This window comes from Streptomyces sp. CC0208, assembly GCF_003443735.1.
Classification (GTDB): Bacteria; Actinomycetota; Actinomycetes; order Streptomycetales; family Streptomycetaceae; genus Streptomyces; species Streptomyces sviceus.
The window spans coordinates 3,312,112-3,425,103 of sequence record NZ_CP031969.1; the positions used below are offsets into that span (position 1 = coordinate 3,312,112).

Annotated in this window: 107 protein-coding genes, 4 pseudogenes and 1 riboswitch (2 of these 112 cut by a window edge); of the genes and pseudogenes, 50 read left to right on the forward strand and 61 right to left on the reverse strand. The window is 69.7% G+C overall.

Annotated elements, in window-relative coordinates; translation table 11 throughout:
* The 5 genes from afsQ1 to D1369_RS14940 all read left to right on the forward strand — a co-directional run.
* A protein-coding gene (gene afsQ1 / locus D1369_RS14920; protein ID WP_007384305.1) for a two-component system response regulator AfsQ1 crosses the window boundary here: on the forward strand, positions 1 to 187 show its 3' end. Its footprint begins 491 nt before the window's first position; 187 of the gene's 678 nt are visible here — the last part of the coding sequence; its start codon lies beyond the left edge, outside the window; the stop codon is at positions 185 to 187.
* Complete coding sequence (locus D1369_RS14925; RefSeq protein ID WP_007384304.1) at positions 184 to 1,761, forward strand: HAMP domain-containing sensor histidine kinase; 1,578 nt, start codon at positions 184 to 186, stop codon at positions 1,759 to 1,761. The genes afsQ1 and D1369_RS14925 overlap by 4 nt, the downstream gene beginning before the upstream one ends.
* A complete protein-coding gene (locus D1369_RS14930) occupies positions 1,761 to 2,414 on the forward strand; it encodes a hypothetical protein (RefSeq protein ID WP_050789748.1) in 654 nt (217 codons plus the stop codon). The genes D1369_RS14925 and D1369_RS14930 overlap by 1 nt, the downstream gene beginning before the upstream one ends.
* 92 nt (positions 2,415 to 2,506) lie before the next feature.
* A complete protein-coding gene (locus D1369_RS14935) occupies positions 2,507 to 3,058 on the forward strand; it encodes a VanZ family protein (protein ID WP_007384302.1) in 552 nt (183 codons plus the stop codon).
* Between the two features lie 92 nt (positions 3,059 to 3,150).
* Positions 3,151 to 3,351, forward strand: coding sequence for a PspC domain-containing protein (locus tag D1369_RS14940; RefSeq protein WP_007384301.1), 201 nt, complete (start codon positions 3,151 to 3,153; stop codon positions 3,349 to 3,351).
* 84 nt (positions 3,352 to 3,435) lie between these two features.
* Here the strand turns inward: D1369_RS14940 and D1369_RS14945 are convergent, their stop codons facing one another.
* Together D1369_RS14945 and D1369_RS14950 are read right to left on the reverse strand one after the other, a co-directional pair.
* Positions 3,436 to 3,792 (reverse strand): ATP-binding protein, encoded by a 357-nt coding sequence (locus D1369_RS14945; protein ID WP_118082481.1) that lies wholly within the window; start codon positions 3,790 to 3,792, stop codon positions 3,436 to 3,438.
* Positions 3,793 to 3,928: 136 nt separating this feature from the next.
* Positions 3,929 to 5,092, reverse strand: coding sequence for an adenosine deaminase (locus D1369_RS14950; RefSeq protein WP_007384299.1), 1,164 nt, complete (start codon positions 5,090 to 5,092; stop codon positions 3,929 to 3,931).
* Positions 5,093 to 5,205: 113 nt separating this feature from the next.
* On the opposite strand from D1369_RS14950, the gene D1369_RS14955 reads away from it, so the two are divergent.
* On the forward strand, positions 5,206 to 5,961 hold the full coding sequence (locus tag D1369_RS14955; protein WP_007384298.1) for an alpha/beta hydrolase: 756 nt from the start codon (positions 5,206 to 5,208) through the stop codon (positions 5,959 to 5,961).
* A gap of 42 nt (positions 5,962 to 6,003) precedes the next feature.
* Here the strand turns inward: D1369_RS14955 and D1369_RS14960 are convergent, their stop codons facing one another.
* Positions 6,004 to 6,954: a LysR family transcriptional regulator gene (locus D1369_RS14960; RefSeq protein WP_007384297.1), complete on the reverse strand. Its 951-nt coding sequence runs from the start codon at positions 6,952 to 6,954 to the stop codon at positions 6,004 to 6,006.
* 63 nt (positions 6,955 to 7,017) lie between these two features.
* Between D1369_RS14960 and D1369_RS14965 the strand changes: the two genes are divergently transcribed.
* Positions 7,018 to 8,286: an MFS transporter gene (locus D1369_RS14965; RefSeq protein ID WP_007384296.1), complete on the forward strand. Its 1,269-nt coding sequence runs from the start codon at positions 7,018 to 7,020 to the stop codon at positions 8,284 to 8,286.
* A 190-nt stretch (positions 8,287 to 8,476) separates the two neighbouring features.
* Positions 8,477 to 9,493 carry a sigma-70 family RNA polymerase sigma factor gene (locus tag D1369_RS14970; RefSeq protein WP_007384295.1) on the forward strand — a complete coding sequence of 339 codons (1,017 nt, stop codon included), beginning with the start codon at positions 8,477 to 8,479 and terminating at the stop codon, positions 9,491 to 9,493.
* On the opposite strand, the gene D1369_RS14975 is transcribed toward D1369_RS14970, so the two are convergent.
* On the reverse strand, positions 9,377 to 9,763 hold the full coding sequence (locus tag D1369_RS14975) for an STAS domain-containing protein (protein ID WP_118082482.1): 387 nt from the start codon (positions 9,761 to 9,763) through the stop codon (positions 9,377 to 9,379). The two genes, D1369_RS14970 and D1369_RS14975, sit on opposite strands and share 117 nt — an antisense overlap.
* Positions 9,764 to 9,896: 133 nt before the next feature.
* Between D1369_RS14975 and D1369_RS14980 the strand changes: the two genes are divergently transcribed.
* Complete coding sequence (locus D1369_RS14980; protein WP_007384293.1) at positions 9,897 to 10,820, forward strand: AEC family transporter; 924 nt, start codon at positions 9,897 to 9,899, stop codon at positions 10,818 to 10,820.
* Between the two features lie 7 nt (positions 10,821 to 10,827).
* Here D1369_RS14980 and D1369_RS43820 read toward each other — a convergent pair whose 3' ends face one another.
* The 9 genes from D1369_RS43820 to D1369_RS15020 form a co-directional block, all read right to left on the reverse strand.
* A complete protein-coding gene (locus tag D1369_RS43820; protein WP_346426741.1) occupies positions 10,828 to 11,178 on the reverse strand; it encodes a Uma2 family endonuclease in 351 nt (116 codons plus the stop codon).
* A gap of 1 nt (position 11,179) precedes the next feature.
* Positions 11,180 to 11,368: a hypothetical protein gene (locus tag D1369_RS43825; RefSeq protein WP_237557664.1), complete on the reverse strand. Its 189-nt coding sequence runs from the start codon at positions 11,366 to 11,368 to the stop codon at positions 11,180 to 11,182.
* A 94-nt stretch (positions 11,369 to 11,462) separates the two neighbouring features.
* Positions 11,463 to 12,746, reverse strand: a complete 1,284-nt coding sequence (locus D1369_RS14990; RefSeq protein ID WP_037901246.1) for a thymidine phosphorylase — start codon at positions 12,744 to 12,746, stop codon at positions 11,463 to 11,465.
* A 21-nt stretch (positions 12,747 to 12,767) separates the two neighbouring features.
* Positions 12,768 to 13,169 carry a cytidine deaminase gene (locus D1369_RS14995; protein WP_037901244.1) on the reverse strand — a complete coding sequence of 134 codons (402 nt, stop codon included), beginning with the start codon at positions 13,167 to 13,169 and terminating at the stop codon, positions 12,768 to 12,770.
* Positions 13,166 to 14,449 carry an ABC transporter permease gene (locus D1369_RS15000; protein ID WP_007384291.1) on the reverse strand — a complete coding sequence of 428 codons (1,284 nt, stop codon included), beginning with the start codon at positions 14,447 to 14,449 and terminating at the stop codon, positions 13,166 to 13,168. Before D1369_RS15000 ends, D1369_RS14995 begins: the two co-directional genes overlap by 4 nt.
* The gene (locus D1369_RS15005) at positions 14,449 to 15,576 is read right to left on the reverse strand and encodes an ABC transporter permease (protein ID WP_007384290.1); all 1,128 of its coding nucleotides are present in this window, start codon (positions 15,574 to 15,576) and stop codon (positions 14,449 to 14,451) included. The genes D1369_RS15000 and D1369_RS15005 overlap by 1 nt, the downstream gene beginning before the upstream one ends.
* Entirely contained in the window at positions 15,573 to 17,132 is a 1,560-nt protein-coding gene (locus tag D1369_RS15010) for an ABC transporter ATP-binding protein (protein ID WP_202477920.1), read from the reverse strand. The genes D1369_RS15005 and D1369_RS15010 overlap by 4 nt, the downstream gene beginning before the upstream one ends.
* Positions 17,133 to 17,332: 200 nt before the next feature.
* Positions 17,333 to 18,391, reverse strand: a complete 1,059-nt coding sequence (locus D1369_RS15015) for a BMP family ABC transporter substrate-binding protein (protein ID WP_007384288.1) — start codon at positions 18,389 to 18,391, stop codon at positions 17,333 to 17,335.
* A 288-nt stretch (positions 18,392 to 18,679) separates the two neighbouring features.
* Complete coding sequence (locus tag D1369_RS15020) at positions 18,680 to 19,900, reverse strand: M20 family metallopeptidase (protein WP_037901242.1); 1,221 nt, start codon at positions 19,898 to 19,900, stop codon at positions 18,680 to 18,682.
* 336 nt (positions 19,901 to 20,236) lie between these two features.
* On the opposite strand from D1369_RS15020, the gene D1369_RS15025 reads away from it, so the two are divergent.
* Positions 20,237 to 20,452 (forward strand): MYXO-CTERM sorting domain-containing protein, encoded by a 216-nt coding sequence (locus D1369_RS15025; protein ID WP_162950984.1) that lies wholly within the window; start codon positions 20,237 to 20,239, stop codon positions 20,450 to 20,452.
* 18 nt (positions 20,453 to 20,470) lie between these two features.
* Here D1369_RS15025 and D1369_RS15030 read toward each other — a convergent pair.
* Positions 20,471 to 20,878, reverse strand: a pseudogene (locus tag D1369_RS15030) (ATP-binding protein).
* A 216-nt stretch (positions 20,879 to 21,094) separates the two neighbouring features.
* Here D1369_RS15030 and D1369_RS15035 point away from each other — a divergent pair.
* From D1369_RS15035 to D1369_RS15045, 3 genes are all read left to right on the forward strand, one after another.
* Positions 21,095 to 21,946 (forward strand): helix-turn-helix transcriptional regulator, encoded by an 852-nt coding sequence (locus tag D1369_RS15035; RefSeq protein WP_007384284.1) that lies wholly within the window; start codon positions 21,095 to 21,097, stop codon positions 21,944 to 21,946.
* Between the two features lie 8 nt (positions 21,947 to 21,954).
* Entirely contained in the window at positions 21,955 to 22,152 is a 198-nt protein-coding gene (locus D1369_RS15040) for a DUF397 domain-containing protein (RefSeq protein ID WP_007384283.1), read from the forward strand.
* A 67-nt stretch (positions 22,153 to 22,219) separates the two neighbouring features.
* Complete coding sequence (locus D1369_RS15045) at positions 22,220 to 22,900, forward strand: class I SAM-dependent methyltransferase (protein ID WP_007384282.1); 681 nt, start codon at positions 22,220 to 22,222, stop codon at positions 22,898 to 22,900.
* 78 nt (positions 22,901 to 22,978) lie between these two features.
* Here D1369_RS15045 and D1369_RS15050 read toward each other — a convergent pair whose 3' ends face one another.
* A complete protein-coding gene (locus D1369_RS15050) occupies positions 22,979 to 23,749 on the reverse strand; it encodes a DUF6461 domain-containing protein (RefSeq protein WP_007384281.1) in 771 nt (256 codons plus the stop codon).
* Positions 23,750 to 24,092: 343 nt separating this feature from the next.
* On the opposite strand from D1369_RS15050, the gene D1369_RS15060 reads away from it, so the two are divergent.
* Positions 24,093 to 24,830: a class I SAM-dependent methyltransferase gene (locus tag D1369_RS15060; protein ID WP_007384280.1), complete on the forward strand. Its 738-nt coding sequence runs from the start codon at positions 24,093 to 24,095 to the stop codon at positions 24,828 to 24,830.
* Positions 24,831 to 24,911: 81 nt separating this feature from the next.
* Here D1369_RS15060 and D1369_RS15065 read toward each other — a convergent pair.
* The 7 genes and pseudogenes from D1369_RS15065 to D1369_RS15095 all read right to left on the reverse strand — a co-directional run.
* Positions 24,912 to 25,355, reverse strand: a pseudogene (locus tag D1369_RS15065) (transposase); the annotation flags it as partial.
* Between the two features lie 207 nt (positions 25,356 to 25,562).
* Positions 25,563 to 26,663: pseudogene (locus D1369_RS44760) on the reverse strand (putative T7SS-secreted protein); the annotation flags it as partial.
* 19 nt (positions 26,664 to 26,682) lie between these two features.
* Positions 26,683 to 26,985 (reverse strand): annotated as a pseudogene (locus tag D1369_RS44765) (SseB family protein); the annotation flags it as partial.
* 61 nt (positions 26,986 to 27,046) lie between these two features.
* Entirely contained in the window at positions 27,047 to 28,129 is a 1,083-nt protein-coding gene (locus tag D1369_RS15080; RefSeq protein ID WP_007384277.1) for a hypothetical protein, read from the reverse strand.
* A 97-nt stretch (positions 28,130 to 28,226) separates the two neighbouring features.
* Entirely contained in the window at positions 28,227 to 29,168 is a 942-nt protein-coding gene (locus D1369_RS15085; RefSeq protein ID WP_007384276.1) for an N-acetylneuraminate synthase family protein, read from the reverse strand.
* A 14-nt stretch (positions 29,169 to 29,182) separates the two neighbouring features.
* The gene (locus tag D1369_RS15090) at positions 29,183 to 30,448 is read right to left on the reverse strand and encodes an N-acylneuraminate cytidylyltransferase (protein WP_118082483.1); all 1,266 of its coding nucleotides are present in this window, start codon (positions 30,446 to 30,448) and stop codon (positions 29,183 to 29,185) included.
* Positions 30,449 to 30,483: 35 nt separating this feature from the next.
* Positions 30,484 to 31,845, reverse strand: a complete 1,362-nt coding sequence (locus tag D1369_RS15095; protein WP_007384275.1) for a DUF6716 putative glycosyltransferase — start codon at positions 31,843 to 31,845, stop codon at positions 30,484 to 30,486.
* Between the two features lie 198 nt (positions 31,846 to 32,043).
* On the opposite strand from D1369_RS15095, the gene D1369_RS15100 reads away from it, so the two are divergent.
* The 5 genes from D1369_RS15100 (at position 32,044) to D1369_RS15120 (ending at position 37,291) form a co-directional block, all read left to right on the forward strand.
* The gene (locus D1369_RS15100) at positions 32,044 to 33,030 is read left to right on the forward strand and encodes a glycosyltransferase family 2 protein (RefSeq protein ID WP_007384274.1); all 987 of its coding nucleotides are present in this window, start codon (positions 32,044 to 32,046) and stop codon (positions 33,028 to 33,030) included.
* Positions 33,030 to 34,373 (forward strand): alpha-2,8-polysialyltransferase family protein, encoded by a 1,344-nt coding sequence (locus tag D1369_RS15105; protein WP_007384273.1) that lies wholly within the window; start codon positions 33,030 to 33,032, stop codon positions 34,371 to 34,373. Before D1369_RS15100 ends, D1369_RS15105 begins: the two co-directional genes overlap by 1 nt.
* 218 nt (positions 34,374 to 34,591) lie before the next feature.
* On the forward strand, positions 34,592 to 35,614 hold the full coding sequence (locus tag D1369_RS15110; protein WP_007384272.1) for a glycosyltransferase family 2 protein: 1,023 nt from the start codon (positions 34,592 to 34,594) through the stop codon (positions 35,612 to 35,614).
* Positions 35,604 to 36,026, forward strand: coding sequence for a GtrA family protein (locus D1369_RS15115; protein WP_007384271.1), 423 nt, complete (start codon positions 35,604 to 35,606; stop codon positions 36,024 to 36,026). The genes D1369_RS15110 and D1369_RS15115 overlap by 11 nt, the downstream gene beginning before the upstream one ends.
* On the forward strand, positions 36,023 to 37,291 hold the full coding sequence (locus tag D1369_RS15120; protein WP_037901236.1) for an NAD(P)/FAD-dependent oxidoreductase: 1,269 nt from the start codon (positions 36,023 to 36,025) through the stop codon (positions 37,289 to 37,291). The genes D1369_RS15115 and D1369_RS15120 overlap by 4 nt, the downstream gene beginning before the upstream one ends.
* Here D1369_RS15120 and D1369_RS15125 read toward each other — a convergent pair.
* The 3 genes from D1369_RS15125 to D1369_RS15135 are packed head-to-tail and all read right to left on the reverse strand — an operon-like array spanning position 37,281 to position 42,773.
* Positions 37,281 to 38,972: a hypothetical protein gene (locus D1369_RS15125; protein WP_007384269.1), complete on the reverse strand. Its 1,692-nt coding sequence runs from the start codon at positions 38,970 to 38,972 to the stop codon at positions 37,281 to 37,283. The genes D1369_RS15120 and D1369_RS15125 overlap by 11 nt on opposite strands.
* A 7-nt stretch (positions 38,973 to 38,979) precedes the next feature.
* Positions 38,980 to 41,313 carry a glycosyltransferase gene (locus D1369_RS15130; RefSeq protein WP_007384268.1) on the reverse strand — a complete coding sequence of 778 codons (2,334 nt, stop codon included), beginning with the start codon at positions 41,311 to 41,313 and terminating at the stop codon, positions 38,980 to 38,982.
* Entirely contained in the window at positions 41,310 to 42,773 is a 1,464-nt protein-coding gene (locus D1369_RS15135; protein ID WP_007384267.1) for a glycosyltransferase family 29 protein, read from the reverse strand. Before D1369_RS15135 ends, D1369_RS15130 begins: the two co-directional genes overlap by 4 nt.
* A 240-nt stretch (positions 42,774 to 43,013) precedes the next feature.
* Here D1369_RS15135 and D1369_RS15140 point away from each other — a divergent pair, with 240 nt between their 5' ends.
* On the forward strand, positions 43,014 to 44,135 hold the full coding sequence (locus D1369_RS15140) for an acyltransferase (RefSeq protein ID WP_037901235.1): 1,122 nt from the start codon (positions 43,014 to 43,016) through the stop codon (positions 44,133 to 44,135).
* Between the two features lie 64 nt (positions 44,136 to 44,199).
* Positions 44,200 to 45,072 carry a class I SAM-dependent methyltransferase gene (locus D1369_RS15145; protein WP_007384265.1) on the forward strand — a complete coding sequence of 291 codons (873 nt, stop codon included), beginning with the start codon at positions 44,200 to 44,202 and terminating at the stop codon, positions 45,070 to 45,072.
* A 137-nt stretch (positions 45,073 to 45,209) separates the two neighbouring features.
* Here the strand turns inward: D1369_RS15145 and D1369_RS15150 are convergent, their stop codons facing one another.
* Entirely contained in the window at positions 45,210 to 45,887 is a 678-nt protein-coding gene (locus tag D1369_RS15150) for a TetR/AcrR family transcriptional regulator (protein WP_007384264.1), read from the reverse strand.
* A 70-nt stretch (positions 45,888 to 45,957) separates the two neighbouring features.
* Between D1369_RS15150 and D1369_RS15155 the strand changes: the two genes are divergently transcribed.
* The gene (locus tag D1369_RS15155) at positions 45,958 to 47,355 is read left to right on the forward strand and encodes an FAD-dependent oxidoreductase (RefSeq protein WP_037903610.1); all 1,398 of its coding nucleotides are present in this window, start codon (positions 45,958 to 45,960) and stop codon (positions 47,353 to 47,355) included.
* A 49-nt stretch (positions 47,356 to 47,404) separates the two neighbouring features.
* On the opposite strand, the gene D1369_RS15160 is transcribed toward D1369_RS15155, so the two are convergent.
* Entirely contained in the window at positions 47,405 to 48,985 is a 1,581-nt protein-coding gene (locus D1369_RS15160; protein WP_037901234.1) for a methylmalonyl-CoA mutase family protein, read from the reverse strand.
* Positions 48,986 to 49,105: 120 nt separating this feature from the next.
* Between D1369_RS15160 and D1369_RS15165 the strand changes: the two genes are divergently transcribed.
* Complete coding sequence (locus D1369_RS15165; protein WP_037901233.1) at positions 49,106 to 49,930, forward strand: L,D-transpeptidase family protein; 825 nt, start codon at positions 49,106 to 49,108, stop codon at positions 49,928 to 49,930.
* Positions 49,931 to 50,152: 222 nt separating this feature from the next.
* Here D1369_RS15165 and D1369_RS42710 read toward each other — a convergent pair whose 3' ends face one another.
* Together D1369_RS42710 and D1369_RS15180 are read right to left on the reverse strand one after the other, a co-directional pair.
* A complete protein-coding gene (locus tag D1369_RS42710; protein ID WP_037901231.1) occupies positions 50,153 to 51,226 on the reverse strand; it encodes a hypothetical protein in 1,074 nt (357 codons plus the stop codon).
* On the reverse strand, positions 51,226 to 51,888 hold the full coding sequence (locus tag D1369_RS15180) for an RNA polymerase sigma factor (RefSeq protein WP_007384259.1): 663 nt from the start codon (positions 51,886 to 51,888) through the stop codon (positions 51,226 to 51,228). Before D1369_RS15180 ends, D1369_RS42710 begins: the two co-directional genes overlap by 1 nt.
* Before the next feature lie 909 nt (positions 51,889 to 52,797).
* Between D1369_RS15180 and D1369_RS15185 the strand changes: the two genes are divergently transcribed.
* Positions 52,798 to 53,616, forward strand: coding sequence for an AfsR/SARP family transcriptional regulator (locus D1369_RS15185; RefSeq protein ID WP_007384258.1), 819 nt, complete (start codon positions 52,798 to 52,800; stop codon positions 53,614 to 53,616).
* Here D1369_RS15185 and D1369_RS15190 read toward each other — a convergent pair.
* The 10 genes from D1369_RS15190 to D1369_RS15220 all read right to left on the reverse strand — a co-directional run bounded on the left by D1369_RS15190 (position 53,613) and on the right by D1369_RS15220 (position 65,212).
* Complete coding sequence (locus D1369_RS15190) at positions 53,613 to 56,969, reverse strand: BTAD domain-containing putative transcriptional regulator (protein ID WP_007384257.1); 3,357 nt, start codon at positions 56,967 to 56,969, stop codon at positions 53,613 to 53,615. The two genes, D1369_RS15185 and D1369_RS15190, sit on opposite strands and share 4 nt — an antisense overlap.
* Before the next feature lie 46 nt (positions 56,970 to 57,015).
* Positions 57,016 to 58,236, reverse strand: coding sequence for a hypothetical protein (locus D1369_RS15195; RefSeq protein ID WP_007384256.1), 1,221 nt, complete (start codon positions 58,234 to 58,236; stop codon positions 57,016 to 57,018).
* Between the two features lie 13 nt (positions 58,237 to 58,249).
* Positions 58,250 to 59,323: a ThiF family adenylyltransferase gene (locus D1369_RS15200; protein ID WP_007384255.1), complete on the reverse strand. Its 1,074-nt coding sequence runs from the start codon at positions 59,321 to 59,323 to the stop codon at positions 58,250 to 58,252.
* A 57-nt stretch (positions 59,324 to 59,380) separates the two neighbouring features.
* The gene (locus tag D1369_RS42920; protein ID WP_158680158.1) at positions 59,381 to 59,521 is read right to left on the reverse strand and encodes a hypothetical protein; all 141 of its coding nucleotides are present in this window, start codon (positions 59,519 to 59,521) and stop codon (positions 59,381 to 59,383) included.
* 533 nt (positions 59,522 to 60,054) lie between these two features.
* On the reverse strand, positions 60,055 to 61,956 hold the full coding sequence (locus D1369_RS15210; RefSeq protein WP_106433628.1) for an ABC transporter ATP-binding protein: 1,902 nt from the start codon (positions 61,954 to 61,956) through the stop codon (positions 60,055 to 60,057).
* Between the two features lie 4 nt (positions 61,957 to 61,960).
* Complete coding sequence (locus D1369_RS42925; RefSeq protein WP_158680157.1) at positions 61,961 to 62,542, reverse strand: hypothetical protein; 582 nt, start codon at positions 62,540 to 62,542, stop codon at positions 61,961 to 61,963.
* Positions 62,543 to 62,557: 15 nt separating this feature from the next.
* Positions 62,558 to 63,076: a MauE/DoxX family redox-associated membrane protein gene (locus D1369_RS42930; RefSeq protein ID WP_158680156.1), complete on the reverse strand. Its 519-nt coding sequence runs from the start codon at positions 63,074 to 63,076 to the stop codon at positions 62,558 to 62,560.
* A gap of 75 nt (positions 63,077 to 63,151) precedes the next feature.
* Positions 63,152 to 63,325 (reverse strand): hypothetical protein, encoded by a 174-nt coding sequence (locus D1369_RS42935; RefSeq protein ID WP_158680155.1) that lies wholly within the window; start codon positions 63,323 to 63,325, stop codon positions 63,152 to 63,154.
* Positions 63,326 to 63,656: 331 nt separating this feature from the next.
* Entirely contained in the window at positions 63,657 to 64,595 is a 939-nt protein-coding gene (locus D1369_RS15215) for a hypothetical protein (protein WP_007384251.1), read from the reverse strand.
* Positions 64,592 to 65,212, reverse strand: a complete 621-nt coding sequence (locus D1369_RS15220) for an RNA polymerase sigma factor (RefSeq protein WP_007384250.1) — start codon at positions 65,210 to 65,212, stop codon at positions 64,592 to 64,594. The genes D1369_RS15215 and D1369_RS15220 overlap by 4 nt, the downstream gene beginning before the upstream one ends.
* A gap of 290 nt (positions 65,213 to 65,502) precedes the next feature.
* Between D1369_RS15220 and D1369_RS15225 the strand changes: the two genes are divergently transcribed.
* Positions 65,503 to 67,710 (forward strand): N-acetylmuramoyl-L-alanine amidase, encoded by a 2,208-nt coding sequence (locus tag D1369_RS15225; RefSeq protein WP_007384249.1) that lies wholly within the window; start codon positions 65,503 to 65,505, stop codon positions 67,708 to 67,710.
* A gap of 92 nt (positions 67,711 to 67,802) precedes the next feature.
* Here the strand turns inward: D1369_RS15225 and D1369_RS15230 are convergent, their stop codons facing one another.
* Positions 67,803 to 68,195: a hypothetical protein gene (locus D1369_RS15230; protein ID WP_205574473.1), complete on the reverse strand. Its 393-nt coding sequence runs from the start codon at positions 68,193 to 68,195 to the stop codon at positions 67,803 to 67,805.
* A 224-nt stretch (positions 68,196 to 68,419) separates the two neighbouring features.
* On the opposite strand from D1369_RS15230, the gene D1369_RS15235 reads away from it, so the two are divergent.
* A complete protein-coding gene (locus D1369_RS15235) occupies positions 68,420 to 68,881 on the forward strand; it encodes a hypothetical protein (protein ID WP_037901229.1) in 462 nt (153 codons plus the stop codon).
* Between the two features lie 43 nt (positions 68,882 to 68,924).
* Here the strand turns inward: D1369_RS15235 and D1369_RS15240 are convergent, their stop codons facing one another.
* The 4 genes from D1369_RS15240 to D1369_RS15255 form a co-directional block, all read right to left on the reverse strand.
* Complete coding sequence (locus tag D1369_RS15240; protein WP_118082486.1) at positions 68,925 to 69,518, reverse strand: hypothetical protein; 594 nt, start codon at positions 69,516 to 69,518, stop codon at positions 68,925 to 68,927.
* A gap of 76 nt (positions 69,519 to 69,594) precedes the next feature.
* A complete protein-coding gene (locus D1369_RS15245; RefSeq protein WP_007384245.1) occupies positions 69,595 to 70,134 on the reverse strand; it encodes a hypothetical protein in 540 nt (179 codons plus the stop codon).
* Positions 70,135 to 70,220: 86 nt separating this feature from the next.
* Entirely contained in the window at positions 70,221 to 70,985 is a 765-nt protein-coding gene (locus tag D1369_RS15250) for a DUF4328 domain-containing protein (protein WP_007384244.1), read from the reverse strand.
* A gap of 123 nt (positions 70,986 to 71,108) precedes the next feature.
* Complete coding sequence (locus D1369_RS15255) at positions 71,109 to 72,761, reverse strand: glycoside hydrolase family 20 protein (protein ID WP_050789746.1); 1,653 nt, start codon at positions 72,759 to 72,761, stop codon at positions 71,109 to 71,111.
* 155 nt (positions 72,762 to 72,916) lie between these two features.
* Between D1369_RS15255 and D1369_RS15260 the strand changes: the two genes are divergently transcribed.
* The 6 genes from D1369_RS15260 to D1369_RS15285 all read left to right on the forward strand — a co-directional run bounded on the left by D1369_RS15260 (position 72,917) and on the right by D1369_RS15285 (position 77,969).
* On the forward strand, positions 72,917 to 73,447 hold the full coding sequence (locus tag D1369_RS15260) for a 2-oxo-4-hydroxy-4-carboxy-5-ureidoimidazoline decarboxylase (RefSeq protein WP_007384242.1): 531 nt from the start codon (positions 72,917 to 72,919) through the stop codon (positions 73,445 to 73,447).
* A gap of 190 nt (positions 73,448 to 73,637) precedes the next feature.
* Positions 73,638 to 74,018 (forward strand): succinate dehydrogenase, cytochrome b556 subunit, encoded by a 381-nt coding sequence (gene sdhC / locus D1369_RS15265; RefSeq protein WP_007384241.1) that lies wholly within the window; start codon positions 73,638 to 73,640, stop codon positions 74,016 to 74,018.
* A gap of 5 nt (positions 74,019 to 74,023) precedes the next feature.
* Positions 74,024 to 74,506: a succinate dehydrogenase hydrophobic membrane anchor subunit gene (locus tag D1369_RS15270; protein ID WP_007384240.1), complete on the forward strand. Its 483-nt coding sequence runs from the start codon at positions 74,024 to 74,026 to the stop codon at positions 74,504 to 74,506.
* A gap of 19 nt (positions 74,507 to 74,525) precedes the next feature.
* Positions 74,526 to 76,280, forward strand: a complete 1,755-nt coding sequence (gene sdhA / locus D1369_RS15275) for a succinate dehydrogenase flavoprotein subunit (RefSeq protein WP_007384239.1) — start codon at positions 74,526 to 74,528, stop codon at positions 76,278 to 76,280.
* The gene (locus D1369_RS15280; protein ID WP_007384238.1) at positions 76,280 to 77,059 is read left to right on the forward strand and encodes a succinate dehydrogenase iron-sulfur subunit; all 780 of its coding nucleotides are present in this window, start codon (positions 76,280 to 76,282) and stop codon (positions 77,057 to 77,059) included. The genes sdhA and D1369_RS15280 overlap by 1 nt, the downstream gene beginning before the upstream one ends.
* Positions 77,060 to 77,183: 124 nt before the next feature.
* Positions 77,184 to 77,969, forward strand: coding sequence for a hypothetical protein (locus D1369_RS15285; protein ID WP_037901223.1), 786 nt, complete (start codon positions 77,184 to 77,186; stop codon positions 77,967 to 77,969).
* An 84-nt stretch (positions 77,970 to 78,053) separates the two neighbouring features.
* Here D1369_RS15285 and D1369_RS15290 read toward each other — a convergent pair whose 3' ends face one another.
* The gene (locus tag D1369_RS15290; RefSeq protein ID WP_037901222.1) at positions 78,054 to 80,516 is read right to left on the reverse strand and encodes a DUF4132 domain-containing protein; all 2,463 of its coding nucleotides are present in this window, start codon (positions 80,514 to 80,516) and stop codon (positions 78,054 to 78,056) included.
* 2 nt (positions 80,517 to 80,518) lie between these two features.
* Positions 80,519 to 80,911 carry a hypothetical protein gene (locus D1369_RS15295; protein WP_037901220.1) on the reverse strand — a complete coding sequence of 131 codons (393 nt, stop codon included), beginning with the start codon at positions 80,909 to 80,911 and terminating at the stop codon, positions 80,519 to 80,521.
* 250 nt (positions 80,912 to 81,161) lie between these two features.
* Here D1369_RS15295 and D1369_RS15300 point away from each other — a divergent pair, with 250 nt between their 5' ends.
* Entirely contained in the window at positions 81,162 to 82,136 is a 975-nt protein-coding gene (locus tag D1369_RS15300; RefSeq protein ID WP_037901219.1) for a helix-turn-helix domain-containing protein, read from the forward strand.
* A gap of 147 nt (positions 82,137 to 82,283) precedes the next feature.
* Positions 82,284 to 82,703, forward strand: coding sequence for a hypothetical protein (locus D1369_RS15305; RefSeq protein ID WP_007384233.1), 420 nt, complete (start codon positions 82,284 to 82,286; stop codon positions 82,701 to 82,703).
* On the opposite strand, the gene D1369_RS42940 is transcribed toward D1369_RS15305, so the two are convergent.
* The 3 genes from D1369_RS42940 to D1369_RS15315 all read right to left on the reverse strand — a co-directional run bounded on the left by D1369_RS42940 (position 82,700) and on the right by D1369_RS15315 (position 83,799).
* A complete protein-coding gene (locus tag D1369_RS42940; RefSeq protein WP_158680154.1) occupies positions 82,700 to 82,849 on the reverse strand; it encodes a hypothetical protein in 150 nt (49 codons plus the stop codon). The two genes, D1369_RS15305 and D1369_RS42940, sit on opposite strands and share 4 nt — an antisense overlap.
* 64 nt (positions 82,850 to 82,913) lie before the next feature.
* Positions 82,914 to 83,327, reverse strand: coding sequence for a DUF2752 domain-containing protein (locus tag D1369_RS15310; protein WP_007384232.1), 414 nt, complete (start codon positions 83,325 to 83,327; stop codon positions 82,914 to 82,916).
* A 7-nt stretch (positions 83,328 to 83,334) separates the two neighbouring features.
* The gene (locus D1369_RS15315; protein ID WP_007384231.1) at positions 83,335 to 83,799 is read right to left on the reverse strand and encodes a TM2 domain-containing protein; all 465 of its coding nucleotides are present in this window, start codon (positions 83,797 to 83,799) and stop codon (positions 83,335 to 83,337) included.
* Positions 83,800 to 83,927: 128 nt separating this feature from the next.
* Here D1369_RS15315 and D1369_RS15320 point away from each other — a divergent pair, with 128 nt between their 5' ends.
* From D1369_RS15320 to D1369_RS15335, 4 genes are all read left to right on the forward strand, one after another.
* A complete protein-coding gene (locus D1369_RS15320) occupies positions 83,928 to 84,359 on the forward strand; it encodes a VOC family protein (RefSeq protein WP_007384230.1) in 432 nt (143 codons plus the stop codon).
* Between the two features lie 95 nt (positions 84,360 to 84,454).
* Complete coding sequence (locus D1369_RS15325; protein ID WP_007384229.1) at positions 84,455 to 84,850, forward strand: hypothetical protein; 396 nt, start codon at positions 84,455 to 84,457, stop codon at positions 84,848 to 84,850.
* Positions 84,847 to 85,341, forward strand: a complete 495-nt coding sequence (locus D1369_RS15330) for a DCC1-like thiol-disulfide oxidoreductase family protein (RefSeq protein ID WP_037901217.1) — start codon at positions 84,847 to 84,849, stop codon at positions 85,339 to 85,341. The genes D1369_RS15325 and D1369_RS15330 overlap by 4 nt, the downstream gene beginning before the upstream one ends.
* Positions 85,342 to 85,352: 11 nt before the next feature.
* A complete protein-coding gene (locus D1369_RS15335; RefSeq protein WP_007384227.1) occupies positions 85,353 to 86,105 on the forward strand; it encodes a TetR family transcriptional regulator in 753 nt (250 codons plus the stop codon).
* 5 nt (positions 86,106 to 86,110) lie between these two features.
* Here the strand turns inward: D1369_RS15335 and D1369_RS15340 are convergent, their stop codons facing one another.
* Positions 86,111 to 88,519, reverse strand: coding sequence for an MMPL family transporter (locus D1369_RS15340; RefSeq protein WP_037901216.1), 2,409 nt, complete (start codon positions 88,517 to 88,519; stop codon positions 86,111 to 86,113).
* A 163-nt stretch (positions 88,520 to 88,682) separates the two neighbouring features.
* On the opposite strand from D1369_RS15340, the gene D1369_RS15345 reads away from it, so the two are divergent.
* Both D1369_RS15345 and D1369_RS15350 read left to right on the forward strand, forming a co-directional pair.
* The gene (locus D1369_RS15345; protein ID WP_007384225.1) at positions 88,683 to 89,384 is read left to right on the forward strand and encodes a response regulator transcription factor; all 702 of its coding nucleotides are present in this window, start codon (positions 88,683 to 88,685) and stop codon (positions 89,382 to 89,384) included.
* Positions 89,381 to 90,835, forward strand: a complete 1,455-nt coding sequence (locus tag D1369_RS15350; protein ID WP_007384224.1) for a HAMP domain-containing sensor histidine kinase — start codon at positions 89,381 to 89,383, stop codon at positions 90,833 to 90,835. Before D1369_RS15345 ends, D1369_RS15350 begins: the two co-directional genes overlap by 4 nt.
* Positions 90,836 to 90,893: 58 nt before the next feature.
* On the opposite strand, the gene D1369_RS15355 is transcribed toward D1369_RS15350, so the two are convergent.
* From D1369_RS15355 to D1369_RS43840, 3 genes are all read right to left on the reverse strand, one after another.
* Positions 90,894 to 92,450, reverse strand: coding sequence for an ABC transporter substrate-binding protein (locus D1369_RS15355; RefSeq protein WP_007384223.1), 1,557 nt, complete (start codon positions 92,448 to 92,450; stop codon positions 90,894 to 90,896).
* A 196-nt stretch (positions 92,451 to 92,646) separates the two neighbouring features.
* A complete protein-coding gene (locus tag D1369_RS15360; protein WP_037901215.1) occupies positions 92,647 to 93,981 on the reverse strand; it encodes a metallophosphoesterase in 1,335 nt (444 codons plus the stop codon).
* 6 nt (positions 93,982 to 93,987) lie between these two features.
* Positions 93,988 to 94,248, reverse strand: a complete 261-nt coding sequence (locus D1369_RS43840; RefSeq protein WP_007384221.1) for a hypothetical protein — start codon at positions 94,246 to 94,248, stop codon at positions 93,988 to 93,990.
* A 91-nt stretch (positions 94,249 to 94,339) separates the two neighbouring features.
* Between D1369_RS43840 and D1369_RS15370 the strand changes: the two genes are divergently transcribed.
* The gene (locus D1369_RS15370) at positions 94,340 to 95,638 is read left to right on the forward strand and encodes a D-alanyl-D-alanine carboxypeptidase (RefSeq protein WP_037901214.1); all 1,299 of its coding nucleotides are present in this window, start codon (positions 94,340 to 94,342) and stop codon (positions 95,636 to 95,638) included.
* Here the strand turns inward: D1369_RS15370 and D1369_RS15375 are convergent.
* Positions 95,583 to 96,494 carry a YihY/virulence factor BrkB family protein gene (locus D1369_RS15375; RefSeq protein WP_007384219.1) on the reverse strand — a complete coding sequence of 304 codons (912 nt, stop codon included), beginning with the start codon at positions 96,492 to 96,494 and terminating at the stop codon, positions 95,583 to 95,585. The two genes, D1369_RS15370 and D1369_RS15375, sit on opposite strands and share 56 nt — an antisense overlap.
* Positions 96,495 to 96,754: 260 nt before the next feature.
* On the opposite strand from D1369_RS15375, the gene D1369_RS15380 reads away from it, so the two are divergent.
* Positions 96,755 to 98,128 carry an FAD-binding oxidoreductase gene (locus D1369_RS15380; RefSeq protein ID WP_007384218.1) on the forward strand — a complete coding sequence of 458 codons (1,374 nt, stop codon included), beginning with the start codon at positions 96,755 to 96,757 and terminating at the stop codon, positions 98,126 to 98,128.
* A gap of 83 nt (positions 98,129 to 98,211) precedes the next feature.
* Complete coding sequence (locus tag D1369_RS15385) at positions 98,212 to 98,967, forward strand: decaprenylphospho-beta-D-erythro-pentofuranosid-2-ulose 2-reductase (RefSeq protein WP_007384217.1); 756 nt, start codon at positions 98,212 to 98,214, stop codon at positions 98,965 to 98,967.
* A 56-nt stretch (positions 98,968 to 99,023) separates the two neighbouring features.
* Here D1369_RS15385 and D1369_RS15390 read toward each other — a convergent pair whose 3' ends face one another.
* Positions 99,024 to 99,608: a 2'-5' RNA ligase family protein gene (locus D1369_RS15390; RefSeq protein WP_007384216.1), complete on the reverse strand. Its 585-nt coding sequence runs from the start codon at positions 99,606 to 99,608 to the stop codon at positions 99,024 to 99,026.
* Positions 99,609 to 99,795: 187 nt separating this feature from the next.
* Positions 99,796 to 100,809, reverse strand: coding sequence for a tryptophan--tRNA ligase (gene trpS, locus D1369_RS15395; protein ID WP_007384215.1), 1,014 nt, complete (start codon positions 100,807 to 100,809; stop codon positions 99,796 to 99,798).
* Between the two features lie 142 nt (positions 100,810 to 100,951).
* On the opposite strand from trpS, the gene D1369_RS15400 reads away from it, so the two are divergent.
* From D1369_RS15400 to D1369_RS15410, 3 genes are all read left to right on the forward strand, one after another.
* Positions 100,952 to 101,512: an RNA polymerase sigma factor gene (locus D1369_RS15400; RefSeq protein WP_037901212.1), complete on the forward strand. Its 561-nt coding sequence runs from the start codon at positions 100,952 to 100,954 to the stop codon at positions 101,510 to 101,512.
* Positions 101,499 to 102,479: a hypothetical protein gene (locus D1369_RS15405; protein ID WP_202477070.1), complete on the forward strand. Its 981-nt coding sequence runs from the start codon at positions 101,499 to 101,501 to the stop codon at positions 102,477 to 102,479. The genes D1369_RS15400 and D1369_RS15405 overlap by 14 nt, the downstream gene beginning before the upstream one ends.
* Before the next feature lie 293 nt (positions 102,480 to 102,772).
* Positions 102,773 to 103,462 (forward strand): hypothetical protein, encoded by a 690-nt coding sequence (locus D1369_RS15410; RefSeq protein ID WP_106433525.1) that lies wholly within the window; start codon positions 102,773 to 102,775, stop codon positions 103,460 to 103,462.
* Positions 103,463 to 103,506: 44 nt separating this feature from the next.
* Here the strand turns inward: D1369_RS15410 and D1369_RS15415 are convergent, their stop codons facing one another.
* Both D1369_RS15415 and D1369_RS15420 read right to left on the reverse strand, forming a co-directional pair.
* The gene (locus tag D1369_RS15415; RefSeq protein WP_007384211.1) at positions 103,507 to 104,958 is read right to left on the reverse strand and encodes a glycine hydroxymethyltransferase; all 1,452 of its coding nucleotides are present in this window, start codon (positions 104,956 to 104,958) and stop codon (positions 103,507 to 103,509) included.
* A 41-nt stretch (positions 104,959 to 104,999) separates the two neighbouring features.
* Positions 105,000 to 105,089, reverse strand: a riboswitch (ZMP/ZTP riboswitch).
* 128 nt (positions 105,090 to 105,217) lie between these two features.
* Positions 105,218 to 106,069, reverse strand: a complete 852-nt coding sequence (locus D1369_RS15420) for an LLM class flavin-dependent oxidoreductase (RefSeq protein ID WP_007384210.1) — start codon at positions 106,067 to 106,069, stop codon at positions 105,218 to 105,220.
* A 328-nt stretch (positions 106,070 to 106,397) separates the two neighbouring features.
* Between D1369_RS15420 and D1369_RS15425 the strand changes: the two genes are divergently transcribed.
* Complete coding sequence (locus D1369_RS15425; protein ID WP_007384209.1) at positions 106,398 to 107,261, forward strand: hypothetical protein; 864 nt, start codon at positions 106,398 to 106,400, stop codon at positions 107,259 to 107,261.
* Between the two features lie 261 nt (positions 107,262 to 107,522).
* Here the strand turns inward: D1369_RS15425 and D1369_RS15430 are convergent, their stop codons facing one another.
* A complete protein-coding gene (locus D1369_RS15430; protein ID WP_118082487.1) occupies positions 107,523 to 108,914 on the reverse strand; it encodes a PLP-dependent aminotransferase family protein in 1,392 nt (463 codons plus the stop codon).
* A gap of 46 nt (positions 108,915 to 108,960) precedes the next feature.
* Here D1369_RS15430 and D1369_RS15435 point away from each other — a divergent pair, with 46 nt between their 5' ends.
* Genes D1369_RS15435 through D1369_RS15445 form a run of 3 tightly spaced genes read left to right on the forward strand, consistent with a single transcriptional unit; the run spans position 108,961 to position 110,617 of the window.
* Complete coding sequence (locus tag D1369_RS15435; RefSeq protein ID WP_007384207.1) at positions 108,961 to 109,458, forward strand: carboxymuconolactone decarboxylase family protein; 498 nt, start codon at positions 108,961 to 108,963, stop codon at positions 109,456 to 109,458.
* Positions 109,455 to 109,898 (forward strand): carboxymuconolactone decarboxylase family protein, encoded by a 444-nt coding sequence (locus tag D1369_RS15440; protein WP_037901210.1) that lies wholly within the window; start codon positions 109,455 to 109,457, stop codon positions 109,896 to 109,898. Before D1369_RS15435 ends, D1369_RS15440 begins: the two co-directional genes overlap by 4 nt.
* Positions 109,895 to 110,617, forward strand: coding sequence for an isocitrate lyase/phosphoenolpyruvate mutase family protein (locus D1369_RS15445; RefSeq protein ID WP_007384205.1), 723 nt, complete (start codon positions 109,895 to 109,897; stop codon positions 110,615 to 110,617). The genes D1369_RS15440 and D1369_RS15445 overlap by 4 nt, the downstream gene beginning before the upstream one ends.
* Positions 110,618 to 110,623: 6 nt before the next feature.
* On the opposite strand, the gene D1369_RS15450 is transcribed toward D1369_RS15445, so the two are convergent.
* Entirely contained in the window at positions 110,624 to 111,571 is a 948-nt protein-coding gene (locus D1369_RS15450) for an ABC transporter substrate-binding protein (RefSeq protein WP_007384204.1), read from the reverse strand.
* Position 111,572: 1 nt separating this feature from the next.
* A protein-coding gene (locus tag D1369_RS15455) for an ABC transporter permease subunit (protein ID WP_007384203.1) crosses the window boundary here: on the reverse strand, positions 111,573 to 112,992 show its 3' portion. It continues 518 nt past the right edge of the window; 1,420 of the gene's 1,938 nt are visible here — the last part of the coding sequence; its start codon lies off the right edge, out of view; it ends in the stop codon at positions 111,573 to 111,575.

The following is a 112,992-nucleotide window of genomic DNA, read 5'->3' on the forward strand; positions in this document are numbered from 1 at the left end:
GCCCGGCCAGGCGCTGTCCCGCCAGCAGCTGCTGCGGCTCGTGTGGGAGCACGACTACCTCGGTGACTCGCGCCTGGTGGACGCCTGTGTGCAGCGACTGCGCGCCAAGGTCGAGGACGTGCCGTCGTCCCCGACGCTGATCCGTACCGTGCGGGGCGTGGGCTACCGGCTGGACACGCCTCAGTGACCGAAGCACAAGGGGGGCTCCGCGACTGGTTCGCGGCTCGCAAGGGTGTCTGGTCACGGCTGCGCTTCACCAGCCTGCGGCTGCGTCTTGTCGTCGTGTTCGGCCTGGTGGCACTGACCGCCGCCGTGTCCGCGTCCGGGATCGCCTACTGGCTCAACCGCGAGGCGGTGCTCACCCGCGCCCAGGACGCGGTCCTGCGGGACTTCCAGCAGGAGATGCAGAACCGCGCAGGCGCCCTGCCCGAGGACCCCACGCAGGACGAACTCCAGCGGACGGCGGGGCAGATGGCGGGCAGCAGCCAGCGCTTCAGCGTGCTGCTCGTGGCCTCCGACGCCAAGGGCCGGACGGTGTACGGCAATTCGGGAGCCCTGGACGGCTTCACGCTCCAGGACGTGCCCGTGTCGCTGCGCGAGGCGGTGAACGAGAAGCAGCAGGTCGACTCCGCCAACAAGTACGCCTACCACCTGTACTGGCAGCGGACCGTCGCCCACGACACCCCGTATCTGGTCGCCGGGACACGGGTGATCGGCGGCGGCCCGACGGGCTACATGCTCAAGTCCCTCGAGCCGGAGGCCAAGGACCTCAACTCCCTGGCCTGGTCGCTGGGTATCGCCACCGGGCTCGCCCTGATCGGCTCCGCGCTGCTCGCGCAGGCCGCCGCGACGACCGTACTGAAGCCGGTGCACCGGCTGGGAGTCGCCGCCCGGCGGCTCGGCGAGGGCAGGCTGGACACCCGGCTCCGAGTGTCGGGCACCGACGAACTCGCGGACCTGTCACGGACGTTCAACTACGCGGCCGAGGCGCTGGAGAAGCGGGTCGAGGACATGTCCGCGCGCGACGACGCGTCCCGGCGTTTCGTGGCGGACATGAGCCACGAACTGCGCACTCCGCTCACCGCGATCACCGCGGTGACGGAGATCCTGGAGGAGGAGCTGGAGGCCGAGTCCGGCTCGATGGACCCGATGATCGAGCCGGCCGTGCGGCTGGTGGTCAGCGAGACCCGCAGGCTGAACTCCCTGGTCGAGAACCTCATGGAGGTCACCCGCTTCGACGCGGGTACGGCCCGGCTGGTCCTGGACGACGTCGACGTGGCCGACCAGATCACCGCGTGCATCGACGCGCGGGCGTGGCTGGACGCGGTGGAACTGGACGCCGAGCGCGGCATCCACGCCCGTCTTGACCCGCGGCGCCTGGACGTGATCCTCGCCAACCTGATCGGCAACGCGCTCAAGCACGGCGGTTCCCCGGTGCGGGTAGCGGTGCGCGCGGCGGACGACGAGGTGGTCATCGGGGTCCGCGACCACGGCCCCGGTATCCCCGAGGACGTGCTTCCCCATGTCTTCGACCGCTTCTACAAGGCCAGTGCCTCCCGCCCCCGCTCCGAGGGCAGCGGCCTGGGCCTCTCGATCGCCCTGGAGAACGCCCACATCCACGGCGGCGAGATCACCGCGGCGAACTCTCCCGACGGGGGTGCCGTCTTCACGCTGCGGATACCCCGGGACGCCTCGGAGCTCGCGGAACAGCTCATGGAGGCCAAGAAGGCCGACGACGGGGCGAAGAAGGGGGAGGCGTGATGCGCCCGCAGGGACGACGTGAGGAGCGGTCGGGCACTCCACGTGCCGGGCTGAACGTGCTGCGGCTGCTGACGCTCCCGGTGCTCGGCCTGCTGGTCGCCGGGTGCGGGATCCGGCCCACCGAGGTGCCCACCGACTTCGGTCCCGCGCCCTCACGGGTGCGGTGTTCGCTGTCCGAGCCGGGCTCCGCCGAGCCGTCCTCGCACGGGCTGGCCGTGCAGGTGTTCCTGCTGTGCGGGGCGTCGCTGGTGGCCGTGGACCGGAGCCTGAGGGTCCCGGACGGCACCGCCGACTCCGAGCGGCGGGTGCTGGTCGCGCAGGGGCTCCTCGACCAGCTCGCCGAGACCCCGTCGGCGGCCGAGCGGGAGGCCGGGTACCAGACGTACGTGCGCGGCGGCATGACCGTCAGCGGGCCACGCCCCAAGGACCCCGAGGACACGCTCCGGCTGAGCACCCCGCCTGCCGAGCTCTCCGCGTACGCCCTCGCCCAGGTCGTGTGCACCTTCTCCGACTCGGCCGCGGCCGAGGGCGACGGCTCCGTCATCCTCGGCGGCCCCTCGGCCACACCGCTGCGCCGCTACGACTGCACGGACGAGGTCCGCTCCCAGCCGGGCAGCCACCAGCCGCCGTCGACCGAGGTGACGCGCGGCTGACGCGGAGCCGGCCGGCACGTGTGGCGCAGGCCTCACCCAGGTACCTCGGGGGTTCCGGAACCGATCGTGCCGAGCGGGGCGTCTTGGGGATCGTGCAGCGTCAAGGCTTCGTCGGCGGCGATACCGTCCTACGCGTCCGTGTGGCAGGAGGTGCCCTCCTGGTCGCGCACCTCGCGTTCGTCGCCTGGTTCACGCTGCGGCCGCTGGACGTGCCCTGGGTCGTCCCCGCCAACCTGCACCCCTTCGCCGGCATCCGCGCCGACCTCGCCCTCGGCGGGCGGGAGGCGGCCCTGCGGATCGGCGAAGGGCTCGCGCTGCTGGCCCCGCTGGGCTTCCTGCTCCCGATGGTGCACGGTCGGCTGTGGGCGTCCCCGGTCGGTTCCCTGATCCGCACCTGTGTCGCGGGCGCGCTGATCTCCCTGGGCATTGAGCTGTTCCAGACCGGCGTCCCCGGCCAGGTCGTCGACATCGACTCCCTGTTCCTGAACACCGCGGGCGTCGCCCTCGCGCACCTCGTCGTCGTGCCGGCGGTGCGCCACTCGCTGCGCCGCAGGACCGAGCGGCGCCGGCGCACCACCGTCCGCCAGGAGGAGCCGGCTCAGGGTAGGACCCCGACGATTCCCAGGGTCGGGATCGCCCCGTAGAGCGACGCTCTGTGGCATTCGTCTCCGTAGCGTTGAAGACAGCTGGAAAGGGTCACTCGGACCCGACCACCGACGCTCACGAAGGAGCCGCAATGTCCCGCCTCGCCCGCCCCACCGACGGCCGCATGATCGGCGGAGTGTGTGCCGCGCTGGCACGGCGCTTCGGCACCTCCGCGACCACGATGCGCGTGATCTTCCTGGTGTCCTGTCTGCTGCCGGGCCCGCAGTTCCTGCTCTACATAGCCCTGTGGATCCTGTTCCCCTCGGAGGACAAGGCCCAGACCGCCTGGTGACACCTCTGTGCACGGACGCCGGTGGGGCGCACCCCCGAGATCTCGGGGGTGCGCCCCACCGGCGCGTGCGAGGAGCGGTGGGTCTCAGCCGAGCGGCAGACCGTTGAGGGCGGTGCCGCCGAAAGGCAGGACCTGGGCGATCGGCAGACCGCCGAGGAGACCGGCGACTGGCCCGGTCGGGCCGTCGGCGAGCACCTTCTCGACGGCGGGCTGCGCGGCCGAGACGCCCGTGGCGACCGCCGGCTGGGCCTGCGCCAGCGCCTCACCGGCGCCCGGCAGCGACTTGGTGACGTTCTCGGTGGGGAGCCCCTGGGAGACGGAGCCGAGCGCCTGGGTGGCGTTCGGGACCGCCGGAGCGGCGTTCGCGGCACCCGCGCCGACGGCGGCGAAGGCGGCACCGAGGGCGGCGACACCGAGGGTCTTGGCAGCAGACTGCTTCATGAAATGCGTCCTCGAAATGGGTTTACGGGAGTCAGCGGTCCACGAACGTAAACACGGGAGCCCGCCCACCGCAAACATCGAAATGCGGACGGACGGTGAACACCCGCCCGCATTCCACACCCGAGAATTGTGCCGCTCAGCTCTCCTCGGCCACAGAACCGCTGGTGGAGGCGGTCTGCTGGAACAGCCATTCGGACTTCAGCTCGGCATATCCGGGCTTGATGACGTCATTGATCATCGCGAGTCGTTCATCGAAAGGAATGAACGCTGATTTCATCGCATTGACGGAGAACCACTGCATGTCGTCGAGCGAATAACCGAACGCCTCGACAAGGTGCTCGAATTCCCGGCTCATGCTGGTGCCGGACATCAGCCGGTTGTCGGTGTTCACGGTGGCCCGGAAGTGCAGCCGCCGCAGGAGTCCGATCGGGTGCTCGGCGTACGAGGACGCGGCCCCGGTCTGGAGGTTGGAGCTGGGGCACAGCTCCAGCGGGATCCGCTTGTCCCGGACGTAGGAGGCGAGCCGTCCGAGCTTGACCGTGCCGTCCTCGTGGACCTGGATGTCGTCGATGATGCGCACGCCGTGCCCGAGCCGGTCGGCACCGCACCACTGCAGGGCCTGCCAGATGGACGGCAGCCCGAAGGCCTCGCCGGCGTGGATGGTGAAGTGGTTGTTCTCGCGCTTCAGGTACTCGAAGGCGTCGAGATGCCGGGTGGGCGGGTAGCCGGCCTCCGCGCCCGCGATGTCGAACCCGACGACGCCCAGGTCGCGGTAGCGGTTGGCGAGCTCGGCGATCTCCAGGGCCCGGGCCGCGTGCCGCATGGCGGTGAGCAGGGCGCCGACGCGGATGCGGTGGCCGTTCGCCCTGGCCCTGCGCTCGCCTTCGCGGAAGCCCTCGTTGACGGCCTCGACGACCTCTTCGAGGGTCAGCCCCTTCTGCAGGTGCTGCTCGGGGGCGTAGCGCACCTCGGCGTAGACGACACCGTCCTCGGCGAGGTCCTCGGCGCACTCGGCGGCCACCCGGGTGAGGGCCTCGCGGGTCTGCATGACGCCGACGGTGTGCGAGAAGGTCTCCAAGTACCGTTCCAGCGAACCCGAGTCGGCGGCTTCGCGGAACCAGACGCCCAGCCGGTCCGCGTCGGTCTCGGGGAGTCCGGTGTACCCGGCGTCCCGGGCGAGGTCGACGATCGTGCCGGGGCGCAGCCCGCCGTCGAGGTGATCGTGCAGCAGAACCTTGGGTGCTCGGCGGATCTGGTCCGAGCTCGGGGAGTTCCCCATCCGGTCAGTCTGGCTCGTCATCTGGGCACTCTAACTCCTACGCGCGTAGAGCGCCCGCTGTACGAATCCGCCGATACGTAACGGTGACCGCCCCGCCCCGTGTCGTACACCCGGGCTTCTGACACTGTTCTGCCATGGCACAGCAAGCGACGCCGGTGCGCACCGCCCGACTGGGCAGGGCACTCGGCCCGGAGCCGGCGGCGGTGAGCGGGGTGGTGCTGCTCCTCCCGGGCGGCGACGAGACCTCTCTGCGCAGACCCGCCTCGATGCGACTCCCCTCCGCCGTCAGGGCGTTGGGACGACGACTCGCCCGTGCGGGGCACGCCGAGGGGCTCGCGGCCCACCTCGTGCACTACCGCTATCGCGGCTGGAACGGCAGCGAGGCGCATCCCGCGCACGACGCGACCTGGGCCGCCGACGAGGTCGTACGGCGGTACGGCGACGTCCCCGTGTCCCTGGTCGGCGTCGACATGGGCGCACGGGCGGCACTGCGCGCGGGCGGCCACGAGGCCGTCAACTCCGTGGTGGCGGTCGCTCCTCGGCTGCCCGAGGAGGACGTGGCGGCCACCCCCGAACCGGTCAAGCAGCTCGTGGGGCGGCGGGTGTTGATCGTGCACGGGACCAACGACCGGCAGGCGGACCCCGAGTTGTCGTTCCGGCTGGCGTCCCGGGCGAAGAAGGCGAACCGGGAGGTGTGCCGGTTCGAGGTGCACTCCGACGGGCACGGACTGCACCAGTACCGGGCCGAAGTGCAGGCCCTGACCGAGGACTTCGTGATGGGGGCGCTGTTCGGGCGGGCGCTGTCCCGGCCGGTGCAGGACGCGCTGGCCGCGCCTCCGCCGCTGGGGCTGCGGATGCCGCTGGCTTCCGGGTTCGGGCGTCGGCGGTAGGTCAGGGCGGTGGGGGGGCAGGTCACGGCAGCCGGGTGCAGGTCACGGCAGCAGGTTGCCCCTTCTGGACAGCAGGAACTTCTTGAAGGCGGCCACCGGCGGGGTGTCCGGGTGGCCGTCGAGCCAGGCGACGCCGATCTCGCGGGCCGCACGAGGGGCCGTGACCGTCAGTTCCACGACTCCCGGGCGGGGAAAGGCGGGCGGCGGCAGGAGGGCGACGCCCAGGCCCGCCGCCACCAGCCCCCTCAGCGTCTCCGCCTCCTCGCCCTCGAAGGCGATCCTCGGTTTGAAGCCGGCCTCCTGGCAGAGGTCGTCGGTGATGCGGCGCAGGCCGTAGCCGGGTTCCAGGGTGACGAAGGACTCCTCGGCGGCCTCGGCTAGGCGGACGCGCCTGCGGGCCGCGAGGGGGTGGTCGGCGGGGACCACGAGCCGCAGCTTCTGCTCGTCGAGACGCCGGGCGACGAGGTCGGGGGCGTCCGGCACCGGGGAGGTCAGGCACAGGTCCAGTTCCCCGGCCCGCAGCCGCTCGATCATCGCCTCGCCGTAGTTCTGGACCAGGCTGAAGCGGACGCGGGGATGGTCGGCACGGAAGGCGCGGATCAGGCCCGGGACCGTCTCCGAACCCATCGTATGGAGGAACCCGAAGGCGACCTTGCCGGTGGCCGGGTCGGCGTCGGCACGGACCTCGTCGGCGGCCCGCCGGATCTCGGCGAGGGCGCGTTCGACGGAGCCGAGGAAGGTGCGGCCGGCGGGGGTGAGGGAGACCGTGCGGCCGATGCGGGCGAACAGGTCGACGCCGAGGTCCTGTTCGAGGCGGACCATGGCCCGGGAGAGCGTCGACTGGGGTACGTCCATCTCCTGGGCGGCGCGGGTGACGTGCTCGGTGCGGGCCACACCGGCGAAGTACGCGAGCCGCGGGGCCAGCAACATCACCATGTCTTCTGTGTCACTGGACGGTGACAGACGCGCCTGTGACCTCTGCTGATGCTCCATGGGAACGATTATGGCGAATCCATGCATTGGACGGATGAGCGGAGCCGTACGTAACTTCGAGGCATGCCTGCCAGTACCGAGGCGCCCACCCGCGTGGGCGCCGCATCCCCCGTCCCTGTCGCCGTCGACTCCCGTCTGTCCCCGGGCGGCCCCGGCTACCGCCGGATGAGCTTCGCCCTCTTCCTCGCCGGGGTCGCCACCTTCGCGCTGCTGTACTCCACGCAGGCCCTTCTCCCGCTGATCTCGGGCGAGTTCGGGGTCGCGGCGAGCGAGGCGAGCTGGACGGTGGCGGCGGCGACCGGCGGTCTGGCGCTGTTCGTGCTGCCGATGAGCGCCCTCTCCGAGCGCTTCGGACGCCGTACGGTCATGACGGCCTCGCTGGCGGTCGCCGTGACGGTCGGGATCCTGGTCCCCTTCGCGCCCTCGCTGACCACGCTGGTCGTGCTGCGGGCGGTGCAGGGGGCGGCCCTGGCCGGGCTGCCCGCCTCCGCCACGGCGTATCTCGCCGAGGAGGTCCGCCCGAAGGCACTGGTCACGGCGATCGGCCTGTTCGTCGCCGGCAACAGCGTCGGCGGGATGAGCGGCCGGGTCATCACGGGCTGGGTCGCGCAGGAGTGGGGCTGGCGGGTGGCCGTAGGGGTCATCGGCGCGATCGCGGTGGCCTGTGCGGTGGCGTTCCGCCTGCTGCTCCCGGCGCCGCAGCACTTCGTGGCGGGCTCGCTGCGGCCGCGGGTGCTGCTCGGCACGGTCCGCACACACCTCTCCGACCCGCTGCTGCGCCGCCTCTACGCGATCGGCGCGCTGTTCATGACGGTCTTCGGCGGCGTGTACACGGTGATCGGCTACCGCCTGACGGAGGCCCCGTTCGGGTTGCCGCAGGGCATCGTCGGCTCGATCTTCCTGGTCTACCTGGTGGGCACGGTGTCCGCGTCGACGGCGGGGCGGCTGGTCGGGCGCCTGGGCCGCCGGGGCGCGCTGTACGCGGCGGGCGGTACGACGGCGACCGGCCTGCTGCTCTCCCTGTCCGGCTCCCTGTGGCTGGTCCTCCTGGGCCTGGTCCTGATCACCGGCGGTTTCTTCGCGGGGCACGCGGTGGCGTCCTCGGCGGTCAGCAAGACGGCCACCCACGGCCGGGCGCAGGCCTCGGCCCTCTACCAGTCCGCCTACTACATCGGCTCCAGCGCGGGCAGCACGGTCGGCGCGCTCGCCTTCCACGCGGGCGGCTGGGCCGGGACGGTCGGGGTCGGACTCCTGGCGGTGCTCGGCGTGGTGTCGATCACCGTCCTCGGAACACGTGCGGCTCGGGCCCAGCAGCGGCTCGCGACGGCCTGAGCCGTGCGTCTGACTTCCCCCCGGTCGAGGTCGGTCGACCGGGGGGATCGGACTGTCCGGAGGGTTTGCTTCACACGGCCCCCCACCTGCGTGTTCGTCCGCTCCAGGGGCCGTTGTCAGTGGGCTGCGGTAGTTTCCGAGTAGTGGGCGCAAAGGCGCGGCACAGCACGGCCACAGGGGTGGGTGGACGATGACGGACACTACGGCTACGACGACGGACCTCGACGTCAGGCTCGAGAAACACCGCACAGAGCTGACGGGGTACTGCTACCGCATGCTCGGCTCCTCCTTCGAGGCCGAGGACGCGGTGCAGGACACGATGGTGCGGGCCTGGCGGAGCTACGAGAAGTTCGAGGGCCGTTCCAGCCTCCGCTCCTGGCTGTACCGCATCGCGACGAACGTCTGTCTGGACATGCTGACGGCGGGCAACAAGCGCGCCCGCCCCATGGACCTCACGGAGTCGACACCCCTCGCCCAGGCCGCCCTCTCCCCCCGCCCCGACCACACCTGGCTGGAACCGATGCCGGACAACCGCATCCTGCCGACCGTCGAGGACCCGGCGGAGGCGGCGGTCGCCAAGGAGACCGTACGGCTCGCCTTCATGGCCGCCCTCCAGCAGCTGCCGCCCAAGCAGCGCGCGGTGCTGATCCTGCGCGAGGTGCTGGCCTGGAAGGCGAGCGAGGTCGCCGAACTGCTCGACACCTCCGTCGCCTCGGTCAACAGCGCCCTCCAGCGGGCCCGCGCCACCCTCGCCGAGCGGGAGGAGCACGGCGCCGACGCGGCCGTGTCCGACCCGCTGGACGAGGAGCAGCAGAAACTCCTGGAGCGCTATGTGAAGGCGTTCGAGGGGTACGACATGACGGCACTGACGGCGCTCCTCCACGAGGACGCCATCATGACGATGCCGCCGTTCGACCTGTGGCTGACGGGCCACGACGACATCACGGGCTTCATGACGACCCTGGGCTCGGCCTGCGAGGGCTCCCGTCTGGTGCCGGTGCAGGTCAACGGCTTGCCGGGGTTCGCCCAGTACAAGCCGGACCCGGACAAGGGCGGCTTCGTCCCGTGGGCGGTCCAGGTGCTGGAGATCTCAGACGGCCGGCTCACCGGGTTCCACTTCTTCCTCGACACCCAGCGCTGGTTCCCCCTGTTCGGCCTGCCCCTCCACCTCGAAGCGGAGGCCGACGAGGTCGAGGAGGGCGTGTAGCGCGGGGTCGGGGTCCCGCAGCCTGATCCGGCCCCCGGCGCGCCGGGCCGCGAGCTGGAGCCGGGCGAGCAGGTCGACGGCGCCGAGCCCCGGTGGTCCGAGCCCGGCGACATCGCACACCACCACTCCGGCACCGGTCGTCCGCAACAGGGCCCGGACCTCGTCGCCCAGCTCCGTCACCTCGTCCCGGGTGACGGGGCCGGCCAGCACGAGTACAGCGGGTGTCATGGCGTCCACGATCGGTAGACCTGACGGGCGGGCACAATTCATCGGCCGACGCCTCGACCACGCGGGCGGGATCACGTTGACCTGGGTGCCACCTGCCCCCGAGGGTTACCTGCATGCGCCAACCATCGGTACCTCCCTGGATACGCCACGCCCTCCTCACCCTTGAGGAGCCTCCGTGCAGGGAGTGCTGACCGGCTTCGCGGTCATCGCGGTGGTGATCGGCGTCGGCTATCTCATCGGTCTGCGCGGCTACCTCGGCGACCAGGGCCGGGAGGTCCTGACCAAGCTCGCCTTCCATGTCGCCTCCCCCGCCCTGCTGTTCACCACGCTGGCCCGGGCCGACCTGTCGGTGATCTTCTCCAGCCGCCTGCTGGTGACGGCCCTGAGCACGGCCGCGGCGGCGGGGGTCTTCGTGGCGGTGGGGGTCGTCCGGGGCTGGGGCCTGGGCCGTACGACGATCGGTGCGCTGTGCTCGTCCTACGTCAATTCCGGCAACCTCGGCATCCCGATCGCGGTGTACGTCCTGGGCGACGCCTCGCTGGTGGCGCCGGTGCTGCTGTTCCAGCTGGTGGGGGTGACCCCGGTCGCGGTGACGGTCCTGGACCTGGCGTCGGGGAGGGGAGGGAAGAGCCCGCTGTGGCTACGGCTGCTCACGCCCCTGCGCAACCCGATCGCGGTCGGCTCGCTGGCCGGCGTGGCGGTCTCGGCGGCCGGTCTGAAGGTCCCGGCCCCCGTCATGGACCCCCTGACCCTGATCGGCGGCATGTCGGTCCCGGCCGTCCTCCTCGCCTTCGGCATCTCCCTGTGCGGCAGCACGATGCCCGGCCGGGGCCCGGACCGGCAGCTAGTCCTGCTCTCGGTCGCCCTGAAGTCGGTGGGGCAGCCCGCGGCGGCCTGGGCGCTGGCGGCCGGTGTCTTCGGCCTGCACGGAGCGCAACTCCTCGACGTGGTGGTGACATCGGCCCTGCCGGCCGCGCAGAACCTCTACACGTACGCGTCGACCTACGGCGTGGGAGAGCGGCTGGCCCGGGACTCGATCCTGGTGTCGACGGTGGTGTCGGTGCCGGTGCTGGTGGGGGTGGCGGCGCTGTTGGGGTGACCAGGTGTCAACTGAGCGGGAAGATACCGGTGTCCAGGTCCAACTTGAACGGTGAGGGCAAGGTCAACCTCTCGCCGTACTCCACCGAGACAAGGGCTCGGTATGTGCCGTTTTGCGGCTCTCCGTAAAGTGTCGCCGTGGGACGCCCGGACTGCCAAGCATCAGGGAGAAGGTAGAGCGGCACTCCCGCGACCGCGTAGCCGTGGGCTTTCTTGATGCGGTCATGGTTCGCATTGCTCTTGGATGTGACCTCGACGACGAGTTCAGCCTCGCCGGCGGCACGCGCGTGCCACGGCGCAAGGCAGTCCTCGGCACCACGCACAGGTCGGGAACGAACAGGCCGCCCGTCTCCGGACACGTCAGCCCGAGCGTCTGATAGATGCCCCTGTGTCGTTGTGTTCCTCGGACGGTGGCGGCGACACGGTGACGATCCCTTCGACGATCTCCACCTTGCTGCCCTCGGGAGCGTCCGTCTCCTCCCAGACACGGACGATCTCGTCCCAGCCCGTGTCCCCAGGGGCCCCGGACTCGGCGGCGAGTGCGCTCATGGCGGTCTCCCATCGGTCGTCACCGATCCCAGCATGCCGAACGGGACCGGCGGTGGTCCACCGATCCCGTTCACCCGCACGAGGAACCCGCTGGTCAGGCGATACGTTCCAGCACCACCGGCGACGCCGAGAAGCCCGTGCCCGCCGCCTCGATGTCGTAGGAGCCCTCGATCGACTCCAACGCGTACGCGAAGCGCTCCGGCGTGTCCGTGTGGAGGGTCAGCAAGGGCTGGCCCTCGGTGACCGTGTCGCCGGGCTTGGCGTGGAGTTCCACGCCCGCGCCCGCCTGCACCGGGTCCTCCTTGCGAGCACGCCCCGCGCCGAGGCGCCAGGCGGCGACGCCGATGCCGTAGGCGTCGAGGCGGGTCAGGACGCCGGAGGCGGACGCCTTGATCACGTGCTGCTCGCGGGCCACGGGCAGCTCCGCGTCCGGGTCGCCGCCCTGGGCCGCGATCATCCGGCGCCAGACGTCCATCGCCGAACCGTCGGCCAGCGCCTTCGCCGGGTCGGCGTCCTTCACGCCCGCCGCGTCCAGCATCTCGCGGGCCAGCGCGATGGTCAGTTCCACCACGTCCGAGGGGCCGCCGCCGGCCAGGACCTCGACCGACTCGCGGACTTCGAGGGCGTTGCCGGCCGTGAGGCCCAGCGGGGTCGACATGTCCGTCAGCAGGGCGACCGTCCTGACGCCGTGGTCGGTGCCGAGGCCCACCATCGTGGACGCCAGTTCCCGCGCGTCCTCGATGGTCTTCATGAAGGCGCCGGTGCCGACCTTGACGTCGAGCACGAGCGAGCCCGTGCCCTCCGCGATCTTCTTCGACATGATCGAGGAGGCGATCAGCGGGATCGCCTCGACCGTGCCGGTGACGTCACGCAGGGCGTACAGCTTCTTGTCCGCCGGGGCCAGGCCGTCGCCCGCCGCGCAGATCACCGCGCCGGTGGTGTCGAGGACGTGCAGCATCTCCTCGTTCGACAGCAGCGCGCGCCAGCCGGGGATCGACTCCAGCTTGTCGAGCGTGCCGCCGGTGTGGCCGAGGCCGCGGCCCGAGAGCTGGGGCACGGCCGCGCCGCAGGCCGCCACCAGGGGGGCCAGCGGGAGCGTGATCTTGTCGCCGACGCCGCCCGTGGAGTGCTTGTCCGCCGTCGGGCGGGACAGGGACGAGAAGTCCATGCGCTCGCCGGAGGCGATCATCGCGGCCGTCCAGCGGGCGATCTCGCGGCGGTTCATGCCGTTGAGCAGGATGGCCATCGCGAGCGCGGACATCTGCTCGTCGGCGACCTCCCCGCGGGTGTACGCGTCGATGACCCAGTCGATCTGCTCGTCGCTGAGTTCACCGCGGTCCCGCTTGGTGCGGATGACGGAGATGGCGTCCATGGCCATGCAGGGCTTTCCTTCCGGGAATTACTTGGTGAGATGGTCCGGCCCGAAGGCCTGCGGGAGCATCTCGGACAGCGGCAGGATGCCCGCCGGGGTCTCCAGGAGCAGGTCCGGGCCGCCGAACTCGTAGAGCAGCTGACGGCAGCGGCCGCAGGGGACGAGGACCTCGCCCCGGCCGTCCACGCAGGTGAAGTGCGTGAGCCGGCCGCCACCGGTGTTGTGCAGCTCCGAGACCAGACCGCACTCGGCGCACAGGCCGAGGCCGTAGGAGGCGTTCTCGACGTTGCAGCCGGTGATGGTACGGCCGTCGTCGACCAGGGCGGCCACGCCGACCGGGTAGCCGGAGTACGGGGCGTACGCCCGGGACATGGCGTCCCGGGCCGCCGCCCGCAGCGCCCCCCAGTCGACAGCGGCGGGGGACGTCACTTGCCCTGGCCCTTCCGGTAGCGCATGCCGTCCGCCTTGGGCATCCGCAGGCGCTGCGCGGACAGCGACAGCACCAGCAGGGTGACGACGTACGGGGTGGCGCCCACGAAGTCGCTCGGGACCTCGTCGGTGACCAGGTACCAGACCAGGACGCCCGCGGCCACCAGGAGGCTGATGCCGCCCTGCCAGTGCGCCTTCTTGTACAGCTTCCAGCCGGCCATCGCCAGGAGCAGCACGAACAGCAGGAGCAGCAGCGCGTGGACGGTCTCGCCGCCGTTGCGCAGCTGGAGCGCGTCGGAGTAGCCGAACAGGCCCGCGCCCATGGCGAGCCCGCCGGGCCGCCAGTTGCCGAAGATCATGGCGGCGAGACCGATGTAGCCGCGGCCGCCGGTCTGGCCCTCCAGGTAGGTGTGCGAGGTGACCAGCGCCAGGAAGGCGCCGCCGAGGCCGGCGAGACCGCCGGAGACGGCCACGGCCACGTACTTGTACTTGTAGACGTTGACGCCGAGGGACTCGGCGGCGATCGGGTTCTCGCCGCAGGAACGCAGGCGCAGGCCGAACGGGGTGCGCCACAGCAGCCACCAGCTGCCGATGAACAGCACGACCGCGAGGACCGTCACCACGGACAGGTTGGTGAACAGGCCGCCGAGGATGCCCGCGAGGTCGGAGATCAGGAACCAGTGGTGGTTCTCGATGGAGTGCAGCCCGCTGGACAGGCCCGGGACGTCGAAGCTGGGCAGGGAGTCGACGGGCGGGGACTGCTTGGGGTTGCCGCCCGCGTCGGCCGCCTTGCCGTCGACGAAGAACAGCTTGGCGAGGTACTGGGTGGTGCCCAGCGCGAGCAGGTTGATCGCGACGCCGGAGACGATGTGGTCGACGCCGAAGGTGACGGTCGCGACCGCGTGCAGCAGACCGCCCACGACGCCGAACCCGACGCCGCACAGCAGGCCGAGCCAGGGGCTGGACTGCCAGCCGATCCAGCCGGCGCCGAAGGTGCCGAGGATCATCATGCCCTCGAGGCCGATGTTGACCACGCCGGAGCGCTCGGACCACAGACCGGCGAGGCCCGCGAGGCCGATCGGCACGGCGAGGCTGAGGGCGGCGGAGACCTGGCCCTCGGAGGTGAGCTGGTCGGAGCCGGAGATGACGCGGACCGCGGCGACGAGCAGCAGCGCACCGGCGACGATCATGAGGATCTGGCCGAGCGAGCGGCTCGACCGGGTGGCGGTGTCCGCCTTGGGTGCCGCGGGGGGCGGCGTGTGGGTCGTCGTGGCAGTCATCACGCCACCTCCTGCTTCTGGGTCGGGGCTGCGGCCTGGGCGGCGAGCTCGGCGCCGACCCGCTGCTGCTGGCGCTTGAGCCCGTAACGGCGTACGACTTCGTAGGCGATGACGACGGACAGGACGATGACGCCCTGGATCACGCCGAGGATCTCCTTGTCGTAGCCCTCGAACTCCAGGTGGTTGGTGGTGCGCTCGAGGAAGCCCCACAGCAGGGCGCCCAGCGCGATGCCGACCGGGTTGTTGCGGCCGAGCAGGGCGATGGCGATACCGGTGAAGCCGATACCGGTGGGGAAGTCGTTGCTGAACTGGTGGCTGTCGTTGAGCAGGGTCGGCATGCCGATGAGGCCGGCCACCGCGCCCGAGATGAGCATGCTGGTGGCGATCATCTTCTTCACCGAGACACCGCTCGCGGCGGCGGCACTCTCGGACTGGCCGACGGTGCGCAGGTCGAAGCCGAAGCGGGTGCGGCCGAGGACGAACCAGTACGCGATGCCGATGAGCACGGCGATGACGATGAAGCCCCACAGCTCGCCCGCGGCGCCGGTGTCGATCTGGAAGAAGTACGAGGACGACGGCAGCGGCTTGGTGGAGACGACCGTGCCGCCGGCCTGGAGCTCGGCGAGCTTTCCGGGCTGGAGCAGGTAGGCGATGATCGCGGTGGCGATCGCGTTGAGCATGATCGTCGAGATGACCTCGCTGACACCGCGGGTCACCTTGAGGATGCCCGCGATGCCCGCCCACACGGCGCCGGTGCCCATGGCGCACAGGATGATCAGCGGGATGGAGATCCAGCCCGGCGTGGTCAGCGCGCCGCCGAGGACCGCGGCGAAGAACGCGGCGATGCGGTACTGGCCGTCGACGCCGATGTTGAACAGGTTCATCCGGAAGCCGATGGCCACCGAGACGCCCGCCAGGTAGTACGTCGTCGCCTTGTTGAGGATGTAGACCTGGCTGTCGCTGGCGGAGCCGTAGGTCAGCATGTCGCTGAAGGCGGCGCCCGGGTTCTTGCCGGTGGCCAGGATCACCAGGGTGGTGACGACGAGCGCGGCGACGACCGCGAGCAGCGGGGCCGCGATGCCGAGGAGCAGCCGCTCCTTGTCGATGCGTTGGGTCAGCTTGTTCATCGGGCGTCGTCCTCGTGGTCCGCTGCGGAGTCCTCTGCGGAGCCCTCTGCGTGCTCCAGGTGGCCGGTGGCCGCACCGGTCATGGCGGAGCCCAGCTCCTCGGGGGTGATGGTGGCGGGGTCGGCGTCGGCGACCAGTCGGCCGCGGTACATCACCCGCAGGGTGTCGGACAGGCCGATGAGCTCGTCCAGGTCGGCGGAGATCAGCAGCACGGCCAGGCCCTCACGGCGGGCCTCACGGATGTGGTCCCAGATCGCGGCCTGCGCGCCGACGTCCACACCGCGGGTGGGGTGGGCGGCGATGAGCAGCTTGGGCGCGTGGCTCATCTCGCGGCCGACGATCAGCTTCTGCTGGTTGCCGCCGGACAGCGAGGCGGCGGTGACGTCGATGCCGGGGGTGCGGACGTCGTACGCCTTGATGATGCGCTCGGTGTCCGTGCGGGCGGCCTTGATGTCGAGCAGCTGGCCGCGGGAGTTGGGCTTCTCGGTGACATGGCCGAGGATGCGGTTCTCCCACAGCGGGGCCTCGAGGAGCAGGCCGTGGCGGTGGCGGTCCTCGGGGATGTAGCCGACACCGGCCTCGCGGCGGTGGCGGGTGGGGACGTGGGAGATGTCGGTGTCGTCGAGGGTGACCGTGCCGGAGTCGGGGGTGCGGATGCCCATGATGGCCTCGACCAGTTCCGACTGGCCGTTGCCCTCCACACCGGCGATGCCAAGGACCTCGCCCTTGTGGATGGTGAAGGAGATGTCGTCGAGGATGATCCGCTCGACGCCGTCGAGGTCGGTCTGGGCCAGGCGCAGGCCGTCCAGCTTCAGCAGCGGGACGTCGGTGACCGTGGACTCCTCGGTCTCCGGGGTGGGCAGTTCGCTGCCGACCATCAGCTCGGCGAGCTGCTTGGGGGTCGTACCGGCGGGCTCGACCGTGCCGACGGTGGTGCCGCGGCGGATGACGGTGATCTCGTCGGCCACGGAGAGCACTTCACCCAGCTTGTGCGAGATGAAGATGACCGTGAGGCCCTCGGCCTTGAGCTCGCGCAGGTTGGCGAAGAGGGCGTCGACCTCCTGCGGCACGAGGACGGCGGTGGGCTCGTCGAGGATCAGGGTCTTGGCGCCGCGGTAGAGGACCTTGAGGATCTCCACGCGCTGGCGGTCGGCGACACCGAGCTCCTCCAGGAGGACGTCGGGGCGGACGTTCAGGCTGTACGCGTCGGAGATCTCCCTGATCTTCGCGCGGGCCTTGGCGCCGATGCCGTACAGCTTCTCCGCGCCCAGGACGACGTTCTCCAGGACGGTGAGGTTGTCGGCGAGCATGAAGTGCTGGTGCACCATGCCGATGCCGCGGGCGATGGCGTCGGCGGGGGTGTGGAAGGTGACCGTCTCGCCGTTCACCGTGATGGTGCCCTCGTCCGGCTGCTGCATGCCGTAGAGGATCTTCATCAGGGTGGACTTGCCGGCACCGTTCTCACCGCACAGGGCGTGCACGGTGCCCGTGCGGACGGTGATGTCGATGTCCTTGTTGGCCACGACGCCGGGGAATCGCTTGGTGATGCCGCGCAGTTCGACGGCAGCGGGAGGGCTGGACGCGTTGATGGCGCACTCTCCTCGGGGAAAAGGGGCTGCGTAGGGGAGGGCAGGCGTCGGTGACGCTAGCGCGGCAACTCCGCGCTACACGCGTAGAGTTGACACATTGTTATGGCTCGACGAGGGGGTTGTCGAGGCCCCCTCGTCGAGCCCGGGTTCCGGCGGGAACCGTCAGGTCAGCTGGTCTTGACCTTGATGGTGCCGTCGACGATCTTCTTCTTCGCCTCGTCCAGCTTGGGCTGGATGTCGTCGATGAAGCCACCGCTGGTGGACAGGCCGACACCGCCCTTGGCGAGCGAGTAGAGCTGGTTGCCGGTCAGCGGCTTGCCGTCGTGGACGGACTTGATGAAGTCGTAGACGCCGACGTCGACGTTCTTGACCATCGAGGTCAGGATCGAGTTCTTGAACTTGGCCAGACCCGGGATGTTGTACTGGTCCGAGTCCACGCCGATGGCCCAGGCGCCCTTGACGCCGGAGACGGCCTCGATCGAGCCGTTGCCGGAGGAGCCGGCCGCGGCGTAGATCACGTCGGCGCCGTTGTCGAGCATGCCGGACGCGGCCTCCTTGCCCTTGGCGGGGTCGGCGAAACCGGAGAAGTCCGAGCCGTGGGTCAGGTACTGGACGTCGACCTTGACCTTGGGGTTGGTGTCCTTGACGCCCTGGGCGTAGCCCGCCTCGAACTTCTTGATCAGCGGGGTGTCCACACCGCCGATGAAGCCGACGTGGTCCTTCTTGGTCTTCAGCGCCGCGGCGACACCGGCCAGGTAGGAACCCTGCTCCTCGGTGAACGTGATGCTGTCGACGTTCTTGGCTTTCGCGACCGCGTCGATGAGACCGAAGTTGACCTTCGGGTACTTCGCGGCAACCTTGTCGACCGAGGTGGCGTAGGAGAAGCCGACGGCGACGATCGGGTTGTAGCCGGCGTCCGCCAGGTCGGTCAGGCGCTGCTCGCGGTCGGCCTCGGTGTCGGTGCTCTTGGCGGTGAGCTCCTTGATGGAACCGCCGAACTCCTTCTCGGCCTTGTCCGCACCGCGCGCGGCGGAGTCGTTGAAGGAACGGTCACCACGGCCGCCGACGTCGTAGGCGAGACCGATCTTGATGCCGCCCTTGCCGCTGCCGGCGGAGGCGGACGACGAGCTGTCGTCCTCGGAGGAAGTGCTGCCACAGGCAGTGGCAGTCAGTGCGAGAGCTGCGGTGGCGATACACGCAGCGGAAAGCTTGGCTACCCGGCGCACGGGAGGCTCCTTCACCTGACCTGAGCGCCTTGTCGGCGCTTCATGTGAGCACCATGCCAGTGCCCGGGCCTGAACGCCCCTGCGGCGTTGGCTTCGCGGCATCGTAACGCGCGTAGATGTCGGAAACAGACCTCTTCCGAAGCCGTTATCGATTCGAGGCAAACAGCGTCTGAACTGAGGCTCTTACGCCTTCGCACACCGGGATTTCGATGTGCGCACGATTGGCTTACGACACTGTTGCGCCGGTCGGAGGAACGGCCCCCGCGGGGGCCGTCCGTCACGTTCGGATCACTGTGCGGCGTCCAGCAGGGCCGCGGCCGTGAACAGCTCCACACCTACGGTGATCGCGGACTCGTCGGCGTCGAAGTCGCCCTGGTGGAGGTCGCGCACGGCCCGCTCCCCCGGGGTCCGCACCCCGAGGCGGGCCATGGCCCCGGGAACGTGCTGGAGGTACCAGGAGAAGTCCTCGCCGCCGAGGCTCTGCTCGGTGCTCTCGACCGAGTCGGCGCCGCGCCGGGCGGTCATGGCCTCGCGGATCAGCTCGGTGACGTCCGCGTCGTTGACGACGGGCGGGACGCCCCGCACGTAGTTGATCTCGGACTTGGCCCCGTGCAGATTGGCGACCTCGTCGATCGCGGCGACCACGATGTCCGGGGCCTGCTGCCAGGTGTCGAGCTCCAGGCAACGCACGGTCCCGGAGAGCTCAGCGTGCTGCGGGATGACGTTCGGGGCGTGCCCCGACTCGATCCGCCCCCAGGTCACGGCGAGGCCGGCACGGGTGTCGACGCGTCGGCCGACGATCGCGGGCACGTCGGTGACCACGCGGGCGGCGGCGGTGACGAGATCGGTGGTGAGGTGCGGCCGGGCGGTATGTCCACCGGGCCCGTCGAGGGCGATCTCCAAGCGGTCACAGGCCGAAGTGATCGCCCCGGTCCTGAGCCCGATCTTCCCGGCGTCGACCCGCGGGTCGCAGTGCACGGCGAGGATCCTGCCGACCCCCTCCAGTACGCCGCAGTCGATGGCGTCGGCGGCGCCGCCGGGCAGCACTTCCTCGGCGGGCTGGAAGACCAGCCGCACGGGCCGCGGCAGCAGCCCCCGCTTGTGCAGGTCGGCGAGGACGAGCCCGGCCCCCAGCACCACGGTGGTGTGCACATCGTGCCCGCAGGCATGCGCCCGATCGGGCACGGTGGACCGGTAGGGGCACTCGGTCTTCATGTCCGGGATGGGCAGGCCGTCGATGTCGGCGCGCAGGGCGAGCATGGGCCGCTCACCGTCCCACTCCCCGATGTCACACACCAGTCCGGTCCCGACGGCCAGCACCCGCGGCTTCAGCCCGGCGTTCTCCAGCCGTTCCTTGATCGCAGCGGTGGTGCGGAACTCCTGGTTGCCGAGCTCCGGGTGCATGTGCAAGTCGCGTCGGAACAGTACGAGCTCGGCGTGCAGTTCCTCGCTCAGCACGCCGGGAAGCACGGCTTCCCCGGGCAGATCGACCTCGGACTCCAGTGACATCAGTTGCTTCACCCTCTAAAGGGTAGGACGCCGGGGCGACCAACCGACCCGCGATCAACAAAACTTCAACCCGCGGGGGGAAGAAAATCTGGCCGCTCGACGCATGGATGTGATTTGAGACGGGTAAGAACCATCTTTCCCACACATACCACGCCTCTGCTCCCGCATGCCGATCTGCTCACCTTTCGGAACTCCACGGAGACGGAATCGGGGCCGGGGTAGCGGATCCGTCACCACCACGTGACGATTGCGCCACGCAGCGCGATCGGCCGACGTGAGCTGGGCAGCCTTCCCCGCATGAACGCGTGCGGATGCGGCGAGGACCAAATTCCCTGGATGCTGGCGAAATTCGGCTTCCTGGGCGCAGCGGGGCTGATCCTGGGAATACTGATCACCATGATCGCGGCAGGCTGGCTGCTGTCCTCGCTGGTCTGGCTGGTACGCCGACGCCACACAGCAACACCGGCACCGGCACCGGCACCGATCGACGAACCCTCCCAGCACCCTCTGGCGGGATTCACCTGGACGGACGAGCCGCCCCGCGGGAGCTGAGCCCTGCCGAGTCCCGTCCTAAGCCGCGGCCAGTTCGCACCACACGTACTTTCCCCGGTTGCCGTGCCTGGACAAGGGCTGTCATCCCCACAGATCCGCACACGCCTTCACCAACGCCAACCCCGGCCCCTCCCCCACGTCCCTCATGGCGTTCAACTCCCCTGGCGGCTCGGGAGGTTCGGGGTCCGCGCCCCAGGCCCCGATCCGCAGCACCCCCGCCGACCGGCGCACCCTGAGGGCGGCCGGCCCTTTCGTGTGCCGTACGGCATTGGAGACCAGCTCGGCCGCGAGCAGCTCGGCGGTGTCGGTCAGACGGATCAGGCCGTGCATCGTGAGGATGAGCCGGAGGGTGCGGCGGGCGACGGTGACGGCTCGGAGGTCGTTCGGGATGTACAGGGTGTACTCCCAGGGGGCGTTTTCGGGCATGCGTCAACTCCGGTTCAGTGAGGGGAGTTCGGGCGGTGGCAGTGCCGCAGCCGTCACGGCAGGACGGGGCGGTGCGCTTCCGGGGTCCCGGCGATTCCGCAGCGTGTGCGTCGCATCACTGACGGTAGACCTTAGATTTAAGAAACGGCAGCCCGATCGCGTAACCTGACCCCGAACGAGTCGCCCACAGAAGCACGTTGAACCGAAGGGTGGTCGATGGGGACCAAGCGCGATGCCACAGCACGCCAGATGCGCTTGGCGGTCGAGTTGCGCAGGCTCCGCGAGGCGGCAGACCTCAGCTCCCGCGAGGCAGCGGCGTTGCTCGGAGTGAACTCCGTCCAGATCAGCCAGATCGAGTCGGGTGTCTCAGGAGTGAGCGAGAAACGCCTGCGCCGCCTCGCCGCCCACTACTCCTGCTCGGACAGCGAGTTGATCGACGCCCTGGTCGTCATGGCGACCGACCGGACCCGGGGCTGGTGGGAGGAGTACCGGGGTCATCTGCCCACACCGTTTCTCGATCTCGCCGAGCTGGAACATCACGCAACCTCCCTCCGGGAGGCCCAGTTCCTGTACGTCCCCGGCCCGCTCCAGACAGAGGACTACGCCCGCGCCGTATACGCCTACAGGGTTCCCGAACTTCCCCGCGAAGAACTTGAGTTGCGCGTCCAGCACCGAATGCGGCGCAAGGTGACCCTTGAAGGCCCCACCCCCAAGCCGTACAAAGCCGTCATCCACGAGGCGGCACTGCGCATCATGGTCAGCGACCGCGCTGCCTCACGAGCTCAACTCTCCCGCGTTATTCAGCTCTCCGAAGCGGACCACATCGCCGTGCGGGTCATCCCCTTCGGCCTGGAGCACTTCGCTGGTGCCACGAGCGCCATGACGTATGCGGAAGAAGCCGTACCCAGGCTGGACACCGTCGTACGGGACGGGCCCCACGGCGCGGCCTTCATCGATTCCGAAGCCCAACTCGGATCTTTTCGAACGCTCTTCCGTAAAGTGGAGTCCGTGTCGCTCGGCCCGGAGCGGTCGCGCGACTTCATCCACAGGCTGGCGAAAGAGCTGTGAGGCACCCCATGGACACCCCCGACAACTGGCGGAAGTCGTCCTACTCAGGTCCCGGCGACGGCGACTCCTGCGTCGAGATAGCAAACTCACCCACCCACATAGCCGTCCGCGACTCCAAGACCCCGGCAGGTGCCAACCTCACCTTCCCGGCCGGAGCCTTCACAGCCTTCCTCGAAGCCCTCAAGTCCCCGTGCCCCGGCACCTGATGACCACCACGCGGCGCTCCGCAACTTCCCACCCTCTGCCCCGAGACCCCCCGCTAGGGTGCAGCCCGTGAACGCCGAGACCCCCGACTTCATACGGGCCACCCGAACCGCGTACGACACGATCGCCGAGCCCTACACGGAGCAGTTCTCCGACTGGTCCGGCATCCCCACGCTGGACAGAGCCCAGATCACGGGCTTCGCAGAGTTGGTGAAGGAGCAGGGCAAGGGCCCGGTGGCCGACATCGGCAGCGGCCCGGGACACGTGACCGCAGCACTCCACAACCTCGGCATCCCGGTCTTCGGCGTGGATGTCTCCCCGAAGATGGTCGAACTGGCCCGCAGGGCCCACCCGGACCTCCGCTTCCACGTGGGCTCGATGACGTCCCTGGACCTACCGTCGGAAACGCTGGGCGGCATCACGGCCCTCTACTCGATCATCCACGTCCCGGACGACCACCTCCCCACGGCCTTTGCCGAGTTCCACCGCGTCCTCGCCCCCGGCGCCCACGCCCTGATCGGCTTCCAGTACGAGGCCGGCGGCACCCACATGCACCTGGACGAACGCTTCGGCCACAAGATCTCCCTCGACTACTGGTTGCGCGCCCCGGAGGCGGTGGCGCAGCCCCTGCGGAAGGCAGGCTTCGAGGTGATCGTCCGAGTCCTCAGGGAGCCCCTCGGCGAGGAGAAGTTGTCCCGGGCGTATCTGGTGGCACGGAAACCGGCGTCGCGCCAGGTACAGCCGAATTGAAGCGGGCGAGAAATCTTCGGGTCGTGGAAGCTGACGGAGTGTTCCTCTGCTGCGCTACTCGCTCGGTCACTTCCCGTACTAGGGACGGCGTGCGCGGTCCGACGCCGTCGCGATCTCCTCGTATGTCCATTCCCTGTACAGGCGCTCTCCGTGGGCATCAGTGATGTCGATGACCACGCCGGCCCACTCCTCGGCCGGCTGTTCGGGAACGAGTCCCAGTTCGTACCTAGCATCATGGAGGAGGGATTCGGTGACGCGTACGCCGGTCAGTCTTTCGGCCAGAGCGAAGGCCGCCGCCTTCCGGTCGACGTCAGGGGCGCTCTCGTCGTGCTCTCCCTCAGAGGTCAAGGGGAAACCGACTTCCCGCAGCAGGGGGATCAGTTCATCGGGCGTGCTGCCGTCGCGCGACGAGGGGCCCTCGAACGTCGTACGGAGTTCGCCGTCCTCGAACCAGTGGAAGAGGTGGATTGGCTTGCCGCCGTTGGTCGAGTGCGCCACCACCCGACCGCCCTTCGAGAGCGCCTGCACGCACGCGTTCGCGACCCCCAGGCCACCGTCGAAGCCGAGGACGAGTGTCCAGTCGCCGTTCTCCCCTGCAGCGCTGAAGGCGCCCGCGATGTAGGACTCGTCCCAGTAGTCGTAGTCCATCTCGGCTCGGTGGGCGTCATCCGCCTCGATCAGTCCAGCGGTTCCCTCCCCGATGCCGCGTGCTTCCGCCTCCATCGCGCGCAGCACCTCCCGCGGGGTCCGCCCCCGTATCAACGTCAGGGTGTATCCGCTCTCCATCGCATGGCGGAACAGCGGCGAGGTGCGGATCCAGGCGTAGTCGTGCGCGGTCACCAGGTTCATACGGCGCAGTGTGCCTGATGCCTCTGACAAGGCCCGGTTCTCAGGTGTTACCGCCATGGCACTGGTGTGGAATGTTGAGCTGGACCCCGCCGAGAAGTCCTCCCAGGACCTGTAGCAGTGCCCTGCGCAGTATCCGGCCTCGACGACGGCAGCCTCCGCCTCCGGCAGGTCGCAGTATCAGGTGCCGACACCACAGCGGGCCATACAGGAGGCTCTGCCAAGGTCCCAGGCGCCGCCGGAGGAGTAATTGTCAAGACTTGTGGATCGACGGTTGCCCTGGAGGGCCTGGGCCCGCGACCAAAAACGCGGTGCGAGCCTCCTCTGGCGCTGACAAGCTGTGCCGGTGAATCGTGAACAGATCTCCGGGATCGCCCATGCTGATCACCCGATAAAGTCTCCGCTCGACGACGACTCGGTGCGCCGGCTTCTGGAACGCGGCGTCCCGCGTGGCGACGAGCGTGTGCTCGACCTTGGTTGCGGCGGCGGGGAATGGCTCCTGCGCGCCCTGGCCATGCGCCCACAGTTGCACGCTGAGGGCGTCGACATCTCCGAGGACGCCTTGGCGCAGGCCAGCCAGGCAGCGAGCCACCTCGGGGTCCAGGAGCGCCTCGTCCTCCACCACCAGGAGGCCACGGATTTCGTCTCCTCGCAGTCGTTCGACCTGGTGCTCAGCGTCGGGGCCACGCATGCCTTCGGCGGTCTGCTCCCCACCCTCGCAGCGGCGCGCAAGCACCTGGCTCCCGGCGGCCGCGTCCTGATCGGTGAGGGGTTCTGGGACCGCGAGCCTTCCCAGGAGGCCGTCGAGATGCTCGGAGACTTCACCGACCTGGCGACCACCGTGGACCGCGTCGTCGCCGACGGCTGGATTCCTGTCGACGGGCACGTAAGCACGCGCCGCGAACTGGACGACTACGAATGGGCCTGCTGGGGGTCACTGGCCTCATGGGCCCTGGACCACCCTGCCGATCCGGACAGCGCGCAGGTGCTCGCGACGTCCAACACCCGGCGCTCCGAATGGCTGCGCGTCTACCGGGACACTTGGGGCTTCGTCTCCCTGGTCCTGCGTCAGACCTCCGGTTGACGGACCTCGGGGCAGCTCAAGCCCTGCCCTGGCAGATCGCAGCACTCCTCGGCCGGTGTCTCGTGAGTTCGTCTCTCGTCCTCAGGCAGCGAGGGACTCGGGACGTTCGACGAGGTGGCCGCGTTCGAAGCGGGCTCCGGCACGGACGAGGGCAACGAGGTGGGGTGCGTTCACGGCTCGCCAGCGGGCCTGGGCGGACTCGATCAGCTTGCAAACCATGGCCAGTCCGGCCGCGCGGCTGCCCGCGCCTTTGGTGACCTTGGTCCGCAGGCGGACGGTGGCGAAGGTCGATTCGATCGGGTTCGTGGTCCGCAGGTGGATCCAATGCTCGGCGGGGAAGTCGAAGAACGCCAGGAGCTCGGCCTCGTCGTGCGTGATCCGCTTGACGACCTTTGGGTATTTGGTCTGGTAGGCGCGCTGGAAATCGCGGACGGCCCGGACGGCACGCTCCTTGTCCTCGGCGTTGTAGATCTCCTGGATGGCGCGTTTGGCCGCAGGCTGAGCCGTTTTGGGAAGCGCGTCCAAGGTGAGCCACTGGCCGGAGCGGTCGATGATCTGGGAGAGCAGAGCGATGCCGTTGCCGTCGCCGCCCGGTCCTGCGAAGTCCCACACCCGACCATCGGCAGGGTCGGTGACCGTGTAGTCACCGTACTCGTCGACCGTCATCGGGTGGCCCTCGCCGGCCAGAGGCAGGGTCGGAACACCGGGAGCCGGGTGCGGGTACGCCAGCAGGGAGCCGTCCTCGCGGACGAAGATGACTCCTTCGGCGTCGATTTCCAGGCGCTGGTCGGCGGTGGATGTCCACTTCGGGCCGAACCAGCGGCCCGCCCGGTACGAAGACTCGAACTGGCGGGAGAACATCAGCGGGAGCCGGGCGGGGAGCGACACGTCCGTCTGCGGCAGCGACATGCGGCCGGTGGCCATGTCGATCGGGTCGCTGCCGAAGACCTTGCACCACAGCTTCCGGGCGGTCGCCCCCAGACCTCCCTGGCGCACCCCTTCGCGTGCCGCGCCCTTGGCCGCGTCCCTCGCAACCAGCCCCCGCAGACCATCCTTCAGCGCTGCCCGGCCCACACCCCCCGCGCCCTTCCCTCCGATCAGGTTCGAGAGCAGATACCCTGCCGAATCCCCCGGGTCGCTCGACCACCCCGTCCCCAGAAGAGACATCGGCAACCGCTCCGGGTGCGCCGCCGTCCCCACCAGTCCCGCCAGCAGCAGCTGGGAGTTCTTCGTCCACTCTCCGGGGTGGGTCAGGTTGTACGGGTCCAGCGGGTTGACCGTGCGGGCCAGTTTCAGGGCGTCCGTGCCGCCGCGCAGGAGGCCGCCCAGGACGTGGACCGAGTTGAGCTGGGTGCCGACGAACAGGTCGGCCGCGCCCGCGCCCAGGCGGTCGGTGAACTCCGGTTTCGGCGGGGCCGATTCCAGGGCCGCGGCCAGCTTGCGGCGGGCGTCCTGCGCCGCGTCCGTGCGCAGACGGCGGGCGTGGGACAGGATCTCCTGTGCTTCCTCGCGGCCCGCCGTCCCAGGATCGACGAAGTCGCCCGGATTCGTCGGCTTCGCTCCCGGATCACCGCCCGCCTCGGCGGTCGCGTTGTAGCGGTCGGCCGCCTGGTTGTACGCCGTCACCTTCGCGTCGTACGCGTCCGCCGCCCGTCGTGAGGCGTCCTGCGCCCTGCGGTAGGCGTCGATCGCCACCTGCGCCTGCTGCTGTGCCCAGCCCACCATGTCCGCGTACGCGTCCAGAGCGGTGGCCGCCGCCGTACACGCGTCCGCCGCCGTCAGCCACTGCTTCGGCTGTACGTCGAACTTCGCGCGGAACGCATCCGCCGCCTGACCGCACCAGGCCGGTCGGGCTTCCCGCGTCCACCGCTATGCCGACCGGGCCGTCGACGGCCGGGATCACCTGGTCCAACAGCCGCGCCCCGTACACCGGCACCCAGTCGGGTACGTCCTCACCCCGCGCCTCGGCGAATCGTTCCAGCGCCGCGAGATCCGTGAACGCAAACAGCCAGCGAATCCCGCCCGCCTCCGCCGACAGCAGCGAGCCGTCGACCACCGGCACCAGGACTTCCCTGCGCCGGAACTCCCCGATCTCCGCCCGTCGTTCCCGCAACGCTTCGGCGCTCACGCCAGTCGCCCCCGTCGTAGCCCTCATCGAACGTCGCACAAGTGAACGATGATGCTAGACGATTCAGCTGAGAGCCGCCCTCGGTGTTTCAGACAACCGGTACCGCCGTCACCGCCGTCACCGCCGACAGCCGGTGCACATCCCGGGCCGTCCCCGTGACCCCCGACAAGAACCCCTGCGCCCGCGGGGAGGCCGTCTCTGTCAGCCAGTCCGGGTCGATGTCGCACACGGCCACACGGACCCCCGTGCCCGCCAACGCCAGCGGCAGGGTGTGCACGACTGTCGAAGGGAAGCTGAGGATCGTACGGCCGATGGGTCCGCGTCGGGCGATCAGCTCCAGTGGGAGGTCGGGGCGGACGATCTCCAGCCCCGTCTCCACGGCCAGCCGGTGGAGCTTCTCCGTCGACTCGCGGCGGTGGGCGAAGTAGCGGGTCGCGCCATGGGACTTGGCCAGGCGGGTGACCGCCTCCACATAACGGTCGGCGTCCACCACGCCTGTCTCGACCAGCGAGGTGCCGACCATGTCCGCGCCCTTCGTGATGCGCGGCGGGCCGAAGCGGCCGCGGGTCCAGGCGAAGGAGTGGGACGAGACCGTCACGCCTGCCGGCGTCTCCGCCATCGGCATCGAGGAGAAGATCTCGACTCCCCGGCCCTCCCCCGGTGTCAGGCGCTTGCGGGCCGCCGCGGAGATCGGGGCGAAGGCGAGGTCGCGGGGGCTCGGGCGGCCGCCCTTGCGGTGCCAGCGCACGAGGCGTTCGCCGCGGGCCAGTTGGCCGACGAACTCCATCGTCGCCGTGCCGTCGTCGACCACGACCAGGTCGGTGGCGCGGGTGATGGTCAGCAGGAGTTGGACGTAGCGGGAGAACGGGTCGCCCAGGACCACGCGGTCCGCCCTGCGGAGCATGCCCGCGAGGCCCCCGATGGTCTGGAAGGGGGCCGCGGGGCCGCCCCTCGCCTCCTCCCAGCGGACCTCGTGGCCCTCCTCGCGGGCGAGTTCGGCCATCCGGCGCAGCTGGCCGCGGGTCATGGGGTCGGTCGGGGACAGCACGACGAGGGTGAGCTCCGCGCCGGGCGCGTGGCCGTGCGCCCACTCCAGCACGTTCAGCAGCTGGACCGGGCTCTCGACGAACGCGAGAGTGAAGGTGCCGGTGTTTCCGGCGCGGGGGCTCATCGACGTACGACCGTCCCGTCGTAAGGCGCTCATGCGGAGCGCGTAAGGAACACCGGGTCCCGGACGGACAGTCGCCCGGGACCCGGTTTCTGGTGGCTCAGACCGAGATCGGCTCGCCCGCGGCGGCCGCGATCTCCGCCTCGGCGACCACGCCGGTGACGCGGCGCAGCTTCTTCATCGGGCCGAGCTCGGAGTCGTAGACCTTCTTGACGCCGTCGCCGAGGGAGGCCTCGATGGTGCGGATGTCGCGGACCAGGCGGACCAGGCCCTGCGGCTCGACCGACGCGGCCTGGTCGGAGCCCCACATCGCCCGGTCCAGGGTGATGTGGCGCTCGACGAAGGTGGCGCCCAGGGCGACCGCGGCGAGCGTGGTCTGCAGGCCCGTCTCGTGGCCGGAGTAGCCGATCGGGACGTTCGGGTACTCCTCCTGGAGCGTGTTGATGACCCGGAGGTTGAGCTCCTCGGCCTTCGCCGGGTACGTCGAAGTGGCGTGGCAGAGAAGGATGTTCTCCGAGCCGAGGACCTCGACCGCGTGGCGGATCTGCTTCGGGGTGGACATGCCGGAGGACAGGATGATCGTGCGGCCGGTGGCGCGCAGCGCCTTCAGGAGCTCGTCGTCGGTCAGGGAGGCGGAGGCCACCTTGTGGGCCGGCACGTCGAACTTCTCCAGGAAGGCGACGGCCTCGGTGTCCCACGGGGAGGCGAACCAGGCGATCCCCTTCTCCTTGCAGTACTCGTCGATCTGGCGGTACTCGTCCTCGCCGAACTCCACACGGTGGCGGTAGTCGATGTAGGTCATCCGGCCCCAGGGGGTGTCGCGCTCGATGTCCCACTGGTCGCGCGGGGTGCAGATCTCGGGGGTGCGCTTCTGGAACTTCACGGCGTCACAGCCGGCTTCGGCGGCCACGTCGATGAGCTTGAAGGCGTTCTCCAGCTCGCCGTTGTGGTTGATGCCGATCTCGCCGCAGATGTAGACGGGCTGGCCGGGTCCTGCGATGCGCTCGGTGCCGAAGGTGCGCAGGCGGGAGTTAACAGTCATGACGGGACGGTTCCTTACTTGTCGAGGGAGTCGAGAGAGGGGCCGAGGATCCAGCTGGCGATCTCTCGGATCGCGCCGTCGCCACCGGGGACGGTGGTGACCGCACGGGCGGCGCCGCGTACCACGTCGTGGGCGCTCGCGACCGCCACGGGCCAGCCCACGAGGGCGAAGCACGGGAGGTCGTTGACGTCGTTGCCGACGTAGAGCACGCGCTCGGGCGCGATGCCCTGCTCCTCGCACCACTGCTTCAGCGCGAGGTCCTTCCGGTCGATGCCGTGCAGCACGGGGATCTTCAGCTTCCGTGCGCGGGCGGCGACGACCGGGTTCTGCTCCGTGGAGAGGATCAGCATCTTCAGGCCGCTGTCGCGCAGCGCGGCGATGCCGAGTCCGTCGCCGCGGTGCACGGAGACGAACTCCTTTCCATCGGCGTCGATCAGCACCCGGTCGTCGGTCTGGGTGCCGTCGAAGTCCAGGACGACCGCGTCCACGTCCTCGAAGGAAGGCAGCGAACCGGGGCGGTCCGCGTCGAAGAGGGGGGCCAGCGCGCGGGCGCGGGCCAGCTCGTGGTGGTCGTCGATCTCCAGCACGCGCGCGGGGTCCGTGCGGACCAGTTCGGTGCGGCCGAAGAAGCGGTGCTGGTGCTTGCGGAAGCCGGGCGCGTCCATGCCGTAGACGGCGCCGGTCTCCAGGAAGTCCTGGGGGCGGTCCTGGCGGCGCGGGCGGAAGGACTTGTCGTGGTTGACGCCGTAGCCGCCGCCGACGGCCGCGTCGGCCTCCTCGACGGTGCCCGCGCGGGCCTCGTCGTCCGCGTCGCGCCACACGAAGCCGTGGAAGGGGGCCACGGTCATCGCGGAGTCGGCGCCGTTGTCGACGATGGCGCCGACCACCCCGTCCACGTCCTCGCGGATGATGAAGGGGCTGGTGCACTGCACGAGGAGCACCACGTCGATGCTGGCGCCGTGCAGCGCCTCGTGGGCGTCCATGGCGTGCAGGACGGCGGCCTCGGAGGTGGCGGTGTCGCCGGCGATGGCGGCCGGCCGCAGCACGACCTCGGCGCCGGCCGAGCGGGCGGCCGCGGCGATGGCCTGGTCGTCGGTGGAGACCACCACGTCGGTCACCAGGCGGGAGGCCCGGCATTCGCGCACGGCTCGCGCCACGAGGGGGACCCCGCCGACCGGGGCGAGGTTCTTCGCGGGCACGCCCTTGGAGCCGCCGCGCGCGGGAATCACCGCGAGCACGCGGCGCACGGAAACGCCTTGGCCCGCTTGCGGGTGGGACATGGGTTCAGCTCCTCGGAAAGGGCTTCGGAAGGTGGTCACAGCTCCCCCATCCGCCGGATCACCGGAGCCACGCGCTGCACCCCGTGCCGGTAGGCGCCCCGGGCCGCGCGGCGCACGATCTGCCGCACCGGGCCCGGCTCCTTGTCGTGGGCGGGGGCGCCGGGCAGCGGGGTGCCGTCGGGGCCGAGGTGGTGGCGGGCGAGGATGCCGGGCAGGTAGCCGGGGGCGGTGACGGGTGTGTAGTACGGGGTGAGCGGGGGCAGCTCGGGTGAGGCCAGCAGCTTGGTGATGCGCTCGCGGGCCGCGTCGAAGGCGTGCGCGTAGGTGCCGTCCGCCACGACGCCCTGCCGGGCCACCCACTCCTCGTCGGGCACCGGCCGGTGGCCCGCGTCGAGCTGGTCCCAGGAGGCGAGGCAGCCGGAGCCCACGAAGTGGTGGTTGCCGAGGACCTCGCGGATGCCCAGGTCGGTGAGGACCGCCGTGGGGATCCGCCGGTGCAGTGACTCCAGTGCGGCCGTGGAGCTGATGGTGACCAGCAGGTCGGTCCGGTCGAGGACCTCACCCATGTGGCCGTAGACCAGCCGGAAGTTGGCCGGCGGATCGAGCCGCTGGATCAGCTTCTGGTACGGCAACTCCTCGATGTGCGTGGTGTGTTCGCCGGGCCTGGAGCGCAGCTTGAGCAGCACCTCGCGCTCGGGGTGCAGCCGGGCGTGCCGGATGAGGCGGTCCAGCAGGTACACGCGGTCCCTGCGGTTGTCCGGCACCGAGGGCTGGACCGCGAACACCACGGTGTACGGGTCGTGTTCCCCTTCGTAGGCCGCCCCGCCGAGGAACGGCAGCGCCACCTCCGTGACGGAGGAGGCGTCCGCGCCGACGCCCTCGTACACCGCGCGGAAACGCTCGGCGTCCTGGCGGGAGTTGGCGAGGACCAGGTCGGCTCCGTGCCGCAGGAGCAGGCCGTCGGCGAGCTTCTCGTAGACGACGCCGACATAGCCGGTGACGACGACGGGACGCTTCCTGGGGCCGGGCTGCTGCTCCAGGCCGTCCCAGACCCGCGCCAGGCCGTGCAGCATGGCCTGGACGCCGCCGCCGACGAGGGCCAGCACGACGATGTCGTACGACGTCTCGGCCATGGCGCGCAGGAACTCGACGGCGGTGACCTCCCGCAGGGAGTCCGCGCGCACGCCGACCTCTTCGAGCTGGCGGGCGGTGGGCGTGGCCCGCCCGCGCAGCAGGTATCCGTCCAGCGCGAGGCCGACTTGCGCCTCGCCTCGGGGTCCGGCTTCCATGGACGAACCCGGGGCTATGCGGTCGGCGGTCAGCGCACCCCATTTCCAGCGGGTGTCGGAGTCCGCGAGGACGGCGATTCGAAGGGACTTCGGTGTACTTGGCGGCACGAGGACGACGCTAGGAAGCAATTTCTAGGTGCGGCCCAACCGCGAATCAACGAGAAGTTAACAAAAGCCCACCGAGAGCCGAACTGGCCCGCCGAAGACCGGGAAGTACACGGGATGCACCGTTCCGACACATCGAGTTCACCCGCAGTCCCCTTGCCGGAAAGTTCCTCAGCCGGACCGCCTTCTAGCGTTTCTCGGGTGCCTAAGCTCTCCGTCATCGTGCCGTTCTACAACGTGCAGCAATACGCCCCGGACACCCTCCGAAGTCTTCGCATGAATGCGCGGCGAGATTTCGAGTTCGTGCTGGTGAACGACAAATCCAAGGACGAAACTCCGGCGATTCTCGACCGTGCGGCCGAGGAGCTCTCGGACGTCGCCCAGGTGCAGGTCCTCCACCACGAGACGAACGGAGGGCTCGCCACCGCGCGCAACACCGGCCTGGACGCGGCGCGCGGCGAGTATCTGACCTTCCTGGACGGCGACGACTGGCTCGCGCCGGGCTACCTCTCGGAACTGGTCGCAGCCATCGAGGGGTTGGGCTGCGACTTCGTCCGCACCGACCATGTGCAGACCGTGGCGCGCGCCCGCACCGTGCACCGGGTCCCGATCGGGCGCCGGAACGAGGTGCTGAACCCCCGGGACGCGATCCTGCCCGCCGACCGCTCGACCTCCGTCGACTACGCGTACGCGTGGGCCGGTGCCTACCACCGCCGCCTGCTCGACAAGGGTCTGCTGCACTTCACCGACGGGCTGCGCACGGCCGAGGACCGGCCGTGGATCTGGAAGCTGCACCGCGAGGCCGAGTCGTTCGCCGTGGTGAGCCTGCTGGGCGTGTTCTACCGGCGCGGGGTGGCCTCCTCGCTCACCCAGATCGGCGATGCCCGCCAGCTCGACTTCATCCGCGCCTTCGACCAGGTCATCGAGGAGACGGCGGCGGACCGGGACGCCGACCGGCTGCTGCCCAAGGCGGTGCGCACCTACTGCGCGATCATGGCCCACCATCTCTCCGACGAGTCCAAGTGGGAGCCCTCCGTGGCCAGGCAGCTGCGGGCGATGAGCGCGGCTGCCATACGGCGGATGCCGCAGGACATGCTCGGTGACGTGCTCGACACCATGGACCTGCAGCGTTCCGCCAAGCTGCGGCGGCTGCGTCGGCGGGTCACGACTGCGAAGGCGGCCGCGTGATGTCACCGACCGGTTCCCGTACGACCCAGATCTTCTGCGCCTCCACGCTGTACGGCGCGGTCACCCTGGCCGCCGCGATCGACTCCGACCTCTTCGAGGAGCCCGAGCGCCGGGTGCTGCTGGTGTTCAACAACACGGCGACACCGGAGACCTCGACGCCGCTGGACGAGATGCCGGGCTTCGCGCCGCTGCGCGACCACTTCGACGAGGTGCTGTCCTGGAACGAGGCGATCCGGCCCTTCCACCCGGGCTCCTGGACGCCCCGCCCCGACGACATCCCCCTCTTCGAGCGCTACCTGCGGCTGCTGTGGGGCCTCGGCGACGACCGGGTCGAACTGGTCCTGGAGTCCATCCAGGTCACCCCCGCCCTCACCGTCGCCCAGATCTTCACCGGCGCCCCCGTCGACGTCTACGCCGACGGCCTGATGAGCTACGGCCCCACCCGCAACAAGCTCGACCCGCTGGTCGGCACGCGGGTGCGCCGGCTGCTCCACCTGGACCTGGTCGCGGGCCTGACGCCGATGCTGCTGACCGAGTTCGGCGTACCGCCGGTCGTGGTGCCGACGTCCGCGTTCCTGAAGGCGATGGGCGAACTGACCGCCGCCGTGGAGGAGTTGCCGCCCCTGCCGGACAACGCGGCGCTCCTGCTCGGCCAGTACCTGTCCGCGCTGGACATCCTCTCCCCCGCGGAGGAGGAGGACCTGCACGTACGGATGCTGAAGGGTGCGGTCGCCCAGGGGCACCGCTCAGTCGTGTTCAAGCCGCACCCCAGCGCACCGGCCCGCTACAGCCGGGCGCTGGAGGCCGAGGCGGAGAAACTCGGCGTCGACCTCACCGTCCTCGACACCCCGGTGCTCGCCGAGGTGCTGTTCGCCAAGGCCCGGCCCGCGCTGGTCGTCGGCTGCTTCTCCACCGCGCTGTTCACGGCCTGTGCCCTCTACGACCTGCCGGCCGCCCGCGTCGGCACCGAGCTGCTCCTGGAGCGGCTGACGCCGTACCAGAACAGCAACCGGGTCCCGGTGGTGCTGGCCGACGCGGTGCTGCCGGACCTGGAGGGCCGAGAGGGGCAGGAGGCCGTTCCCGCGGACCTGCTCAACGCTCTGATCACCGCGCTCGGTTTCACCTTGCAGCCACAGATCCATCCGTCGCTGCGTCCGGCCGCGGAACGCTTTCTCTCCCAGCACTTCGGCCCGCGCACCCGCCGCTATTTCCGGAAGAAGCGCCTGACGTCGTTGGGGCTGCCGGGCGGAATCCCGCAGCGGCTGACGTTCCTGCCGCGCAACTCCACCGCTCGCCGTGTGGTGCGGCGGGCGCGGGCGCTGAAGAAGGCTGTGAAACGCTAGGCGAAACACGGGGTGAACCACGGGAAGCGCGTGCGCGGCCCTTCGTGAAAGGCCGGGTCATACGCTCATGACCTGGCCCTTTCGCGGAGTCCGGGACCTGTGACACCCCGTGTTGCCCGCGCGGAACCTGCTGTTCACGCCCAACGATTGAGAGTGCGGACGGCTTCCGGCCACGGGCAGTTCGGCGGAAGTTCACAGACCTTCCATAGCTTCTCCGAATGCCCCAGCAGGACATTCGACCGCGAATACCCGATGTCGTCCCGGCAGAGCTGACGCCGCCGGGACCGGAGCCCGTGCGCCGCTCCCTCGTCTCGTACGTCCTCCCGGTCTACAACGAGGAAGACGGCATCAAGGCGTTCCACACCGAGCTGACCACGGCGCTCGATGAACGTCCTGAGTCGGACTACGAGTTGGTGTACGTCAACGACGGCTCCGGCGACGGTTCCCTGGCGATCCTGAAGGATCTCGCCAAGAACGACGAGCGGGTCCGGGTCGTCGACTTCGCCCGCAACTTCGGGCACCAGATCGCCATCACCGCCGGTCTCGACGTGGCTCGGGGCGACGCGGTGATCGTGATGGACACCGATCTGCAGGATCCGCCGCGGGTCAGCCTGGAGCTGGTGGACGCCTGGCGGGAGGGTGCCGAGATCGTGCACGCCCGTCGGCGCTCCCGCCAGGACACCGCGTTCAAGCGGGCCACCGCCCACCTCTACTACCGGGTCCTGCGCTCCTCCACCGACGTGGACATCCCGCTGGACACCGGGGACTTCCGGCTCCTTGACCGGCGGGTCGCGGACGAGCTGCGCAAGTACCGTGAGCGCAGCCGCTTCGTCCGCGGGATCGTCGCCTCGATGGGCTACCGGCAGACCGAGGTGGCCTTCGACCGCGACGAACGCTTCGCGGGCGAGACGAAGTACCCGCTGCGCAAGATGGCCCGCCTCGCGATCGACGGCATGACCAGCTTCTCCACCGCCCCGCTGAAGATGATCACCCGGCTGGGCTTCGTGGTCCTCGTGCTGTCGCTGCTCGGCATTCTCTACGCGCTCGCGATGAAGTTCTTCCGCCCCGACATCACCGTCTCCGGCTGGACGATGATGATGTGCGTCGTGCTGTTCCTGGGGGGCACGCAGATGCTGTCGCTGGGTGTCATCGGCGCGTACATCGGGCGCATCTACAGCGAGGCGCAGGGCAGGCCGCTGTATCTGGTGCGTGACGTGATCGGCGGCGACGGTGACCGCTGACACCACGTCGACCGCGACCGGCACCGCTCCGGCCCGGCGACGGCTGTCCCGGCAGCTGCTCAGCTACACCCTGATCGGCGGCAGCGGGGTCGTCCTCGACCTCGTCGTCTTCCTGCTGCTGCACAACGCGGCCGGGATGGACGAGCAGTTCGCCAACGCGATCAGCACCACGCTCGGCATCGCCAACAACTTCGTGCTGAACGCGCGGTTCACCTTCGAGCGCCGCGACCGCCTCGTCGTGCGCTTCCTGCGGTTCTACGCCGTTGGCCTGACCGGCATCGCCCTGACGAACCTGCTCTTCCTGGCCTTCACCGACGGCCTGGGGATCGACGCCGACATGATCAAGGCGGCCTCGCTGCCGCTGGTCCTGGCGCTCCAGTTCGTGCTCAACAGAAAGTGGAGCTTCGCATGAACCTCGGCATCATCGGCGCGGGTGCCACCGGCCTCACCGCCGCCTGGGACGCCGTACGCGTCGGACACCAGGTCACCGTTCTGGAGGCGGCCGACGAACTCGGCGGTCTGGCCGCGTCGTTGGAGGTCGGCGGGGTTCCGCTGGAGCGCTACTACCACCACATCTTCCGCAGCGACAAGGCGATGATCGCGCTCATCGAGGAGCTGGGGCTCGGTGACGCCCTGCGCTTCCACAAGCCGACCACCGGCATCTACCGGGGCGGGCAGCTGATCGACTTCACCACGCCCTTCGACATGCTGCGCCACCCGGAGTTCGGGCCGGTCGACGCCGTGCGCTTCGCCGGTTCGTCGGCGCTGCTGAAGGCGGTCCGCAAGGGCGACCGCTACAACGACCTCACCGCGCTGGCCTGGCTGCGCAGGTGGGCCGGGAAGAAGGTCACCGCCGCGATCTGGGAGCCGCTGCTGCGCGGCAAGTTCGGCGACCGTGCCGAGCAGGTGTCGATGGCCTGGCTGTGGGCGCGGATCCACTGCCGGACCTTCGAACTCGGCTATGTGGACGGCGGGTTCGAGCGGGTCTACGCGGCGCTCAAGGACGGGATCGAGGAGCGCGGCGGGAAGGTGGAGTTCGGCAAGGCGGTGGAGTCGATCCGGCAGGACGGGGCCGACGATGCCGTCGTGACCTGCGCGGACGGATCCTCGTACGGATTCGACCGGCTGATCGTGACGACCCCGCAGCCTGCCTTCGCGAAGGCGGCCGGGCTGCCCGACGACAGCGCGGTGTGGAAGAACCAGTACCTGGGCGCCACCTGCTTCGTCCTGGAGCTGGACCGCAGCGCGATCCCGTACTACTGGCTCAACATCAACGAGCCGGACTTCCCGTTCCTCGCGGTGGTCGAGCACACGAAGATGATCGATCCGTCCGTGTACGGCGGCCGGCACATCCTCTACGTCGGCAACTACGTGGAGCGCGAGGACTGGCGGTTCACCACGGACCCGGGCGAGCTGCTCGACACGTTCGTGCCGTATCTGCGGCGGATCAACCCGGCCTTCGAGAGGTCCTGGATCCAGACCTGGCACTTCTCGAAGGCCGGGTTCGCGCAGCCGGTCGTGACGCCCGAGTACCGGGCGCTGATCCCGGCCCATGAGACGCCCATGAGCCGGGTCACGCTGGCCACGATGGCGCAGATCTACCCGCAGGACCGGGGGCAGAGCTACTCGGTGGCGATGGCCCGCGAGGTCACCGCCGCGCTCGGGCTCAACGCCTGACGCACAACACCAGCCGCTCCTCCGGGCTCCCGGGCGGGCAGGCATACACGGCGGTGACCCGGCGCCACAGTTCCGGGTCGACGTGGCCCGGCTGGAACCAGGGCCGCTCCAGCACCGCGTACGGGGCCGGGTCGTGGTCGACGCAGTCGGCGTTCTCCTTGAACGACTTCAACTCGGCCACGTCCGGCAGGTAGCGGGTGCGCTGGAGGAACGTGGCGATCGGGTAGCGGCACTGCGCCGGGTGGTCGAGGTCGTACGCCGTCTCCCCGAAGGCCAGGTACAGCACCGGGACGCCGGCGGGCAGTTCGGCGGCGATCCGGTCGACCTCGTCGGCCGTGCGCCGCTGCTGCTCCAGGTACCCGGAGCCGGTCACGGTGACCTTGCCGTGCAGCACGAGGTGCGGGGAGCCGGGCCAGATGCTCGCGGCCAGCAGGACGACACCGGACAGGGCGACCAGGACGGCCGAGCGGTTTCTCAGCCGCTTCTCGCACAGGACGTCCACCGCGGCCGCGAGCAGCGCGACCAGCCCGGCCGCCCAGACCTCCCACGGCCGCTGGAACCTCACGGGCAACTGGGCGTACACCACGGGCAGCACGCCGTACAGCAGGGACACGGCCCCGAAGCACCACGGTGGGGACCGGCGCGCGCCGCCCACCGCGACACCCCAGACGACCGCGGCCACCACGGGCATCTGCGCGCCGTGGTACAGGAACCAGTTGCCCTGCACGACCACGACGGCCTGCGCGGCGAGACCGACGAGGGCGGCGATCACGAGGAGTTCGGTGCGGCGCATCCGGCCCCGCACCCGGGTCAGGACGAGCAGCAGTGCGCCCGGCAGGAGCAGCAGCACCGGGCTGGTGACCGCGCGGTCGGCGAGGAAGTCCACCGTGCGTTCGAGGATGAAGTGCGGGCGGATGCCGGTCCTGCTGAGCGCGGACTGGTTGATCTGCGGCATGTCCTCGGTCCACTGCCACTCGCGGGTGCCCGCGAGGACGCTCAGCCCGAACAGGGCCAGGGCGGCCGGGATGCCGATCAGGGTGATGCGTACGGCCCGCCCCCGGTCGACCGCGTAGACGAGGAGCACCCCGATCGCGGCGGTCGCGGCGGTGGAGTACTTCATCATCACCGCGAGCCCGAGCGGGAGCGCGGCGAGCAAGGCCGCGGGCCAGGGCCGCCGGGGGCCGAGGGCGGCGGCGACGGCGAACACCGTGAGGACGACGGCCGTCCACTCCGGCTGGAGGAAGTCGTTGCGGGGAGCGAGGGCCAGGGCGAGCCCGGTGGCGCCGGCCGTCACCGCGGCCTCGCGGACCGTGGTCCGGCGCAGCAGTGCCGCGTACAGGGCGTAGGCCGCGGCGGCGGCGAGCAGGACGCCCGCCGCGTTCATCACCGCCTCGCGCACCGCCGTGCTCCCGAAGAAGGCGAGCCGGTCGAGGAGGGCGACGAACCACCGGTAGAAGAACGGGCGGTGGGTGAAGACCTCCGACGGGGACCAGCCGGCCGCCCGGCCGGTGCGCAGGGCGGCCAGGACGTAGTGGAGGTCGCCGGTGAGACCGCGGGTGAGCACCGTGTACACCACGGCAGCCGCGGACGGCACGGCGACCGCCGCCCACCTGAGGGGTGAGCGGCGGCCGGCGGGCGAGGTGGGCCGTACGGAGGTGTCGTCGGCCAGGGTCGTCGTCATGGTGTGCTCAGCCGCCCAGGAGGACCCGCAGGTCGGCCGCGTTGGCCTCGGTGACCTTCCACAGCTCCTGCTGGCGGCCGTGGACGTCGGCGACCGTCCCGTCGTGGTCGGCGAGGAGTTCCTTCGAGCGCTCCACCAGACGGTCGGCGAGGTGGCGGTCGTGGACCGAGACCCCCCACTCGGGCCGCTCGATGTCCCGCAGGAAGTACGCCATCTTCGGGTGCGAGATGAGGCTGATGATCGGGGTGCCGCAGCCGAAGGGGATCATGCCCGCGTGGCCGCGCATGCCGATGACCAGCTTGGTGCGGGCGTAGAGGTCGAGGATCTCCTTGTTCCCGAAGTCGTACATCGGGATGACCGGCAGCGAGATGCCGTGCTCGCGCCGCAGGTCGAAGACGATCTTCTCGTCGTCCAGGGAGTGCGCCACGCACTGGACCTCGGCCAGTGCGCCCAGGTCACGGACGGCCTTGGCCATCTGGGCCAGGAAGTAGCCGTAGTCGTGGCCGAAGCGCAGGCCGGCCCGGTCGTAGGCGGCGTTGATGAGGATGGTGTCGTCGCGCTCGGCCGGGTCCTGCCAGCCGGGCACCAGCTGGCGGGTGACCGTCGTGGGGCAGGGCTGGAAGCGGATCTTGTCGTGGAGATGGGCCGGGACCATGGCCCGGACCTTCTCGATGGAGCCGTGGTTGCGCAGTCCGAAGAAGGAGGACTGCTCGACGAGCAGCCGCAGTGAGTCGCGGAAGCGGTTGGCCCGGTAGGACTGGCCGTCGAAGGCGTTGAAGCCGACGGCGAAGACCGCGATGGGCACGCCGATGCGCTTGAGGAGCTCGTCCGGGACGTTCCACTGCCAGGCGCTGTTGCCGTTGGGCATGGTGTCCGGGATGAACAGGCCGCCGCCTCCGATGACCAGGCCGCGACGGCGGTTGACGCGCTGGAGGGCGCCCTCGTCGAAGAGGCGGTGGGCGTGCACCGAGTGCCAGCGGCGGGAGGTGGTGTCCGGGCCGAAGGCGGAGCGGACGCTCTCCGGGAGGAGTTTGTCGCCCGCGTTGCCCTGCCGGTCCATGTAGAAGGCGACGTGCGCCAACTGGTCCTCGGGGGCGCCCAGTTCCTGGGGCGGCACGGCGGAGGCGCGCTGCGCCCACAGGCGGCTGGAGCGGTGGGTGGGGTCGACGGCCAGGCCGGCGGTGGCGTGCCGCAGGGCCTCGGTGTTGTCGCCGTGCACCCAGGCCATCTGGGCGAGGCGGGCGTAGGCGGTGGCGGCCCGGTTGGGGGCGGCGGAGGCCAGCAGGAGCTGGGTCTTCGCCTCGTCGTAGCGGGAGACGCTCATCAGGGCGTGGCCGAGGACCTCGTGCGGCCAGGCCTCGTCGAGCGGGATGCGGACGCCGCTGAGGACGTCGACGGCGTCCTGGTAGTCGCCGGAGGAGATGTGGGCGGCCGCCACCTTGCGGGCGGCCTCGACGTCCCCGGTGCGGGCCACGTGCGGGGTGCCGTAGTGCACGATCAGGTCGTGGTGCAGGCTCCCCTGCTGCTCCATGTAGGCGGCCTGGAACTCGGCGTCGGTCAGCTCGAACTCGCGCCAGCGCTCCTCGGCCCGGCTGTACCCGGCCTCGCCGCCCTGCCAGGGCTTGTGGCGGCCGGTGAAGTGCAGGATCGCGGTGTCGTCGGGGACCGGGAGGTCGCCGGACAGCCGCCGCTTGACGAAGTTGTAGCGGGCGTCGAGGCGCACGAAGTCGCCGTCCAGGACGGCGTTGAGGATGCCCTGGTCGTGCTTGTCGAGCTCGTAGTCGCCGGAGCGGCCGCACTTGTCGAGCCGCGCGCAGAAGGAGTCGCTCAGGTACTCGCGCTGGATGACGAGCAGACCGGAGTTGAGCTTGTGCTGCCCGTAGAAGAACTGCGGGACGGCCGCCAGTCCCTCGCGCAGCCGCAGGAGTTCACCGAGGCCGCCGAGCACCACCATGTCGGTGTCGAGGGTGATGATGGTGTCGTACGCGCGGATCCTGAAGACGTCCAGGATGAAGTACGCCTTGCGGACCAGGTAGTTGTCCTGGTCGCCCTTCTTGTACGAGTCGTATCGGTCGGCGTCGACGCGCTGGAGGACGATCCGCGGGTGCAGAGCGCGGATCTGTGCAATGGAGCCGGGGCGCAGGTCGTCGTAGAGGACGACGAAGTCCTCGCACACGTCCGGGTTGGTCAGCGCGAGACTGCGCAGCAGGACGAGGAAGCCGGGCAGGTAGTTCTCGTCGACGAAGCTGGCGAAGGCGATCTTCCGCTTGCCGGTGAGCGCGTGTGCGTCGGTCACCGGGGCCAGGGGGGCGGCGGTCCCGATCAGGGAGTTGGTGGTCATCGCAGGGATATCCTCGTGTCGGTCACGCTCTGGGCCCGCTCCATGACCCATGCCTTCTCGCTGGTGTATTCGTGCACGGACGTGATGGCGAGCTTCATCGCTTCCTGGACCCGGTAGGCGCCGCTCTCGTAGAAGTCGAAGCCGATCAGGTCGAGCCTCGGGCTCACGTCGAGGAAGTCCAGCAGCCACAGCATGTTGAAGCCCGAGGTCGGGATGCCGGACCAGACATCGGTGCCGACCTTGCCGATGTTGCGCAGGGGCCAGCGCAGCGACTCGTCGCCGAGGTAGGTCTGGGCGCCGGGCACCAGGCGGTTGCGCAGCGAGTACTTCCAGTCGCCGGAGACACCGCCGAAGACGAGGCGGGTGGTGACCTGCTGGTCCCAGTTGAAGCCGTGCTTGTGGATCGTGACGTGGATGTCCGTCCTGGCGCCGGTGTGCCTCGGGTCGATGCGGTACGAGTTGAAGCGGACGACGAGGTCGTACGCGTCGATCTCGGCGCCCATCGAACTCGCGCCCACACGACCGGAGTTGGCGATCAGGCAGATCGACTTGCCGGCGATCTGGTTGCGGAACTCGCCGAGGGTGATCCACTGCACGCCACCGATGGTGGGGTCGTCGACCGGGCCGCGCATCCGGTTGCGGCGCTGTTCGGCGTAGAGCTCGACCGCGCGGGTGAGCGCGGCGCCGTCGGTGTCCTCGGTGGAGCGCAGGTCGAGGTACTGGCTGAGCAGTTCCTGCCGCTCCTGCACCGGGGCGTTCTCGTCGTCCAGCGAGAGGAGCGCTCCCACCAGCCGCGGCTCGGCCTCGGCCCAGTCGCCGAGGGCGTGCGCGGCCAGGCCCTCGGCCCACACGTCGGTGGCGGGGCGGCCGGCGAAGGCGCGGGCACCAGGGACCTGGCCTTTGAGGAGTTCGAGGAGTTCGCGCTCCTTCTCCCCGGCGATGCGCAGGCCCGCGATGCGGGCGCGGACGCCGAAGCCGTCGTCGTCGGTGAGGCTCAGGTACTTCTCGTACGCCTCCAGCGCCTCGGCCTCCTCGCCGAGGGTCTCCAGGAGCCGGGCACGCAGCCGCCAGCCGGCGCGGGAGTTCTTCCGCTGGGCGAGGACCGTGTCGCTGATGATCAGGGCGAGGTTCAGCTCGTCGTCGTAGCCGCACTCCAGGGCCTTGTTGGCGACGGCCAGCAGGGCGTCGAGCAGTTCGGCCGGGATGTTCGACGAGGGGCTCGGGGCACCCTTGACGGCCCGCTTCAGCAGGGCGGTCGCACCCGACGAGGCGGGCGCCGCCGGGGTGGCCGTGGCGGTGGTGCCCCAGACGACGAGCAGCTTGCGCAACTGCTCACCGAGCTCGACACGGCGGCGGTCGATACTGCCGACCACCTTGCCGCTGTGCGCCGCGCAGGCGCGCAGGCAGTCGTCCAGCTCCCCTCCACGCGCGCGTGCACGCCTCTTCTGGACCGTCGTCATGGCACTCCTGTTGTTTTCTTGCCAAAGCAAAGGCAAGTTCTTGGGTTTACTGCGACGTGGGGGGATTCTGGGCGAACTTAGGAAGTCAAAACGACATTCAGGTGAACTCACCGGGACCAGAAGGCCAATCGTTGATCCGGTGAGTAAGACATCGCCGTGATTCGGACTAACGTGCTGAGGCGCATCCACAGGAGTGACATAGGCTCTTCGGAGCTTGCGAAGGGGATTTCCGTGACCAGCATGACCGTCCGGCCGGCACCCGACCTGCCCCGGCGGCCGGAAGGCCCACTGCCCGCACCGCGCCCCCGGGAGAACCGGCTGCGGGCCCTGGACGGACTGCGTCTGGTGGCCGCGTTGATGGTGGCCGCGTACCACTACGGCGGCCGCGGCGGCGACATCACCCAGTCCTGGGGAAGCTCCGCACAACACCAGTTCCCGACGCTGCACACCTATTTCTCCTATGGCTGCCTCGGCGTCCAGGTCTTTTTCGTGATCAGCGGATTCGTGATCTGCATGAGCGGCTGGGGTCGGCCCCTGAAGTCGTTCTTCGCCTCCCGCGCCTCCCGGTTGCTGCCCGCCTATTGGGCCGCGGTTCTGCTGGTCACGGCGGTGTTCGCATTGCCGATGGTCGCCTACAAGGCGCTGTCGCCCAGCGACGTCCTGGTGAACATGACGATGCTTCAGATGCCGCTGGGCGTCGACCGGGTGCTAGGCGTCTGCTGGACGCTGTGGGCGGAGGTCCGCTTCTACGCGCTGTTCGCACTGTGCGTGGTGCTGCCGGGGGCCTCCCGGCGCCGGGTGATCATGTTCTGCGCCGGCTGGACGCTGGCGGCGGCGATCACGCAGGCCGCGCACCAGCCGCTGCTCGACGTGGTGTTCATGCCCGAGTACGCCTCCTACTTCATCGGCGGTGTCGGCCTCTACCTCGTCCACCGCGACCGGCGGGACGTGTACGCGTGGGGCATCGTGGCGGTCAGCTTCCTGATCGGGCAGCACTACGCGGTCCAGTCGCTGTGGAACGTGTCCGACCCCCACGCCTTCGCCCACCGCACCTCGCTGGGCATCATGCTGGTGGTCGCCTTCGGCTTCGTCGCGGTCGCCGCGATCGCGCTGGGCTGGCTGAGGTGGGCCAACTGGCGCTGGCTGACGGTGGCCGGGGCTTTGACGTACCCCTTCTACCTGGTGCACGAGCACCTGGGCTGGGTGGTGATCAAGGTCCTCCACCGCGACCTGGGCCTGCCGTCGGCCGTGACCTTCGCCCTGACCCTCGCCGTGATGCTGACCTTGGCCTGGCTGCTGAACCGCTTCGTGGAGGACCGGCTGACCCCGCGACTGCGGACCGCGCTCAACAAGACGCTCTGACGCTGTTCACCTGACGTTCGTTTCGCCGACCGCTCCGTCGCCGCTGGATGAGGACACTGGTCTCATGGGTGACGCACAGCACACGTACAGGTATCCCGGTGAACTCCGTGACGTACCCGGGTGGTTCCCGCCGCTCGACCAGATGCTGTTCAGCTGGTTCCTGGAGCGCCAGGAGAAACCCGGTGACCTGCTGGAACTGGGCGCGTACATGGGCAAGAGCGCGATCCTGCTCGGGCAGCACCTGCGGGACGGCGAGCGGTTCACGGTGTGCGACCTGTTCGGGGGCGAGGCACCGGACGGCGCCAACCGCGCGGAGACCACGAAGTCGTACGCCTCCCTCACGCGGCAGGCCTTCGAGCGGAACTACCTCTCCTTCCACGACGCCCTGCCGAAGGTGATCGAGGGGCCCACCTCGGTCGTCCCCGGCGAAGTGGCGCCGGGCACCTGCCGGTTCGTCCACATCGACGCCTCGCACCTGTACGAGCACGTGTACGGCGACATCGGCGCCGCCCGCGAGATCCTGCTCCCCGACGGCATCGTCGTCCTGGACGACTTCCGCTCCGAGCACACCCCGGGCGTCTCGGTCGCCGTGTGGGAGGCGGTGCTCAACCGCGATCTGCGGCCGATCTGCCTCAGCACGCAGAAGCTGTACGCGACCTGGGGTGATCCGGAGCCGGTCCAGGAGGAGCTCCTTGCGATGCTGCGGGAGCGGACGGACGTGGGCCTGAGCGTCCAGGAGGCGGCCGGTCACCGGCTGGTGCGGACGCGGGCGCAGAAGATGCAGGCGCCGCCGTTCCCGCGCTCCCGGCACTATGTGGAGCCGGTGGCCGCACCGAGCCCTCCTCCGCGGCCGCGCCGCTCTCCGGCCCGCCGGATCGCCGTGGACCTGCTGCCGCCCGTGGTCACACGCGCCGTACGCAAGGTCAGGGCCCGCTAGGCCGGTACTGCCGTTCGATCCCGGCGATGCGGGCGCGGGCGCAGAATGCAGGCACTCCGTTCCCGCGCTCCCGGCGCTACATGGGCACCCACGGCGGCACCGAGCCCTCCTCCGAAGCCGCGCCGCCGCCCCCGTGGTCACACGCGCGGTGCGGAAGGCCCGGGCCCGGTAGGTCGGTACTGCCGTTCGATCCCGGCCAGCACCAGCGCGAGGCCCTCCTCGTAGTGCTGGTCGAAGTCCTGGAAGATCTCCGTGCCCGCCGCGGCCGACAGCGGGAAGTCGGCCATCAGGCGGGCGCGTTCCGCCACGTCGAAGCCCTCTCGGCGCTCCCCGGGCAGTGGCTCCACGCCCTGCTCCTCCGTGACGAAGCCGAGGGTGTAGTAGTACGTCGTCGACTGGGCCCGGACCGCCTGGGCGAGGGTGAATCCGGCGGCCGTGAACAGGCGCAGGGTCTCCTCCATCTGCTCGACGTGGACCAGCCCCGTGAAGCGTGAGCCGCTGTAGACCTTGGCGCCGTCGCGGTAGCCGAGCAGCGCGGCGCGCAGGCCGCGGTTGGCCTTGAGGAGCCGCTCGCGCCAGGTGTCGGACGGGTCGAGCGCGGTCCCGGCGACCATCCGCCGGTACATCTCGGTCGCCATCTCGTCGAGCAGCGCCTGCTTGTCCTTGAAGTGCCAGTACAGGGCGGGGGCCTTGACGTCGAGTTCCCTGGCGATGGCCCGCAGGCTGAGGCCGTCGAGGCCGACCTCGTTCAGCAGCTTCAGGGCGGTGTCGGCGACCCTCGCGCGGTCGAGGGGCGGGCGTTTCTCCGTACTCACGCTTGACAGCTTAACAGCGTTAAGGGCACGCTCGGAGTCGATGGCACTTAACACCGTTAAGGAGATGGGTGTGAACACGGACGTACTGATCGTCGGCGCGGGCCCCACCGGCCTCGCCCTCGGCATCGACCTCGCCCGGCGAGGCGTGGACGCGCTGGTCGTGGAGAAGGCCCACCGGCTGTTCCCGGGCTCACGCGGCAAGGGCCTCCAGCCGCGCACCATGGAGGTCTTCGACGACTTCGGCGTGCTCGACGCGATCCTCGCGATCGGCGGGCCCTATCCGGTCGGCATGGTCTGGCAGGACGGCGAGCGGGTCGGCGAGCACCGGATGTTCGACCCGGCCGAGCCGACGGAGGACTCCCCGTACAACGCGCCCTGGATGGTCCCCCAGTGGCGCACCCAGAAGGTGTTGTCCGCACGGCTGGAGGAGCTGGGCGGGCGGGTGTCCTTCGGCCGGGAGGCCGTCGGCCTTGAGCAGGACGCGGAAGGGGTGACCGTGCGTTTCGCGGCGGGCGAGGACGTCCGCGCCCGGTACGTGGTCGCCGCCGACGGCGGGCGCTCGGCCGTCCGCCGCGCGCTGGGCATCGGCATGACCGGGGAGACGGTGGACCCCCACCCGCTGCTCGTCGCGGACGTCCGCGTCACCGGCCTCGACCGGGACAACTGGCACATCTTCCCGCCCCGCGGGGAGGACGCCGGCTATCTCTCAATCTGCCCGCTCGCCGGCACGGAGGACTTCCAGGTCGTGGCCCAGTTCCCGGAGGGCACGCGGGTGGACCTGTCCCTGGACGCCGTCCGCGAGGTCGTCGCGGCCCGCTCGCACCTCGCCCCCGAGGCGGTGACGGAGCTCCGCTGGGCCTCCGACTTCCGGCCCCGCGCGGCCCTCGCGGACAGCTTCCGCTCCGGCCGGGTCTTCCTCGCCGGGGACGCGGCCCACGTCCACTCCCCCGCGGGCGGCCAGGGCCTGAACACCAGCGTCCAGGACGCGTACAACCTGGGCTGGAAGCTGGGAGCGGTGCTTCGCGCCGGGGCCCCGGCCGCCCTCCTGGACACCTACGAGGAGGAACGCCGTCCCATCGCCGCGCAGATGCTCGGCCTCTCGACGGGCGTGCACCGGGGAGAGGTCCGGCGGGGCGACGCGACCCGCCAACTGGCCCTGGGTTACCGGGAGTCGTCCCTGTCGGCGGAGACCCGCACGGCACCGAGCGGGCTCCGCGCCGGCGACCGCGCCCCCGACGGCAGGCTGGCCGGCGTCCGCCTCTTCGACGCGTTCCGGGGCCCGCACTGGACGCTGGTGGCGGTGGGCGTCGAGGCACCGCCGCTGCCGGAGTCGGTGCGGGTGGTCACGGGTGACGAGCAGCCGTCGTACGGAAAGGGGCTGTTCCTGGTGCGTCCCGACGGTTACGTCGGCTGGGCCGGTGACCAGGCGGACGGGCTCATGGACCGTCTGGGCCGGTTCGGCGCGTGAGGGCGGTCAGCCGTCGAGGAGCGTGTCCACCGACGACCGATCGCCCGGCTCAGAAGGCATCCGAGGGCACGTACGTCCCCCAGACCTCGCGCAGCGCGTTGCACACCTCCCCCACCGTCGCCCGGGCCTTCAGCGCGTCCTTCATCGGGTACAGGACGTTGTCCTCGCTCTCGGCCGCCTTCTTGAGGGCGGCGAGGGCCGCGTCCACCGCGGACCGGTCGCGTCCGGCGCGGAGCCTCGCGAGGCGTTCGGCCTGCTGGGCCTCGATGGCGGGGTCGACGCGGAGCGGCTCGTACGGCTCCTCCTCGTCGAGCTGGAAGCGGTTGACGCCCACGACCACCCGTTCGGCGGAGTCGGTCTCCTGGGCGATCCGGTAGGCGTTGCGCTCGATCTGGTTCTTCTGGAAGCCGTGCTCGATGGCGGCGACCGCGCCACCGAGGTCCTCGACCTTCCGCATCAGGTCCAGCGCGGCCGCCTCGACGTCGTCGGTCATCTTCTCGACGACGTACGAGCCGGCGAACGGGTCCACGGTCGCGGTCACGTCGGTCTCGTAGGCCAGCACCTGCTGGGTGCGCAGCGCCAGCCGCGCCGACTTGTCCGTCGGCAGCGCGATCGCCTCGTCGAAGGAGTTGGTGTGCAGCGACTGCGTGCCGCCGAGGACCGCCGCCAGGCCCTGGACGGCGACCCGGACCAGGTTCACCTCCGGCTGCTGGGCCGTCAGCTGCACCCCGGCCGTCTGCGTGTGGAAGCGCAGCATCAGCGACTTCGGGTTCCGCGCGCCGAACTCGTCCCGCATCACCCGCGCCCAGATCCTGCGCGCCGCACGGAACTTGGCCACCTCCTCCAGGATCGTCGTCCGCGCCACGAAGAAGAACGACAGCCGTGGGGCGAAGTCGTCGACGTCCATGCCGGCCGCGACCGCCGTGCGCACGTACTCGATGCCGTCGGCGAGGGTGAAGGCGATCTCCTGCGCGGGCGAGGCACCCGCCTCCGCCATGTGGTAGCCGGAGATCGAGATCGTGTTCCACCTCGGGATCTCGGCCCTGCAGTACTGGAAGATGTCCGCGGTCAGCCGCAGCGAGGGCTTGGGCGGGAAGATGTACGTCCCGCGCGCGATGTACTCCTTCAGCACGTCGTTCTGGACCGTGCCGGTCAGCCGGTCGGCGCCGACCCCCTGCTCCTCGGCGACCAGTTGGTACATCAGGAGCAGCAGGGCGGCCGGCGCGTTGATCGTCATCGACGTGGACACCTGGTCCAGCGGAATCCCGTCGAACAGCACCCGCATGTCGTCGACCGAGTCGACGGCGACCCCGACCTTGCCGACCTCGCCGTGCGCGATCGGGGCGTCGGAGTCGTGGCCCATCTGGGTGGGCAGGTCGAAGGCGACCGACAGTCCGGTCGTGCCGTGGGCGATCAGCTGCCGGTAGCGGGCGTTGGACTCCGTCGCGGTGCCGAAACCGGCGTACTGGCGCATGGTCCAGGGGCGGCCCGTGTACATCGACGGGTACACGCCCCGCGTGAAGGGGTACCCGCCCGGTGCGCCGAGCTTCTCGGCCGGGTCCCAGCCCTCCAGGGCCTCGGGACCGTAGACGGGTTCGATGGGCAGTCCGGACTCCGACTCACGCGTCATGCCCACCACCGTATTGCGGTCTCGGGCGAAGCGCCGCCGGTCGTTCGCGACCGGCCGTCCGGGGGGAGACATCAGGGGACGCCGGTGAGACGACAGGGGGTCCGGATGCGTAGTACGGGCATGGGGAGAGCGTTCGCCGCGCTGCTGGTCCTGGGGCTGGCCTGCGGCTGTACGGTGCGGACCGCCGACGGGGACGGCAAGCGGCGTCTGCCGGTGCGGATCGAGGTCCCGCAGCACAGCACACCACCGGCCGGCGACGACCCGAAGCCGAGTGCGACGCCGTCCACGTCCACGTCCGGTGCGGCCCCCGCGCCCGCCGTGCTGTGGTCGAGAGGCGACTCCGGGCGGGACGTACGGGAGTTGCAGGCCCGGCTGCGCCAGGTCGCGTGGCTCTACGACGGGCCGACCGGGTCGTACGACGATCTCACCGAGCGGGCGGTGAAGGGGTTCCAGGGCAAGCGCGGGCTGCCGAGGACCGGGAGGACCGACACGGTCACCTGGAAGCGGCTGAAGGCCATGACGCACGAGCCGGGCAAGTGGGAGCTCTATCTGATGGGCGGCCAGCCGGCCGACGCGCCGGACCCGCGCTGTCTGACCGGGCGGGTGCTGTGCATCAGCAAGACGAGCCGGACCCTGCGCTGGATGATCGACGGGCGGACGGTCATGACCGTGTCGGTCCGCTTCGGCTCGGTGGGCACACCGACCCGTGAGGGCGTGTTCAGCGTCTACTGGAAGTCAAGGCACCATGTGTCGACGCTCTACGACTCCCCGATGCCGTACGCCATGTTCTTCAGTGGCGGCCAGGCGGTGCACTACTCGGCAGACTTCGCCGCCAACGGATACGCGGGCGGCTCGCACGGCTGCGTCAACGTCCGGGACGAGACGGCGATCGCGGACCTGTTCGCTCAGGTGCGCAACGGCGACAAGGTCGTCGTCCACTGGTGAGGTGCGCGAGGAGGAGTCAGGGGCGCGGACGGGACCGGGGGAACGTGTCCCGCCCGCGCCAGGTGCACGAGCCGTAGGTACGGGGGGAACCCCGGCTCTGTGCGACGGCCGATGACCAGTCGGCTCACTCAGTACTGCGCTCCGGCCTCCGAAAACGTCACACCCACCGCGAACGAAACCGCGACGGGTGGGAAAAATGCAGGTCAATGACGTGGTGCGCAGTCAGAGTGCGCTGCACGACGGGCTCGGATCCGGATCCGGTGACATCGTTGCCCCGGTCGTGGCGAGCGGGGCGTCCGAGGTGGTGCCGCCGTCGGGGGCGTGGTGGTTCTCGCGGGGGGACGTGAACTGGTTGTGGTGGTGACCGTGTCCGTCGCCCCGGCCATGCCCGTCGCCGTGGCCGCCCTTGTCGTTGTCCTCGTGGTCGCCCTTGCCGTCGCCCTTGCCGTCGCCCTTGCCGTCGCCCTTGCGATCGCCCTTTCGGTCGTCGGGGGCGGACTCGGTGTCGCGGGTGCCGCTGCCGGACAGGACACCCTTGCAGTACTTCCAGACCTGTGAGGTGCCGCCCGCCGCGCCCTCCAGCGAGCGCTCGCGGGTCGAGTCGAGCTTCTTTCCGGCGCGCACGTCCCGGCAGGCCGAGGCTGCTCCGTTCCAGTCGCGGCGGGGCCGTACGCCCAGCCCTTCGGAACCCTTGTCGGGGGCCGCTCCGGTGTCGCCGCGCGCTGTGTCCCGGGAGCCGGCCCCACCGGAGGGGGAGCCCCCGGGCGAGGGCACGACGTGAGGGGGCGAGACCGAGGGCGAGTCGCGCGGGCCGTCCGGGGTGGCGGCGGCCGACACCGTCGCCGCGGGTTCCGGTTCGCCGTCCCCTTGGTTCGGCAGGACTCCGATTCCGGCCACGACAGCCACTCCGCCCACCATCCCGGCCGCCAGTACGGCGGCCAGTCCGAGGTGCGCGGAACGCCGCCTGCGGGGACGGCCGGCCCCCGTGTCCGGGGCGCCGATCCGCACGAGACCGGCGTCGGCGGAACCGGTTCCGGTCCGGTGCCGGTCCCGGGCCGGCGGGCTCACCCAGTCGTCCGAACGCTCCGCGCGCACCTTGCGGAACACGGCCAGCGCGGCCTCCTCACCGGGGAGTTCGCCGCTGGTCGGGGCAGGTTCGACGGTCAGCGCGTCCAGCGTTTTCGCGAGCCGCTCGGCCTGGTCGCGGGCGGCCTCGTCGACAGCTTCCAGTGACTCTCCGCGCAGCAACCGCTCCGCTGTCTCGAGGTCCAGCCACCTGTAGCTCTCGTCGGCCATCACATGTCCTTCTGCGTCCGCGGACGCATATGCGTCACACTCGCGGACGTCACCGCACTGTCCTGCGGTTCTCGCTGCGGCGGCAGGGCATCGAGCGCGCCGGCAGATTCCGGATCCTCGCCGAGGAGCTCGGCGAGCCGTTTCAGACCGCGGTGCGCGGCCGTCCGTACCGCGCCGGGACGCTTGCCGAGGGTCTCGGCGGCGGTCTTGGCGTCCAGGCCGACCACCACGCGCAGCACCACGGCCTCGGCCTGATCCTGGGGCAGCCGGGCGATGAGCGAGAGGGTGGTGTCGGTGGCCAGCGCCTCGATGGCCTCGCCCGCGGTGTCCGACTCGGCGGGCTTCCCGGACAACTCGGTCTCGTCGCCGCCGATGGCGGGGCGGCGGCCGCGCATCCGGATGTGGTCGAGGGCGCGGTTGCGGGCTATACGGGCGGCCCAGCCGCGGAAACGGTCCGCGTCCCCGTCGAAACGGTCCAGGTCACGGGCTATCTGGAGCCAGGCCTCGGAGGCCACATCCTCGGCGTCCGGATCACCGACCAGCGTCCGGACGTATCCGAGCAGCCGCGGGTGCACCGCGCGGTACACAGTCCGGAACGCGGTCTCGTCCCCGTCCTGTGCCGCAAGCACCGCGGCAGTCAACTCCGCGTCGTCCCCCAGCACCCGTGAATCCTCAATACGTGGTCGCGATCGATGGTCGCCGCTTCGAGCCGTCGAGGGGTTGTGGTGATCGTTCGAGAGTCGCGTTGATCATTCAACTTCCGCGCCCGGCGCGAAAGGCACGTTACGACCTGAAACCGCTGCTCGTCCATGTCCGTACAAAATGCAACTACCTCGTGATCCGGAGCCGGTCCGGCGGGGTGTGACAGAAACCGCACTCATGACGCTGAAGAAAGTACGGGCCGCCGCGCGGCCCGTGCCGCGCGACGGCCGGGGCCTCTCCTGTGGGGGGTGGCGGCCCCGGCCGTCTCCGCGGTTTCCCGGGCTCCGCCCGGACGTCACTCGGCAGATCAGGCTCCTGCCCACGCGAGCCCGCCTGCGGCGCAAGGACCCCAGGGCGCGACCAGGCACCTGCACACGACGCGATCGAAGCCCTCGTCCTGCCGGAAGGCCGACTCCTCCCGGTCCGGTCGGCGCAGGCAGACGACGAGCGCCACGGTTGATCCCGGAGTCGATCACTTGGTCGGCAGACGGTTCCTGGCCGGCGAAAGACTTCGGAAAGTTCGCCCGGCCAGGCTGGTGGCTCTCAGCGGCCTGCTCCCAGGCCTTCGACGACGAGTCAGGAGAACCACGTGACCAGTTCACTCCTCGCCGCAGCCCAGCGGGCGGTTGGTCGACTGCTTCCCCGCACGGCGGCCGCAGCGGCGTGCAACCCGGACTGTTGGTACGAAACCCGAAGCGGCTACCCCTACTACTGCTGCTACACCCCTGGGTGCGAAGGCCGCTGTCAGCTGTGCACGTGGTGCAGAGGGTAAAGCGCTACGGCCTCCCCCGAGCATGATCCGTGCGGATTCCGAACACCTGCACAGCACAGTGGTGGCATGAACCGTACGAACACCGACGGGGGCCTGTGTGAACATTCAACTTCTCGGCTGTGTCGAACTGCATGCCGCGGACCGGAAGCTGGTTTCGATCTCTCCAGCGGTAGGTCTTCTGCTGGCGGCATTGGCCTGGTCGCCGAACATCTTCGTAAGTGACCAGGACGTCATCGACCGCATCTGGGAAGCCAGGCCCCCGCTCCATCCCCGGAACGCGCTGTACACGCTGGCTACCCGCCTCCGGAAGGCTCTTCACACCACCAATGCGGAACATGGCTCGTGTGAGGTGGTCAGGCGGCAGAGCGGGTATGTCCTGGCAGTCGAGGACGAGACCGTCGACACGTACCGCTTCCGTGCGCTGGCGCGGAAGGCAAGAAGTCTCGCTTTCCGCGGGGAGCAGGAAGCGGCCCTTGACCTCTACGAAGAGGCAGTGGCCCAGTGGCACGGCGATCCCCTCTGCGGGATAGACGCCACATGGGCAGAGGCTGCACGTGCGACGCTTCGCCACGAATGGCGTTCAGTCCTGCTGACCAGCGCGGAGTTGGGATTGCGCCTCAACCGCCACAACGACTACCTCCCTCAGCTTCACGATCTGGTCGCGCTGCACCCCCACGACGAGAGAGCAGTCGGCCTGTTGATGCTGGCGCTCTACCAGAGCGGACGAGTGGACGAGGCACTGCTGTGCTTCCAGACCATACGGGGCAAGCTGATCGATGCACTGGGCGACGAACCTGGCCCTGAACTGCGTGCCCTGCACGAACGGATCCTGCTCAGGAACCAGCACACCCCCTCTGGTCCGCCTCGCTTGGACACACTGATCCAAGAGCCCACAGGAACGCTGTCCATCGTCTAGTCGAAGTGACGAGCCAGAAAGATCTCAAGCCGCAGGTGTGCATCTTCCGGAACTTCCGCTTGCTGCCGTCGCCTCGTACCGATCGGTTCCTCCACAGCCATCGGGACGCGCCAGGAGTCAGCCACCCGCTGCATATGAGGAACGCCAATCTGTTCAAAAAGAGACTGAGCAGCGCTCTGCTCCTCCTCGGCGCGCCCGTGCTCCCCGGAGGCCGAAAGGGCGGCAGCCATAGCCATCAAGGCACGGGCGTGCAGAAGCCTTTGACCTGACCTACTCGCAAGATCGGCGGCCTCGGTAGCAGCGGCCAGGGCCATTACGTTCTCGCCCTTGCACAGCAATGCCAGTGCTGCTGCAGTGCGAATGCGTGGCAGTGTCAGAGGGTTGCCGGACTCGGCCATCTCGGAGGCCCTATCCAACTGCGCTATCGCTTCATCGTATCGCTCGCGAGCACAGTTGAGCACACCGCTCAAGCAAAGGATCTCGATAAGACCCGTGTGGTAACCCGTCTGCTCAGCCATTTCCCGGGCGGTGCCGAGGCGAGTGACCGCCTCATGCGTAAATCCCGCCCGGGCTTTCACAGAGGCAAGACCCATCAGGGAGTCGACCTGGCAATTACGATTTCCGACACGCTCTGCCAGAGTGATCGCATCCTCAAACGCTTGGATCGCTCTGGCACCCTGCCCAGCATCGTCACGCACCCGGCCCAGCGCTTCCAGCGCCACAGCCTCCGCATAGACCGAGCCCGCGTTCTGTGCGGCGACCATGGAAGCGCGCAAGGCTACGACGGCCTCGTCGAACCTTGCCTGCTTCTGCCGCACGAGCCCCAGATTGACCAGGCACATGGCATGAGTGTGATCTCCCGCTTGACTGAGGAGCGACAGGCCCTCGACCGCGGCGTCCTCGGCGTCGGCAAGTTGTCCGAGGGCGAGATACAAGGATGCCATGTTGATCAGCATGGTTCTCACGCTTTTCACTCGGCCAAGACGTCGGTAAATAGCGAGCGACTTCTTGTAATAGGGTGGCGCCTCATGCGGCTGACCCAGAAGTTTAAGAGTGACCCCCCTTCCCTGAAGGCTCACAGCCTCGCCAAAAAGCCATCCGGCTCGGCGAGCCAGTCGCTCACAGTTCCCATACTCCCGCAAAGCGCCCTTGAAGTCTCCCTCTCGCCATCGAGCATGTCCGAGGGCGAGGCCCATTGCGGCCTGGCCGATATAGTCTCCTCCGCGCTCAGCGCCCTTTCGAGCCAACGAAGCGAGCCGTACCCAGTCAGACAAGGGGCGCCTGTGATGGAAGAGATCCTGCAAGGCATCCACGAGCTGCCATGCGAAACGATACGGTCCGTGTTCCGCGGCGTATCCGATTGCTACCGCAATGCCATCCCATTCACTATCGAACCAGGAAATCGCTTCATCTGATGCACGGAACTCCTGTGGCGCCGCCCCTTCCACTGCTTCCGGACGGACATGAGGAACGTAATACTTACATGCCTCGGCGGCACTGATAGCGCTTTGAAGGTAGTGGTCAAGGATGCGCTCAACAGCTGCCCGCCGGTCCGACTCGTTGTCTTCCTTGAGCGCGCGCTCCCTGGCGTACTCGTGCACGAGGTCATGCCACGTGGCACGGCCACGGTCGGTATCTCGCAAGAGATGCACCTGCTGAGCGCGACGCAACAGGTCCTCTACACGTGCCTCATCCAGCAATGCGCCGGCGGCAACGGCAGCGACCGAGCGACCGGTTCCCGGCATGAGACCAAGAGACCGGAACACCCGGCTTGCCTCATCGGACAACGTGGCGTACGACAAATCGAGCGCGGCCCTGACAGCCACACTTTCCTCCCCCTCGACGTGCAGCCGCGCCAGCCGTCCGCGCTCCGCCAGCTCATCGACGTACGAACTGATACTGCCGGGCCTGCCACCTATCCAGGAGCCGGCCACACACAAAGCCAGGGGGAGATGGTCACAGAGCGAAATCAGGCGGTTGGCCGCCTCTGGATCTGCAGCGACCACTTCCGAGCCCACCGAATTGCCCAACAGCTTAAGGGCTGCGCCAGGCGTCAGAACATCGCACATGAGCCTGTGTGCGCTGTCCATGGTTACGAGGCCACTCAGCTTGTGCCGACTGGTGACCAGCGTCAGGGATCCACCCGCGGTGGGCAGCAGGCGTCGCACGAGAGCCGCGTCCGCGACGTCGTCGAGGACGACGAGTACCCGGCGTTCCGCCAGCAGCGTGCGATACAGGGCGGTTTGCGCCTCCAGACCCACAGGCACATCACGGGGAGCGATGCCAAGCCCCTGCAGGAGAAGGGGGAGCGCTTCCTCCACCGTCATCGGCTCGCCGTCGTCGAACCCGCGCATGTCCAAGAAGAGTTGGCCATCGGGAAAGCCACGGGCGACCTGATGCGACCAATGCAGAGCGAGCGCGGTCTTCCCGACTCCTGCGGGTCCCACAATCAGGAGGATGTCCTCCCCGCCACGCCACCAGGCATCCAACTGGCGGACATCCGTGCCGCGTCCGACGAAGAAGCGGGGTGCGCGTGGGAGTTGGTGCGGAACTCGCGTGTCACGAGGGGAGTGCTCACGCGTGGCCGCATTCCGGGTAGTGGCGATCGAGTCGACACCGGCGAGGAGTCTTTGGTGGAGGGCACTCAGCTCGCTGGAGGGTTCGACGCCGAGTTCCCTCGACAACCGGCCGCGCAACGCCAGATACACCTCGAGCGCCTCGGAAGTACGACCGTCACGTTGCAGAGCTCGCATCAACAGGGCATGTGGATGTTCCCGGAGCGGGTACTCAGCGGAGAGACGGACCAGCTCGGCGATGGCCGCGCCATACCGACCGAGTTCCAGATCCGCCTGCGCTCTGCCCTCCAGAGCCGCTCCGTGCAGTTCGACGAGGCGCCGACGCTCCGCCTCCGCGCTGGTCGACAGATCCGGAAAAGGGTCGCCCCGCCACAGGGAAGCCGCATCGTCATAACAGTGGTACGCCTCCGCCCAGGCACCGCGCGCGACCGACTGTGCTCCGTCCTTGATCAGACTCTCGAACACGTATATGTCAATGTCAGCCGGCGCCACCCTCATCGCGTAGCCCGACTTCTCGGTCACCAGGAGGTCGCGCCCCGCCACTCCGAAGGCGCGGCGGATCTCTGCGACAAGGGCCCGTACTCGCCCAGCGGACGAACCGCGAGAACGATCACCCAGCAACCCCTGGACCAGACGATCGACGGACACGCTTCGGTTGGCACTCACCAACAACAAGGAGCACAGGGCACGCTGCCGCCCGGTCAGCGCGATCTCCAGTCCGTCCAGCCGTATCTCCAGCGGCCCGAGTAACCGGAACCGAGGTTGCCAGATGTTCACCAGCAGAAGCTAGACCACGACCAAACGGAACGCAACGAAAGATCACTTACGCTCGTCCGAACGGTCCCCTCCACCTGCGCACCAGCGCGAGGGTCCGTCCCCCGTGACGTTTCCACCACAAACGCACCCACAAGCATTGCAGTCCGCACAGAAGAAGAACCGTCACCAGTGCATCAAGGCGTGCCCAGGGATCTGCGTCCCCCACCATGCGCACGAGGGACCGCCGGAACAGCGGCCAGGAGACGTCCGTCAGAATCCTCAGACCAATGAACACGCAGACCCCGGACGCCAGCAGGGTCCCCACGGTGTAGGCCTTGAGGAATCGCCCTTCCGGTTTCGACATTGAAGCAAGAGGGTGGCGGTCGGGGCGGCTCCCCCACATGCGCGCCGCCAGATACCGAACATAACGGCCCGCATCACCGTAGAGGTTGCGACAGCCAGTCAGATCCTGAATCACGAAGTAGACGTCGGTGCGCATGAAGACCAGACACTGGTTCGCCAACGCGGTCACCAGAGTCAGGATGATCACGGAAAGCAGCGGCTTGTTGACGCCCAGTCCACGAAGCGCTAGACAAATGCCGCATATAAAACCATCCAGAGCAATTCCAGAGAGATATACCGTCAGACGCTGCCTTCGGCTCCTGAGCCAGATTCCTGACACCTCGGTCTGTGCTACCAGGAACTGAAGACGGGTTCCGAGACGGATCCGTCCAGGTACACCGGCGGCGCGAGCCGTCACCAGGTGTGCCAACTCATGAAGAGCGATGAGGCAGGCCGCGACAACAACTTGCACCAGCACGGTGAAGGTGCCGTAGTCGGCCCACAAAAGTTCGTCCCAGGTCGGCAGCACCTTCGGATCTGAGGCTACGAGCAGCAGTGCGCAGACGGGCACCAACAGAACGAAGGCATGCACAGCGGAACTCATGGCCCAGCGAACGTGACGCGAGCACAGCCAAGGAAACGAGACAACAGGCGGAGGGGCCGCGAACTCCCGGTCACCGATCGACGCCACAAGCCCAGCCGCCGCCAGCTGCTCGACGAAGGCCCGGACGTCGACGTCACGACCAGTGCTCGCGCGCAAGCCGCTTCTGGCCTCCTCGACTGTCTTTCCCTCGGACAGGAGCCTGACGGCGGCCATACCGATGTCCGGCAGGACAATCACCTGGTCATTGCCTTGCCGTCCCACGATCCATTCGCCCCGGTCCTGGCGGAACTCAAGTGCGTGGAGTGAGACATGAAGTCCGTGATCCCCCGTCGACGACGTCATTATTGACGCCCCGTCATGGATTGCACAGTGCGCAGTCCGGACGGGCCGGGTGCCGTACGTTGACGACGTGGTCGGGAGCGATGAGGTTGAGCCCGCGCACATATCCGGGGGCAACCCTGCTGGTGCCGGTCAGCAGTGATACGACTTCGTGGGCGATCAGTTGGCCGGAGATCCCAGCGGAAGGAGCCAGTACTCCTGCTCCCCCCATGTTCGGGAGCCAGCCAGGTTTGAGTTTCGCCTCCTCTCCGGCACCGACGCACTCGAAGCAGGGACCCGCAGGTCCATAGACACCGACCGTAACCAGGGGTCCGTTGTATCCGGCGACCACCCAGGGAACACCCAACGCCGCACACACCCGGCTCGTCATTTTTGCGATGAGGTCGTTCCGGGGTTCGTCCGCACATAGCGCGAAGACGTCGCAACCCGCCACCAGCTCCCTGAGTCCCTCTTCCGTGTCCACCTTCCGGATGTCATACGTGAAGGTTCCCGTCGAGTTGATCTCGGCGAGGCGCTCAACGGCCTTCTGCGCTTTGGGCTGGTTCAGGTCAGCTTCGCTGTACAGGGCCTGTCGGGTCAGGTTGGACACTTCGACGCGGTCCGGATCGACGAGATGGAGAGTGCCCACCCCGACGGCGGCCAGGGCCCACGCGGCATGACTTCCAGTGCCACCGACTCCCAGCATCACGACCCGGGATTGCTTCAGCCGCTTCTGCGTCTCCCAGGGATCACTACCCGAGCGCAGGTCGATCCGTCGAAAGTAAGCATGATTGCGACTGTATCTCTCGATCTCAGATTCCGTGAAACCTTCGGGAGGGGTTGTGGCTGCGTCTTCCAAATACCCTGAATTGAGAAGATCCTTGACCAGCCTGCCAGCACCTTCCAAGCCCAACGACGGGTGTTGCGCGGCCAATTCTTCCTCAATGAACTCGAGGGTGTTCGCGCCGTCCATAAGGCTCAATGCCGACCAGACCCAGCCGCAGGGATCACTAATCTCCGCCGCGACTCCGTAGAGCTCACCCCCGATGCGGATCGTTCCGTCATCGAACCGGTGGGGCGTGTGCTCCGGCTTTACTGTTGGGCGTCTCACGGCCACCACTCCTTGACAGCCCTGCCGACGGAAAGAATTCCGTCGGCAGGGCTCAGATTACCTGACAATTGACTTGCTCTCGATCGTCTCGATCTTGTCGAGCAAACGGATCTCGATAAACTCGGGCTGGGTAACCTCCGCGGTCTCGGCGAGCGACACGCTCTCCTTGTTCTGCGCGCTCTGAGCACTTTCCTGCATTTTTCTCTCCTCTTCTCCTTGGTGTACATCTCCTCCGCCGGCGCGGAAGTCCAGAAGTGGCTCACGCCGTTCGGCACGTCACAATCGACGCCACACCGTGCCGAGCACCCTGTTCACAGGGAAAGGGCCCATCTGACGCGAGTCGAAACTGACGGAAGCGTTGTCTCCCAGCAGAAACAGATGCCCCGAGGGGATGCGATCCGCCGCGCCCGTCTCCACGGTCCAGGGGTCACCCGGGCCAGCGGCGACCCGCTTGACAAGCCATCGGCGCGCTGTGACCGCCCCGCGCGGACTGCCCAATCCGGGTGGAGGCAGCTCCCAGCTTCTTCGTTCCGTGCTCGGGAGTTCCACCACAACCACACCGCCGCGCTTGGGCACAATTCCGCGCCTTACCAGTACGCGATCGTTCGGGCGGTAAGTCGGCAGCATGCTGTGTCCTACGACGGTGACTACCACAAGATGTCTGCGCAGAATCAGTGCCGTCAGAACGGCGAGACTGATACACGCGGCTGCCACGACAAGGCTTCCCCAGATCACTGTGATGCCTTCACTGTTAGCTTGGACACCGAGTCTTCGGTGTATCCGGCAGCTTGGACAGCAAAGAGTCGAGAGTATACACCGCTGCCCGCCATCAGGGTGAGATGGTCACCCTGCTCCACAATGCACCCGTCGGACAGCACGGCGATCTGATCAGCCTCACGGACAGAACCGAGCCGGTGCGATATGAGGAGGCTTGTACGACCTTGGCGAAAATCTCGCAATTGAGAGTGCAGTTCATGTTCAGCCTCTGCGTCCAGCCCTGCCGCAGGTTCATCGAGAATCAGAAAGTCCCGTCGGTCTCGCACCAAGGCGCGAGCCAGAGCCAGCCGTTGCATCTGGCCACCGGACAGGAGAACACCGGAAGTGGTGTCGTCGTTGTCGGAACCTGCGAAAAACGTGCGCGTAACCAGCGTGTCATAGCCGAGCGGGAAGGCCGCGATAGCCTGATGCACCCCCGCCTTGCGTGCCGCTTCGATCACCCTGGTGGGTTCTTCCATTGCACCGAGGTCCCCGAGGACTATGTTTTCCCGGGCAGTCAGATCGTAGTGCATGAAGTCCTGGAATACTGCACTCATTCTTTGACGCAACTCTTCGGGTGCAAAATTCCGGATGTCGACGCCGTCCCAAAGAATCGCACCGCGAGTCGGATCATAGAAGCGGCACAAAAGTTTTATCAGGGTCGATTTCCCTGCGCCGTTCAGGCCGACCAGCGCCAAGCTACGGCCTTGAGGAATTACGAGAGTGACGCCTTTGAGAACCCACGGTTGATCGTCGCTGTAGCGGAACCAGACGTCGCGGAGCTCCAGCGCGTTCGCCAGACGGGGTACCGGCAGTGGCTCAGGTGCACGCTCCAGGTCCGGCTCGGCGGAACTCACTTCCTGGTAGTGCCTGAACATGACCAAGGCTTGATGTGCTTTTGCGATGCTTCCAGCGAGCTGCGCAACCGACGTCTGCACACCTGCTACGGCCGCCACGAAAATCGCAACGTCTCCCATGGTCAGTACGCCGGACATCGCTGCATGGATAGCCCAGATCAGTCCGAAGCCGGCGGCGAGTGCACCGAGGAAAGCCAGCACTGATTGGACGAGAAGCTCGTGGCGGTCAACTGACCGCTTGGCATCGTCAGCCGCTCGGCGCTCATGCTGCATACGGCCCAAGAGAAAGGAACCGGTTCCGAACAGACGTATCTCTTTGGCGGCATCTACGTTGGAGAGCATCTGATCGAAGAAGATCTCGCGCCTCTCCCTCGGAGTGATACGCCAAAGCATGTTTGCTCGACGACGAGAAAGCGCGATTTCCGCAACCAGCACAGGCAGCGCGAAAGCGACAATAAACGCAGACATCAGTGGTGCCAGGACGAAGAGCGAACCCAGGAATCCAGTGATGGTGATGCCCGACCGGACCGCCCCCAGTGAGCCTTGCAGAATCGCTCCCGGGGCGCTTCTGCCTGATTGCTTGGCCAGGCGAAGCTTGTCCAAGAAGGAGGGATTCTCGAATGGCCCCAAGCCGACAAATAGAGCCAAGGAGGAGAAGAGTCTGCCTTGAGCGAGTGTTCCAGTGGCACGTTCCAACTCAGCCCGAAGGTACTCGAGGATATGAGGAATGACCGCCTGGACGACTCCGGCAAGCGCGAGACCGACAGCCAGTGTGACCAGAGTCTGGACGGACGCCCCACGACTGAGGTCATCAAATATGATCTTACTGAGCCAACCAACAGCGACTGGAATAGCGCCGCTGGCGAGATCCAGCACGATATACGTGATCAACTTGTAGCCGGCGGATTCGAAGCCAAGGGACAGGGCGCCTCGAAGTGGGTTCAGGTCAAGGAAAGGCCATCCGCCTCGACCGAAACGAGATGCGCCTTCACCGGATTCCTCTGAATCTTTTGTGATCATCACGCTAGCCGACCGTCGAAGCCGGAGACAGAGAGGCCCCGTCGGACTGAGCCAGTCGCGTTGAACTCTGCGTAGAGGTCCTGATCGCACCATGCTCGTCCACCACAAGGTAGGTGGGGAAGACCGAGACTCCCAGCTCTTTCATGAGGTCCCGAACAGACTCCTGCGCATCCACAGGAATCACATGGGAAAGTGCATCGAGTTCGTCGCGATAGTAGGCAACACCGTCTGTTTCGCCGACAACGAGGGAGAACGTACGTTCCCTGCCCAACGGAACGCCACTCAGGAATTTCTTATATTCCGGCATCTGCTGCTGACAACCGCTGCATCCGACCATTTGAAAGGCAAGGATCCAAGGTCCCGAACCCACGGCAGGGAAGGAAACCTCATTGCCATCAGTGTCGACCATCGAGGACGGAACGGGAACTGTGGTTCCTACGCTCGGCGCACCACCCCTGCGTGGACCCAGTGAACCTTCTTCCGTCAAAGGATCAAGGATCTTTTTTACCCTCAATGCGACGGCCACAGCGAGGCCACAGGCGGCAGACGCCATGAGAAGAGCCAGTACAGAGAGTGCGTTACCCATTGATAGCCCCATTTGTCAGTCGGTAGCTGCGGGACGGAGAAGCGCAGCCAACTCTCCCAGGTGAAGCACGGCGATAGCCACGGCAGTTGCCGGCGCTGCCAATACGGCATAGTCGGACAGGGACGGACCAGCCGAATCAGCAGTCGCCCACCAGGTGACGCCACAAGCAACCAAGAGGATCAAATTTCGTACCAGATGAGCACCAGAGACCGCAGTGCCATCAGTTCCCACACATCCACACGACGTTCCCGGCCTGATCCGCATGACAGCAAACAGGTACACAGTGAAGGAAGTCAGGAGGAAGGCGGCGCCGGCCAAACCGATGATCCTCAACGGATACACCATCAAACATAGGCTGGCGCCCAACTCCGTTGCGATTACCGAAGCCGCCAACGGGCTTGCAAAGAAACCAATGCCCGGGATAGTGGTCGTCACATGCCGGCGAAAGTCTGCGAAGTTCACAATTTTTGGGGTTGCTGACCATGCGAACGTCGCAAGCAAGCACAACCGCCCGAAGACATCTACCGCGTTCATTCATCCCCGAATCGAATCCACGCGTGGGCAGGGTGACCGCCGTGCTCATCCGCTACGGCGGCCACCCTGCAATGACTACGAGGCAGAGCAAGCGATGGTGTGGCAGTCCTCCAGCGTGCAGCAGTGGCTAACCGCACCGGAGCCGTTGTACTCGGTCCAGCATTCCTTGGCACATCCGGCCGCCGCGCTTGTCTTGGGCAGCAGCTTCTCGGCCATGCGTCCAACGACACCACTCAGCATCTTGGTCATGAGTTCTCCTCACTAGTTCTTCCGTCGGAAAACTCCAAAGCTTTCCGACCTCGACCATCAGCATCTCCAAGAGGGCTTTCCCCGATCTTTCAGCCATCTTTCAGTCGCCGTATCGAAATGCTCGTGGCTCATCGGAGGGGGTGGCCAGATCGACCGGAAGAACCTCGTCACGGTCGGGATGCGGTCGTCCGGCCACCGGGGTCGGTAGCCGGGACGGATCTCAGCCTGCCGGAAATGTCGCTGAAGGCCGAGCCAAGCGCCAGGACAGAGGTATTTCAGGTCTCGCCGGGGCAGGAGCATCGGCCCCGGCCGTTGCCTCGGCCGCGCCGGGTCACTGCTTGTCGGACTTGTTCCCGTCCGCGTTCTGCCCGCCACTCGCCTTGTCCTTCTGCTTCCCCGATTTCGCGCCGCCCGCGTCACCGGCGTTCCCCGTGTCGCCGGCGTTGCCCGCGTTCCCCGTGTCGCCGGCGTTGCCTCCGCCATTCGCGTTCGCCGCGCCCTTGGCCCCGTCCGCGCCCTTGGCGTCGGCCGCGCCCTTGGCGTCGGCCGCGTCCTTGGCGTCGGCCGCGTCCGTCAGCGCGGCGCAATAAGCGCTCACGTTCGCCTCGCCGCCGGCCGCCGCCGCGAGCCGCTGGAACGCCGTGGAGTCCAGCGCCTTGCCACGGCCCCGCAGCTTCTCGTACGCACGACAGTGGGCCAGGGTGTCCTTCGCGGTGGGCGGACGGTCCAAGGGAGCGGACGCGGAGGGGCGGGTGCCGCCGCGCGACGGGGCCGAGGTGCTCACCGGGACGCTCGGGCGGGCGTCCGGTTCCCCTGCCGCGCCCCGGTCATGACCGCCGCCCGCCGAACCGATCGCCGCGTACGCGACCCCGCCGAGAGTGAGGCTCGCCAGGAGCACGGAGAGCGTCGCCCTCAACGAACGCGCCCTGCTCCACCGCGTGCGGGGCCGCCAGTCGTCCCGGCGCCGCGTCCGCGCCCGGTGCGCTCCGGCGTCCCGCGCCGCCCGAAAGGCCGCCACGGCCCGCCGCTCCCCCTCGTCCTCGCACTTCTCGTCAAGGATGGCCGCGGCGAGCAGCGCTTCCAGGGGGCTGTCCTCGGACCGGGACTCCCCGTCGTACGACTGCTCCCGGCCGGACACCGAGCCGTCGCCCCGCGCCCGCCCCCGCACGGCCTTCGCCGGGCGCGCATGCCGGCGGCCGGGGGCATCGCCGCTCCGCTCGTCACCCATGCCGTGTCCGTTCCTGTCCGACGTGGCGTCCTGACCTGTCATGTCGACTCCCCCAGCGTCCGGGAGCCGTCATCCGTCACACTCTCGACGCCGAGCTGCTGCGCCAGCCGCTTCAGACCCCGGTACGCGGCCGTGCGCACCGCACCGGGCCGCTTGCCGAGGACGCGTGCCGCGGCGGGACCGTCCAGTCCCACCACCACCCGTAGCAGCACCGCCTCGGCCTGGTCCCGAGGCAACCCCCGGACCAGTTCCAGGGCGTACTCGGTGGAGAGCGACTCCAGCGCCTGGTCGTGGGTGCTGTACGGCCCTGCCAGGTCCAGCATGTCCTGCTCCAGCGCCGCCGCCGACCGGGGCCGCACCTTCTGCCGGCGCAGATGGTCCAGGGCCCGGTGCCGGGCAATGGTCGCGGTCCAGCCCCGGAAGCCCGCCCCGTCCCCCCGGAACCGGCCCAGGTCCCGGGCGATCTCCAGCCAGGCGTCCGACGCCACGTCCTCCGCGTCCTCCCCGACCAGCCCGCGCAGATACCCGAGCAGTCCGGGCTGTACCAACCGGTAGGCCACCGCGAAGGCGGTCTCGTCGCCCTCCTGGGCCCGCGCGACGGCCGCGCCCAGTTCCCCGTCGTACGCCTGCGCGCGGCGGGGTTCCCCTCCCTGGCCCAAGAACTTTCCCGTCCGTACCGGTTTGTGGCTATTCCGTACCGTCCGGCACGGTCGCCCTTGCCCATGTCCCCCACGGTCAACAGCGTCGGACCGGACAGAAATGTCACAGCAGGTCGGACATCCCGGGCACCTCGCGAGGCACACGTGTGACACCTGGCGGTCTCCGCACGCTGTACAGATGCCACCTGTGTGACAGGTGGTGTTTCTGTGACCGAATTCGGGGTCTGTTGACCACATTCAGGGGTGGGGTAGTGAGTCGTCGTAAAAGCCGTGCGTACAGACCGCTGAGCATGAAGCGGCGGGCGTGGCTGACGCTCGGTGCGGTGGTTCTGGGAGGCGGCGGCATCGCGACCTACGCGGTCGCCAGTCCGTCGGCCGACGCCGCGGGGGACGTGCGGCCCAAGCGGCCGGTGAAGGTCTACGACCTGGCGCTGAAGGGCACCGGGGCCGGCAAGCGGGAGCTGCCGCGCACCGAGACCAAGCAGTTCTCGCTGCTCGGTGTCTCGTGGACGGGGGTGACCAAGCCGCTGGAGGGCAAGGCGCAGGTCCGCACCCGCAGCAGTGAGACGGGCGAGTGGAGCGCCTGGCAGGACCTGGAGACGCACATCGACCCGCCGGAGGACCCCGACGAACGCGGCGGCGCGCGCGGCGCGTCCGAACCGCTGTGGGTCGGCCCGTCGGACGGCGTACAGGTGCAGGTCGTCCATGAGGACGGCAGCACGAGTGCCGGACTGCCCAAGGGACTTGAGGTCAACCTCGTCGACCCGGGCATCGCGACCGCCGCCGAGCAGCGCGACACGGGCGACGACACGGACCCGGCGGCGTTCGCCGAGGACGTGACACCGACCCCGAGCCCGACCGTGAGCGACAGCGCGTCCCCGAGCCCGACCGGCACGGCCACGTCCACCGCGTCCCCGACGCCCACGCCCACGCCCACGCCGACTCCGACCGCCACCACCCCGACCGCGCCCGCCTCGACGGTCCCCGAGCCCACGATCGTGCCCCGGTCCGGCTGGGGCGCCGACGAGTCGCTCAGCCCCGACCCGTCGGAGTACAACGCCGATGTGAAGGCCGTGTTCGTGCACCACACGGCGGGATCCAACGACTACTCGTGCGACGAGTCGCCGTCGATCATCCGGGGCGTCTACGCGTACCACACGCAGACCGAGAAGTGGAACGACATCGGCTACAACTTCCTCGTCGACAAGTGCGGCACGATCTTCGAGGGCCGCAAGGGCGGGGTGGACCTGCCGGTCCTCGGCGCGCACACCTACGGCTGGAACCGTGAGTCCGCCGGCATCGCGGTCCTCGGCGACTACACCGACGCGGGCGCCTCGAACGCCGCCCTCGCCTCGGTCGCCCGCATCGCGGCCTGGAAGCTCGGCCAGTACGGCGTCGACCCCGACTCGACGGTCCAGCTGAAGGCGGGCGCGACCCAGAAGAACCTCGCCGGTACGAGCTTCACCGCGGGCAGCGCCTACACCTTCGACCGGATCTCCGGCCACCGCGACGGCTACGCCACCGAGTGCCCGGGTACCTCCCTCTACGCCCAGCTGCCCACCATCCGCGCCTGGGCCGCCGGCCCGGTTCAGGGCCTGAAGCTCACCTCGCTGACCGGCGCGACCCTGTCCGGCTCGACGTACTGGACGAAGGGCGCGATCACGGCGAAGTGGTCGGCCACCACGCCGAGTTCGCTGATCTCCAGCTTCGAGCTGCTGGTCGACGGCAAGGTCGTCGCCTCCGTCGCCGGTACGGCCACCTCGGCGAGCACCACCCTGGCCGCGGGCACCCACAAGGTCGCCGTACGAGCGGTGCACCTGTCCGGCAGGACCACTCCCGCGACCACCGCGCTGACCGTCGCCACCGACACCACCGCGCCGGCCTTCTCCACCACGCCGAAAATCACCCTGCGCACCGGCACGGTCAACACCACCGCCGTCCCGGTCACCCTCGACTGGAAGGCCACCGACTCCCAGGCGCTGAAGTCGGTGAGCCTGCTCTCCCCGACGACGGCCACCTTCGGCCCGACCACCACCAGCTCCAGCCGTACCGCCAAGTCCGGCACCGCGAGCACCTGGTCGATGAAGGCGTACGACGTCGCGGGCAACACCCGCACCTCGTCGCCCTCCTACACGCCGATGATCCTCCAGGAGACCTCGGCCACGAAGTCCGGAAGCTGGACGAGCCGTTCCTCGGCGAGCTACCTCGGCGGGAAGTCGTACTCCAGCGGCTCCAAAGGCGCGAGCCTGACCTGGACGTTCACCGGCCGGTCCGCTTCCTGGGTGGTCTCGCGGGCGTCCACCTCCGGGCAGGCGTACGTGTACGTGGACGGCGCCAAGGTCGCGACGGTCGACCTGAAGTCCTCGACCACGAAGTACCGCGACGCGATCTGGACCAAGTCCTGGTCGAGCAGCGCCAAGCACACCGTGAAGATCGTGGTGGTCGGCACCAGCGGCCGTCCGACGGTCACGACGGACGGCCTGGTGTACATCAAGTAGGGCCTCAGCCCCGCGTGTCCACCGACTCGGGCGTCCGCTCCCCGGCACCTTGGGGAGTGGGCGCCCGTGCCGCGTTCACGACGCCTCCGCGGTCAGCGCCGCCCGGCACCCGTCGCATCGCGGCACAGCAGCCGCAGCGAGCCGTCCCCGGCGAAGCAGCGGCGGGCCTCGTCCACCGGGTCCCACAGCCGTCCGTCGGGCGTACGCACCCAGTGCTCACCGCCACTTGTCCACCACTCGGCACCGGTCTGGTGGACGACGACCTCACCGGCGTAGGCACCGAGCCCGCGCAACACGGTCTCCACGGCGGCGTACGGCGCCCCCTCCCGCCGTATCTCCTCGATCAGCCGGTCGACGCGCCACAGGCTCTGCGCCGAGTAGTCGAGCCGGACGCGGGCGCCCTCGCGCAGGGCCGACACGGCGTCGGCGGCCCAGCGCACGGGTTTGGCCGCGGCGGCGGGGCGGCTGGTCTGGCGGGTGGTCACATCGGCCGTCGTAGGGGCAGTTGCTTGAGCCGTCACATCAGTCGTCACACGGGTGAAAGCGTTCGGGCGGGGTGTTTCGTCACCGGGATCGGGGGGTCTCGGCGGGACCGGTGCAGGACCGACGCACCTTCGCCGTATCCCTCCCCGGACGGTCACAGGACCCTTTCGGTAGCGAGGTTGACGCTGGTGTGACGATTCGCTCCTCCCCTGCGCTCCTCTCTCTGATGAGCGACTACTTCCATCTCCGCGCGGTGCCGCCCTCGGCCCTGCGCAACAGCGCGAACTGGCTGCAACGGCTGTTCGAGGACGACTGGGACGCCGTACGCGAACGCATCGGACGACACCGGGAGGAGGTGCTGGACAGGTCCTACCTGGACCACGAACTCCTCTACTCCGGCGCCGAGGTGGTCCTCGGCGGCCTGCCGGTCTACCCGGGCGACCACGACAGACCGCCCTTCCTGCTCCTGACCGCGGCCCGGGCGAACCGCGTCTCGGCGTACCTGGGTTCGGCCGACTTCGAGGCCCTGTGGCGGGTCGCCCGCGAGGAACTGCTGCCGAGACACGGCGGGGCGGGGGCGGAACGGGAGGCGCGGGGGGTGTTCGCGGCGGCGCACCGGGATCTGACGGCGTTCTACGGACAGACGGCGCAGTACGGGGACGCGGTGGTCAAGTGGCTCATCCAGTGAGCCACCGCTCCATCGAGCCACTCCGCCACTGAGCCGCCGGCCCTCACCCCCGGCGCCGGCTCCTGCGCGACACCACCGCGCGCAACACCCGGCGGCCCTCCGTCGAGACCTCCAGGGCCGGACGCAGTCCTGCCGGGCCGTGTCCTGCGAGGAGTTCCAGGACGGTGATCTGGCGGCGCAGTTCGGCGGCGACGAGCGGGGACATGCCCTCCGTACGGCCCTCGCGGCGGGCGTCGACCGAGTCGCCCGCGTCCTTCAGGGGGTCGAGCAGCCGGTGGATCCGCAGCGCGGCGACCGAACAGGCGTCGGCCCACGCCCGTACGCCCGCGGCGGACCGGTCGACCGGCGCGGCGGCGAGCATCCGGCGGGCCAGCAGCACGGCCTCGTCCTCAGCGGAGCCCTGGCCCGGCTCCCCGTCGTCCGTGCCGAACCCCCCGTCCCCGCCCAGCTTTCCCCGCACCTGCTCCAGCCGTTCACCCCACTCCGCGGCCCCGGCGTCGTCCGCGAGCCCCGCCCACAACGGCCGTAGGATCTCGTCGTCGCCGCCGAGCAGCGGTATGCAGCGATCCAAACAAGCCAACCCGCTGGCGGCCAGTCCGCGTTCGTCGGCCTGGCCGATCAGCTCCACCAGACTCATCCACGCCCCCCTCGCCGAGCGGCACTCCCTGACGGAACCCGCACTTCCCCTTACTGCGCGCGATGGCCCGGGAGTGTCACAGGGGCACCACACCGAGCCGGTCGAGCATATGGAAGAAGAGGTTTTCGGCCTGGGGGTCCCCCCGCTCGAGCGAAGTCGAGAGTGGGGGAAGATCGGGCTCCGCGTTCAGTACGTCGAGCAGCGGCTCCTCCGCCACCTCGTGTCCGGCCTCCGCGGCCCAGGCCACGGCCCGCGCCGCCGCGTCCCGGGGTTCGAGGAAGTAGTCCTCCAGGGTCAGCCCCTCCTCACCGCCCCCGAGGTACCCGGCCATGGCGGCCCGGGCCAGACAGGTCGTCCAGGCCCCGCTCTCCGGTCCCGCCGCCTCCAGCACCACCGAGGCGCTGTCCATGACGTATCCGAAGAGCGCCGGCGAACCGGTCTCCAGAGCCAGGGCGTTCATGTTCCCCACATCGCCCTCGGCGCTCGCGTACTCCCAGACCTGCCATCCGCCGGGCGCCGACTCCCGCAGGACCATGCCCTCGGCTCCGGCCAGCGCGTCCAGCTCGGCGAGCGGCCGCTCCCCGCGGCCCACGACGAAGTAACCCCAGTAGCCCATCCCGGTTCCCCCCGGCTGCTCGGTGCGGTTCGGGCCCGAATACACCACATTCGTACCGCAGTTCGCAGTAGGACGGACCAAATCCGTCACACGGCGACGGGCACCGCGGGTCCCCTGCGGGCCTTCTCGTCCTGCATCCGGGTCAGCCGCAGCACGACGGCGGCGGCGCACAGGGCGGCGACGAGGTCGACGCCGTCCGCGAACATCATCTGGCCCATCGTGTCGTGGATCTCCTGGGACGTGTCGGCCTCCCCGGCCACGCCGCCCAGGAACCGCCCGGCGACGTTCGTCAGGAGCCACGACGCCCACCAGACGTTGATCAGCGCATGCCCCTTGGGCTGTCCCTCCGGGCTGCTCGCGTCCCAGACGTCCAGCACGACCCGGCGCGGGTACCAGAGGCTCACGAACGGCACGACCCAGCCGGCGATCACCCAGCCGCGGGACTTGCTGTGCCCGCCCGGGGCGAACACCTCGGCGTTGACCCGCACCCGCCAGAGCCAGATCACGAAGACGACGGCACAGACCAGCAGTGCGGCGGCCTGCGCGGAGGTGGCCACGGCGGTGAGGGTGTCCGCCAGGTCGGCCCGGTCCAGTACGGAGTCCCAGGAGGGGTCGCCGGCGAGGTCGCCCGTGACGTCGTACATGTAGACGTCCGCCCCGAGGGCGAAGACATCGACGGCCGCGGCCAGCGCGAGCAGTGTCGCGGTGGCCCGCCCGAGCCCGACCGGCGAGCGCAGCCAGGCCTTCGGAGCGCCGGCCGGCGGGGCCTGGAACCCGGACGAGGCGGTGCACTGGGTGCACAGGACACCGTCCGGTGCCGCTTCGAAGTGGTGGCAGCGCGTGCAGAGCATGGTGAGGTCCCCCCGAGGTGCGAATGATCAGCGGACCGCGCCGGTTCTCCCCAGAGCTTCACGCGCGGCACGCGGAACATATGGTTCGGCGGCCCCTCGCGTCCACAGGGAATCGCCGGTTCCTCAGCCCAGCCGGTCCGCGAGCGCCTTGAACCGCGTCCAGGTCAGGGCGGGCTTCCCCGGGTCCCACAGCTTCTGCACGGTCGCCCGCAGCGGCATCCGGATGCCCGCGGCGACCTGGTCCTGCGTCTGCGCGTTCGGGAAGTCGCACCACACCGCGAAATACCCGCCGAGGATCTGGCCGTCGTACTTCGCGGGAACGGCTGTCGTGCCGCGGACGACTCGCGGCGTCCACTGCTCGTAGATCCGCTGTCCGGTCGGATAGTAGAACTGGTTGGGCTGCCCGAGGACGTAGTAGAGGAACTTGTCGTTGTAGTTGATCAGCTTGCGCCCCGTGCTCAGGTACTCCACCGGCTGCCGGGCGCCGATCTCCTTCCCGGTCCAGTACCCGACCTGGATGTCCTTGTCCGGCTGGACGGACGTACCCCGGAAGAAGCCGTCGTTCCACGCGCGCGGGGTCTTGCCGTGCTTGCGGACGGTGGCGGCGCGGTCGTTGAGCCAGCCGGTGGTCAGGTCCTCGACGGTGGCGCCGGCGCCGTAGGCCTTCCTGGCGGCGGTGGCGAGCTGCGGGTAGGTCCCCGCCGGGTCGGAGACCATCAGCGCGCGGTACTCGTCGCCGCCGAGGTGCCACCAGGCTCCGGGAAAGAGCCCGGCGTACTCGTTCAGCAGATCGTCGACGATCTTGGCGGAGGCGGGATTGGAGATGTCGACGGTCCCCTGCGGGGTGCTCCCCGCCGCGCTGCGCAACTGCAGCTCGGGATGCGCGGCGATGACCGCGCCCAGATGCCCGGGCGAGTCGATCTCCGGTACGACGGTGATGTGCCGCTGGGCCGCGAGGGCGACGATCCTCCTCACCTGCGCCTTGGTCAGGTGCTGCTTCGACACGATCTCCGGGTGCGAGTCGGACTCGATCCGGAACGCCTGGTCGTCGGAGAAGTGCAGCTGGAGTTCGTTGAACTTCAGGTCGCCCAGTTCCCGGACCCGGTCCTCGATCCAGCGGGCCGTGAAGTTCTTGCGCGCGATGTCCAGCGAGAACCCGCGCACCGGCTTGGCGGGCTCGTCGCGCACGACGCCCTCCGCCGCCGTACCGCCGCCGCGCACCTCCTGCTTGAGCGTGCGGGTGCCGTAGAACACGCCCCGGTCGTCCGACCCGCTGATGGCGACCCGCCCGCCGCGCACGGTCATGCGGTACGACTCCGGGTCCGCGCCTTCGTCGTCGTTGAGCGTGAGGCGCACGTCCCCGGCGCGTACGTCGTCCTTCTGCCCGGCGTACGTCAGCCCCAGCTCACCGGCGAGAAGGCGCCCCTCGTCGGCGAGGTCGGCATCGTTGACGACCACGCGCCGGCCGGAGGCGGGACGCCAGCCCGGGCCGCGCGCCGGGGTGTGGGCGCGGACGGCGGGGATGGTGCGGGGAGTGGTGGACAGGGGGTAGGACCGGGTGGGACTGGGGGCCGCGCTCGGGGCTTTCGGCGGGACCGGGGAGTCCTCCGATCTGCCGCCCGCGGGTGACTGGGCCTGGGACTGAGCCGATCCGGCCGGGCCGCTGTCGCCGCCCGCCCACAGCCCGAGGCCCACCCCGGCGGCGACGGTCACGGCGACCGCCCCCACGATCAGCCCCTGTGTTTGCTTCTCCGGTCGCTTCCTGTGCTGGCTCACATCGTCAACCTAGGGCCTGGAGAGCGGGAGCCGTGTCCACCACACGTTCCGAAACTCTCCCGTGCGGGTGAAATTCGGGCATCCGTCGGACAGGTCATGTCCACTCTCGATAACGTGATGTCACACCGCTCACAGCTTCCTCTGCCGAAACACACGTGACGCCCACACATTCTCCCGGCCGACTGGCCATACCGTCCCTGCCCACCGTCCTGGACGCCTTCAACAGCGCTCCCGCCGACGAGGCACGGCCCCTGCTCCTGGAGTGTCTGCGCAGCCTGCGCTGGGCCGAGCGGGTCGTGGCCCACCGCCCCTACCCGACCGTGGACGCACTGCTCGCGGCCGCGGACGAGGCGGCGTACGACCTGACCGTGTCGGACCTCTCCGAGGCCCTGGCCGCCGAGACCCTGCCGGCACTGCCGGAGGGGGTCTACTCGGCAGCCCACATGGCCATGGACGCGGCCCACGCGGCCTACGAGTCCCGCTTCGGCCACGCCTTCGTCATCTGCCTGGACGGATTGCCCCCGAACGAGGCCCTGGACCACGTCCTGGCGGGCATCCGGTCACGATTGACAAACGATCCGGAGGAAGAACGCGTGGTGGCGGCAGAGGAACTCCGCCGTCTGGCGAGAGGCCGTCTGGTGGCCTCCCTCAAGGGCACGGGCGCGACCGGTCGCCACGGCGCATAACAGGAGAGACCACCCCATTAGCCGCCGAGTTCCCCCATCTGCGTGCCACTTTGATCACACAGGTAGGCCCGGGCTAAGCCCAGCGGCGGCACATCGCTACGATGCTGGGGGCCGGTGGACCGTACCCGGCCGGGCCCGACCGACAGCACAAGCCGGCAGGCCCCAATACCCCGCTCCCGGAGGGACTTCCGTGCCGGCTGGAACGCTGTACCGCGGCCGGGAAGGAATGTGGTCCTGGGTGGCTCATCGAGTCACCGGCGTCCTCATCTTCTTCTTCCTGTTCGTTCACGTGCTGGACACCGCTCTCGTCCGTGTCTCACCCGAGGACTACGACAAGGTCGTAGCCACGTACAAGACCCCGCTCGTCGCGTGTCTGGAGTACGGCCTCGTGGCCGCCATCCTCTTCCACGCGCTCAACGGCCTGCGCGTCATCGCCGTCGACTTCTGGTCGAAGGGCCCGCGCTACCAGAAGCAGATGCTCTGGTCCGTGGTCGGCCTGTGGGTCGTGCTCATGATCGGGGCGATCTACCCCGTCCTCGGCCACGCCGCTCGTGAACTGTTCGGGAGCTGATACCGATGGCGACCACTGAAACCACCGCTTCCGGCATCGGCCCCGTGGAAGGCGACTCCGGCTACGGCGTCGACAACCCGGCGCCCCTGATCGAGGCCCCGCGCAAGCGCACCAAGAAGACCCCTCGCTCGACCCGCGGCAACTTCGAGATGGCCGCGTGGCTGTTCATGCGCCTGTCGGGTGTCGTGCTGGTCGTCCTGGTCATCGGGCACCTGCTGATCCAGCTGGTGCTGGACGGCGGCGTCTCCAAGGTCGGCTTCGCCTTCGTGGCCGGCCGCTGGGCGTCCCCGTTCTGGCAGGTCTGGGACCTGTTGATGCTGTGGCTCGCGATGCTGCACGGCGCCAACGGCCTGCGCACGATCATCAACGACTACGCGGAGCGCCCGAACACCCGGCTGTGGCTCAAGGGCCTGCTCTACACCGCCACGGTGTTCACCATCCTGCTGGGCACGCTGGTGATCTTCACCTTCGACCCGAACATCCGCTAGGCACGGGGCTGCGAGAATCATGAAGATCCACAAGTACGACACCGTCATCGTCGGCGCCGGTGGCGCGGGCATGCGCGCGGCCATCGAGTCGACGAAGCGCAGCCGCACCGCCGTGCTGACCAAGCTCTACCCCACCCGCTCCCACACGGGCGCCGCGCAGGGCGGCATGGCCGCCGCGCTCGCCAACGTGGAGGAGGACAACTGGGAGTGGCACACCTTCGACACGGTCAAGGGTGGTGACTACCTGGTCGACCAGGACGCCGCGGAGATCCTGGCGAAGGAGGCCATCGACTCGGTCCTCGACCTGGAGAAGATGGGCCTGCCGTTCAACCGCACCCCGAACGGCACGATCGACCAGCGCCGCTTCGGCGGTCACTCCCGCAACCACGGCGAGGCCCCGGTCCGCCGGTCCTGCTACGCGGCCGACCGCACCGGCCACATGATCCTCCAGACGCTGTACCAGAACTGCGTCAAGGAGGGCGTGGAGTTCTTCAACGAGTTCTACGTCCTGGACCAGCTGATCACCGAGGTCGACGGCGTGAAGCGGTCGGCGGGCGTGGTCGCGTACGAACTCGCCACCGGCGAGATCCACGTCTTCCAGGCGAAGGCCGTGATCTACGCGTCCGGCGGCTGCGGCAAGTTCTTCAAGGTGACGTCGAACGCGCACACCCTGACCGGTGACGGCCAGGCGGCCGTCTACCGGCGCGGGCTGCCGCTGGAGGACATGGAGTTCTTCCAGTTCCACCCGACCGGCATCTGGCGCATGGGCATCCTGCTGACGGAGGGCGCCCGCGGTGAGGGCGGCATCCTCCGCAACAAGGACGGCGAGCGCTTCATGGAGAAGTACGCGCCGGTCATGAAGGACCTCGCGTCCCGTGACGTCGTGTCGCGGTCGATCTACACGGAGATCCGTGAGGGCCGCGGTTGCGGTCCCGAGGGCGACCACGTCTACCTCGACCTCACGCACCTTCCCCCGGAGCAGCTGGACGCCAAGCTGCCCGACATCACCGAGTTCGCGCGCACGTACCTCGGTATCGAGCCGTACACGGACCCGATCCCGATCCAGCCCACCGCGCACTACGCGATGGGCGGCATCCCGACGAACGTCGAGGGTGAGGTCCTGGCGGACAACACGACGGTCGTTCCGGGCCTGTACGCGGCCGGCGAGGTCGCCTGCGTGTCCGTCCACGGCGCCAACCGTCTGGGCACGAACTCGCTGCTGGACATCAACGTGTTCGGCAAGCGGGCGGGCATCGCCGCCGCCGAGTACTCCCAGAAGGCCGACTTCGTCGAGCTGCCGGAGAACCCGGCGGAGCTCGTCGTGGCGCAGGTCGAGCGCCTGCGGGACGCGACCGGGACCGAGCGCGTGTCGGTGCTGCGGCGCGAGCTGCAGGAGACCATGGACGCGAACGTCATGGTGTTCCGCACCGAGCAGACCATCAAGACGGCGGTCGAGAAGATCGCGGAACTGCGCGAGCGTTACCTCAACGTCTCGATCCAGGACAAGGGCAAGCGGTTCAACACCGACCTCCTGGAGGCCATCGAGCTCGGCAACCTCCTCGACCTCGCCGAGGTCATGGCGGTGTCGGCCCTGGCCCGCAAGGAGTCCCGCGGCGGTCACTACCGCGAGGACTACCCGAACCGTGACGACGTCAACTTCATGCGCCACACCATGGCGTACCGCGAGGTGGGCGACGACGGCACCGAGTCCATCCGTCTCGACTACAAGCCGGTCGTCCAGACCCGCTACCAGCCGATGGAGCGTAAGTACTGATGGCAACCCCGACCCTGGACAAGGCGGACGCGGCCGGCACGCCCGAGCCCGGCTTCGCCGACTCCCCGTACATCACGGCCACGTTCCGGATCCGCCGCTTCAACTCCGAAGTCTCGGCGGAGGCGACCTGGGAAGACTTCCAGCTGGAGATCGACCCCAAGGAACGTGTCCTCGACGCCCTGCACAAGATCAAGTGGGAGCAGGACGGCACGCTGACCTTCCGCCGTTCCTGTGCGCACGGCATCTGCGGCTCGGACGCGATGCGGATCAACGGCAAGAACCGTCTGGCGTGCAAGACGCTGATCAAGGACATCAACCCGTCGAAGCCGATCACGGTCGAGCCCATCAAGGGCCTGACGGTCCTGAAGGACCTCGTGGTCGACATGGAGCCGTTCTTCCAGGCGTACCGCGACGTGATGCCCTTCCTGATCACGAAGGACACGAACGAGCCGACGCGTGAGCGTCTCCAGACGGCCGAGGACCGCGAGCGCTTCGACGACACCACGAAGTGCATCCTCTGCGCCGCCTGCACCTCCTCGTGCCCGGTGTTCTGGAACGACGGCCAGTACTTCGGCCCGGCGGCCATCGTCAACGCCCACCGCTTCATCTTCGACTCGCGTGACGAGGCGGGTGAGCAGCGCCTGGAGATCCTCAACGACCGCGACGGCGTGTGGCGCTGCCGCACGACCTTCAACTGCACGGACGCGTGCCCGCGCGGCATCGAGGTCACGAAGGCGATCCAGGAAGTGAAGAGGGCGCTGATCACTCGGCGCTTCTGATCTCCGTTCTCCTACGGTGAGAGGGCCCCGTTCCCCGGTTCGCGCCGGGGCGGGGCTCTCTCGTTCTCAGCCAACCCCCGTGTGGACACTGTGACTTGTGGGGTTTGAGTTGCAGACTGTCCTCATGGCACTCCTGAGGAAATCCGCCGCCGCGCTCTGCGCCGCCGCAGCGGTACTGCTCGCGATACCCCCCACTGCCTCCGCGACCCCCGCTCCCCACGGGCTGCTCGCCCGGGAGAACTTCGACCGTCTTCCCCTCGGTCCGGTCACCGAGGGGCGCGGCTGGACCACCGACTCGGACAACGGCACGTTGACCGTTGTGCCCAGTACCACGGGACATGGGCATCAGCTGCGGATTCGTACCGAGGGCAACGGCCGGGCCTTCCTCGTGTTCGACGAGGTCTCGCCGCCCGGCAACAGCTTGTGGGGGCGGGTGCGGCTGCGGGTCGGAGGGTTTCCCAGTGCGCCGGACTGGGCCCACTGGACCATCGCCGAGGCGTCCGGGGCGGGTTCACCGACGCTCGTGCGGCCGTTGGGCGGGCAGTTCGCGCCGACCGACGGCGGTAACTTCTGGGGCGTCGGGTCCGATCTCGGGCCCACCGGCGACTGGACCTCCTGGAAGACCTCCTCCCCGGCCGTCGCAGGGAAGTGGCAGTGCGTGGAGTTCCATCTCGACGCCCGCGACAACCGCGTCAGCGTGTACCTCGACGGCGTGGCGCAGTCCGGCCTGACCGTGTCCACGAAGGAGCACGGGGGGACCGCCGACGACTTCGTCTTCCCGCGCTTCGACAAGCTGAAGCTGGGCTGGCAGCTCTATCAGGCCGACCCGACGCCTTCGTCGTACGACATCCGCATGGACGACATCGCGCTCGGCACGCGGCGACTGGGCGGCTGCGGGAACGGAGGCTGATCTCGGATTGCGCCGGTGCGCGGGGAAGCCGTCAGGGACGGTTACGGGAACCTGTGACGGCCTCCTTCGCGCCCGTTGCGACGGTCACAGCTGGCTCAGGATCGTCGGGTCCGTGATCCGCGTGTCGTCCGCCAGCATCATCGCCTTGCTGAGGATGACCGCGAGCATGCGGTCGCCCTCGTAGGGGAGGTAACCGGCCTGCGGGGCGGACGGGTTGGACTTGGGGACGATGCAGAGGTACTGGTCGTTCGGGGTGCGGAGGATGTTGCCCGAGCCGAGGTGGATCTTGTACGTGTGGCGGTCGCCCTTGACGTGGAGGAAGCGGCCCTCCAGGGTGCAGCGGTCAGCTATCGCGAGTCTCGGGATCAGGCGGTCCAGGAGGAGACGGCGGGTCTCGGCGCTCTGGTTGAGCTCTCCGAAGCCGTACGACGTCCAGTACTCCTGGAAGCGGCCGCCGGGGCCGCCGTCCTGCCAGGTGGGGTCGTTGCCGATGCTGGCCACGCCGACGAACAGGTCGACGTCGCGCAGGACTTCGGAGAGGACCAGGGGCGGGATCTGCGTCAGCGGCAGGGGGTCCACCGGGTCCGCGCCGTCGCGCAGCCACATGCGGTACTCGCCGCCCGCGCAGTGCGCCGAGTTCTCCGGGGCGTCGATCGGGTAGAAGCGGACCTGGTCGGTGCGCAGGCGCAGGAAGGTGCCGGAGTCGGTGATGTCCGTGTAGTCCTCGCCGCCCTCTCCCTCGATCCAGTACTCGGCGCGCAGGCCCCAGCGCGGGAGGTCGCGGGCGGGCGGCGGTGCCTCGTCGTCGACGGCCAGGCGGAGTTTGTTGCGCCAGCCCCGCGCCGCCGCCAGGGAGTGGAACTGGTGCTGGCGCAGGACGTGGGCCGCGAAGCGGTTGGAGTAGGTGCCGGTGGCGCGCTCGGCGTCGGTCAGCAGGTAGACCTCGCGGTGGGCCTGCTTGAAGGGCTGTGTCACTCCGTGGCGCTCCAGCCAGTCGCGCCAGGCGACGATCTCCGCGGGGGTGTGGTCCACCGGGTGCCACAGGCGGACGTTCGTACCGTCGGTGACCGGGGTGTCGGTGACCGTGCGCAGGGCGCCTTCGGCGTGGCCGACCGTCGTGCCGTCCACCGTCCACAGGAGGCGGCGGGCCAGGGTGCCGACCAGGGGATGGTCCAGGTAGCGCTCGCACCAGGTGGCGTAGGACCAGGTGCGGTCGGCCAGGAACTGGCGGTCCAGGCGCTCGCCCTGCGCCGAGAGCATCCTGTCGATGTCCTTGACGGTGGCCTTGAGCTCCTTCAACTCCTCCGCGTGGTCCCGGCGTACGGCGGCGGGCACGGTTCTCACCGGCTTGCCGCTCGCGTTGTGCCAGGTCAACACGGCTTTGGTGCCTTGGACTTCGAGGACGGCGGTGGCCTCGCCGAGCCGGTGCTCCGCGCGGCCCACCCCGGTCAGGCCGTACGCCGGCACGGCCAGTTCCTCGATCTCCTCGCGGCTCAGGCCGAGGGCGACGGCGCGGGCCTCCAGAGCCGCGTCGAGCAGCTTGGCGGTGTTCTTGTACGTCACCCTGGTCGCCAGCCGGGCCAGTTCGGCGAGGGCGGCCTCGCTGTCGATGCGGGCGAGGGCGTTGACCCCGGCGTTGGCGACCTTCGGGTTGCGCGGGCCGAGGCCGGCGACCTTCCTGAGGGACGTCTCGACGAGGGCGCCGAGGGCGCGGGCGGTGTCGGGGTGCGGCGGGAGGAGGGAGAGCAGCCAGGCGAGGCCGCGCAGGGCGTTCGCGTTGTAGGGGTCGTAGGCGCTGTTGACGTCCGGTTCGTAGCGCCCGCGGTCCAGCTCGAAGGTGCGGGGGCGGCCGACGAGGGCGAGCCAGCGGATCACGGCCTCGCGGACGCGGTCGGGGCCGAGCGCGTCGACCAGGGCGGTGGCCTGCTTGTCCCACTTGGCGGAGGGCTTCGCCGCGGTCGCGGTCGCCATGTGGGTCAGGAGCTGCTGCCAGACGTCGTCGGTCTCGCGCAGGGCTTCCTCGGCCCACGCCTCTCCTACGTTGAGGGGCGGCTCGGTCAGCTTCTTCGCTGTCCTCGGCAGGTCCTCGTTCTGGTAGGCGTGCAGGACGGCGCGGCGGACGGTGGCGACGACGGCGGGCGCGATCGGGCGGCCCGCGGCCAGCTCGGCCTCGATGAGGTTCTCGTAGCGGGCGCCGTACCAGAAGGAGTGCTGCCGGGAGATCTTGTCGAGCAGGGCCAGGCGTTCCGCGGTCAGGCGGTCGTGGGGCGGCAGGTCACGGGAGACGATGCCCAGCAGGATCAGCGCGTTCTCCCGGGCGTTCGGACCGGCCTGTGCCGAGTGGTACTGCGTGACGAGGCCGTCGGCGACCCTCGACCGCGCCTGCGGCGGCAGTTCGCGCAGTCGGGCCAGGACGCCGTCCCACAGGCCGGTCCAGTTGCCGTTGTTGGCGATCGCGGCCTTGAGCAGGTCGACGGCGAGCCCCTCCAGGTCGTCGTCGGCGACGCGGCGGCCGATCAGGTCCTTGTACTTCTGGATCTCGCCCATGGTCAGCCACCCACCAGCGGGACGAGCTTCAGGAACGTCACCTCGGTGCCGAGCACGAGGTCGATCTCCTCGTCGAGTTCGGTCACCTGACGGTCGCCGACCAGCACCAGGAAGCCGTTGCCCATGAAGGCCTTGAGGGCGAGCTCGGTCTGGGTCTCGGGGTCTATGCGGCGGGGCGTGCGCAACGCGTAGCCGTTCAGCACGCGTTCGGTGTCGGCGGGCTGGACCAGGCCCTGGAAGACGGCGGGCGTGCGCGCGTTGTACTCGGCGACCTCCTGGAAGACCCGGCGGCGGATCACCTCGCGCACGGCGAGCCGCTCCTCGGCGATCTCCAGGCCCCAGCCGTCGCTACGGCTCCCGCTCGTCGTCTCGTCGACGACCATCACGATTCCCATGCCGACGACAGTACGAGCCGGCACTGACAACGGGCCCCGGACGGCGGCGGACCAGGGCCTGTCCGGCGGATCAGGGCCTGTCCGGCGGACCAGGGCCTGTCCGGCGGATCAGGGCCAGGGCCTCGTATGACGATCCTGTACTTCTCCGAACCCGTCTCGCGGGTCAGAATGCTGGCGAGGCAACCGAGGACGATCTCAGCACGCACGTGTGTCGGTGGGAGCGCCCGGCGGGATCGGAGTGGGGACGGAAATGATCGGGACCAGCTTCCGCAGCGAGGACTGGCCGGCGGAGGAGAGGTTCGACCGATGGCGGGAACTGGTCGGTCGGACCCGCTCCAGCGAGAGCGTCAGTGCCCACGCCGCGGACTTCTGGGGTGATATACGGCTGCTGGAACTGGGGCCGGTGACCGTGATGCGGATGTCGTTCCTGCCGACGCGTTTTCGGCGGAGCCCTGAAATGGTGCGCCGGTCCGACCCCGAGCTGTATCACCTGTCGCTGCTGCTCGACGGAGAGCTCGGTCTCGAACACGCCGGGCGGAACAGCAGGTTCGGCCCACATGACCTGCACCTGGTGGAAAGCTCGCGGCCTTACGACCTCGGGCCGACGGACGACCGTGAGCGCCGTGCCGTCAAGGGAGTGGGGGTGGACTTCCCCAAGGCGCTGCTGCCCCTGCCACCCCATCGGGTCCACGAGTTGCTGGGCCAGGGTCTGCCGGGACAGGAGGGCGTGGGGGCGTTGCTGGCGGAGTTCCTGGTCGGTCTGGCCCGTCAGGCGGAGACGCTCCAGCCGGCCGACGCCCGGCGCCTGGGCACGGTCGTGCTCGACCTGCTGGCGGCGTGGTTCGCGCAACTGATGGACACGGAGGCGGCGTTGTCTCCGGAGACCCGCCAGAAGGTCACGGTGGAACGCATCCTGGCGTTCATCCGGCAGAACCTGCACGATCCGGAACTGACGCCACCCGTGATCGCCGCCGCTCACCACATCTCTCTCAGCTACCTCCACCGGATCTTCCAGCAGCGGTCGCAGGGAGAGACAGTGGCGGCCTGGATTCGCAAGCGGCGGCTGGAGGGCGCCCGCCGCGATCTGGCGGACCCTTCGCTGCACGGCACGCCCATCCACGCCATCGCCGCCCGCTGGGGCTTCTCCCGCGCCTCCGACTTCACTCGCGCCTTCCGCGCCGTCCACGGGCAGTCGCCCAGGGAGTTCCGGCTCCGAACGGTGTAGACGCAACGCCAACGAAGTGTGGACCGACTGACAACGACAGTCGGATGTACTGGGGGCATTCTCGATCAAGCGCAGCCCGGAGGTGTCGGTCGCGCGGTCGACCCGCTCCGACATCACAGGGCGGGATGTGAGAGAGAAGGACATCCCATGCGTTTGAAGGCCCTGGCCGTGGCTGCCGCAGCCGCCGGCGCGCTTGCTTTCGGTGCGGTGCCCGCCGATGCGGCACCGTACTGGCAGACCGTGAACACGGGCAGCTCGGACTGGTTCTGCACTGCGTACAAGCATCACTCGGTGTCCGACCACGTCAACTGGAAGGTGTGCGAAGTCACCAACGCGAACAACGATGCCCAGGTCGTCGTGATCGTCCAGAACGCGGCAAGCACGGCGATCACCATCGGGGGCTCCGTCAGAAGCAGCTACGGCAGCGCGGGAGAGTGCTTCACCTCCACTCTCAACCCCGGCTTCACTCGCGGGTGTTACGGGCAGACCGTTCGCTACTCCAGCGATGCCTGGTGGATCCAGGGGACGCTCACCGTCAACGGTGTCAAAGACATTTGGACCAGCTAGTAGTGCTTCGTCAGATTCTGGGTCTGCTGCTGGTGAGGGGGCGGCCAGCAGGTGGTGCAGGTGCCGCTCCAGCACCGCAGCAGGTCCGGCAGCGAGGCGAACACATCCGCCACGAACAGCCCCAACGCCGCCCGTAATCGGTTCACTTCATGCTTGTACAGCTATCCAACACGCTCTTGATCAGCGCCAACGCAGACACCTGACGAAGCCCTACTGGGCGATGTTGCGGGCCACCGTCCAGGCCACGGCCACCGCGAGGACGGCCACCTGGGCCCGGGGGCTCAGCGTGGGCCTCCAGCGGCGGCCGTGCAGGCCCGCCCACGCCCAGCGGCCCAGCAGGACCAGGGCGTACGGCGAGGCGAGCAGCAGCGCCCGGTTGTCCAGCCAGGCCTCGGTGAAGTGGCCGTGCATCAGGTCGTACACCATGCGGGTGCCGCCGCATGCCGGGCACAGCAGGCCGGTGAGCATGCGGAACGGGCATTGCGGCAGGACGTGGCCGGGCTCGTGCGGGTCGGTGCGATAGAGGTACACGGCACCGACGGCTCCCGCGACGAGCACCGCCGAGGGTGCCGTCGCGGGGTGGCGGAGCAGGGAGCGCCGCGGAGGCACCGAGGTCTCGGTCACCTGCGCCCTAGCTCCGGAGGATCCGGCCGTGTTCATCGGTGTGGTCGTTCCCGGTGAGCAGGAGGATCCCGTCGATCAGCGACCAGACGCCGAGGCCGCCGCAGGTGAAGAGCTGGGCGAGGCCCATCCCGACGTTGCCCAGGTAGAAGCGTCCGACGCCGAAGCCGCCGAGGGTGAGCTGGAGGATGCCCGCGATGACCTTCGACTTGTCGGAGTACGGCCGCCCGTACGGGTCGTAGCCGTAGGGGGCGTTGGGGTCTCCGGTGTACGTCCCCGGGGGTGGGTAGTAGCCCGGCGGCGGGAATCCGGGAGGCGGGTAGCCCGGCTGCTGGTACCCCGACTCGGGACCCGGCTGCTGGTATCCCGGCTGGGGGCCCTGTTGCTGGTACCCCGGCTGGGGGCCGGGCTGCTGGTACCCCGGCTGGGGGCCCTGCTTGGGGTCCTGCTGTTCGTGACCCTGCTGTTCGCTCAAGGGGGACTGCTCCTGGGGACCGAAGCGGGAGGACCCGCAAAAAAAGACGACAATCAGCCGGGTCATCATGCCCGACGGACACCGCGTCGCAGAAGCCCGTTCCGCCACCTCCGGCTTAATCTGACGACATGTCAGATGACGAGTCGTACGAACTGCTCGGTTTCGACAACGTGCTGCTGCCCGTCGGGAACGTCGGCGAGGCCGTCTCCTTCTACGAGCGCGCGGGCTTCACGGTGGGCTTCCGGCTCGACGAGGCAGGGATCGCCCTGCTGAAGGTCGGCGGCGAGACCCCCGGGATCCTGCTCCGACAGGAGGAGGGACTGGGCCACCGGCCGCCGCCGTGGCCCGCCACGCGCGTGTGGCTGGAGGTGCCGGACGCCAAGATCACCGCCCGGGAGCTGCGCGCGGCCGGCGTCGAACCGCTCGACGAGCCCTTCTCCGTGGTCACCGGCTGGACCGTCGAGATCGCCGATCCCTGGGGGAACGTCCTCGGGTTCACCGATTACACCAAGCGCCCGGAGCTCGGCCGGCGCGCTGAGGCGCGGCACGCGTGCACGTGACGCAGACCTCTTCGCCAGCCAGTTGAACACGTTCAAAAGGAGGTCTACTGTCTCCCCTGTCAGCGTTTTGAACGCGTTCAAGAAGGGGGAGGCGCATGGACCGCACGGTCGTCGCCTACGTCATCTACCTCGTCGTCAGCATCGCCCTGACCGTCTGGGTGGCCCGCACGCTCAGCAGGAACGGACGGATCTTCCTCGCCGACGTGCTGCGCGGCAACGAGAAGCTCGCCGAGGCCGTCAACCACCTCCTGGTGGTCGGCTTCTACCTCGTGAACCTCGGGTTCGTCGCGCTGTACCTCAGTGGCGACGGCACGATCGAGGACACGCGCGGTGTCTTCGAGGCCCTGTCCACCAAGCTGGGCGTGGTGCTGCTGGTCCTCGGCGTGATGCACCTGGCCAATGTGTACGTCCTCAACCGGATCCGCAGGCGGGGTGCCATGGAGCGGGAGCAGGTGCCGCCGGTCGCGCCGCAGGACTGGGTCCAGGCATGAACCGCGGTACGTCGGCGGACCGCACCCCGGTCCGCCGGCTCACCGTCCTGTACGACGCCGACTGCTCACTGTGCGCCTTCCTGCGCGACTGGCTCGTACGGCAGCCGCAGCTGGTGCCGCTGGAGATGGTGCCGGCCGGGTCGGAGGAGGCCCGGCGGAGGTATCCCGGGCTCGATCACCGCGCCACCCTGGAGGAGATCACCGTCGTCGGCGACGCCGGGCAGGTCTACCGCGACACCGCCGCCTGGATCGTGACCCTGTGGGCGCTGCGCGAGCACCGGCCGCTCGCCCACCGGCTCAGCACCCCCTCCGGGGCGCGGCTCGCGAGGGGCGCGGTGCTCGCCGCCGCCAAGTGGCGGGGCGCACAGCGGCAGGAGGGCCGGTGGGACGGCACGGTGTACCGCCGGGCGGACGGCTGGACGTACGTCCCCGGCCGGGGCTGGGTCCCCGCCGCACCAGGGTGCGACGGCGGCGGCTGCGCCACTGGTTAGGCTCTCTTCCCGTGCCTGCGAACAACGACGGCCCCGACGAGGGCGCTGCCCCCAGCAAGTCCGAGCAGACGAGCAAGTCCGAACAGACGCGCGCGCTGATCCTGGAGACCGCCATGCGGCTGTTCCAGGAGCGGGGGTACGACAAGACCACCATGCGGGCCATCGCCCAGGAGGCCGGCGTCTCCGTCGGCAACGCGTACTACTACTTCGCCGGCAAGGAACACCTGATCCAGGGCTTCTACGACCGGATCGCCGCCGAGCACCAGGTGGCGGTCCGGGAGGTCCTGGCCCGGGAGAGCGACCTGGAGGCCCGCCTCGCGGGGGTTCTGAAGGTCTGGCTGGACATCGCGCAGCCGTATCACGAGTTCGCGGTGCAGTTCTTCAAGAACGCCGCCGATCCCGACAGCCCGCTCAGTCCCTTCTCGCCCGAGTCGGAGCACGCGCGCGTGGAGGCGATCGCCGTGCACCGGGAGGTGCTGCGGGGCGCGACGAGGACCAAGGTGCCCGAGGAACTGCGGGACATCCTCCCCGAGTTGATGTGGCTGTCCCAGATGGGGCTCGTCCTGTACTGGATCTTCGACCGCACGGAGGGCCGTGAGCGCAGTTACCGGCTCGCCGAACGCGGCGCCCGGCTCACCGCGAGGGGCGTGTCGCTGGCCCGGTTCCGGGTGCTGCGGCCGCTCGTACGGGAGGTGCACGAGCTGTTCACGGACTTCCTGCCGGGGATGACGAAGGTGATGCCGGACCCCGGCAGGAAGGCGTAGTCACGTCAGTTGACGGCGTCGACCTCCCCCTCGACCAGTTCGACGTCGTACACCAGTGGCCCCTCCCCCACGTCGACGTGCCGCGCGCGCGAGCCGTACGTCGGGGCCGTGGTCGCCAGGAGATACTTCCCCGGCGCCGGGACCGAGACGATGTACGAGCCGTCGGCCAGTGACTCCACCCGGTCCAGCTGACGGCCCCCGCCCGACAGCAGGGTGACGGCCGCGCCCGCCACGGGTTCCCCGTCCGCCGTACGGACGAAGCCGTGGACGGCCGATGCCGACCCGCCTGCGCGGGCCTCGGCCGAAGGCGCCGCCTCCTCCTTCGGCTCAACCGCCAGGTGCGGCAGCCGCTTCTCCAGCCCCTTGGGCAGCCACCAGTTGGAGTCGCCGAGCAGATGCATCGCGGCCGGTACCAGGGCCGTGCGCAGGATGAAGGCATCCAGGGCGACCGCGGCGGCGAGCCCGACGCCCGCCATGGCCGCGCCCGAGTCACCGCTGAGGACGAACGCCATGAACACGCAGACCATGATCAGGGCGGCGGAGTTGATGACCCGGCTGGTCTCCGCGAGGCCGACGCGTACCGCGCGCGCGTTGTCGCGCGTGTGCACCCACTCCTCGTGCATACGGCTCACCAGGAAGACCTGGTAGTCCATCGAGAGTCCGAACAGCAGGGACAGCATGATGACCGGCAGGAAGGCGTTGATCGGGCCCTCCTTGCCGAGACCGAGCAGTTCCAGGCCCCAGCCCCACTGGAAGATCGCGACCAGGACACCGAAGGAGGCCGCGGCGGCGATCAGGTTCATCAGCGCGGCCGTCAGCGGCACCACCAGCGAGCGGAAGGCGACCAGCAGGAGCAGGAAGCCGAGTCCGATGATCGTCGCGATGAACAGCGGCAGACGGTCGCCCGTGACGGTCGAGAAGTCCTTCGAGACGGCCGTCACTCCTCCGACGTGCGCCTCCACCCCGGCCGCGGGGATGACGTCGTCCCTGAGCCGGTCGATGAGCCGGTCCGTCCGCACGGACTGCGGTGAGGTCGTCGGCACGACCTGGATCACGGTGACGCCCTGTGCGGGCGGCAGCGCGGCCACCCGCGCGACCCCGGGCGTGTCCTGGAGGCCCTTGACCAGGGCGCTCGTCTCGCCGCCCTCGGTGACCACCTGGAGCGGTCCGTTGAAGCCCGGTCCGAAGCCCTCGGCGAGCAGGTCGTACGCCTTCCTGGTGGTCGTCGAGGCGTCGTCGTTGCCCTGGTCGGTGGCACCGAGGCGGAGCGACAGCACGGGAACGGCCAGCACGGCCATGAAGACCAGGGCGAGCGCGGCGGTCCTGCGGGGACGCTTCTGGACGGCCGTCGACCAGCGGGCGGCGAGACCCGAGGCGCCCTCGGGCTCCGGCCCCTGGGCGGCCAGCCTGCGCCGCTGGCGGCGGCTGAGCACCCGCGGGCCGAGGAAGCCGAGCAGAGCCGGCAGGAGGGTCGTGGCGGCCAGGACGCTCAGCACCACGGTCAGCGAGGTGCCGATCACCACGCCGTCCAAGAAGCGCAGTCGCGTCACCAGCATGCCGGCCAATGCGATGCAGACCGTGCCGCCCGCGAACAGCACCGCCCGGCCCGAGGTGTTGAGGGCGGTGACCGCCGCCTCTTCGGGGTCTAGGCCCCGCTGGATGCCCTTGCGGTGCCGGGTGACGATGAACAGGGCGTAGTCGATGCCGACGCCGAGCCCGATCAGGGAGGCGAGCAGCGGGGCGATGTCGGGGACGTCGGTGGTGTGGCTGAGCAGCTGGGTGGCGAACAGGCCCGTGCCCACGCCGAAGACGGCGATCGCGATCGGCAGCGTCATGGCGAAGAACGAGCCGAACGCGAGGAACAGCACAATGGCGGCCGCGACGATGCCGACCCCCTCCGACAGCCCCTGCGGCGGCTCCTGCACCCGCTGGATCGCCTGGCCGCCCAGTTCCACCTGGAGACCGGCCCGGTCGGCCCCCTGCGCGGTGTCGAGGACGTCCTGGACGAGTTCCTTGGGCACCTCGTTGGCCCGCTTGACGAAGGTCACCTGGGCGTACGCGATGGTGCCGTCTTTGCTGACCTGCGCGGCCCCCCGAGCGTCATAGGGACTGGTCACGGCCCCGACGCCGTGCATCTTCGCGATGTCGTCCAGGACGGGCCGTATCCGGTCCCGCACCGCCTGGTCCCGCACGGAGCCCTCGTCGACCTTCCAGACCACCGTGTCGGTGTCGCCGGAGGTGTTCGGGAAGGCCTTCTCCATCAGGTCGTACGCGCTCTTGGAGTCCGTGTCCGGCAGGGAGAACACATTCGCGTAGTTCGTGCCCGCCGTCGAGGCCGAGAAGCCCAGCCCGAACAACGCCCCCACCCATAGCAACAGGACCACCAGCCGGTGCTGGTAGCACCAACGTGCCAATGCCGCCACGCTCAACTCTCCTCAGTAGTCGGTAGGTCCCCCAGGTCCTGTGGAACAGGATCGGCAGCGGCACACACGCGTGGACATGAGACACCCATGACTCTCAAGGAACTCCAAAGGGCGAACCGGCCCGACTGTCAGTGGCCCGGCCGATACTGGGGGCATGACTGGGGGAGAGACGAAGAGTCCGGGGACCGTGCTGGTGGTGGAGGACGAGGAGAGCATCGCCGACGTCCTCGCCATCGCCCTGCGCTACCACCGGTTCGAGGTGATGGTCGCGGGCTCCGTCCGCGAGGCGCTCGCGCTCACCGACCGCACCCGCCCGGACGCGGCCCTGCTGGACGTCATGCTGCCCGACGGCGACGGCCGCGCCCTCGGCCGTGAACTGCGCGAGCGGCGGCCCGACCTGGCCCTGGTCTTCCTCACCGCACGGGACTCCCCCGCCGAGATCGTCGGCGCCCTCGGCTTCGGCGACGACTACATCACCAAGCCGTTCAACATCGACGAGGTCGTCGCCAGGATCACCGCCGTCCTGCGCCGCACCCGCCCGGCCGACGTCCTGCCGCAGCGGCCGCCCCTGCGCTACGGCGACCTGGAGCTGGACGAGACGACGTACTCGGTGCACCGCGACGGCCGCACGGTCCAGCTCACCCCCACCGAGTACGCGCTGCTGCGCTTCCTGGTGCGCAACGGCGGCCGGATCGTCCCCAAGGAGCAACTCCTGCGCCACGTCTGGCAGTACGAGCACACCCCGCCCGAGTCGACCGTCGTCGAGACCTACATCAGCTATCTGCGGCGCAAGCTGGACGCCCTGGGCCCGCCGGTGATCACCACCCGGCGGGGTGTCGGATACGGGCTCGCATGACGTTCCGCCTGCCTCGTCGCCGACACGGCATCCACTCCCTGCGCGGCAAGCTGACGCTGGCCAATGTGGCGCTGCTCGCGATCGGCATCGTCGCGGCGACCGCCGTGAGCGTGATGGGCATGCGGTACTACCTGCTCGACCAGATCGACAGCCAGCTCATCAAGACCCGGGACTCCTTGGGCGGTTCGGAGCTCACGCTGCGGGAGATCGACTCGCTGAGCATGCTGAGCTTCGTCCGCGACCGGCTCATCCCCGCGCAGGAGGACAAGGAGCGCTCGGCGGGGACCGTCTTCGCGGCCGTCGACAGCCAGGGTGAGCCGATCGGGATCCTAGGCTTCGATCCGAGTGAGTCCCAGCGGGACCTGGCGAAGGCGGTGGGCGACCCACGCGCGCTCACCGCCGACTCCGAGCCGCACGACGTCACCCTGGACGGCTCCACCTACCGCGCCACGGCGGCCCGGCTCGGCGACGGCACGTACGCGCTGCTCGCCGCGCCCACCGACGTCCTGCACCAGGGCGTCGCCAAGGCCGTCCGGCTCGACCTCGCGATCGGCAGCCTGCTGCTCGCGCTGCTGGCCTGTCTGACGATGTTCAGCGTCCGGCGCCGGATGCGGCCGCTGGAGGACATGGTGGAGACCTCGTCGGCGATCGCCGAGGGCGATCTGACCCGGCGCATCCCCTCCAGCTGCGAGGCCACCCTGGAGGTCGAGCAGCTGCGGGTCGCCCTCAACTCCATGCTCCACCAGGTCGAGTCGGCGTACCGCACGCGCGAGCGCAGCGCGGCCCAGCTGCGCAGCTTCGTCGCCGACGCCTCGCACGAGCTGCGCACCCCGCTGTCCGCGATACGCGGCTACCTCCAGCTGTACGACAAGGGCATGCTCTCCGACCCGGACGAGCGAAAGCGGGCCTGGACCCGGGTCCTCGCGGAGACGGACCGCATGGGGCGGCTCGTGGACGAGCTGCTCACCCTCGCCCGCCTCGACCAGCAGCCCGAACTGCGGTTCAGGAACGTCGACCTGAGCCGGCTGGTGCGGGAGGCGGCCGACGACCTGCGGGTGCAGCAGCCCGACCGGCCCGTCGAGGTCGCCGCCGAGGGCTCCCTGCTGGTGCGGGCCGACGAGTCCGGGCTCAGACAGGTCCTGGGCAACCTGATGGGCAACGTACGCACGCACACGCCCGCCGAGGTGCCGGTGCGGCTGGGGGTGGAGCGGGCGGACGGGGTCGTACGGCTGTGTGTCGCGGACGAGGGTCCGGGGCTGGCCGCGGACGACGCGGCCCGCGTCTTCGACCGGTTCTTCCGGGTCGGCGGCGGGGCGGGCAGCGGCCTTGGCCTGGCGATCGTGCAGGGTGTGGTCCGGGCCCACGGCGGCGAGGTGGAGGTGGCCACGGCCCCGGGCAAGGGGCTGGCCGTGACGGTCACCCTGCCGGTACGCGCGTGTGCGGGGCAGTGACTTCAGGCGTACGTCCGCCCAGTCGGCCGGATGGTCCCGGACCCGGTGCCGGGCGAGGTCAGATCCAGTTGAGGCGCCAGAGCCGGAAGACACCCGTGCCGTCCGAGAGGTACTGTCCGCCGCCGACGTCCTCACTGGTCACGACGTAGTCCTTGGCCTGCCAGAGGGGGATGACCGGGACATCGTGGGCGACCGACGCCTGGACGTCGCGGAAGTCCTGCTCGGCCTCGCCGCGGTCGGCGAAGCGCTGGCTGTCCTGAATCAGGTGGTCGACCTGGTTGCTGCTGTAGCCGGTGTTCATGGTGCCGTCGGTACCGACCAGCGGGGAGCCGTAGGTGTCCGGGTCGGGGTAGTCGGCCACCCAGCCGACGGCGTAGGCGTCCAGCTTTCCGGTGGCCCAGCGCTTTTGGAAGTCGGTCCACTCGTAGCCCTTGAGCGTCACCTTGAAGAGGCCGCTCGCCTCCAGCTGCTTCTTGAGCTCCTTGGCCTCCGCGGCGGCGGAACCGCTGGTCAGGCCGTAGCCGTAGGTGAAGCTGACCGGGGTGGTCACACCGGCCTCGGTGAGCAGGGCGCGCGCCTTCTTGACGCTCGGCTCCGGGTAGGTGTCGAAGAAGGACGTGGTGTGGCCGGTGATGCCGGCCGGGATCAGCGAGTAGAGCGGGTCGACGGTCCCCTCGTACACCGAGGCGGCCAGCTGCTCGCGGTTGATCAGCCAGGCCATGGCCTGACGCACCTTGACGTCGTGCAGCGGCTTGCCCGTGCGGGTGTTGAGGTAGAGGTTGCGGACCTCGGAGCTGTCGGCCTCCGAGACGCGCTGGCCGGGGTCGCTCGGGTTGAGTCCGGCGAGGACGTTCGGCGGCAGCTGGCGGTAGGCGACGTCGAGCCGCTTGGCCTTCCAGGCGGCGCTCAGCTTGTTCGAGTCGCCGTAGTAGTCGAGTTCGACCGGGCGGCCGGTGCTCTTGATCTCGCCCTTGTAGCTGCCGTTGGGCGTGAGGACCGCTTTCTTGCCCTTCGTGTACGACGTCAGCTCGTACGGCCCGCTGCCGTCCACGCCGCTGTCGGTGCGCAGGGAGCCCGCGGGGTACTTGGTGCTGTCGACTATGGCGCCGGCGCCGGTGGCCACCTTGAACGGGAAGGTGGCGTCGGGCGAGGACAGCCGGAAGGTGACCGTACGGCCGCTGGCGCCGACCGACTCCAAGGTGTCCAGCAGGGTGGCAGGACCGACGTCCGAGTTGATCTTCTTGACCCGGTCGAAGGAGTACTTGACGTCCTTCGCGGTCATCTCGCGGCCGCTCGGGAACTCCAGACCCTCACGCAGCACACAGCGGTACGTCCGCAGGTCGCTGCCCACGAAGTCACAGCTCTCGGCCGCGTCGGGGACGGGTGTGACACTGCCCGGCTCGAAGGCCAGCAGCGACTGGAAAACGTTGTTGAACAGCGCCCACGAACCGGCGTCGTAGGCGCCGGCCGGGTCGAGTGAGGTGACTTCGTCGGTCGTCCCCACCTTGATCGTCCTGCCCACGCTCCCCCCGGACGGGAGCAACTGCCAGCCGCCTACTCCCACAACACCCAGAACGAGCAGCGTCGCGAGAACCCGCGTGCGAACCGACCGCATCGGTTTGCCCTCCCCGGACCCCTGTGGGTCCCCATGCACGTGCCACCCCCTAGTGGCGCGAATCACCTAAGCACAGGTGTTTCACCTGGGGGAAGAGGGATTTGTCGAGTTGGGCAAGACGTTACCGCGAGCAGTTTCGGCCATGTTTCACGGTGCTCTCACAGCCTCTCCCCACGAAGATCGTCCCGGACGCCGTTCAGGCCTGCTTCGACGCGAGTTCGATCACCGTGATGTCCGAGGGGGCACCCACGCGCGTGGGCGGGCCCCAGGCGCCAGCGCCTCGGCTGACGTAGAGCTGTGTGTCGCCGTAGCGCTCCAGGCCGGCCACCGTGGGGTTCGCCGCCTTCGCGAGGAGGTTGCCGGGCCAGAGCTGGCCGCCGTGGGTGTGGCCGGAGAGCTGGAGGTCGACGCCGTGGTCGACCGCGTCATGGATCTGGACCGGCTGGTGGGCGAGGAGCACGCACGCGCGTGCCGTGTCCCGGTCGCCGAGGGCCTTGGCGAAGTCGGGGCCCTGGCCCTCGCTCTCGCCGGCGATGTCGTTGACGCCGGCGAGGTCGAACCAGGCCAGTTCCGTGCGGTCGTTCTCCAGCGGGCGCAGGCCGAGCCGTCGTACCTCCTCGACCCACTGCTCGGCGCCGGAGAAGTACTCGTGGTTGCCCGTGACGAAGAACGAGCCGTGCCGTGCCTCGAGACGGGCGAGAGGGGCGGCCGCCGGGCCGAGGTCCTTCACGCTGCCGTCGACCAGGTCACCGACGACGGCGATCAGGTCGGGCCGGGTGGAGTTGATGGTGTCGACGACCTTCTGGGCGAAACCGCGGCCGAGCACCGGGCTCAGGTGGATGTCGCTGACCACCGCGATCCGGTAGCCGTGCGCCGCGCGCGGGAGCTTCGCCAGCGGCACGGTGACCCGCTTGACCCCGGGGCCGCGCAGGACACCGTAGGTGCCGTATCCGACGGTCCCCACGGCGGCCGCGGCGGCGGCTCCGGCGACCACCCGGGAGACGAAGAGGCGACGGGAGGGGGCGGGGGCGGTGACGAGGGCGGGCGGGCCGGGCTCCTCGGCTCCTGGTTCCTCGGCTCCTGACTCCTCGGCTCCTGGCTCCTCGGCTCTTGGCTTCTCGGGCGGACTCACGGCGTGGTGCGGCTTCTCGGCCGGCGCCCCCGCCGGCACCCGCTCGCGATGCGGTACGGCGGCCACGGCCCGCTTGCCGCGCCGGTCCCGGTGTTCGAGGAAGCGGCGCAGCAGGGGCCGTACGAGCTCTCCCGCCACGACCGCGAGCAGCAGGTAGATCGACAGCGCGAGCCACAGGAAGCCGGGCCACGCGAGCACGCGCTGCAGCCAGAAGGGTGCGCCGGTGCGCTCCGCGACCAGGGCGGCGATCGCCAGTGCCCAGCCGCCCCCGATGAGCGCCGCGCCGGAGCGGCGGACCCGTCCTGGGCCGCCCGTGGTGTCACGGAACAGGCGGCGCCACAGGTACCAGTTCGCCGTCACCAGGACGGTCAGGGCGAGCAGTGCGAAGACGATGACCACGCTCTGCTAACTCTCCGGGGTCGGCTGTGAGTTCCGGCGCAGTGCGCGCACTCCACGCAACCCGATGAGCCCGACGACCGTCCCCAGTACGAAGGAGACGACGGCCAGCAGCAGGTGCACCCAGAAGTACCCCGTCGGGTCGCCCGCGTCGTCGAACGCGAGCCCGCTGGCGTCCTTGACGAGGTTCTTGACGAAAGTGATCCAGATGATCCAGCTCCACACCCCGAAGGCGAGCAGGAACCAGGAGACGGGGCGGCTGAGCTTCATGGGTCCAGTATCGCGGGCCTCTGTCCGGTTCCACCGCCGGGGTGGAGCGGGCCGCGGGACTTCGCCCTGCGCGCCATGTACGTTCCTGAGCGTGTCCGCACCCCACAAGAAGACCGCCGGGCGATCCCTGCTGGTCACCTCCGCCGCCGCCCTGTCGTCCCTCGCGCTGACCGCGCCCGTCGCCCTCGCGGCCCCCGGCCCGTCACCGAGCGCCAGTCCCTCGGCCACTCCGCCGGCCCGCATGTCGACCGTGGGCGGCTCACGGCTCGGCCGGGCGGGCACCCAGGTCAATCTGGCGAGCGGGGTCCCGGTGCTGCCGAAGGACATCACCGCGCGGTCGTGGATCGTCACCGACGCCGAGTCCGGCGACGTGCTCGCCGCGCACAACGCGCACTGGCGGCTGCCCCCCGCGAGCACCATGAAGATGCTCTTCGCGGACACCTTGCTGCCGAAGTTCGCCAAGGCCGAGACACACAAGGTCGTCCCCTCCGATCTCGCGGGCATGGGCGCCGGCTCCAGCCTGGTCGGGATAAAGGAGGGCGAGACGTACACGGTCCACGACCTGTGGCTCGGTGTCTTCCTTCGCTCCGGCAACGACGCGGTGCACGTCCTGTCCGCGATGAACAAGGGCGTCGCCAAGACCGTCACGGAGATGAACGAGCACGCCGAGGAGCTCCAGGCCCTCGACACGCACGTGGTCAGCCCCGACGGCTACGACGCCCCCGGCCAGGTCTCCTCCGCCTACGACCTGACGCTGTTCGCCCGCTCCGGGCTGCAGAAGAAGGACTTCCGCGAGTACTGCTCGACGGTCACCGCGAAGTTCCCTGGCGAGACGGAGAAGGACAAGAAGGGCAAGGCCGTCCGCAAGCCCTTCGAGATCCAGAACACCAACCGGCTGCTGAGCGGCGACTACGACATCTCGCAGTACCAGGGCATCGCAGGTGTGAAGAACGGCAACACCACCAACGCCGGCGCCACCTTCACCGGTGTCGCCGAGCGCAATGGCAGGGTGCTGCTCGTCACGGTCATGAACCCGTCGAAGGAAGAGCACAACGAGGTCTACAAGGAGACCGCGAAGCTCTTCGACTGGGGCTTCAAGGCGGCCGGCAAGGTGCAACCGGTGGGTGAGCTGGTGCCTCCGAAGGGCGCCGCGCAGTCGGGGACCTCCGGTCAGGCGGGCGGCGGTTCCGGCGGCTCCGGTCAGTCCGCGGGTCCGGGGGCCTCGGCGAAGCCCGTCGCGTCCGCCACGGCCGACGGCGGCTCCCGCGGCATGGGGACCGCCTTCGCGATCGCCGGCGGCCTGCTCGTGCTGCTCGCAGGCGCCGCGTTCCTCGTCAACCGCCGCTGGCCGTTGCCGGATCTGGTACGGCGTCGCTCGTCCCGTCCGTGAGCTCCTGCTCCTTGCTCCCCGTCGCCGTCCACGCGGCGCAGAACAGCACCAGTTTCGCCGTGAAGTTGATCCACAGCAGCAGGGCGACGGGGACGCCGAACGCGCCGTACATGCTCTTCGTCGCCACGCCCTGCATATAGCCGCTCAGCAGCAGTTTCAGCAGCTCGAAGCCGACCGCGCCGGTCAGCGCGGCGACGAACAGCCGGCGGCGCCTCGGCTCGACGCCGGGCAGCAGGGTCAGGACGTACAGCAGGAGCAGGAAGTCGGCGAGTACGGCGATGCCGAACGCGGCGATCCGCAGCAGGACCCGGCCCGCGCTGCCCTCCTGGAGGCCGAGTTCCCCGCCGATCCGGTCGACCAGCGCGGAGGCGACGGTGGAGATGGCGAGCGTGACCAGGACGGCGCCGCCGAGCCCGAGCAGGATGCCCAGGTCCTTGCCCTTGCGCAGGACCGCGTTCTCGTCGTCGTCGGGCAGCTCCCACACCGCGCGCAGGCACTCGCGCATCGAGCCGGCCCAGTTGATGCCGGTGAACAGCAGGGCGGCCGCGGCGATGAGGCCGACGGTGCCGGCGTTCTGCACCAGGTCGTCGATGTTCAGCTGGTCGGAGATGCCGGGCACCTGGTCGGCGATCTTGTTCTGGAGGTCGTTCTGCTGCTTCGTGCTGAGGGTGGCGGCGGCGATCGCGGCGGCCACGGTGAGCAGCGGGAACAGCGCGACGAAGCTGGTGAACGTCATCGCGGCGGCCAGCCGGGTCCACTTCACCCGGTCCAGCCGTTCGTACGACCGCCACGCGTGCGTGGCCGTCAGGCGCACCCACAGGGGCCCGACGACGGGGAGTCTCTTCAGCCAGTCCATGATCGGATCTTGCCCTCCGGGTGGAAGACCGATGTGTGAGTACCCCGAAAACGCGGGAGTGTGGCGCGTGCCGCGCGGTTGAGGGGGCGGTCGGCTACCACGGGCTGGGTAAGGGGTGTCGGCCCGCCGTACGCGGCAGGGGCCGTTCCCACGGCCGGAACTCCGGCAATATAGAGCGACATCCCACTAATCACCCATCTCGGGGAAGGTTGTGAGGTTTACGAGCGAATTGCCGCTATAGCGGCGATACGGTCACCGGCATGTCTGCCGACACCGTTCCCGTCACGGGATGGGGCCGCACCGCCCCCACCGCGGCCCGTCCGATCCGCCTGCGGAGCTACGAGGAGGCCGTGGCCGCCGTCCGGGGTTGTGGGGCCCGTGGCGGCATCCCCAGGGGCCTGGGGCGGGCCTACGGGGACGCGGCCCAGAACGCAGGCGGCGTGGTGTTCGACATGACCGCCCTGAACCGCGTCCACGCCATCGACGCCGAGGGCGGCACCGTGCTGTGCGACGCGGGCGTCTCCCTGCACCGGCTCATGCAGGTGCTGCTGCCCCTCGGCTGGTTCGTGCCGGTGACCCCCGGCACCCGCTACGTCACGGTCGGCGGCGCGATCGGCACGGACGTCCACGGCAGGAACCACCATGTGTCCGGCTCCTTCTCCCGCCATGTGCTGTCGTTCGAACTCCTCACCGCGGACGGCGAGATCCGCACCGTGCGCCGCGGCACCTCCCTGTTCGACGCGACCACCGGCGGCATGGGCCTGACCGGGATGATCCTCACCGCGACGGTCCAGTTCCAGCCGGTCGAGACCTCACTGATGTCGGTCGACACGGAACGCGCGCGGGACCTCGACGATCTGATGGTCCGTCTCACGACCGGCGATCGCGGTTACCGCTATTCGGTCGCCTGGATCGACCTGCTGGCCCGCGGGAGCGCGACCGGGCGGGCGGTGCTGACCCGGGGCGACCACGCGCCGCTGGAGGCGCTGCGGACGCCGGGACTGCTCGCCGGGGGCACGCGTGCGCGTAGAGACCCGCTGGCCTTCCGGCCCCCGCGCTTCCCGGCCCCGCCGGCGTTCCTCCCCGAGGGACTCGTCAACCGCACGACCGTGGGGCTGTTCAACGAGCTCCGGTACCGGAAGGCGCCCCGCGCGCGTACCGGCCGGCTGCAGCGGATCTCCGCCTTCTTCCACCCCCTGGACGGCGTGCCGCACTGGAACCGGATCTACGGCCGCGCCGGCCTCTTGCAGTACCAGTTCGTGGTCGGACACGGCCAGGAGGAGGCCTTGCGCCGGATCGTGCGGCGGGTCTCCGGACAGCGGTGCCCGTCTTTCCTCGCCGTCCTCAAGAGGTTCGGGGACGCCGACCCCGGATGGCTCTCCTTCCCGGTGCCCGGCTGGAGCCTGGCCCTGGACCTCCCGGCAGGTCTGCCGGGCCTCGCCCCTCTCCTCGACGAGCTGGACGAGGAGGTCGCCGCGGCCGGCGGGCGGGTCTACCTCGCCAAGGACTCCCGTCTGCGGCCGGACCTGCTCGCCGCGATGTACCCGCGCCTCGACGACTTCCGCGCGCTGCGCGCGGAGCTGGATCCGCGCGGGGTGTTCACCTCCGACCTGTCCCGCCGCCTCACGCTCTGAGTCCGCTGAGCCCGCTGACCCCGCTGAGCCCGCTGACCCCGCTGAGTCCCCTGAACATCCCAGGCCCTCCCAAGGAGCTGCTCGTGAAGGACGCCTTCGGCATCCCCCAGTCCCTGCTCGTCCTCGGCGGTACCTCCGAGATCGCGCTGGCCACCGTCCGCCGTCTCGTCGTGCGGCGCACCCGCACGGTGTGGCTGGCGGGGCGCCCCTCCCCCGGCCTGGAGTCGGCCGCCGCGGAACTGCGCGCCCTGGGGGCCGAGGTCCGCACCGTCGCCTTCGACGCCCTGGACCCCGAGTCCCACGAGGCGGTGCTCGGCAAGGTGTTCGCCGAGGGCGACATCGACATGGTGCTGCTCGCCTTCGGGATCCTCGGCGACCAGGCCCACGACGAGCGCGAGCCGGTCGCCGCGGTGCGGGTGGCGCAGACCAACTACACGGGCGCCGTCTCCGCCGGCCTGGTGTCCGCGCGCGCGTTGCAGTCCCAGGGGCATGGCTCGCTCGTCGTGCTCTCCTCCGTGGCCGGCGAGCGCGCCCGCCGCGGCAACTTCATCTATGGCTCCAGCAAGGCGGGCCTCGACGTCTTCGCGCAGGGGCTGGGTGACGCCCTGCACGGCACGGGCGTGCACGTGATGGTCGTACGCCCGGGGTTCGTACGGTCGAGGATGACGGCCGGTCTGGCGGAGGCACCCCTCGCGACCACACCGGAGGCCGTCGCGACCGCGATCGAGCTGGGTCTGCGGCGGCGCTCGGAGACGGTGTGGGTACCGGGGGCGCTGCGGGTGGTGATGTCGGCGGTGCGGCATCTGCCGCGGGCGGTGGTCCGGCGGCTGCCGTTGTAACCGCGTAACTGCGGGTATGGCTGGTGGAACTGCCGTTACAACGCCTGTACCAGGAGTTACAGCTGGCTCGTGGGCAGGGAGCCGCGCTCCACATGGCCGGCTTGGGGCGGCACCACCGATCCACCGAAGGTGAACTCTCGCAGCTTCCGCCACACCCCGTCGGGGCCCTGCTCGTAGAGCGCGAAGCCGGTGCACGGCCACTCGGCCTCGAAGTCCGCGAGCTCCTCGAAGGCGCGGTCCATGGCCGCCTCGTCGATGCCGTGGGCGACCGTGACGTGCGGGTGGTAGGGGAACTGGAGTTCCCGCGCGACCGGCCCCGAGGCGTCACGGACCTGCTTCTGGAGCCAGGTGCAGGCGTCGGCGCCCTGGACGACCTGGACGAACACGACGGGTGACAGCGGGCGGAAGGTGCCGGTGCCGGACAGCTTCATCGGGAACGGCCGGCCCGCCGCGGCGACCTCGGTGAGGTGCGCCTCGATGGCGGTCAGCGCGGTGTCCGCGACCTCTGTGGGCGGCAGCAGGGTGACATGGGTGGGGATCCCGTGAGCCGCGGCGTCGCCGAAGCCCGCGCGCCGCTCCTGGAGCAGGCTGCCGTGAGGCTCCGGGACCGCGATCGACACACCGATCGTTACGGTCCCCACGTCGTCTCCTGTTCGTCCCTGTCGTCCTGTCGGATTCGTTCCCAGCCGTCCGGCTATCGACTGTACGGCCACGGCTGTGCTGTGGGCAGGCGCAGGCATAGTGATGTGCAGCGCTCTGCCCGGTGGTGCTGGTGTGCGGTGGTACGCCCGGTGCCCGGCGGCCGGTGCCGACGGGCTGGGACGGCGATCAGTGTTTGGCGGGCAGGAAGCCGACCTTCTCGTACGTCTGGGAGAGGGTCTCCGCGGCGACCGCGCGGGCCTTCTCCGCGCCCTTGGCCAGGAGCGAGTCCAGCGTCTCCGGGTCGTCCAGGTACTGCTGGGTGCGCTCCCGGAACGGCGTCACGAACTCGACGACGACCTCGGCGAGGTCCGTCTTGAGCGCGCCGTAGAGCTTGCCCTCGTACTGCTGCTCCAGCTCGGGGATGCCGGTACCGGTCAGGGTCGAGTAGATGGTGAGCAGGTTGCTGACGCCCGGCTTGTTCTCGACGTCGTAGCGGATGACGGTGTCGGTGTCCGTGACCGCGCTCTTGACCTTCTTGGCGGTGGCCTTCGGCTCGTCGAGGAGGTTGATGAGGCCCTTCGGCGTGGACGCCGACTTGCTCATCTTGATCGACGGGTCCTGGAGGTCGTAGATCTTCGCCGTCTCCTTGAGGATGTACGGCTTCGGGATCGTGAAGGTCTCGCCGAAGCGGCCATTGAAGCGCGTGGCGAGGTCGCGGGTCAGCTCGACGTGCTGGCGCTGGTCCTCGCCCACCGGGACCTCGTTGGCCTGGTAGAGCAGGATGTCCGCGACCTGGAGGATCGGGTACGTGAACAGGCCGACGCTCGCGCTGTCGGCGCCCTGCCGGGCGGACTTGTCCTTGAACTGGGTCATGCGGGAGGCCTCGCCGAAGCCGGTGAGGCAGTTCATGACCCAGGCGAGCTGGGCGTGCTCGGGGACGTGGCTCTGGACGAAGAGCGTGCAGCGCTCGGGGTCGAGGCCGGCGGCGAGGAGCTGGGCCGCGGCCAGGCGGGTGTTGGCCGTCAGCTCCTTCGGGTCCTGCGGAACCGTGATCGCGTGCAGGTCGACGACCATGTAGAACGCGTCGTGGGACTCCTGCAGGGCCACCCACTGGCGGACGGCGCCGAGGTAGTTGCCGAGGTGGAACGAGCCTGCGGTGGGCTGGATTCCGGAGAGCACACGGGGTCGATCAGAGGCCATGCCCACCATTCTCTCAGGTACCGGGGGCCGATCCGGAACCAGTCGGAAACAGATGTGCCACGGGTGGGAACCGATTCGGTCCGGGCGGTGTACCCATCGTGTGAGGACGCGGGAGGGGGGCCGCATCGTCGATGAGGCCGCGGTGATCGCACGCGTACGCGCCGGAGACCCGGAGGCGTACGCGGAGCTGGTGCGGGCGCATACGGGCCTGGCACTGCGGGCGGCCGCGGCGCTCGGGGCGGGTGCGGACGCGGAGGACGTGGTGCAGCAGGCCTTCGTCAAGGCGTACTGCTCGCTGGGCCGCTTCAGGGAGGGCTCGGCGTTCAAGCCGTGGTTCATGTCGATCGTGGCCAATGAGACGAGGAACACAGTGCGCGCGGCGGCGCGCCAGCGCACACTCGCCGGCCGCGAGGCGGCCTTCGCGGAGGCCGAGCCGCTGATACCGGAATCGGCCGACCCCGCGGTCGCGGCTGTGGAGATAGAGCGCCGCGCCGCCCTGGAGTCCGCGCTGGAGAGGCTGAGCGAGGAGCACCGCCTGGTCGTCACCTACCGCTATCTGCTGGAGATGGACGAGTCCGAGACGGCCGAGGCCCTGGGGTGGCCCCGGGGGACGGTGAAGTCCCGGCTGAACCGCGCGCTGCGCAAGCTCGGCAAGCTGCTGCCTGATGTCGAGCCTCGGGAAGGGGGTGATGAGCGTGAGTGAGTCCTACGGCGGTGAGGTCGCCGGCGACAGCGCGCGGGAGCGTGCGTCCCGGCTGCCCGAGGAGCTGCGGGCGCTCGGGCGTTCGCTGGACGCGCCTGGAGCGGGCGGGCCCGAGTCGATGGTGGAGCGGGTGCTGGAGCAGATACTCGCCGAGCGGCTGCCGGTCCCGGTGGCCCAGGCGCCGGGTCCCGGTGAGCGGCTGCGGGCGGTGCGGCGGTGGGCGCGGGCGCGGTGGCGTTCGCTGACCGCGACCCTGTGCGGGCTGCTGACGATCCTCGCGCTCACGCCTCCGGTGCGGGCGGCGGTGCTGGACTGGTTCGACTTCGGTGGGGTCGAGGTGCGGTACGACCCGTCGGCGGTGCCCTCGCCGGGAGCCGAGGTGCCCGGTTGCGGGCGCTCGCTGTCACTGGCGCAGGCCGAGCGGCGGGCGGGGTTCGAGCCGCTGGTGCCGGCGGCGCTCGGCGCTCCGGACGCGGTGACGGTGGCGGCCGTGCCGCGGGCGCGGTCTCTGGTGAGCCTGTGCTGGCGTGAGCGGGGGCGCATCGTCCGGCTGGACGAGTACCCGGCCCGGCTGGACATCGGCTTCACCAAGAGTGTGCGGGAGCAGCCTGAGTGGCTCTCGCTGCCCCGGGACTCCTCGGGCGGGGACTCCGCGGACGGGGACTCCGCGGACGGGGACTCCGCGGACGGGGACTCCTCGGGCCTCGGGGCGGTCAATGACACGGCTCTGTGGTTTCCGCGGCCCCACCTGCTGAGCTTCTGGCTGGTGGACGCGGCCGGCTCCCACTACACCCGCGAGCAGCGGACCGCCGGGCCGACGCTGCTGTGGATGCACGGGTCGGGCCTCCTGGACATGCCGGAAGTGACCCTGCGTCTTGAGGGGATCGCATCGAAGGCGCGGGCTGTGGAGATCGCGGCGTCCCTCGCCGAGCCGGGGCGCGAGGGCGCCGAGAAGTCCTCGGATTAGTGCGCAGGGGGTGGGAACCCCGCCGGGCCGACCGGTGTACCAGAAGTGACACGCGGCTCGCGGACGGGTCGCACAGGGATCGTCTGGCATGGGGGCGGCATGAAGAGGAGCACGAGCGGGCGGAGGGGCCGCTGTCGTGAACCGGCAGCGGGGTCGGGCCGGTTGACGGCGTTGCTCGCGGTGACGGTGTGACGAAAGGACGTGCTCGCGAGCTTGAGGAAGCGAGGCTGATTCGATCGAGGGGGATGGCAGTGCGGAGCACACTCGCAAGACTTCGGCCGGGGACGTGCAGGGTGTTCGCGGTGCTCGCACCGGTGGCGGCGATGGCGGTGATGACCGTGCTCGCGGCGCCTGCGGCCGACGCGGCGACACCGCGGACGCGGGAGGCGAGCCTGGACAGGCCCGACCTTGCGGTGGTCGTGACCGGCGGCTCGGGCCGGACGCGGGCCGTGCGTGCCGACGAGCCGTACTTCTCCCGCCTGTGGCAGCTGCTGCAACCGACGTACACGGGCACGGAGCGGGTCTCGGACGCCTGGGAGGAGGGCCGGTACCCGCCGGTGCGGTTCACCGTGGTGTGGGGGCTGACGGGGGTGGGGGGCTGGCCCCGGACGGATTCGGCGCCGGGCGGGGATGTGGCGGTGGCGCGGCAGGACCAGCTGTTCCTGGCCCAGGACGGCACTCCGTGGGTGCGCTCGGATCCGGCGCCGGAGCGGGAGGACGACGACATCCGCTGGCACCGGGCGCCCCGGGCGGTGTTCGACCGGCTGGACCGGGCGGGCCTTGCGGGCGGTGCCGGGGAGAGGCGGGCGAAGGGCTCCAAGGGTTCGACGGGCCCGGAGCACGGGGTGTGGTGGGCGGTGCCGGGGCTCGTCGTGGGATTCGCGGCGGGAGCAGGCGGCACGCGGCTGATACGCCGCGCGGCGGCCGGGCCAGGGGCCGGACCGCCGCGGGACGAGCCACGACAGGAACTCATCGATCTCTAGGAGTCACCGGTCTTTGACAACTCAAGAGAGGACGTGTGTCAGCCTCAGCCGAGGTCGATCTCCGGGTACAGCGGGAAGCCGGCCACGAGGTCGGTGGCCCGGTGGGAGATCTCGTCCGCGACCTTCGGGTCGAGGATGTGCTGGGCCTTGGAGGGGGCGCCCTTGCTGGTGGTGCCGGGTTCCGTGGTGGTGAGGACGCGGTCGATGAGGCCGGCGACCTCGTCCATCTCGGCGGTGCCGAGGCCGCGGGTGGTCAGGGCGGGGGTGCCGATGCGGATGCCGGAGGTGTACCAGGCGCCGTTCGGGTCGGCCGGGATGGCGTTGCGGTTGGTGACGATGCCCGACTCGAGCAGGGCGGCCTCGGCCTGGCGGCCGGTGAGGCCGTAGGAGGAGGTCACGTCGATCAGGTTGAGGTGGTTGTCGGTGCCGCCGGTGACCAGGGTGGCGCCGCGACGCATCAAGCCCTCCGCCAGGGCGCGGGAGTTGTCGACGATCCGCTGGGCGTAGTCCTGGAAGGAGGGCTGCCGGGCCTCGGCGAGGGCGACGGCCTTGGCGGCCATGACGTGCGGGAGGGGGCCCCCGAGGACCATCGGGCAGCCGCGGTCGACCTGGTCCTTGAGGGAGTCGTCGCACAGCACCATGCCGCCGCGCGGGCCACGCAGTGACTTGTGGGTGGTGGTGGTGACGATCTGGGCGTGCGGGACCGGGTCGAAGTCGCCGGTGAGGACCTTGCCCGCGACGAGACCGGCGAAGTGGGCCATGTCGACCATGAGCGTGGCGCCGACCTCGTCGGCGATCTCGCGCATGATCCGGAAATTCACCAGTCGGGGGTACGCGGAGTAGCCGGCGACGATGATCAGCGGCTTGAACTCGCGGGCCGAGACGCGCAGGGCGTCGTAGTCGACGAGGCCGGTGGCGGGGTCGGTGCCGTAGGAGCGCTGGTCGAACATCTTGCCGGAGATGTTGGGGCGGAAGCCGTGGGTGAGGTGGCCGCCGGCGTCCAGGGACATGCCGAGCATGCGCTGGTTGCCGAAGGCCTGGCGCAGCTCGGCCCAGTCGGCGTCGGAGAGGTCGTTGACCTGGCGGACGCCGGCCTTCTCCAGGGCGGGGACCTCGACGCGCTGGGCGAGGACGGACCAGAAGGCGACGAGGTTGGCGTCGATGCCGGAGTGCGGCTGGACGTAGGCGTGGCGGGCGCCGAAGAGTTCCTTGGCGTGCTCGGCGGCCAGGGACTCGACGGTGTCGACGTTGCGGCAGCCGGCGTAGAAGCGGCGGCCGACGGTGCCCTCGGCGTACTTGTCGCTGAACCAGTTGCCCATCGCGAGGAGGGTGGCCGGGGAGGCGTAGTTCTCGGAGGCGATCAGCTTGAGCATCTCGCGCTGGTCGTGGACCTCCTGGCCGATGGCGTCGGCGACGCGCGGCTCGACGGCGCGGATCACGTCGAGGGCGGCGCGGAAGGCCGTGGACTCGGTGGACAGGGGCTGCTGTTCTGACATGGCGGCCTCCGGGCTGCGTGGCTTGAAGCGGTCACGGATCACGGTTCGGCCCAGGCGCACGGCACTTGGTCACTCACAGGCCGCTCCCTGATGGTCCGTCCCATCCCAGCGCGCCAGTCACGGCCTGTCGGTCAGCCTACCGGGCACGTCGAAGGGCACCTGTGCGGCGTCCACCATGCGAGCGACGTGCGAGCGGCGGCTTCGAGGCCGAGTCGCGGGTGGCGGGTTCCGGCCTCGAAGCCGTGGCGGGGGGTGGACGTCAGAACAGCGCGTCGGCCAGACGGTCGATCTGGTCGGCGTCCGAGGCCCAGCAGTAGAGCATCACCTCGTCGGCACCGATGCCGAAGTAGGCGTCGGCGGTCTCTCGGATCTGCTGGGCTGTGGTGAGCAGGCCGGCCTCCATGTACTCGACGTGGCCGCTGAAGGCGTAGTAGTCACGGAGGTTGCGGCGGGCCCGGTCCAGGGTGCTGTCCGGGCCGAGAGCGACGTTCGCCTGGGCGACCAGGCGGGGGCGTCCGGGTCGGTCGTGCTTGTGCCAGGCCGTTTCGGCGTCGCGGAACAGCTTGGACATGAAGGTGGGCGGCAGGGCGGCGCCGAGGAAGCCGTCGCCGAAGCGGCCGACGCGTTCGAGGGCGGCGGGGGCGAACCCGCCGAACAGGACCTCGGGACCGCCCGGGGTGGTGGGGGCGGGGCCGATGGGACCGACGCCCTCTCCGTACGGCTCGCCGGACCAGGCGCGGCGCAGCCGGGTCAGCTGTTCGTCGAGGCGGCGGCCTCGGCGGTGGAGGTCGATGCCGGCGGCCAGACAGTCGTCCTCGCGGCCTCCGACACCGATGCCGAGCGTGAAGCGGCCACCGGAGAGGCGGTCGAGGGTCGCGGTCTGCTTGGCGAGCAGCGCGGTGGTGTGCAGGGGTGCGATCAGCACCTCGGTCTGGATGCGGATGCGGGAGGTGGCGCCGGCGAGGGTCGCGAGGGTGATGAGGGGCTCGGGGTTGTCGTAGACGAGGCGGTCGAGCAGGCCGAGGGTGCGGAAGGGGCTCGCGTCGGCGCGCCGGGCCCAGGTGAGCAGCTGGGCGGGGTCGTCGATGGGGAGGCCGAGGCCGATGTTCATGGGAGAGTCCTCCGGAGGGCATACGGGATCCGCCGGTCGGCCGGATCCGGTGCCGCCCCTCCGTGGTGCCGCGCGCTGTGCGCGGACCTGCTCCCGTTCTGCGGCGATGGTTCAAGAGAGCGTGTGCGTCAGAGTGCGCTGACCGTAACGCGGTCGGGCGGGGCGCGACAACGCCTTTTCGACGGTCGTGGGAGGACGCGGCGTGGGACACGGGCCACCCCCACTCCCCCAGTGCGGATCCCTCGACCCGATTCCCCGACCTGCCTCAGCCAGCCCGCCTGCGCCCATCGCCCACCACCTCCCCTAAGGTCACTTCGTGCTCTTTGGAATGGTGTGTGCTCTCGGTGCCGCGGTCTGCTTCGGGACGGCCACCGTGCTGCAGGCGATGGCGGCACGGGCGGCGGACACGGGCGGCGGTGACGGCGAGGGGACGGCGTTCGCGGTGACGCTGTTCCTGCGGGCGGTGCGGCAGTGGCGGTATCTGGCGGGGCTGGCCCTCGACGGGCTGGGGTTCCTGTTGCAGATCGCCGCGTTGCGGTCGGTCCCGATCTACGCGGTCGGCGCGGCGCTCGCGTCGAGTCTCGCGGTGACCGCGGTGGTGTCGGCGCGGCTGCTGCGGGTTCGGCTGAGCGGGAGTGAGTGGGGCGCGGTCGGGGTGGTGTGCGCGGGGATGGCGCTGCTGGGGATCGCGTCCGGGACGGAGGGCGACCGGGGCGGCCCTGCGGCCTTGAAGTACGCGATGCTCGCAACATCACTGGCGGTGCTGGCGCTTGCGCTGCTGGGCGGGCGACTGCCGGACCGCGGGCGGGCGTTGGCGCTCGGACTGGGGGCCGGTCTCGGGTTCGGGGTGGTCGAGGTGGCGGTGCGGCTGATCGACTCGCTCGCGCCGTCGGCTCTGGTGGCCAATCCGGCGACGTACGCGCTCCTCGTCGGCGGTGGCGCGGCCTTTCTGTCGCTGACCTCAGCGCTGCAGCGGGGGTCGGTGACCACGGCGACCGCGGGGATGGTGATCGGCGAGACGATCGGGCCCGCGCTGGTGGGAGTGGTGTGGCTCGGGGACCGTACCCGGGAGGGGCTGGCGTGGGTGGCGGTGCTGGGTTTCGCGGTGGCCGTCGCGGGGGCGTTGGCGCTGGCCAGGTTCGGGGAGGCCCCGGCACATTCCGCTCCGCAATCGCAGTCCCGAATTCCGTAAGGGTTACTCGGGCTACTGCCGGTACAGCCCGACAGGGCGAGCCATGGCTGGCCTGCGAGATCACCGCGTACGGACAGACCTGGCGGACCCGGCGGACCGTGTATCGGGAGCGCGAGGTGTACTCCCGCACCTATCCGCTGAAGGCCGGGCCCGCCGCCCTTCACCAGCCTGCGCCAGGTGGACACCGAACGCTTCCTGCGGGCCGCGTGCGAGCGGGCGGGCGTGGAGTTCGTGTGGGAAGCGCGCGTGCAAGTGGCCGCGTTATTCGGGCAGCACCGCGCACAGCGCCTCCAGCGCACCCGCCCAGGCGTGGTCCGGCGGTGTCCCGTAGCCCACGACGAGCGCCTCGCGCTCCTCGACGACGGCCTCGGGGTGCTGGTAGCGGTGCAGGCCGTGGACCGCCAGGCCCTGCCAGGCCGCCGCCCGCAGCACCGACTGCTCGCTGCCCGGCGGGAGGCGCAGCACCACGTGCAGACCGGCCGCGATCCCGGTGGCGTGGACCCGTGGGGCCCGGCGCGCGAGCTCGGCGACGAGGGCGTCGCGGCGGCGCCGGTACCGCAGCCGGGCGGCGCGCACATGACGGTCGTAGGCGCCGGAGTTCAGGAACTCGGCGAGGGTCAGCTGGTCGAGGGACCCGCAGGCGTCGATGCCGCCCTTGGCCGCCAGCACCTCCTCCATGAGGCCGGGTGGCAGTACCAGCCAGCCCAGTCGCAGGCCGGGGGCGAGGGACTTGCTGGCCGTGCCCGCGTGGACGACGTGATCGGGGTCCAGGCCCTGGAGGGCGCCGACCGGCTGGCGGTCGTAGCGGAATTCGCCGTCGTAGTCGTCCTCGACGACCAGTCCGCCGGTGCGGCGGGCCCACTCGACGACGGCCGAACGGCGGTCGCGGTGCAGGGTGGCGCCCATCGGGAACTGGTGGGCGGGGGTGAGCAGCACCGCGTCCTGGTCGGTCAACTCCCGTGGGTCCGTGCCGCGTTCGTCGAAGGGCAGCGGCACGGTCCGCAGACCGGCGGCCGCCAGCAGGTTCCAGTGCACGTCGAGGCCGTAGGACTCCACGGCGACCGTGCGGGCGCCCCGGGCCCGCAGCACCGCGCCGAGCAGGCGCAGGCCGTGCGAGAAACCGGCGCAGACCACGATGCGTTCGGGGTCGGCGCGCACCCCGCGGGCGCGGGCGAGGTACGCGGAGAGGGCGGTGCGCAGTTCGACCCGGCCGCGCGGATCGCCGTAGTCGAGGGCCTGGTAGGGGGCGGTGGCGAGGGCGCGGCGGGCGGCCTTGAGCCACTGGGCGCGCGGGAAGGAGGCGAGGTCGGGGGTGCCGGGGACGAGGTTGTGGGTGGGGCGCCCGGGGGTGCGGGGGCGGGGTGCGGCGGCCCCGGCGGGCGCCACGACCGTGCGGTCGGACACGTGCGTGCCGGAGCCCTGGCGGGCGGTGAGCCAGCCCTCGGCGACCAGGTCGGCGTAGGCGTCGGCGACGGTGTTGCGGGCGATGCCCAGGTCGGCGGCGAGGGCCCGGGAGGACGGCAGCCGGGTGCCGGGTGCGAGGCGGCCGGTGCGGACCGCCTCGCGCAGGGCGTCGGTGAGGCCCCGCCGGACTCCCCCGCCGGTGGGTTCCAGGTGCAGGTCGATGCCGGAAGTGGCCCACGATTTCGCCATGGAAGTGGACCATACTCTTGGGCTGCCTGGCTCCTAGGGTCGAGGCATGACCACAGAGGAAACCGTCCGCTACGCCCCCGAACACCCGGCCCGTCTGGCCTGGGCCCAGCACGCCCCCGAGGTCTACAAGGCGATGCTCCGCCTCGACACGGCCGCCCGGCAGGGCCTCGACCCCAGGCTGCTGGAGCTGGTGAAGATCCGCGCCTCACAGCTCAACCACTGCGCGTTCTGCCTCGACATGCACTCCAAGGACGCCCTCGCGGCCGGCGAGAGCGTCGAGCGGATCATCCAGCTCGGCGCGTGGCAGGAGTCGCGGCACTTCTACACGGAGAAGGAGGTCGCGGCCCTCGAACTGACCGACGCGGTCACCGTCCTGACCGACGGCTTCGTGCCGGACGAGGTGTACGACCAGGCCGCCAAGCACTTCGAGGAGGCCGAGCTGGCCCAGCTCATCGCCGCGATCACGGTGATCAACGCGTGGAACCGGTTCGGTGTGACGTGCCGGATGGTCCCGGGCCACTACGAGGCGGGGCAGCACCAGTGAGCCGTACGGACGTCCTGGACCGCGCGGTCGGCCGGGCCCTGTCCGCGCTCAGCGCCGCCGCGAAGAAGGGGCTCGGCGATGCGGCCCTCGCCGAACTCGTCGTCCTCCGGGCCTCGCAGCTCAACCACTGCGCGTTCTGCCTCGACATGCATCTGACCCTCGCGCGCGAGCACGGGGTGAGCGAGCGGCAGCTGGACCTGCTGGCCGCGTGGGAAGAGGCCGAGGGCGTCTTCGACGAGCGGGAGCGGGCCGCGCTCGCGCTGACGGAGGCGGTGACCGTCCTGACGGAGTGCTTCGTGCCGGACGAGGTGTACGACACCGCCGCCAAGCACTTCGACGACGGGCAACTCGCCCATCTCATCGGCCTGGTCGTCGCGATCAACAACTGGAACCGGGTGATGGTCGCCCGCCGGGTTCCGCCCGGGGGGTACCGGCCGTGAGCAAGGTGGACGTCTTTCGCGCCCTGCACCGGGGCCGCCTCCCGGGCGATCCGCTCGTCCTGCCCGGCCCGTGGGACGCGCTCAGCGCCCGGGTGTGCGAGGAGGCCGGGTTCCCGGCGCTCGCCACGCCCAGCGCGGGCATCGCGGCCGCCCTCGGTCACGAGGACGGGTCCACGCCGGCCGACGAGATGTTCGCCGCGGTGGCGCGCGTCTGCGGGGCCGTGGACGTCCCCGTGTCGGCGGACGTCGAGGGCGGGTACGGGCTCGCGCCGAAGGAGCTGGTGGAGCGTCTGCTGGAGGCGGGGGCCGTGGGCTGCAACCTGGAGGACTCACGCCAGGGTGTCCTCAAGGACCCGCGCGAGCACGCCGACTGGCTCGCCGAAGTGCGGTACGCGGCCGGTGACCTGCTGTTCGTCAACGCCCGCGTGGACACGTTCGCCTACGGCGACGGCGACCCCGAACGGGCCATCGAGCGAGCCGCGTTGTACGTCGCCGCGGGCGCCGACTGCGTCTATCCGATCGGCGCCCCGGCGCACGTACTGCCGTTGCTGCGGTCCGGGATCCAGGGGCCGCTCAACGTGCTCGGACGACTGGACGGCAAGGGCCCCTCGCCCACCGAACTCGGTGAACTCGGGGCCACTCGCGTCACGTTCGGGCCGGGGCTCCAGCGCCGGGCGGCCCGGCAGATGCGCGAGCTCGCCGACAGCCTCCGGACCTAGGCGGGTTCAGGACAGCCACGCCTTCCAGGTGGACTGGTGGCTGTCCACCCACTTCTTCGCCGCTTCCTCCGGCGTCAGCTTCTGGTCGGCGATCATCAGGGAGACCTGGTTCTGGTCCTCGGTCGTCCACTTGAACTTCTTCAGGAAGGCCGCCGCCTTGCCCCCGGACTTGGCGAAGTCCGTGTTGAGGTACTTCTGGAGCGGAGTGTGCGGATAGGCGCAGGCGACCTTCGCCGGGTCCGCGTCGCAGCCCTCCTTGTAGGCGGGCAGTTTCACCTCGGTCATCGGGACCTTCTCGAACAGCCACTGGGGGGCGTACCAGTAGGTCAGGAAGGGCTTCTTCTCCTTGGCGAACTGCTTCATCTGGGTGATCTGCGCGGCCTCCGAACCGGCGAACACCACCTGGTAGTCCAGGTCCAGGTTCTTCACCAGCGCCTTGTCGTTGGTGACGTAGGACGGGGACCCGTCCATCAACTGGCCCTTGCCGCCGCTCTCCGCCGTACGGAGCTGCGAGGCGTACTTGTTGAGGTTCTTCCAGTTGGTGACGTCCGGGTGCTGCTTGGCGAAGTACGTCGGGACGTACCAGCCGATGTGGCCGGTCACGCCGAGTCCGCCGCCCGCGGTGATCGTCTTCTTGTCCTTGACGTACCGCTGTTCCTGCTCGGGGTGGCCCCAGTCCTCCAGGATGGCGTCGACCCGGCCCTGGCTGAGGGCGTCCCAGGCGGGCACCTCGTCGACCTGGACGGTGTCGACGCGGTAGCCGAGCTTGTGCTCCAGGAGGTACTGGGCGACGGCCACGTTGGCCTGTGCGCCGACCCAGGACTGCACGGACAGGGTCACGCTCTTGGCGCCCTGGGCGTTGGCGAAGGGCGAGGCCTGCTTGGTCATGTCGGCGGCACCGCAGCCGGTGAGCAGCAGCAGGGATCCGGCGACGGCGAGAGTACGGACGCGCATGTCAGGCTCCCTTCCCCGTGCGGCGTTCCGTCGGCTGCGTGACCCGGTCGAGCATCAGGCCGAGGCAGACGATGGCGGCGCCCGCGACCAGGCCGGTCGCCAGGTCGCCCTGGGCGAGGCCGAAGACGGTGTCGTAGCCGAGCGCGCCTCCGCCGACCAGGCCGCCGATGACGACGACGGCGAGGACGAGGACCACACCCTGGTTGACGGCGAGGAGCAACGCGGGCCGGGCGAGCGGCAGTTGGACCTGCCGCAGCTGCTGCCAGCTGGTCGCGCCGAGCGAGCGCGAGGACTCCATCGCGGCGGGATCGACCTGGCGCAGGCCCTGCGTGGTGATGCGGACGACGGCGGGCAGCGCATAGACGACGGCCGCCGCGGCGGCGGGCGCGCGGCCCACGCCGAACAGCGCGACGACCGGGATCAGGTAGACGAACTGCGGCATGGTCTGGAAGACGTCCAGGACGGGCCTGAGCATGCGTTCGACGCGGTCGCTGCGGGCCGCCGCGACGGCGGTCGCGAAGCCCAGGACAAGGGTGACGGCGACGGCCGCGAGGACCTGCGACAAGGTGTCCAGGGCAGGCGTCCACACGCCGAGCACGCCGATCGCGGCCATGGCGAGGACCGCGGTGAGCGCGGTGCGCCAGGTGCCGATCAGCCAGGCGAGGGTGGCGACGATGAGCAGCACGGACCACCAGGGCAGCCCCTGGAGCCCGTTGCGGACCGGGTCGAGGACCCAGGTGGTGAAGTGGCCGGCCCAGTCGGCGGTGCCGCCGATGACGGGAACACCGGAGTACAGGTGGTTCGTCATCCAGTCGACGGCCCGGTTGACGGGCTCGGCGATGTTCAGGGTCCAGGCGTCGGGCCAGTCGAGACGGCCCAGCAGCCGCGCGGCGACCGCCACGACGACGGTCCCGGCGAGGGCGTACGCCCAGCCCGCACGCCCTTGCCCCTCGGTGCCGTCGCCCGCCGCGCCCGTGACGCGGTCGAGGACGACGGCCAGCAGCACGATCGGGATGCCGGCCGCGAGGGCCGCGCCCACGTCGACCGAGGCGAGCGCCTGGTAGACGCGGTCACCGAGACCGGCGGCGCCGATCACGGACGCGATGACAGCCATCGAAAGGGCCATCATGATCGTCTGGTTGAGGCCGAGGAGGAGTTCCTTGCGGGCCAGCGGGATACGGGCGGTCAGCAGCCGCTGGCGGGCGGTGGTGCCGAGCGACTCGACCGCCTCCAGGACCTCCTTGTCCGCGCCCTGGAGGCCCAGGGCGGTGAGGCGGGCCATGGGCGGGGCGGCGTAGACGACGGTCGCGAGGACGGCGGCGGGCACACCCATGCCGAAGACCAGGACCACCGGGAGGAGGTAGGCGTAGGCGGGCATGACCTGCATGGTGTCCAGGACCGGGCGCAGGATCTTGTCCATC

Coding starts and splice junctions, on each gene's coding strand:
- D1369_RS42930 (WP_158680156.1), bottom strand. CDS start 63,076: ATGAACGCGGTAGATGTCTTCGGGCGGTTGTGCTTGCTTGCGACGTTC.
- D1369_RS15405 (WP_202477070.1), top strand. CDS start 101,499: ATGAGCGTGAGTGAGTCCTACGGCGGTGAGGTCGCCGGCGACAGCGCG.
- D1369_RS15225 (WP_007384249.1), top strand. CDS start 65,503: ATGAAGCGGCGGGCGTGGCTGACGCTCGGTGCGGTGGTTCTGGGAGGC.
- D1369_RS14990 (WP_037901246.1), bottom strand. CDS start 12,746: ATGGCCATGGACGCCATCTCCGTCATCCGCACCAAGCGGGACCGCGGT.
- D1369_RS14965 (WP_007384296.1), top strand. CDS start 7,018: ATGCCTGCCAGTACCGAGGCGCCCACCCGCGTGGGCGCCGCATCCCCC.
- D1369_RS15130 (WP_007384268.1), bottom strand. CDS start 41,313: ATGACCACCAACTCCCTGATCGGGACCGCCGCCCCCCTGGCCCCGGTG.
- D1369_RS15140 (WP_037901235.1), top strand. CDS start 43,014: ATGACCGTCCGGCCGGCACCCGACCTGCCCCGGCGGCCGGAAGGCCCA.
- D1369_RS15110 (WP_007384272.1), top strand. CDS start 34,592: ATGCCCCAGCAGGACATTCGACCGCGAATACCCGATGTCGTCCCGGCA.
- sdhA (WP_007384239.1), top strand. CDS start 74,526: ATGAAGATCCACAAGTACGACACCGTCATCGTCGGCGCCGGTGGCGCG.
- D1369_RS15325 (WP_007384229.1), top strand. CDS start 84,455: ATGGACCGCACGGTCGTCGCCTACGTCATCTACCTCGTCGTCAGCATC.
- D1369_RS42710 (WP_037901231.1), bottom strand. CDS start 51,226: ATGGCCGACGAGAGCTACAGGTGGCTGGACCTCGAGACAGCGGAGCGG.
- D1369_RS15035 (WP_007384284.1), top strand. CDS start 21,095: ATGGGGACCAAGCGCGATGCCACAGCACGCCAGATGCGCTTGGCGGTC.
- D1369_RS14945 (WP_118082481.1), bottom strand. CDS start 3,792: ATGAAGCAGTCTGCTGCCAAGACCCTCGGTGTCGCCGCCCTCGGTGCC.
- D1369_RS15430 (WP_118082487.1), bottom strand. CDS start 108,914: ATGGCGAAATCGTGGGCCACTTCCGGCATCGACCTGCACCTGGAACCC.
- D1369_RS15145 (WP_007384265.1), top strand. CDS start 44,200: ATGGGTGACGCACAGCACACGTACAGGTATCCCGGTGAACTCCGTGAC.
- D1369_RS15215 (WP_007384251.1), bottom strand. CDS start 64,595: ATGACAGGTCAGGACGCCACGTCGGACAGGAACGGACACGGCATGGGT.
- D1369_RS14930 (WP_050789748.1), top strand. CDS start 1,761: ATGCGCCCGCAGGGACGACGTGAGGAGCGGTCGGGCACTCCACGTGCC.
- D1369_RS15050 (WP_007384281.1), bottom strand. CDS start 23,749: ATGAACCTGGTGACCGCGCACGACTACGCCTGGATCCGCACCTCGCCG.
- D1369_RS42925 (WP_158680157.1), bottom strand. CDS start 62,542: ATGGGTAACGCACTCTCTGTACTGGCTCTTCTCATGGCGTCTGCCGCC.
- D1369_RS42935 (WP_158680155.1), bottom strand. CDS start 63,325: ATGACCAAGATGCTGAGTGGTGTCGTTGGACGCATGGCCGAGAAGCTG.
- D1369_RS15350 (WP_007384224.1), top strand. CDS start 89,381: ATGACGTTCCGCCTGCCTCGTCGCCGACACGGCATCCACTCCCTGCGC.
- D1369_RS43825 (WP_237557664.1), bottom strand. CDS start 11,368: ATGAGCGCACTCGCCGCCGAGTCCGGGGCCCCTGGGGACACGGGCTGG.
- D1369_RS15210 (WP_106433628.1), bottom strand. CDS start 61,956: ATGATCACAAAAGATTCAGAGGAATCCGGTGAAGGCGCATCTCGTTTC.
- D1369_RS15300 (WP_037901219.1), top strand. CDS start 81,162: ATGATCGGGACCAGCTTCCGCAGCGAGGACTGGCCGGCGGAGGAGAGG.
- D1369_RS14955 (WP_007384298.1), top strand. CDS start 5,206: ATGGCACAGCAAGCGACGCCGGTGCGCACCGCCCGACTGGGCAGGGCA.
- D1369_RS15290 (WP_037901222.1), bottom strand. CDS start 80,516: ATGGGCGAGATCCAGAAGTACAAGGACCTGATCGGCCGCCGCGTCGCC.
- D1369_RS15345 (WP_007384225.1), top strand. CDS start 88,683: ATGACTGGGGGAGAGACGAAGAGTCCGGGGACCGTGCTGGTGGTGGAG.
- D1369_RS15245 (WP_007384245.1), bottom strand. CDS start 70,134: ATGGGCTACTGGGGTTACTTCGTCGTGGGCCGCGGGGAGCGGCCGCTC.
- trpS (WP_007384215.1), bottom strand. CDS start 100,809: ATGGCCTCTGATCGACCCCGTGTGCTCTCCGGAATCCAGCCCACCGCA.
- D1369_RS15160 (WP_037901234.1), bottom strand. CDS start 48,985: ATGACGCGTGAGTCGGAGTCCGGACTGCCCATCGAACCCGTCTACGGT.
- D1369_RS15165 (WP_037901233.1), top strand. CDS start 49,106: ATGGGGAGAGCGTTCGCCGCGCTGCTGGTCCTGGGGCTGGCCTGCGGC.
- D1369_RS15235 (WP_037901229.1), top strand. CDS start 68,420: ATGAGCGACTACTTCCATCTCCGCGCGGTGCCGCCCTCGGCCCTGCGC.
- D1369_RS15040 (WP_007384283.1), top strand. CDS start 21,955: ATGGACACCCCCGACAACTGGCGGAAGTCGTCCTACTCAGGTCCCGGC.
- D1369_RS15305 (WP_007384233.1), top strand. CDS start 82,284: ATGCGTTTGAAGGCCCTGGCCGTGGCTGCCGCAGCCGCCGGCGCGCTT.
- D1369_RS15435 (WP_007384207.1), top strand. CDS start 108,961: ATGACCACAGAGGAAACCGTCCGCTACGCCCCCGAACACCCGGCCCGT.
- D1369_RS14950 (WP_007384299.1), bottom strand. CDS start 5,092: ATGACGAGCCAGACTGACCGGATGGGGAACTCCCCGAGCTCGGACCAG.
- D1369_RS15375 (WP_007384219.1), bottom strand. CDS start 96,494: ATGGACTGGCTGAAGAGACTCCCCGTCGTCGGGCCCCTGTGGGTGCGC.
- D1369_RS15415 (WP_007384211.1), bottom strand. CDS start 104,958: ATGTCAGAACAGCAGCCCCTGTCCACCGAGTCCACGGCCTTCCGCGCC.
- D1369_RS42920 (WP_158680158.1), bottom strand. CDS start 59,521: ATGCAGGAAAGTGCTCAGAGCGCGCAGAACAAGGAGAGCGTGTCGCTC.
- D1369_RS15025 (WP_162950984.1), top strand. CDS start 20,237: ATGCTGGCGAAATTCGGCTTCCTGGGCGCAGCGGGGCTGATCCTGGGA.
- D1369_RS14975 (WP_118082482.1), bottom strand. CDS start 9,763: ATGAATTGTGCCCGCCCGTCAGGTCTACCGATCGTGGACGCCATGACA.
- D1369_RS15425 (WP_007384209.1), top strand. CDS start 106,398: ATGGTGTGTGCTCTCGGTGCCGCGGTCTGCTTCGGGACGGCCACCGTG.
- D1369_RS15195 (WP_007384256.1), bottom strand. CDS start 58,236: ATGACGTCGTCGACGGGGGATCACGGACTTCATGTCTCACTCCACGCA.
- D1369_RS15450 (WP_007384204.1), bottom strand. CDS start 111,571: ATGCGCGTCCGTACTCTCGCCGTCGCCGGATCCCTGCTGCTGCTCACC.
- D1369_RS15080 (WP_007384277.1), bottom strand. CDS start 28,129: ATGAGCCCCCGCGCCGGAAACACCGGCACCTTCACTCTCGCGTTCGTC.
- D1369_RS15125 (WP_007384269.1), bottom strand. CDS start 38,972: ATGACGACGACCCTGGCCGACGACACCTCCGTACGGCCCACCTCGCCC.
- D1369_RS15320 (WP_007384230.1), top strand. CDS start 83,928: ATGTCAGATGACGAGTCGTACGAACTGCTCGGTTTCGACAACGTGCTG.
- D1369_RS15270 (WP_007384240.1), top strand. CDS start 74,024: ATGGCGACCACTGAAACCACCGCTTCCGGCATCGGCCCCGTGGAAGGC.
- D1369_RS15250 (WP_007384244.1), bottom strand. CDS start 70,985: ATGCTCTGCACGCGCTGCCACCACTTCGAAGCGGCACCGGACGGTGTC.
- D1369_RS15295 (WP_037901220.1), bottom strand. CDS start 80,911: ATGGGAATCGTGATGGTCGTCGACGAGACGACGAGCGGGAGCCGTAGC.
- D1369_RS15005 (WP_007384290.1), bottom strand. CDS start 15,576: ATGAACAAGCTGACCCAACGCATCGACAAGGAGCGGCTGCTCCTCGGC.
- D1369_RS15000 (WP_007384291.1), bottom strand. CDS start 14,449: ATGACTGCCACGACGACCCACACGCCGCCCCCCGCGGCACCCAAGGCG.
- D1369_RS15380 (WP_007384218.1), top strand. CDS start 96,755: ATGTCTGCCGACACCGTTCCCGTCACGGGATGGGGCCGCACCGCCCCC.
- D1369_RS15280 (WP_007384238.1), top strand. CDS start 76,280: ATGGCAACCCCGACCCTGGACAAGGCGGACGCGGCCGGCACGCCCGAG.
- D1369_RS15090 (WP_118082483.1), bottom strand. CDS start 30,448: ATGTCCCACCCGCAAGCGGGCCAAGGCGTTTCCGTGCGCCGCGTGCTC.
- D1369_RS15240 (WP_118082486.1), bottom strand. CDS start 69,518: ATGAGTCTGGTGGAGCTGATCGGCCAGGCCGACGAACGCGGACTGGCC.
- D1369_RS15420 (WP_007384210.1), bottom strand. CDS start 106,069: ATGAACATCGGCCTCGGCCTCCCCATCGACGACCCCGCCCAGCTGCTC.
- D1369_RS15085 (WP_007384276.1), bottom strand. CDS start 29,168: ATGACTGTTAACTCCCGCCTGCGCACCTTCGGCACCGAGCGCATCGCA.
- D1369_RS15285 (WP_037901223.1), top strand. CDS start 77,184: ATGGCACTCCTGAGGAAATCCGCCGCCGCGCTCTGCGCCGCCGCAGCG.
- D1369_RS15355 (WP_007384223.1), bottom strand. CDS start 92,450: ATGCGGTCGGTTCGCACGCGGGTTCTCGCGACGCTGCTCGTTCTGGGT.
- D1369_RS15330 (WP_037901217.1), top strand. CDS start 84,847: ATGAACCGCGGTACGTCGGCGGACCGCACCCCGGTCCGCCGGCTCACC.
- D1369_RS14960 (WP_007384297.1), bottom strand. CDS start 6,954: ATGGAGCATCAGCAGAGGTCACAGGCGCGTCTGTCACCGTCCAGTGAC.
- D1369_RS15020 (WP_037901242.1), bottom strand. CDS start 19,900: ATGTCACTGGAGTCCGAGGTCGATCTGCCCGGGGAAGCCGTGCTTCCC.
- D1369_RS14970 (WP_007384295.1), top strand. CDS start 8,477: ATGACGGACACTACGGCTACGACGACGGACCTCGACGTCAGGCTCGAG.
- D1369_RS14940 (WP_007384301.1), top strand. CDS start 3,151: ATGTCCCGCCTCGCCCGCCCCACCGACGGCCGCATGATCGGCGGAGTG.
- D1369_RS15135 (WP_007384267.1), bottom strand. CDS start 42,773: ATGACGACGGTCCAGAAGAGGCGTGCACGCGCGCGTGGAGGGGAGCTG.
- D1369_RS15105 (WP_007384273.1), top strand. CDS start 33,030: ATGTCACCGACCGGTTCCCGTACGACCCAGATCTTCTGCGCCTCCACG.
- D1369_RS43840 (WP_007384221.1), bottom strand. CDS start 94,248: ATGAAGCTCAGCCGCCCCGTCTCCTGGTTCCTGCTCGCCTTCGGGGTG.
- D1369_RS15120 (WP_037901236.1), top strand. CDS start 36,023: ATGAACCTCGGCATCATCGGCGCGGGTGCCACCGGCCTCACCGCCGCC.